At 63.6% G+C, this 103,029-nt stretch carries 93 protein-coding genes, 4 tRNA genes, 1 other RNA gene and 3 pseudogenes; 59 read left to right on the forward strand and 42 right to left on the reverse strand.

All coding sequences use genetic code 11. The features are described from left to right. On the forward strand, window positions 1-1,055 hold a 1,055-nt coding region (gene sucB / locus HMPREF9056_RS00115), incomplete at its 5' end, for a 2-oxoglutarate dehydrogenase, E2 component, dihydrolipoamide succinyltransferase (protein WP_034513193.1). 402 nt (window positions 1,056-1,457) lie between these two features. Here the strand turns inward: sucB and HMPREF9056_RS00120 are convergent. Then, window positions 1,458-2,099 carry a TetR/AcrR family transcriptional regulator gene (locus HMPREF9056_RS00120; RefSeq protein ID WP_009401708.1) on the reverse strand — a complete coding sequence of 214 codons (642 nt, stop codon included), beginning with the start codon at window positions 2,097-2,099 and terminating at the stop codon, window positions 1,458-1,460. Window positions 2,100-2,185: 86 nt separating this feature from the next. On the opposite strand from HMPREF9056_RS00120, the gene HMPREF9056_RS00125 reads away from it, so the two are divergent. Continuing rightward, a complete protein-coding gene (locus tag HMPREF9056_RS00125; RefSeq protein WP_009401710.1) occupies window positions 2,186-4,456 on the forward strand; it encodes an FAD-dependent oxidoreductase in 2,271 nt (756 codons plus the stop codon). A 94-nt stretch (window positions 4,457-4,550) separates the two neighbouring features. On the opposite strand, the gene HMPREF9056_RS00130 is transcribed toward HMPREF9056_RS00125, so the two are convergent. Then, window positions 4,551-6,278 (reverse strand): protein kinase, encoded by a 1,728-nt coding sequence (locus tag HMPREF9056_RS00130; RefSeq protein ID WP_253269864.1) that lies wholly within the window; start codon window positions 6,276-6,278, stop codon window positions 4,551-4,553. A gap of 102 nt (window positions 6,279-6,380) precedes the next feature. On the opposite strand from HMPREF9056_RS00130, the gene lipB reads away from it, so the two are divergent. The 7 genes from lipB to HMPREF9056_RS00165 all read left to right on the forward strand — a co-directional run bounded on the left by lipB (window position 6,381) and on the right by HMPREF9056_RS00165 (window position 13,494). After that, window positions 6,381-7,091, forward strand: a complete 711-nt coding sequence (gene lipB, locus HMPREF9056_RS00135; protein WP_034513144.1) for a lipoyl(octanoyl) transferase LipB — start codon at window positions 6,381-6,383, stop codon at window positions 7,089-7,091. Window positions 7,092-7,183: 92 nt separating this feature from the next. After that, window positions 7,184-8,215: a lipoyl synthase gene (locus HMPREF9056_RS00140; RefSeq protein ID WP_009401719.1), complete on the forward strand. Its 1,032-nt coding sequence runs from the start codon at window positions 7,184-7,186 to the stop codon at window positions 8,213-8,215. Between the two features lie 70 nt (window positions 8,216-8,285). Continuing rightward, window positions 8,286-9,041: a DUF4191 domain-containing protein gene (locus HMPREF9056_RS00145; protein WP_009401720.1), complete on the forward strand. Its 756-nt coding sequence runs from the start codon at window positions 8,286-8,288 to the stop codon at window positions 9,039-9,041. A 186-nt stretch (window positions 9,042-9,227) separates the two neighbouring features. Then, the gene (glnA, locus tag HMPREF9056_RS00150) at window positions 9,228-10,652 is read left to right on the forward strand and encodes a type I glutamate--ammonia ligase (protein ID WP_009401721.1); all 1,425 of its coding nucleotides are present in this window, start codon (window positions 9,228-9,230) and stop codon (window positions 10,650-10,652) included. A gap of 155 nt (window positions 10,653-10,807) precedes the next feature. Continuing rightward, window positions 10,808-11,728: an ABC transporter substrate-binding protein gene (locus HMPREF9056_RS00155; RefSeq protein WP_009401722.1), complete on the forward strand. Its 921-nt coding sequence runs from the start codon at window positions 10,808-10,810 to the stop codon at window positions 11,726-11,728. A gap of 3 nt (window positions 11,729-11,731) precedes the next feature. Then, window positions 11,732-12,697: an amino acid ABC transporter permease gene (locus tag HMPREF9056_RS00160; protein WP_009401725.1), complete on the forward strand. Its 966-nt coding sequence runs from the start codon at window positions 11,732-11,734 to the stop codon at window positions 12,695-12,697. Further along, the gene (locus tag HMPREF9056_RS00165) at window positions 12,694-13,494 is read left to right on the forward strand and encodes an amino acid ABC transporter ATP-binding protein (RefSeq protein ID WP_009401727.1); all 801 of its coding nucleotides are present in this window, start codon (window positions 12,694-12,696) and stop codon (window positions 13,492-13,494) included. Before HMPREF9056_RS00160 ends, HMPREF9056_RS00165 begins: the two co-directional genes overlap by 4 nt. Before the next feature lie 10 nt (window positions 13,495-13,504). On the opposite strand, the gene HMPREF9056_RS00170 is transcribed toward HMPREF9056_RS00165, so the two are convergent. The 3 genes from HMPREF9056_RS00170 to HMPREF9056_RS00180 form a co-directional block, all read right to left on the reverse strand. Then, on the reverse strand, window positions 13,505-14,158 hold the full coding sequence (locus HMPREF9056_RS00170; protein WP_034513146.1) for a histidine phosphatase family protein: 654 nt from the start codon (window positions 14,156-14,158) through the stop codon (window positions 13,505-13,507). A 95-nt stretch (window positions 14,159-14,253) separates the two neighbouring features. Beyond that, on the reverse strand, window positions 14,254-17,847 hold the full coding sequence (locus HMPREF9056_RS00175; RefSeq protein WP_050792956.1) for a bifunctional [glutamine synthetase] adenylyltransferase/[glutamine synthetase]-adenylyl-L-tyrosine phosphorylase: 3,594 nt from the start codon (window positions 17,845-17,847) through the stop codon (window positions 14,254-14,256). Window positions 17,848-17,865: 18 nt separating this feature from the next. Next, entirely contained in the window at window positions 17,866-19,197 is a 1,332-nt protein-coding gene (locus HMPREF9056_RS00180) for a glutamine synthetase family protein (RefSeq protein WP_009401733.1), read from the reverse strand. Between the two features lie 194 nt (window positions 19,198-19,391). On the opposite strand from HMPREF9056_RS00180, the gene panB reads away from it, so the two are divergent. The 3 genes from panB (at window position 19,392) to HMPREF9056_RS00195 (ending at window position 22,583) form a co-directional block, all read left to right on the forward strand. Continuing rightward, window positions 19,392-20,234 (forward strand): 3-methyl-2-oxobutanoate hydroxymethyltransferase, encoded by an 843-nt coding sequence (gene panB / locus HMPREF9056_RS00185; RefSeq protein ID WP_009401734.1) that lies wholly within the window; start codon window positions 19,392-19,394, stop codon window positions 20,232-20,234. A gap of 94 nt (window positions 20,235-20,328) precedes the next feature. Next, window positions 20,329-21,243 (forward strand): type I methionyl aminopeptidase, encoded by a 915-nt coding sequence (gene map / locus HMPREF9056_RS00190; RefSeq protein ID WP_034513148.1) that lies wholly within the window; start codon window positions 20,329-20,331, stop codon window positions 21,241-21,243. Between the two features lie 161 nt (window positions 21,244-21,404). Continuing rightward, complete coding sequence (locus tag HMPREF9056_RS00195; RefSeq protein WP_034513150.1) at window positions 21,405-22,583, forward strand: hypothetical protein; 1,179 nt, start codon at window positions 21,405-21,407, stop codon at window positions 22,581-22,583. Window positions 22,584-22,668: 85 nt separating this feature from the next. On the opposite strand, the gene rnpB is transcribed toward HMPREF9056_RS00195, so the two are convergent. Further along, an RNA gene (gene rnpB, locus HMPREF9056_RS13045) (RNase P RNA component class A) lies at window positions 22,669-23,060 on the reverse strand. A gap of 95 nt (window positions 23,061-23,155) precedes the next feature. On the opposite strand from rnpB, the gene HMPREF9056_RS00200 reads away from it, so the two are divergent. Beyond that, on the forward strand, window positions 23,156-23,965 hold the full coding sequence (locus tag HMPREF9056_RS00200) for a YaaA family protein (RefSeq protein WP_034513152.1): 810 nt from the start codon (window positions 23,156-23,158) through the stop codon (window positions 23,963-23,965). Window positions 23,966-24,034: 69 nt separating this feature from the next. Here the strand turns inward: HMPREF9056_RS00200 and HMPREF9056_RS00205 are convergent, their stop codons facing one another. Together HMPREF9056_RS00205 and HMPREF9056_RS00210 are read right to left on the reverse strand one after the other, a co-directional pair. Beyond that, a complete protein-coding gene (locus tag HMPREF9056_RS00205) occupies window positions 24,035-24,769 on the reverse strand; it encodes a zinc ribbon domain-containing protein (RefSeq protein WP_009401740.1) in 735 nt (244 codons plus the stop codon). Between the two features lie 57 nt (window positions 24,770-24,826). Continuing rightward, entirely contained in the window at window positions 24,827-25,729 is a 903-nt protein-coding gene (locus HMPREF9056_RS00210) for a Nif3-like dinuclear metal center hexameric protein (protein ID WP_034513154.1), read from the reverse strand. Between the two features lie 207 nt (window positions 25,730-25,936). Here HMPREF9056_RS00210 and HMPREF9056_RS00215 point away from each other — a divergent pair. Both HMPREF9056_RS00215 and HMPREF9056_RS14440 read left to right on the forward strand, forming a co-directional pair. After that, window positions 25,937-26,031, forward strand: a tRNA-Ile gene (locus HMPREF9056_RS00215). Window positions 26,032-26,530: 499 nt separating this feature from the next. Continuing rightward, the gene (locus tag HMPREF9056_RS14440; RefSeq protein WP_253269865.1) at window positions 26,531-26,788 is read left to right on the forward strand and encodes a hypothetical protein; all 258 of its coding nucleotides are present in this window, start codon (window positions 26,531-26,533) and stop codon (window positions 26,786-26,788) included. Window positions 26,789-26,914: 126 nt separating this feature from the next. Here HMPREF9056_RS14440 and HMPREF9056_RS14450 read toward each other — a convergent pair. The 6 genes and pseudogenes from HMPREF9056_RS14450 to HMPREF9056_RS00250 all read right to left on the reverse strand — a co-directional run. Continuing rightward, window positions 26,915-28,024, reverse strand: a pseudogene (locus tag HMPREF9056_RS14450) (recombinase family protein); the annotation flags it as partial. Continuing rightward, window positions 27,942-28,478: a hypothetical protein gene (locus HMPREF9056_RS00230; protein ID WP_009401749.1), complete on the reverse strand. Its 537-nt coding sequence runs from the start codon at window positions 28,476-28,478 to the stop codon at window positions 27,942-27,944. The gene HMPREF9056_RS00230 and the pseudogene HMPREF9056_RS14450, both read right to left, overlap by 83 nt. Window positions 28,479-28,734: 256 nt before the next feature. Then, window positions 28,735-29,589, reverse strand: a complete 855-nt coding sequence (locus tag HMPREF9056_RS00235) for a replication-relaxation family protein (RefSeq protein WP_253269867.1) — start codon at window positions 29,587-29,589, stop codon at window positions 28,735-28,737. Between the two features lie 675 nt (window positions 29,590-30,264). Further along, window positions 30,265-32,562 carry a type IV secretory system conjugative DNA transfer family protein gene (locus HMPREF9056_RS00240; protein WP_009401751.1) on the reverse strand — a complete coding sequence of 766 codons (2,298 nt, stop codon included), beginning with the start codon at window positions 32,560-32,562 and terminating at the stop codon, window positions 30,265-30,267. Window positions 32,563-33,069: 507 nt separating this feature from the next. Next, window positions 33,070-33,264 (reverse strand): hypothetical protein, encoded by a 195-nt coding sequence (locus HMPREF9056_RS00245; RefSeq protein ID WP_253269868.1) that lies wholly within the window; start codon window positions 33,262-33,264, stop codon window positions 33,070-33,072. A gap of 51 nt (window positions 33,265-33,315) precedes the next feature. Further along, a complete protein-coding gene (locus HMPREF9056_RS00250; protein WP_253269869.1) occupies window positions 33,316-34,032 on the reverse strand; it encodes an MT-A70 family methyltransferase in 717 nt (238 codons plus the stop codon). A 400-nt stretch (window positions 34,033-34,432) separates the two neighbouring features. Between HMPREF9056_RS00250 and HMPREF9056_RS00255 the strand changes: the two genes are divergently transcribed. After that, complete coding sequence (locus HMPREF9056_RS00255) at window positions 34,433-35,185, forward strand: SDR family oxidoreductase (protein ID WP_009401759.1); 753 nt, start codon at window positions 34,433-34,435, stop codon at window positions 35,183-35,185. A gap of 413 nt (window positions 35,186-35,598) precedes the next feature. Here the strand turns inward: HMPREF9056_RS00255 and HMPREF9056_RS00260 are convergent, their stop codons facing one another. Together HMPREF9056_RS00260 and HMPREF9056_RS00265 are read right to left on the reverse strand one after the other, a co-directional pair. Then, window positions 35,599-35,886, reverse strand: a complete 288-nt coding sequence (locus HMPREF9056_RS00260) for a hypothetical protein (RefSeq protein ID WP_009401761.1) — start codon at window positions 35,884-35,886, stop codon at window positions 35,599-35,601. Between the two features lie 96 nt (window positions 35,887-35,982). Next, on the reverse strand, window positions 35,983-36,282 hold the full coding sequence (locus HMPREF9056_RS00265) for a hypothetical protein (RefSeq protein WP_009233120.1): 300 nt from the start codon (window positions 36,280-36,282) through the stop codon (window positions 35,983-35,985). Window positions 36,283-36,874: 592 nt separating this feature from the next. Between HMPREF9056_RS00265 and HMPREF9056_RS00270 the strand changes: the two genes are divergently transcribed. From HMPREF9056_RS00270 to HMPREF9056_RS13940, 11 genes are all read left to right on the forward strand, one after another. After that, window positions 36,875-37,870, forward strand: a complete 996-nt coding sequence (locus tag HMPREF9056_RS00270) for a hypothetical protein (protein ID WP_009401766.1) — start codon at window positions 36,875-36,877, stop codon at window positions 37,868-37,870. 162 nt (window positions 37,871-38,032) lie between these two features. Beyond that, window positions 38,033-38,797, forward strand: a complete 765-nt coding sequence (locus HMPREF9056_RS00275; protein WP_034513164.1) for a response regulator transcription factor — start codon at window positions 38,033-38,035, stop codon at window positions 38,795-38,797. Between the two features lie 5 nt (window positions 38,798-38,802). Continuing rightward, window positions 38,803-41,193, forward strand: a complete 2,391-nt coding sequence (locus tag HMPREF9056_RS00280; protein WP_009401770.1) for an ATP-binding protein — start codon at window positions 38,803-38,805, stop codon at window positions 41,191-41,193. A gap of 514 nt (window positions 41,194-41,707) precedes the next feature. Beyond that, window positions 41,708-42,865, forward strand: coding sequence for a hypothetical protein (locus HMPREF9056_RS00285; protein WP_009401773.1), 1,158 nt, complete (start codon window positions 41,708-41,710; stop codon window positions 42,863-42,865). Window positions 42,866-42,988: 123 nt separating this feature from the next. Next, window positions 42,989-45,229 (forward strand): FtsK/SpoIIIE domain-containing protein, encoded by a 2,241-nt coding sequence (locus HMPREF9056_RS00290; protein ID WP_253269870.1) that lies wholly within the window; start codon window positions 42,989-42,991, stop codon window positions 45,227-45,229. A gap of 37 nt (window positions 45,230-45,266) precedes the next feature. Further along, the gene (locus HMPREF9056_RS00295) at window positions 45,267-45,521 is read left to right on the forward strand and encodes a hypothetical protein (RefSeq protein ID WP_009401777.1); all 255 of its coding nucleotides are present in this window, start codon (window positions 45,267-45,269) and stop codon (window positions 45,519-45,521) included. Between the two features lie 26 nt (window positions 45,522-45,547). Continuing rightward, window positions 45,548-45,808: a hypothetical protein gene (locus tag HMPREF9056_RS00300; RefSeq protein ID WP_034513166.1), complete on the forward strand. Its 261-nt coding sequence runs from the start codon at window positions 45,548-45,550 to the stop codon at window positions 45,806-45,808. A gap of 301 nt (window positions 45,809-46,109) precedes the next feature. Next, complete coding sequence (locus HMPREF9056_RS13925; RefSeq protein ID WP_157184956.1) at window positions 46,110-47,261, forward strand: hypothetical protein; 1,152 nt, start codon at window positions 46,110-46,112, stop codon at window positions 47,259-47,261. Window positions 47,262-47,280: 19 nt separating this feature from the next. Continuing rightward, the gene (locus HMPREF9056_RS13930; RefSeq protein ID WP_157184957.1) at window positions 47,281-47,748 is read left to right on the forward strand and encodes a DUF6301 family protein; all 468 of its coding nucleotides are present in this window, start codon (window positions 47,281-47,283) and stop codon (window positions 47,746-47,748) included. A gap of 67 nt (window positions 47,749-47,815) precedes the next feature. Next, window positions 47,816-48,283, forward strand: coding sequence for a hypothetical protein (locus tag HMPREF9056_RS13935; RefSeq protein ID WP_172635220.1), 468 nt, complete (start codon window positions 47,816-47,818; stop codon window positions 48,281-48,283). Between the two features lie 118 nt (window positions 48,284-48,401). Next, a complete protein-coding gene (locus HMPREF9056_RS13940; RefSeq protein WP_157184959.1) occupies window positions 48,402-49,790 on the forward strand; it encodes a HEPN domain-containing protein in 1,389 nt (462 codons plus the stop codon). A 50-nt stretch (window positions 49,791-49,840) separates the two neighbouring features. Here the strand turns inward: HMPREF9056_RS13940 and HMPREF9056_RS13945 are convergent, their stop codons facing one another. Further along, on the reverse strand, window positions 49,841-51,292 hold the full coding sequence (locus tag HMPREF9056_RS13945) for a hypothetical protein (RefSeq protein ID WP_157184960.1): 1,452 nt from the start codon (window positions 51,290-51,292) through the stop codon (window positions 49,841-49,843). A 107-nt stretch (window positions 51,293-51,399) separates the two neighbouring features. On the opposite strand from HMPREF9056_RS13945, the gene HMPREF9056_RS00310 reads away from it, so the two are divergent. The 6 genes from HMPREF9056_RS00310 to HMPREF9056_RS14280 all read left to right on the forward strand — a co-directional run bounded on the left by HMPREF9056_RS00310 (window position 51,400) and on the right by HMPREF9056_RS14280 (window position 55,475). Further along, window positions 51,400-52,554: a hypothetical protein gene (locus tag HMPREF9056_RS00310; protein WP_009401786.1), complete on the forward strand. Its 1,155-nt coding sequence runs from the start codon at window positions 51,400-51,402 to the stop codon at window positions 52,552-52,554. A 138-nt stretch (window positions 52,555-52,692) separates the two neighbouring features. Further along, on the forward strand, window positions 52,693-52,935 hold the full coding sequence (locus HMPREF9056_RS00315) for a helix-turn-helix domain-containing protein (protein ID WP_009233135.1): 243 nt from the start codon (window positions 52,693-52,695) through the stop codon (window positions 52,933-52,935). A gap of 131 nt (window positions 52,936-53,066) precedes the next feature. Further along, window positions 53,067-53,171 (forward strand): hypothetical protein, encoded by a 105-nt coding sequence (locus tag HMPREF9056_RS14945; RefSeq protein WP_076069260.1) that lies wholly within the window; start codon window positions 53,067-53,069, stop codon window positions 53,169-53,171. A gap of 75 nt (window positions 53,172-53,246) precedes the next feature. Beyond that, window positions 53,247-53,777, forward strand: a complete 531-nt coding sequence (locus HMPREF9056_RS13245) for a dihydrofolate reductase family protein (protein ID WP_009401791.1) — start codon at window positions 53,247-53,249, stop codon at window positions 53,775-53,777. Window positions 53,778-53,791: 14 nt separating this feature from the next. After that, entirely contained in the window at window positions 53,792-54,907 is a 1,116-nt protein-coding gene (locus tag HMPREF9056_RS13950) for a hypothetical protein (RefSeq protein ID WP_009233136.1), read from the forward strand. Between the two features lie 142 nt (window positions 54,908-55,049). Continuing rightward, the gene (locus HMPREF9056_RS14280) at window positions 55,050-55,475 is read left to right on the forward strand and encodes a hypothetical protein (protein ID WP_171971897.1); all 426 of its coding nucleotides are present in this window, start codon (window positions 55,050-55,052) and stop codon (window positions 55,473-55,475) included. A 365-nt stretch (window positions 55,476-55,840) separates the two neighbouring features. Here the strand turns inward: HMPREF9056_RS14280 and HMPREF9056_RS00320 are convergent, their stop codons facing one another. Then, entirely contained in the window at window positions 55,841-56,242 is a 402-nt protein-coding gene (locus tag HMPREF9056_RS00320; protein ID WP_253269871.1) for a helix-turn-helix domain-containing protein, read from the reverse strand. A gap of 243 nt (window positions 56,243-56,485) precedes the next feature. Here HMPREF9056_RS00320 and HMPREF9056_RS00325 point away from each other — a divergent pair. Next, window positions 56,486-56,570, forward strand: a tRNA-Leu gene (locus HMPREF9056_RS00325). Here HMPREF9056_RS00325 and HMPREF9056_RS13255 read toward each other — a convergent pair. Next, window positions 56,533-58,056: a recombinase family protein gene (locus HMPREF9056_RS13255; protein ID WP_253269872.1), complete on the reverse strand. Its 1,524-nt coding sequence runs from the start codon at window positions 58,054-58,056 to the stop codon at window positions 56,533-56,535. The two genes, HMPREF9056_RS00325 and HMPREF9056_RS13255, sit on opposite strands and share 38 nt — an antisense overlap. A gap of 200 nt (window positions 58,057-58,256) precedes the next feature. Here HMPREF9056_RS13255 and HMPREF9056_RS00340 point away from each other — a divergent pair, with 200 nt between their 5' ends. From HMPREF9056_RS00340 to HMPREF9056_RS00355, 4 genes are all read left to right on the forward strand, one after another. Continuing rightward, window positions 58,257-59,033: a transposase gene (locus tag HMPREF9056_RS00340; RefSeq protein WP_253269873.1), complete on the forward strand. Its 777-nt coding sequence runs from the start codon at window positions 58,257-58,259 to the stop codon at window positions 59,031-59,033. Between the two features lie 376 nt (window positions 59,034-59,409). Next, the gene (locus tag HMPREF9056_RS00345) at window positions 59,410-60,501 is read left to right on the forward strand and encodes an MFS transporter (RefSeq protein ID WP_216593585.1); all 1,092 of its coding nucleotides are present in this window, start codon (window positions 59,410-59,412) and stop codon (window positions 60,499-60,501) included. Window positions 60,502-60,672: 171 nt separating this feature from the next. Continuing rightward, on the forward strand, window positions 60,673-61,845 hold the full coding sequence (locus HMPREF9056_RS00350) for an aminotransferase class I/II-fold pyridoxal phosphate-dependent enzyme (protein ID WP_009401806.1): 1,173 nt from the start codon (window positions 60,673-60,675) through the stop codon (window positions 61,843-61,845). A gap of 404 nt (window positions 61,846-62,249) precedes the next feature. Continuing rightward, window positions 62,250-62,978 carry a DUF1266 domain-containing protein gene (locus HMPREF9056_RS00355; protein WP_009401808.1) on the forward strand — a complete coding sequence of 243 codons (729 nt, stop codon included), beginning with the start codon at window positions 62,250-62,252 and terminating at the stop codon, window positions 62,976-62,978. A gap of 80 nt (window positions 62,979-63,058) precedes the next feature. Here the strand turns inward: HMPREF9056_RS00355 and HMPREF9056_RS14455 are convergent, their stop codons facing one another. Then, a complete protein-coding gene (locus HMPREF9056_RS14455) occupies window positions 63,059-63,427 on the reverse strand; it encodes a YdeI/OmpD-associated family protein (RefSeq protein WP_253269874.1) in 369 nt (122 codons plus the stop codon). Here HMPREF9056_RS14455 and HMPREF9056_RS14835 point away from each other — a divergent pair. Next, window positions 63,342-63,770, forward strand: a complete 429-nt coding sequence (locus tag HMPREF9056_RS14835; RefSeq protein WP_301280235.1) for a helix-turn-helix domain-containing protein — start codon at window positions 63,342-63,344, stop codon at window positions 63,768-63,770. The two genes, HMPREF9056_RS14455 and HMPREF9056_RS14835, sit on opposite strands and share 86 nt — an antisense overlap. Before the next feature lie 93 nt (window positions 63,771-63,863). Here HMPREF9056_RS14835 and HMPREF9056_RS13960 read toward each other — a convergent pair whose 3' ends face one another. From HMPREF9056_RS13960 to HMPREF9056_RS00370, 3 genes are all read right to left on the reverse strand, one after another. Next, window positions 63,864-64,220 (reverse strand): hypothetical protein, encoded by a 357-nt coding sequence (locus HMPREF9056_RS13960; protein WP_157184962.1) that lies wholly within the window; start codon window positions 64,218-64,220, stop codon window positions 63,864-63,866. An 825-nt stretch (window positions 64,221-65,045) separates the two neighbouring features. Beyond that, the gene (locus HMPREF9056_RS13965) at window positions 65,046-65,831 is read right to left on the reverse strand and encodes a hypothetical protein (RefSeq protein WP_157184963.1); all 786 of its coding nucleotides are present in this window, start codon (window positions 65,829-65,831) and stop codon (window positions 65,046-65,048) included. 123 nt (window positions 65,832-65,954) lie between these two features. Further along, window positions 65,955-66,476: a hypothetical protein gene (locus HMPREF9056_RS00370; RefSeq protein WP_009401817.1), complete on the reverse strand. Its 522-nt coding sequence runs from the start codon at window positions 66,474-66,476 to the stop codon at window positions 65,955-65,957. Window positions 66,477-66,868: 392 nt separating this feature from the next. Between HMPREF9056_RS00370 and HMPREF9056_RS14460 the strand changes: the two are divergent. Next, window positions 66,869-67,870, forward strand: a pseudogene (locus HMPREF9056_RS14460) (recombinase family protein); the annotation flags it as partial. A gap of 303 nt (window positions 67,871-68,173) precedes the next feature. Here the strand turns inward: HMPREF9056_RS14460 and HMPREF9056_RS14465 are convergent. From HMPREF9056_RS14465 to HMPREF9056_RS00390, 3 genes are all read right to left on the reverse strand, one after another. Further along, entirely contained in the window at window positions 68,174-68,611 is a 438-nt protein-coding gene (locus HMPREF9056_RS14465) for a hypothetical protein (RefSeq protein WP_253269875.1), read from the reverse strand. 268 nt (window positions 68,612-68,879) lie between these two features. Beyond that, window positions 68,880-68,955 (reverse strand) — tRNA-Val (locus HMPREF9056_RS00385). A gap of 176 nt (window positions 68,956-69,131) precedes the next feature. Then, complete coding sequence (locus HMPREF9056_RS00390; RefSeq protein ID WP_009233150.1) at window positions 69,132-69,536, reverse strand: DUF3052 family protein; 405 nt, start codon at window positions 69,534-69,536, stop codon at window positions 69,132-69,134. A gap of 396 nt (window positions 69,537-69,932) precedes the next feature. On the opposite strand from HMPREF9056_RS00390, the gene aceE reads away from it, so the two are divergent. Together aceE and HMPREF9056_RS00400 are read left to right on the forward strand one after the other, a co-directional pair. Next, the gene (gene aceE, locus HMPREF9056_RS00395; protein ID WP_009401828.1) at window positions 69,933-72,686 is read left to right on the forward strand and encodes a pyruvate dehydrogenase (acetyl-transferring), homodimeric type; all 2,754 of its coding nucleotides are present in this window, start codon (window positions 69,933-69,935) and stop codon (window positions 72,684-72,686) included. Between the two features lie 108 nt (window positions 72,687-72,794). Beyond that, window positions 72,795-73,442, forward strand: coding sequence for a DUF3060 domain-containing protein (locus HMPREF9056_RS00400; RefSeq protein WP_009401830.1), 648 nt, complete (start codon window positions 72,795-72,797; stop codon window positions 73,440-73,442). Window positions 73,443-73,534: 92 nt separating this feature from the next. On the opposite strand, the gene aspA is transcribed toward HMPREF9056_RS00400, so the two are convergent. Beyond that, window positions 73,535-75,013: an aspartate ammonia-lyase gene (gene aspA / locus HMPREF9056_RS00405; RefSeq protein ID WP_009401832.1), complete on the reverse strand. Its 1,479-nt coding sequence runs from the start codon at window positions 75,011-75,013 to the stop codon at window positions 73,535-73,537. Between the two features lie 264 nt (window positions 75,014-75,277). Between aspA and HMPREF9056_RS00410 the strand changes: the two genes are divergently transcribed. The 4 genes from HMPREF9056_RS00410 to HMPREF9056_RS00425 all read left to right on the forward strand — a co-directional run bounded on the left by HMPREF9056_RS00410 (window position 75,278) and on the right by HMPREF9056_RS00425 (window position 78,902). After that, on the forward strand, window positions 75,278-76,489 hold the full coding sequence (locus HMPREF9056_RS00410) for a CdaR family transcriptional regulator (protein ID WP_009401833.1): 1,212 nt from the start codon (window positions 75,278-75,280) through the stop codon (window positions 76,487-76,489). Window positions 76,490-76,714: 225 nt separating this feature from the next. Then, complete coding sequence (locus HMPREF9056_RS00415; RefSeq protein ID WP_009401836.1) at window positions 76,715-76,966, forward strand: acyl carrier protein; 252 nt, start codon at window positions 76,715-76,717, stop codon at window positions 76,964-76,966. Between the two features lie 6 nt (window positions 76,967-76,972). Continuing rightward, window positions 76,973-78,226 (forward strand): beta-ketoacyl synthase, encoded by a 1,254-nt coding sequence (locus HMPREF9056_RS00420; RefSeq protein WP_009401838.1) that lies wholly within the window; start codon window positions 76,973-76,975, stop codon window positions 78,224-78,226. Between the two features lie 175 nt (window positions 78,227-78,401). Then, window positions 78,402-78,902: a DUF3145 domain-containing protein gene (locus HMPREF9056_RS00425; protein ID WP_034513182.1), complete on the forward strand. Its 501-nt coding sequence runs from the start codon at window positions 78,402-78,404 to the stop codon at window positions 78,900-78,902. A gap of 108 nt (window positions 78,903-79,010) precedes the next feature. Here the strand turns inward: HMPREF9056_RS00425 and def are convergent, their stop codons facing one another. From def to HMPREF9056_RS00460, 7 genes and pseudogenes are all read right to left on the reverse strand, one after another. Next, a complete protein-coding gene (gene def, locus HMPREF9056_RS00430) occupies window positions 79,011-79,502 on the reverse strand; it encodes a peptide deformylase (protein ID WP_009401842.1) in 492 nt (163 codons plus the stop codon). A 458-nt stretch (window positions 79,503-79,960) separates the two neighbouring features. Then, a pseudogene (locus HMPREF9056_RS00435) lies at window positions 79,961-80,557 on the reverse strand (DUF4956 domain-containing protein); the annotation flags it as partial. A 178-nt stretch (window positions 80,558-80,735) separates the two neighbouring features. Continuing rightward, window positions 80,736-81,065 (reverse strand): DNA methyltransferase, encoded by a 330-nt coding sequence (locus HMPREF9056_RS00440; protein WP_087942143.1) that lies wholly within the window; start codon window positions 81,063-81,065, stop codon window positions 80,736-80,738. Window positions 81,066-81,136: 71 nt separating this feature from the next. Continuing rightward, window positions 81,137-81,208, reverse strand: a tRNA-Asn gene (locus HMPREF9056_RS00445). Window positions 81,209-81,298: 90 nt separating this feature from the next. Continuing rightward, window positions 81,299-81,865 (reverse strand): hypothetical protein, encoded by a 567-nt coding sequence (locus HMPREF9056_RS00450; protein WP_009401856.1) that lies wholly within the window; start codon window positions 81,863-81,865, stop codon window positions 81,299-81,301. 49 nt (window positions 81,866-81,914) lie between these two features. After that, complete coding sequence (gene dnaG / locus HMPREF9056_RS00455) at window positions 81,915-83,930, reverse strand: DNA primase (RefSeq protein ID WP_009401857.1); 2,016 nt, start codon at window positions 83,928-83,930, stop codon at window positions 81,915-81,917. Window positions 83,931-83,986: 56 nt separating this feature from the next. Further along, window positions 83,987-85,306, reverse strand: a complete 1,320-nt coding sequence (locus HMPREF9056_RS00460; protein WP_009401858.1) for a deoxyguanosinetriphosphate triphosphohydrolase — start codon at window positions 85,304-85,306, stop codon at window positions 83,987-83,989. Window positions 85,307-85,485: 179 nt separating this feature from the next. Here HMPREF9056_RS00460 and HMPREF9056_RS00465 point away from each other — a divergent pair, with 179 nt between their 5' ends. Beyond that, complete coding sequence (locus HMPREF9056_RS00465) at window positions 85,486-86,712, forward strand: hypothetical protein (protein WP_009401859.1); 1,227 nt, start codon at window positions 85,486-85,488, stop codon at window positions 86,710-86,712. Window positions 86,713-86,878: 166 nt separating this feature from the next. Here the strand turns inward: HMPREF9056_RS00465 and HMPREF9056_RS14285 are convergent, their stop codons facing one another. Further along, window positions 86,879-87,274: a hypothetical protein gene (locus tag HMPREF9056_RS14285; RefSeq protein WP_172635219.1), complete on the reverse strand. Its 396-nt coding sequence runs from the start codon at window positions 87,272-87,274 to the stop codon at window positions 86,879-86,881. Here HMPREF9056_RS14285 and HMPREF9056_RS14470 point away from each other — a divergent pair. The 5 genes from HMPREF9056_RS14470 (at window position 87,171) to HMPREF9056_RS00480 (ending at window position 90,436) form a co-directional block, all read left to right on the forward strand. Then, the gene (locus HMPREF9056_RS14470) at window positions 87,171-87,623 is read left to right on the forward strand and encodes a hypothetical protein (RefSeq protein WP_253269876.1); all 453 of its coding nucleotides are present in this window, start codon (window positions 87,171-87,173) and stop codon (window positions 87,621-87,623) included. The two genes, HMPREF9056_RS14285 and HMPREF9056_RS14470, sit on opposite strands and share 104 nt — an antisense overlap. A gap of 120 nt (window positions 87,624-87,743) precedes the next feature. Further along, entirely contained in the window at window positions 87,744-88,568 is an 825-nt protein-coding gene (locus tag HMPREF9056_RS14475; protein ID WP_009401862.1) for an ABC transporter permease subunit, read from the forward strand. Between the two features lie 32 nt (window positions 88,569-88,600). Continuing rightward, complete coding sequence (locus HMPREF9056_RS14840) at window positions 88,601-88,723, forward strand: hypothetical protein (RefSeq protein WP_009401864.1); 123 nt, start codon at window positions 88,601-88,603, stop codon at window positions 88,721-88,723. Window positions 88,724-88,725: 2 nt separating this feature from the next. After that, a complete protein-coding gene (locus HMPREF9056_RS00475; RefSeq protein WP_009401865.1) occupies window positions 88,726-89,229 on the forward strand; it encodes an ABC transporter permease subunit in 504 nt (167 codons plus the stop codon). Window positions 89,230-89,422: 193 nt separating this feature from the next. Next, window positions 89,423-90,436 carry a LacI family DNA-binding transcriptional regulator gene (locus HMPREF9056_RS00480; RefSeq protein WP_009401866.1) on the forward strand — a complete coding sequence of 338 codons (1,014 nt, stop codon included), beginning with the start codon at window positions 89,423-89,425 and terminating at the stop codon, window positions 90,434-90,436. Window positions 90,437-90,509: 73 nt separating this feature from the next. Here HMPREF9056_RS00480 and HMPREF9056_RS00485 read toward each other — a convergent pair whose 3' ends face one another. Then, on the reverse strand, window positions 90,510-91,760 hold the full coding sequence (locus HMPREF9056_RS00485; RefSeq protein ID WP_034513187.1) for a glycerate kinase: 1,251 nt from the start codon (window positions 91,758-91,760) through the stop codon (window positions 90,510-90,512). Window positions 91,761-91,800: 40 nt separating this feature from the next. Beyond that, window positions 91,801-93,189, reverse strand: coding sequence for a dipeptidase (locus tag HMPREF9056_RS00490; RefSeq protein ID WP_009401870.1), 1,389 nt, complete (start codon window positions 93,187-93,189; stop codon window positions 91,801-91,803). 41 nt (window positions 93,190-93,230) lie between these two features. Here HMPREF9056_RS00490 and HMPREF9056_RS00495 point away from each other — a divergent pair, with 41 nt between their 5' ends. Beyond that, window positions 93,231-93,839, forward strand: a complete 609-nt coding sequence (locus tag HMPREF9056_RS00495; protein ID WP_009401871.1) for a DUF3043 domain-containing protein — start codon at window positions 93,231-93,233, stop codon at window positions 93,837-93,839. A gap of 33 nt (window positions 93,840-93,872) precedes the next feature. Here the strand turns inward: HMPREF9056_RS00495 and HMPREF9056_RS00500 are convergent, their stop codons facing one another. After that, window positions 93,873-94,928, reverse strand: a complete 1,056-nt coding sequence (locus HMPREF9056_RS00500) for a quinone-dependent dihydroorotate dehydrogenase (protein ID WP_009401872.1) — start codon at window positions 94,926-94,928, stop codon at window positions 93,873-93,875. A 164-nt stretch (window positions 94,929-95,092) separates the two neighbouring features. Between HMPREF9056_RS00500 and HMPREF9056_RS00505 the strand changes: the two genes are divergently transcribed. From HMPREF9056_RS00505 to HMPREF9056_RS00515, 3 genes are all read left to right on the forward strand, one after another. Next, window positions 95,093-96,001 (forward strand): neutral zinc metallopeptidase, encoded by a 909-nt coding sequence (locus tag HMPREF9056_RS00505; RefSeq protein ID WP_009401873.1) that lies wholly within the window; start codon window positions 95,093-95,095, stop codon window positions 95,999-96,001. Between the two features lie 191 nt (window positions 96,002-96,192). Next, window positions 96,193-96,702: a flavodoxin domain-containing protein gene (locus HMPREF9056_RS00510; protein WP_009401874.1), complete on the forward strand. Its 510-nt coding sequence runs from the start codon at window positions 96,193-96,195 to the stop codon at window positions 96,700-96,702. 55 nt (window positions 96,703-96,757) lie between these two features. Continuing rightward, on the forward strand, window positions 96,758-97,117 hold the full coding sequence (locus HMPREF9056_RS00515; protein WP_009401875.1) for a hypothetical protein: 360 nt from the start codon (window positions 96,758-96,760) through the stop codon (window positions 97,115-97,117). Window positions 97,118-97,210: 93 nt separating this feature from the next. Here HMPREF9056_RS00515 and HMPREF9056_RS00520 read toward each other — a convergent pair whose 3' ends face one another. Then, complete coding sequence (locus tag HMPREF9056_RS00520; RefSeq protein WP_009401876.1) at window positions 97,211-98,737, reverse strand: polyamine aminopropyltransferase; 1,527 nt, start codon at window positions 98,735-98,737, stop codon at window positions 97,211-97,213. A 10-nt stretch (window positions 98,738-98,747) separates the two neighbouring features. Further along, a complete protein-coding gene (locus HMPREF9056_RS00525; protein WP_009401877.1) occupies window positions 98,748-98,993 on the reverse strand; it encodes a DUF350 domain-containing protein in 246 nt (81 codons plus the stop codon). 357 nt (window positions 98,994-99,350) lie between these two features. Here HMPREF9056_RS00525 and HMPREF9056_RS13970 point away from each other — a divergent pair, with 357 nt between their 5' ends. After that, on the forward strand, window positions 99,351-99,842 hold the full coding sequence (locus HMPREF9056_RS13970; protein ID WP_253269877.1) for a hypothetical protein: 492 nt from the start codon (window positions 99,351-99,353) through the stop codon (window positions 99,840-99,842). Here HMPREF9056_RS13970 and HMPREF9056_RS00535 read toward each other — a convergent pair. Together HMPREF9056_RS00535 and HMPREF9056_RS00540 are read right to left on the reverse strand one after the other, a co-directional pair. After that, window positions 99,809-100,147, reverse strand: coding sequence for an S-adenosylmethionine decarboxylase (locus HMPREF9056_RS00535; protein ID WP_034513189.1), 339 nt, complete (start codon window positions 100,145-100,147; stop codon window positions 99,809-99,811). The genes HMPREF9056_RS13970 and HMPREF9056_RS00535 overlap by 34 nt on opposite strands. A 123-nt stretch (window positions 100,148-100,270) precedes the next feature. After that, entirely contained in the window at window positions 100,271-100,984 is a 714-nt protein-coding gene (locus tag HMPREF9056_RS00540; protein ID WP_253269878.1) for a hypothetical protein, read from the reverse strand. 226 nt (window positions 100,985-101,210) lie between these two features. Here HMPREF9056_RS00540 and HMPREF9056_RS00545 point away from each other — a divergent pair, with 226 nt between their 5' ends. After that, window positions 101,211-102,050: a MerR family transcriptional regulator gene (locus HMPREF9056_RS00545; protein WP_009401883.1), complete on the forward strand. Its 840-nt coding sequence runs from the start codon at window positions 101,211-101,213 to the stop codon at window positions 102,048-102,050. A gap of 69 nt (window positions 102,051-102,119) precedes the next feature. Then, a complete protein-coding gene (locus HMPREF9056_RS00550; protein WP_009401884.1) occupies window positions 102,120-102,968 on the forward strand; it encodes an ABC transporter ATP-binding protein in 849 nt (282 codons plus the stop codon). Window positions 102,969-103,029 lie beyond the last annotated feature (61 nt).

Raw genomic sequence — 103,029 nt, forward strand, 5'->3', positions numbered from 1 at the left:
CGGCTCCCGCTCCCGCACCGGCCCCTGCGGCCCCGCCAGCACCGGCACCGGCGGCGACCGAGGCACCTGCGGCCACCGCCGCGCCGGTGAGCTCGGGCGCCACGGGCTCCTACGTCACACCGATCGTTCGCAAGCTCGCCAGGGACAAGGGCGTGGACCTGTCCACCGTCACCGGGACCGGAGTGGGCGGCCGCATCCGCAAGCAGGACGTGGAGGCCGCGGCCAAGGCAGCCGAGGAGGCCCGTGCCGCAGCCGCTGCTGCCGCCCCTGCTGCCCAGGCACCCGCTCCCGCCGCTGCGGACAAGCCGGCCTCGGCCAAGCCTGAGGTGGACACGACCCTGCGTGGCCGTACGGAGAAGATGAGCCGCCTGCGCCAGGTCATTGCCGAGCGCATGATCGACTCCATGCAGACCTCCGCGCAGCTGACCACCGTTGTCGAGGTGGACGTGACTCGGGTGGCCGCGCTGCGGGCTCGCGCGAAGAACGACTTCCTGGCAAAGAACGGCACCAAGCTGACCTTCCTGCCCTTCTTCGTCCAGGCGGCTACGGAGGCCCTCAAGGCCCACCCGAAGATCAATGCCTCCATTGAGGGCAAGAACGTCACCTACCACGACGTCGAGCACGTCGGCATCGCGGTGGACACGCCGCGCGGCCTGCTCGTGCCCGTGGTCAAGAACGCCGGGGACCTCAATATCCCCGGGTTGGCCAAGCGCATCAACGATCTGGCTGCCCGCACCCGGGACAACAAGGTCAACCCCGATGAGCTCAGCGGCTCGACCTTCACGATTACGAACACCGGCAGCGGTGGTGCACTGTTCGACACCCCGATCATCAACCAGCCGGAGGTCGCGATCCTGGGCCTGGGCGCCATCCAGCGCCAGCCCCGCGTCATCAAGGACGCCGACGGCGGCGAGGTCATCGCCATCCGCTCGGTGTGCTACCTGGCACTGTCCTACGACCACCGACTGGTGGACGGCGCGGATGCGGCCCGCTACCTCATGACGGTCAAGAAGCGCCTTGAGGAGGGCGACTTCGGCGGCGAGCTGGGTCTGTGAACCTGAGCCCGGCCCGCTAGCCGTCAGCGGGGCCCCGCACCATCACGGTGCGGGGCCCCGCTCGTCGTTTGCCAGACGCATCAGGTCCCAGAACAGGAACCAGGCGGAGCCAGAAGAGGGGCCGGGTGTCCACGCAGCGGACATGAACCGGATCCACCGTCGACGCGCCCAGTGGGCATCCTTGGAATTCTACGGTTCACGCTCAGTTTGCGGAGGCTGCGCGGTGTTCATGTCCGCTGTGTGGACACCTACTACCTGAGAGGCCGCCCTCAGCGGCTCACCGCCGTCTTCAGGACGACCAGACCCGCCAGAGGTTCCATCGAAGCGAGCGTCTCAGAAGCCATGACACCCAAACGCCTCAGAAGTGAGGAGACACGACGCCCCTGGTCTCGCCGCTCGGCCTCAGCAGCCCTCGTCCGCTGCCCGTGTGATGTCGGTGAACGGGATCTCGGTCAGGCCGACGACGCCACGAGCGAAGTCGATGCGCTCCTCAACCGAGGTGAACTCGCCCGCCAACGGGCCATCGAGCAGCAACGAGGCCAAGCCGTGCACGCCGGACCAGAACAGGACCTCCACCTCGAGCGGAGCGTCATCACCCAGCACGACCTTCACCAGGCGGGCCAACTCACCACGCGCACGCCCACCGGCCTGAACGACCTCCGGGAAGCGCTCCGGATCGCAGACGTCTGGACGGAACATCACCCGAAACACCCCGGGGTGACGTAGCGCGAACTCGACATACGCGTTTCCCGAGGCCGTCAGGATCGCACGGAGATCCGTGCTCTCGAGCCCCTCATGCGCCGAGGCGAGCCGGTCCGCGAGCTCATCGAAGCCCTCGTGCACCAGCGCCGCCAGGATGGCCTCACGATTGGCGAAGTAGTGGTACGGCGCCTGGTGCGTGCAGCCGGCGCGACGCGCCACCTCCCGCATGCTCAGTGCGCCGGGACCGGACTCATCCAGGAGCTGCCTGCTGGTTCGCAGCAGCTCGGAGCGCAGGTCCCGGGCACCGCGGCGCCCGGAGGAGCCTGTCGATTCAGACGTCATACGGAGAGTGTAGAGCCACCCGACTAGACACTGTCCAGTAGGCTGTTATGCTGGCTTGACGCTGTCTAGTCGAGTGAGGGGTATGCATGTCCTACGACGTCATCGTGATCGGTTCGGGTATTGGCGGGCTGACGACTGCTGGTCTGCTGGCGCGCGCCGCCGGCAAACGAGTTCTTGTCCTGGAGCGGCATACGGAACCGGGCGGCCTGACCCACACCTTTCGGCGCGACGGCGCCTCCTGGGACGTGGGGGTGCACTACATCGGGCAGGTCGCGCCCGAAAGCCAGGCCCGAGCCTACTTCGACTACCTCTCCGATGGCGAGTTGGAGTGGAACCGCATGCCGGACGCCTACGACCGGTTCGTCTACCCGGGGCTCGATCTGAGCGTCAGCAGCGACCCCAACCGATACGAGCACGACCTGATCGCGGCGTTCCCCACGGAGGCCAGAGCCATTCGCCGTTACTTCAAGGATGTTCGCCGCACGATATCGTGGCTGACCATGGGCTTCGCCCAGGGTATGGTTCCCCGCCCGATGGCATCACTTCTGAGGGCTGCCCAACGCCTGGGTAGACGGACGGCCACCAGCACGACGAAGGAGTACCTGGACGCCCACTTCCGCTCCCCCGAGCTCAAGGCCGTCCTTGCCAGCCAGTGGGGAGACTACGGCCTGCCGCCATCCCGCTCGGCCTTCGCCGTGCACGCGACGATCGTCTCCCACTACCTTGAGGGCGGATGGTTCCCCAAGGGCGGCAGCGCTCGGATCGCCCGCACCTTCGAGAAGGGGATCGAGCAGGCAGGAGGAGCTGTCCGCGTCGCTCAGGAGGTCACGGAGATACTCCTTGATGACGGCGGCGCAGCCACGGGGGTCCGAGTCATGGATCACCGAGGCGCAGCCGTGCGCGAGCGGGTCTACCAGGCCCCTGTCGTGATATCCGCCGTAGGCGCCTTCAACACCTTCAACCGTCTGCTGCCTACGTCCGGCAGGATCGGTCGCCTCACCGGGCCGACGCGCCGTACTCTGGCGAATCTGGGCACCGGCGCATCGGCGGTCACCGTGTTCCTGCGCCTGCGCGACGACCCGCGCAGTATCGACATCGACGGCGGCAACATCTGGGTCAATCGGGATCTCGACCACGAGCGCAGTCAGGAGCACAGTGCCTCCCTGCTGGAGGGCCGCCCCCATGACGTCTTCGTCTCCTTCCCCTCACTGAAGTCCGGGGAGTCCCCACACACGGCCGAGGTCATCTCCTTCTGCGACGCGAAGGCGTTCCAGCAGTGGGCCGAGCACCCCAGAGGACACCGAGGCCCCGAGTACTCCGCCCTCAAGGAGCGCATCGCCCGCGGCATGCTGGAGCTGGCGGATAGCGCGGCACCGGGCCTGAGCGATCTGGTGGACTACATGGAGGTCTCCACGCCTCTCACCTACGAGCACTACACCGCCCACCCCGCCGGTGCCTTCTACGGACCGCCCGCTACTCCACTGCGGTACAGGTCCGCCCCGTTGGGCCCGCGTACGGCGATCCCAGGACTGCTTCTGTCCGGGCAGGACGCCGGGAGCGCCGGCATCATGGGCGCCATGATGGGCGGGGTGGCGGCAGCCAGTCAGGTGCTCGGTCCACGCGGGTACGCCACCATCGCCTCCGCCCTGAAAGAAGCCCCTGCTATTCCCGACTCGGGCGGCGCACGCCGGCTGCCCGAGGGCAAGCATCACGCCGTGCTGGCCTCCAAACGCCTCCTCACCTCCAGCGTCTGGGAGGTGGTGCTGCGGCTGGAGGGTCAGATCGAGCCCTGGGCGCCGGGGCAGTTCGCCCGCCTGCACGTGGGTGATAACGCCTGGCGCGACTACTCGATCGCTGGGCTGGAGGACAATCATCTCCGTCTACTCATCTCCACCCGTACCGGCGGCCAAGGATCACGGTTCATCGAGCATGCAGGCACCGGCACCAGAACGGTGGTCGAGCTGCCCCTGGGCGAGTTCGGACTCGCCGACTCAGGCAGACGCCGACTATTCATTGCCACAGGCACCGGGATCGCCCCGATGCTGGCCATGTTCGCTCAGGCCCCCGGACTAGAGCACGACACCCTGCTCTTCGGGTGCCGTTACCGGTACGAGGACCTGACGACCAAGATCGGCTCTCCCATGCCTGGGCGGGTGGTGCGCTGTCTGAGCCGCGAAGAGGTACCGGATACGTTCCACGGACGGGTCACCGACGCCCTCGCGCAGTTCGCCGGCGACCCCGACCTCGATCCTCACAGCACGGATGTCTACCTGTGCGGCTCCGCCGCGATGGTCGCTGATACTCGAAGCCTCCTTGAGCGCGCGGGCTACGCCTCCGTCTTCACTGAACCGTACTGACGTCAACGAATCGCACTGGGCGTCTTCGTAAGGTGCTCCGCTGTTCGGAGCCGTCCCAGTGGAGGCAGGCGCATTCAGAAGACGGACCGGCAGGTCATGGAGCAGAGCGGATGTCGGCGACCCGCCAGGGCTCTGGGACAAGAATGAGCACGACCTGCCGGGGCCTGAGGGCAGGTACTGTCCGTGTTCCGGAAGGGCCTGAGCGTGTCGAGGCGCTCTGAGACAGCGTGACCCGCACCGCCACCGCACCGGGCCAGAGCGCGGCCGCGTCATCTGGCAGCTGCACCTCGGAGACCTGGCTGACGGAGGTCTGCAGGCCCTCGACGTTCTCACCCGACTCGATCAGATCGTCCAGAACCTGCCCATCGGCCTCGGCCGCCGGTGAGCCCGGTACCGTGGTGGCTGCAAGTGCAGCAGCGTCAGCAGTCATCAGCGCGCGGTCTCGAGCCGTGGAGAGAGCGACAACAACGCTCACCAAGCTCGTGGCATCGCTCTCAGTCATCTCAGCTGATGACGCCGTGGCAGTCGCGCTCGCAGCGCCGGTGGGAGATGAGCCACCTGAGGGGCTGGTGCCGGAGCCGGCCGAAGCGCTCACTCCAGTACCCGAGGCGGCACCGAGCGCCCATGCGGGCCTGTGCGATACCAGTCCTCGCGCAGGCCCCCAGGCAGCCAGGCAGAAGGCGACGAGCATTGCCACCGCAAGGCCCCAGGCACGGGAGCGCCCACGCCGCGCACCTCGTCCTGTCTCCCAGCGTATGGCCGCAGGTTCTTGCTCAGCACGGCTCGCGCCGCCACGGCCTCTCGCCTCACGGCTGTCCCGATCTCGTCGGGGCTCAGCCTTCGACCTCGACCTGGAGCTCGGTCTCGCACCAGGCCTGCCCCTGGAGCCGACTGTGCGCGTTGGCGTCCGGGCGGCCGCGCGCAAGCAGCCGGCGGCGAGTCGGGCGCCGTCGGGCAGCTCGATGGGCGAGGTCTGCCCCAGCTGCGGTGCTCGGGCCGCCAGGTCTCGAGCCTTGGGGCGGTCGGCCGAGTCCTTGGCCAGGGCGTCGGTCAGGAGGCTCGTCACACGCCTGGCCACGGATCCGTTCTGTCCCGCGCACTCCGTCAAGAGGCGGGCAAGGGCGTAGACGTCGGAGGCCGCCGACGGCGGAGCGCCCGCAAGTCGCTCCGGGGCGGCGCAGTCCTGCGTGCCAGTCTCCATGACGGAGCCCAGGAGGTCGATGAGAACCGGGAGCCCCTCGGTGGTCACTACGACGTTGCTGACCGAGACGTCACCATGAGCGGCACCGTGCTCATGAAGATAGGCCAGTGCCGAGCCCAGAACATCCAGAAGAGTCGCCAAATGGGAGTTGTTGAGCCGTCCGCGCGCCCCGAGAACCACGTCCAGCCCGGCTCCGTCGACGAGGTCCGTGACGACGCCCGCCCGGTGCTCGGGCAGGGACACCACCTCCCGCACGGTCGCCAGGCCGGGGTGACGCAGGACGCGCAGATCGGCCAGCCGCCGTAGAACGGATGCGCCACCGCGCCCATGTGGCAGGTCAACGACCCTGATGACCACATGACGGCCCTGCGCATCCAGACCGCGCCGAGGCGCGCTGGGAGCGGTGGAGCGCCCCATGACCTCGCCGACGGTGTAGCCCTGCTGGGACAGAGCACTCAACGCTGAGTCCGGAATGCTCGGCTCGGCGTCCGAGGGCGGGAGCTTGGAGGCACGAGGCGTGCGAGCGCCACGTCGTCGAGGCACTGGGCGGCGCTGCGGACGTTGACGGCCGGCACCATCGGACGACCGGTCAGCAGGATGGGGGCGCGTCGTTGAGCTCATGCACTCCATGGTCACCACGCCACCGTCAGAGGGCCAGACCGAGTTGCTGGCCTGTGGATAACTCCGACGCCGGCACTGGTTGTGGTCACGTAGACTGCGCGCGTGCTGCGTCAGGACATGGAGCTCGGCTCTCGGCTCATCCCCTTTCATGAGGGCTGGCAGCAGCAGAGAACTGTTCATGCCGAGGTCGTGGCGGGACTGCGGCCCAGCACGCTGCTGCTCGTGGAGCATGAACCGGTCTACACGGTCGGCAGGCGCGCCCACTCGTGGGAGCGGCCCGACGGCGACGTCATCGAGCCCGGTCACGTACCGGTGGTCGACGTGGACCGCGGTGGCAAGACCACCTGGCACGGGCCGGGACAGCTGACCGTCTACCCGATCCTGCGCCTGGCGCAGCCGATCGACGTCATCCGTTACGTGCGCGCGCTGGAGGCCGCCGTTATCGACCTGTGCACCCTTCACGGCCTGGAGACGGTTCGGGTCGAGGGCCGCTCGGGAGTCTGGGTGCCGGCCGAGCCTGCCGGCACCGCGGACGCGATGACCCCTGGCCGGCATCGGCGCACCGAGCGCAAGATCTGTGCGCTCGGAGTGAGGGTCGCCCGGGGAGTGACCATGCACGGAATCGGCCTCAACGTGGATCCTGACCTGGACGCCTTCTCCTTGGACCGGATCATCCCCTGCGGGATCGACGACGCCGGAGTGACCTCCCTGAGCACGGAGACCGGTCGGCATCTGGAGACCAGCGCTCCAGCGAACGCCCTGGTAGCCGCCCTGGAGACTCACCTGGCCCCGTTGGTGGCGGATGCCACGTGACAGCAGGCGTCACGTCTAGGCCTGAGGTCCTATGAAGTCTCGGAAGAGTACTAGAATCCCTGTGGAACCGTTGTCGGCGAGGAGAGGTAGACGTGAGCACCACCGTGGCCCCTGAGGGACGCAAGCTCCTGCGGGTCGAGGCGCGCAACGCCCAGACGCCCATCGAGTCCAAGCCCGACTGGCTGCGCACCCGGGCCGTCGTGTCGGACACCTACCAGGAGGTCCGTGGCCTGGTGCGGGAGAAGAGCCTGCACACGGTGTGCGCCGAGGCGAACTGCCCCAACATCTACGAGTGCTGGAACGACCGCGAGGCCACCTTCCTCGTGGGCGGCGAGATGTGCACCCGGCGCTGCGACTTCTGCGACATCGCCACCGGCCGTCCCACCGAGTACGACGTCGACGAGCCCCGGCGCGTAGCGGTGTCCGTCAAGGAGATGGAGCTGCGCTACGCCACCGTCACCGGTGTGGCCCGCGATGACCGCCCCGACGGCGGCGCCTGGCTCTACGCCGAGACCGCCCGCCAGGTGCACGAGCTCTCCCCGGGCACCGGGGTCGAGCTCCTCATCCCTGACTTCAGAGGCAATCCAGAGGCGCTGGAGGACGTCTTCTCCTCACGCCCCGAGGTGCTCGGTCACAATCTGGAGACCGTTCCGCGCATCTTCAAGCGCATCCGTCCCGCCTTCTCCTACGAGGGCAGCCTTGACGTCATCACCGCCGCCTCGGAGTCGGGGCTGGTCACCAAGTCCAACCTCATCCTGGGCATGGGTGAGACCCGTGACGAGATCGAAGCGGCCATGGCCGCCCTGGTCGAGGCCCGCTGCGACATCCTCACCATCACCCAGTACCTGCGCCCCTCCAAGCTGCACCACCCCGTTGACCGATGGGTCAAGCCCCAGGAGTTCGTCGACCTGAGCCGACTGGCGGAGGAGATCGGCTTCGCCGCCGTCATGAGCGGCCCGATGGTGCGCTCCTCCTACCGCGCCGGCATGCTGTGGGGCAGGGCTATGGTCAAGCGCGGCTGGCCCATCCCTGAGCGCCTCGCCCAGCTCGCCGAGCCCGCCACCGCCCGTCAGGAGGCCTCAGCTCTGCTGGGAACCCACCCCCATCTCGCCGCCGCCTGCTGAACACCACGTCCTGCCTCATGCGGCCGACTCGTCCACGGAGCTGAGCCCACCACGCTGACGGCGAGACCGTGTGTGCCAGCGCACCGACGTCGTCTATGGTGTGCCCGTGAGTAGTGCCCAGTCTCCCCAGCCGAAGAAGAAGCGTCGGCTGGCTCAGTACCTTCAGAACATCAAGGACTCCTACACGATCTCGCGGCGCACGTACCCGTGGATCGGATGGGCGATGCTGGCGGCCTTCGCCGTCTGCATCGCCGTGGGCGTGGCCATATCCTTCGCCAGCGGAATGTCTCTTTGGTACTGGCTGATCCTGAGCATCATGATGGCGCTTATGGTCGCCATGATCATCCTGTCTCTCACGGTGCGTCGCGCCTCTTACGCACAGATCGAAGGCATGCCGGGAGCCGCTAAGGCCGTCCTCGACCAGATCGGCCGGGGCTGGTACGTGGAGCCCGAGCCCGTGGCCTTCACCAAGCACCAGGACCTCGTGTGGAGGCTCGTGGGACGTCCCGGGGTCGTACTCATCGCAGAGGGGCCGGGGACCCGCACTCGCCGCATGCTGGCCGAGGAGGAGCGCAAGGTCCATCGGCTGCTGTCGACCGTCCCCATCCACACCCTTCAGGTGGGTACCGACGCCGGACAGGTGCGTCTGACAGAGCTGTCAAAGACGCTGCGCGGGCTGCCGACCAAGCCGACCTCGCTGACCGACAGCGAGATCACCCAGGTCTCGAAGCGCCTGACCTCGATGGCCGGTAGGAACCTGCCCGTTCCCAGGCACATCGACCCCAACAAGGTGCGTCCCGACCGTCGCGCGATGCGTGGCCGCTGAGCGCCGCTCTCCACGTGTTTCAGCACCGCAGCACCCCCACTTCCCTTAGGTTCCTGCCAAAAAACCGAGCGAAACACTCAGGCAACACCCATGCCATTCCTGTGTCACGGGTAGGTCAATATAGTTGTCGAAGTCAGCCGCAGTGCATACGTGCGAAGTATGTGCGCCTTCCCACCTGGAGGAGATATGTTCAAGGACGCATCCGAGGCACTGACGTTCATCGAGAAGGAGAATGTCGCGCTGGTCGATGTGCGGTTCTGCGACCTACCCGGCGTCATGCAGCACTTCACCATCCCTGTGGCCGCATTCAAGGATGAGGCCCTCACCGATGGCCTCATGTTCGACGGCTCCTCAATCCGCGGATTCACCGCGATCCACGAGTCGGACATGAAGCTGATCCCCGATGTGACCACCGCCTTCCTCGACCCTTTCCGCGAGGAGAGGACGCTGGTCGTCAACTTCTCGATCGTGGATCCCTTCACCGATGAGGTCTATTCCCGCGATCCTCGCTCGATCGCGGCCAAGGCGGAGGACTACCTGCGCTCCACCGGAATCGCCGACACCTGCTACATCGGTGCGGAGGCGGAGTTCTACCTCTTCGACTCGGTGCGCTACGAGTCCTCGCCGGCCGAGTCCTTCTACGCCATCGACTCCGCCGAGGCCGCCTGGAACACCGGGCGAGAGGAGGAGGGGGGAAACAAGGGCTACAAGACCGCTTTCAAGGGCGGCTACTTCCCCGTCTCCCCCAACGACCAGATGGCTGACATCCGCGATCGCATGGTGCGCACCTGCCTGGCCTCCGGCCTGGGCATCGAGAGGGCCCACCATGAGGTCGGCACCGCCGGGCAGCAGGAGATCAACTACCGCTTCTCCTCCCTGCTGGCCGCCGGCGACGACATGATGAAGTTCAAGTACATCATCAAGAACGAGGCCTGGCGCAACGGTAAGACCGCCACCTTCATGCCCAAGCCGATCTTCGGCGACAACGGCTCGGGCATGCACACGCACCACTCGCTGTGGAAGGACGGAAAGCCGCTGTTCTTCGACGAGCGCGGCTACGGTCAGCTCTCAGACCTGGCCCGCTGGTACATCGGAGGCATCCTCGCCCACGCCCCGGCGCTGCTGGCCTTCACCAACCCGTCAGTCAACTCCTTCCACCGACTAGTTCCCGGCTTCGAGGCACCGGTCAACCTGGTCTACTCGGCCCGTAACCGTTCGGCCTGCATCCGTATCCCGGTCACGGGTTCCTCCCCCAAGGCCAAGCGCGTGGAGTACCGGGTGCCAGACCCCTCCTCCAACCCCTACCTGTGCTTCGCCGCCGTCCTCATGGCGGGCATCGATGGCATCCGCAACCGCATCGAGCCCCGCGAGCCCATCGACAAGGACCTCTACGAGCTCGCGCCCGAGGAGTACTTCGACATCGACAAGCTCCCCGACAGCCTGGACCAGGCGCTGGAGGCACTGGAGGAGGATCACGACTTCCTCACCGAGGGGGACGTCTTCACTCCTGATCTCATTGAGACCTGGATCGAGTACAAGCGCGCCAACGAGATCGAGCCGCTGCGACTGCGCCCCCACCCCTACGAGTTCCAGCTCTACTACGACCTGTGAGTCGTTCATACAGCTCAGACGTCGGCCCTGAGCCTCCTATGCACGAGGCTCAGGGCCGACGTCGTGCTGAACGCCACCTTCAGATATTGCATACCTATACTGCATTGCGGATATTCTTTCTCCGTCTTGATCCACTCCGAAGAGGACAATCCACGATGAGGTCCCGCCAACACACCGCTCTCGGGCTGGCAGCCGCCGCGTGCCTGATCTTGAGCGGATGCACCAATGCCGCTGACTGGAACGCGAACCGGAGCTCGCAGATCCACTCCTACGACACCTCCTCGATCCAGGCTCAGCCCGACATCATCGCCACGCTCCCTCAGGGAGCCCTCGACGACGGCGTCCTGGACGTGGCGGCATCCACGGACTATGCACCGGCGGAGTTCCTCGATCCCTCGGGCAAGGCCGTGGGCTACGACGTTGACCTCACCAACGCGATCGCCGCCGTCCTGGGCGTCAAAGGAAAGGTCCACACCGCCGAGTTCGACTCGATCATCGCCTCGATCGGGTCGAAGTACGACGCCGGTATCTCCTCCTTCACCGTGACGCCCGAGCGGACCGCCGAGGTCGACATGACGACCTACATCAACGTGGGCTCGCGCTTCAACGTCCAGGCCGGTAATCCCAAGGGCGTCGAAACCTCAGACCACCTCAAGCTGTGCGGACGGACCATTGGCGTCCAGGTGGGAACCGACCAGGAGACCGCCATGCGCAAGGCCGCTGACGAGTGCTCCGAGGCGGGCAAGGGCGTCTTGTCGGTACGGGCCTACTCCAAGCAGTCCGAGGCCACCACTGGTCTGGTCGGTGGAACCATCGACGCCACCTACTCCGACTCCACCGTGGCCGGGTACGCCGTCGAGCTGACCGACGGCCAGATCGTCACCCTGGGAGAGGTGGAGGACGCCGCCCCCCAGGGCGTGGTGACCTCCAAGGCCGACCCGCAGTTCACCGCAGCGATCCAGGCTGCCGTCCAGTACCTCATGGACCAGGGCATCTGGCAGAAGATCCTGGACAACTGGGGCGTGAAGGACGCCGCACTGACCACCGCAGAACTCAATCCCGCAGTGAAGGAGTGAGCCGTGACTGCCTCACCCGCCTCCGACGACGACAAGGTCGTCCTCAACAACCCCAAGCCGGTCCCCCGCCCCGGGACCTGGATCAGCGCCGCGATCGTCACGGTCCTGGGGGCCATGCTCATCCACGGTCTGGTCACCAATGAGAAGTTCCACTGGTCCACGGTCTGGTTCTTCCTGCGCGAGATCCACGTGGTCAAGGCCGTCGGCTGGACGCTGCTGCTGACATTCATGGCCATGGCCATCGGCATCGTCCTGGCGGTCACGACAGCGATCCTGCGGCAGTCCTCCAACCCGGTCCTGCGCTGGGTGGCACTGGCCTACCTGTGGTTCTTCCGCGGTACCCCGATCTACACCCAGCTGGTGTTCTGGGGGGCACTGTCCGCCCTCTACCAGCAGCTGAGCCTGGGCATCCCCTTCGGCCCCGAGCTGCTGACCTTCAAGACGACGACGGTCTTCACGCCCTTCGTCGCAGCCGTTCTGGGACTGGGCATCAACGAGGGGGCCTACCTCTCCGAGATCGTACGCTCGGGTCTGAACTCCGTGGACAAGGGCCAGAGTGAGGCCGCGGGGGCCCTAGGCATGAGCAAGGGTCAGATCCTGCGGAGGATCGTTCTGCCGCAGGCGATGCGGGTCATCGTTCCGCCCACCGGCAATGAGACCATCTCCATGCTCAAGACGACCTCCCTGGTGCTGGCAGTCCCCTTCACCCTGGACCTGACCTTCGTCACCAACTCCTACGCGTCGCTGACCTACCAGATCATCCCGCTACTCATCGTTGCGGCCATCTGGTACATCATCATCACCTCGATCCTTATGGTGGGGCAGCACTACATCGAGCGCTACTACGGCAAGGGTTTCGAGTCCGACACGGACTCCGCCCCCGGTGACCGGGGGCTGTCCGCCCGCCAGCAGGCCATCCTCAATGCCCACACCACCAAGGACGATCCCTTCCTGGAGGTCACCCCATGAGCGCGTCCATTCACACCGCGGCTGAGACGCCGAAGGTCGAGATCAGCGGTCTGCACAAGTTCTTCGGCGAGCTGCACGTGCTGCGCGGCATCGACCTCATCGTGCCTCCGGGATCGGTCACGGTTCTCATCGGCCCCTCCGGCTCGGGCAAGTCAACGCTTCTGCGCTGCATCAACGAGCTGGAGTCCATCGACGCAGGCCGGGTCAAGGTCGACGGCGAGCTCATCGGGATGCGCGAGGTGGAGCGCGGCGGGCGCACCGAGCTGCACGCCCTGTCTGACAAGGCCCGTGCCGCGCAGCGTGCCAAGATCGGCATGGTATTCCAGCGCTTCAACCTCTTCCCCCACATGACGGCTCTGGAGAACGTCATGGAGGCACCGGTTCAGGTCAAGAAGACCCCCAAGACCAAGGCCCGCGAGCGCGGCATCGAGCTTCTGGAACGGGTGGGGCTCGGCGATCGGCTCGACCACTACCCCTCCCAGCTCTCCGGCGGTCAGCAGCAGCGGGTGGCGATCGCCCGGGCGCTGGCGATGGACCCCGAGCTCATGCTCTTCGACGAGCCAACCTCCGCCCTGGACCCCGAGCTGGTCGGCGAGGTTCTTCAGGTCATGAAGGACCTGGCCGCCTCCGGGATGACGATGGTGGTGGTCACCCATGAGATGGGTTTCGCCCGGGAGGTCGGTGACCAGCTGGTCTTCATGGATGGCGGCGTCATCTGCGAGTCCGGTGACCCCGTCGAGGTTCTGGACAGCCCTCAGGCCGATCGCACCCGGGCCTTCCTCTCCTCGGTCCTCTAAGGCGAGCAGGTCAGGAGGAGACCTGGTCCCACGCGCCGTCGTCCCAGGAAGTCAGGCTCCACCCGGCACTGGGATCGCCGTCGACGACGGTGATCCCAGTGTTATGCATGGGGCGCTCGGCGATCCACAGCGGGTCCACGGCGCCTCCGGGCGCGGCCTTGAGGGAGGTCCACAGGCGCAGCGCGGTGCCGTGGGAGACGAGCAGGGCTGCTGCGCTGCCCGCCTTGGCGGTCTGTTCGGCGACTCGGCCGACGGCGTCGTCGAAGCGCTGGAGCGTGTCGGTGCCGTCCTCCGGGGATCCGGGGATGCGGCAAGCGGGACGCCCGGCCATCCAGGAACGGGTGGTGTCCACGTAGCAGGCCACTGAGCGGGCGTCAGTGCTCATCTCCAGATCAGCGGCCAGGACCTCGCGCAGGCCCGAGTCGATGGTGGCGCTCAGGCCGGTGGCCGCCTCAATGGGGGCGATGGTCTGCCGGGCGCGCAGGATCGGGGAGACCCACAGGGATCCCAGTCCATCAAGCAGGCCTGTCTCCTTCAGGCGGGCCGGCAGCCCGTCGGCCTCCCGGAGGCCGACGTCGTCCAGGGGGTTCCCCGGGAAGGCGGTGTCGAGTGCCTGCATGACATTGGCGACGGTGCGACCGTGGCGTACGAGAATGAGCCTCACGGCGCCAAGTCTGCCAGGTCCGCAGTGCGCCGGCCTTCGACGACGGTGCGATCCTCGTCGCCCAGCCTTGCCCGACTGGTTCCGTGTCCGCCCGGTCAGCTCCAGGGGTAGGGCCCCTCCGGACGCCTCCTGGTTGCCCGGTTACGACCCGCACGTCTGGGGCTCCTGGATCCTGACGCCGCTGTACCCCGACGGGACTGTCCGTGAGCATTCCTGGCCGAGCCTGTTGAGCGGCCCGGCGCCGGTTCCGCGCTCTGATCCTGACTCACCGAGGTGCTGGTCGATGGCGTCGGCGCGGACGGGGGCGAGCCATGGGCGGTGCCGTCGGTGAAGACGATGCGTTCGGCCACGGCTCGCGTGTGGCGTGCACTGCGGCGGTAGAGGTCCTCCAGCTCGCGCTCCTTGCCGCTGCCCAGGCCGATGAGACGCCCCACCAGACGGATCTCGCGGATCTGGATGGGAAGGACCTGAGAGCGCGGCCCGGAGGCACGCCCGGTGCCCAGGACGATCGCGGAGCGCAACCGGCTGGCCAGGATCCAGGTCGAGGCCAGTACTCCCCCGTCGTCGGCGCTCAGCAGCCCAGCCCGAACCGCTGCCTGGAGCGCGCCGATGGTCGAGGTGGTCCGCAGCTCCGGAGTCCGTCCGGCGTGGGCGAGCTGGAGCACCTGAGCACTCCACTCCACGTCGCTGAGTCCTCCGGGGCCGAGCTTGAGGTGACGGGCCGGGTCGACACCTCGGGGCAGGCGCTCGGTCTCTACCCGGGCCTTGATCCTGCGGATCTCCCGCAGGTCCTGGGAGCTCAATCCGTCCTCGGCCCAACGCAGCGGGTTGATGAGCTCCTCGAAACGCCGACCCAGGTCACGGTCCCCGGCACAGGCCCTGGCGCGCAGCAGCGCCTGCCGCTCCCACAGGGCCGACCAGCGCCCGTAGTACTCGCCGTAGGCCTCCAGCGAGCGGCTCATAACACCCTGGCGGCCCTCTGGCCGCAGATCGGAGTCCACTTCGAGGGGGCGCGGACGGGCTGAGGCAAGAAGCCCTACGACCTGCTTGGCCACGGCCTCGGCCTCCTGAGCGGCGGCGGCCTCGCTCACCGCGTCGTGGGCCTCATGGACGAACAGGACGTCCGCGTCGGAGGCGTACCCGATCTCCCGGCCTCCCAGGCGCCCCATGGCGATGACGGCGTGCCGTGCCAGCGCCCCGTCCCATCCACCGCTGGCGTCCGGCCCCGTGGCGACGGCCCCAATACCGTCACGCTGGGCAATGACCAGTCCGGTGGCGACCGTCAGCACCCCGTCCAGGACCGCGTCGGTGGCGTCGGTGAGGATGGAGGCGGTGCGCTCGGGATCGATGCCGTCGAGGCAATCGGCCAGTGAGGCTCGTACCTCCTCGCGGGCTCGCACCCTCAGGATCGCCTGGACCGCCTCAAGCGCCTGTTCAGCGAGCGCAGTGTCATCCGGCCCGCTGAGGCTGCGTCGGCGCAGGACGGCGGCGACTTCCTCCGCCAGGGCGCCGGGGCGGCGGGGCTCGAGCTCGGCGTCGTCGTCGAGCCAGGCGATGGACTCGGGGAACTCCGCCAGGCGCTCGGTGGCCCAGTGAGCGCCTGAGAGCACCTGGCACAGTCTGCGCGCGGCCACCGGCGAGTCCCGCAGCATGGCCAGGTACCAGTGCGATCCCCCGATGGCCTCCGACAGGCGGCGGAAGGACAGCAGGCCGAAGTCGGGGTCGGCGCCTTCGCCGATCCAGCCAATGATGACCGGCAGGAGCTGACGCTGGATGGCCGCTCTGCGGCTGACGCCTTCGGTGAGGGCCTGGATGTGTCGCAGCGCCCCGTCCGGGTCCGTGTAGCCGACGGCGGCGAGCCGCTCGCGCGCCGCCCGGGGGCTCAGAGCCATCTCGTCAGCGCTCAGGGCGGCTGCAAAGCTCAGCAGGGGGCGATAGTAGATCTCCTGATGGAGGGCTCGCACGCGCCGGCGCAGGTCCTTGAAGTCCTCCCACAGACTGTCGCCCCGGCCCAGGCAGTTGCTGACACCGCGCTCGATGCGGCGCAGGTCCTCCTCCTTACTCGGCAGGTTGTGGGTGCGGCGCAGGCGGAAGAGCTGGCTGCGGTGCTCCAGGAGCCGCAGGGCCTTGTAGCAGCTGCTCATGGCCGCGGCGTCGGCCCGGCTGACGTAGCCACCGGCGCTGAGCGCGTCGAGGGCCTCCAGGGTCCCGCGCACGCGTAGGCTCTGGTCGGAGCGGCCGTGGACGAGTTGGAGGAGCTGGACGGTGAACTCCACGTCCCGCAAGCCACCGGGCCCCAGCTTGATACGCCGGTCCGTACCGCCGCGCGGTACGGACTCCTTCTCCACCCGGCGCCGCATGGCACGGGCGTCCTCGACAAAGTTCTCCCGCCGGCTGGCCTCCCACACAAGGGGCGCCACGCCATGCTCGTAGCGCGAGCCCAGCTCCGTGTCCCCGGCGCAGGCCCTGGCCTTGAGCAGGGCCTGGAACTCCCACGAGGCGGCCCATCGCCGGTAGTAGGCCAGGTGAGAGTCGAGCGTGCGCACGAGCGCGCCGTCCTTGCCCTCGGGGCGCAGCGCCGTGTCCAGCGGCCACAGGGGCGGCTCGGGCGCGGTGGCGGAGACGACATGGGCGAGTACGGTGGCCAGGCGGGTGCCGATGTCCACGAGGTACTCCTCGCTGAGTGGCTCCCGCGGTATCCAAGACTGCTGGGCCTGGCCGACGACGTAGACGACGTCGACGTCGGAGATGTAGTTGAGCTCGCGCGCCCCGGTCTTGCCCATGGCGATCACGGCGAGTGTCACCTCATCGGCTTGGGGACCGACAGCGGCACGGGCAATGAGCAGAGCGGAATCCAGGGCGGCATCAGCGAGCTCGGCCATGCGACGGCAGACGGTCGAGACGTGCTCGATCGGGTCCGAGCTGGTGAGGTCATCGGCGACGATCGCGGTGAGACGGTCACGGTAGGCGCGACGCAGCGCAGCGGTCGCACGTTCCAGGGCAGGGTTCTGGCCACCCGGATCCTGGGGGCCCTCATCACCATCTGAAGGAGCCGTCCCCAACGCGCCTTGGACCTCTCGCCGCAGCTTCTCTGCGGCCCCCGGTTCCTGGGGTGCGTCCCAGGCTCTGGCCGGCGCAAGCGCTGTGATGCGCTCCGGGTGGGCGACAAGAAAGTCTCCCAGGGCCTGGGAGGCGCCCAGAACCGCCAGAAGACGATGCCGGTGCTCACGAGTACCAGCATCGGGCGCGCTGAGCAGGCCACGTAGAAGGGCTGCCGGCGTCGGCGTGCACCCGGGCTCGACGTCGTCGGGCGAAGCAGCGGGCCGTGACTCGGCTGCGGTTGCGACCTCAGCCAGTCGGACCAGGCTGAGCAGGGCCATGTCGGGATCGGCGGTGAGAGCCAGGGACTCGATGAGCTCCTCGGCACCGGGGCCGAGCCGCATACCACCCGCTCGGCCACCTGGCCGCTGGGCGCGACCAGCCGAGGGCCGAGCGGATGGCCCGTCGGTGCGGTCGGCGTCGTCGGCGTCACTGTCGGTTGAGAGGAGGAGTCTTAGCGCCGGGTCATCCAGGAGGGCACCGGCGCGGGTGGCATTCTGGAAACCGGCTCGCAGGAGCAGCGTCCTGGGTGAGGAGCTGTGCCGTGAGGGCGCCCCCACCGGTGGTCGTTGCGCGCGATGCTCTCTCACGACGGCCTCCTGCTCCACTCAGACGTGGGGGAAGAACTGGCTGATCTCGAAGTCGGTGACCTGGGCGTCGTAGGCCCGGTACTCGCGGCGCTTGTTGCGCAGGAAGAACTCGAAGGTGTCCTCGCCGAAAGTGTCGGCCACCAGGTCGGACTGCTCCATGGCCGCCACCGCGCTCTTGAGCGAGGTGGGCAGGGCGTGGATCCCCAGGGCCTTGCGCTCCATCTCGGACAGCGCCCACACGTCGTCCTCGGCCTCGGGGGGCAGCTCGTAGCCCTCCTCGATGCCCTTGAGCCCCGCGGCCAGGATGACCGCGTAAGCCAGGTAGGGGTTGGCCGACGAGTCGATGCCACGGAACTCCACGCGCGCGGACTGGGCCTTGCCGGGCTTGTGCATGGGCACACGCACCAGGGCTGAGCGGTTGTTGTGGCCCCAGCACACGTAGCTGGGGGCCTCGTCCCCGCCCCACAGGCGCTTGTAGGAGTTGACGTGCTGGTTGGTGACCGCCGTGATCTCCGAGGCGTGGTGCAGCAGCCCGGCGATGAAGGACCGACCGGTGGCGGAAAGCTGGTACTGGCCGGAGGGGTCGAAGAAGGCGTTGCGGTCGCCCTCGAACAGGGAGAAGTGCGTGTGCATGCCCGAGCCGAACTGGTCGGGGAAGGGCTTGGGCATGAAGGTGGCCAGGCAGCCCTCCTCCAGGGCGACCTCCTCGACGACGGCGCGGAAGGTCATGATGTTGTCCGCCATGGACAGGGCGTCGGCGAAGCGCAGATCGATCTCGTTCTGCCCGGGGCCGCCCTCGTGGTGGGAGAACTGCACCGAGATCCCCATCTGCTCGAGCATGAGGATGGCGTGACGGCGGAAGTCGTGGGCGGTCCCGCCGGGCACGTGGTCGAAGTAGCCGGCGTCGTCGGTGGGGCGGATGCGCCCGTCAGCGTCCCGGTTGACCAGGTAGAACTCGATCTCGGGGTGGATGTAGCAGGTGAAGCCGGCCTCGGCGACCCGGGCGAGCTGGCGCTCGAGCACGGAGCGCGGGTCGGTGCGGGCGGGCTCGCCGTCGGGCGTGAGGACGTCGCAGAACATACGGGCCACACCGTTGGCTCCGTCCCGCCATGGCAGCATCTGGAAGGTGGAGGGGTCCGGTGCGAGCAGCATGTCGGACTCGAAGACACGGGTCAGGCCCTCGATCGCTGAGCCGTCGAAGCCGATGCCCTCCTCGAAGGCGCTCTCAACCTCGGCCGGCGCGATGGCCACCGACTTGAGCTGCCCGGACACGTCCGTGAACCACAGGCGGATAAAGCTGATGTCACGTTCCTCGATGGCTCGGAGCACGTACTCCTGCTGCTTGTCCATGGGGCCTCCTCAGCGTGGGGTGCGGCAGCGGGCCGACGGCGCTGCTCGCCGTCGACCGCCTGAGACGTTGGTACTGGCATCCAGCCTAGTGCGCGGGTGCGTCAGGCAGGTTTCGAGGATCGCCCCCGGTGAAGGAGGAGCAACGAGGGCAGTGACGCGCTGAAGCCTCCCCTCACCTCGGGTAGCCTCACCCCATGGCTACACCCGAGTCCCCTTACGGTACTTCCGCCGCCATCGGAGGCGGCAAGCCCGTGCGCGTTCATCATCTGGCCGCCGCCAAGAACGACGGCGTCAAGCTGGTCATGCTCACCGCCTACGACGCCGTGACCGCCCAGGTCCTGGACGCCGCCGGAACCGACCTGCTGCTGGTGGGTGACTCGATCGGCAACGTTATGCTCGGGCACGACTCGACGCTGCCGGTGGAGCTGGAGGAGATGGTGGTGGCCACGCGCTCCGTCGCGCGGGCCACCAAGCGCGCGCTCGTCGTGGCCGACCTTCCCTTCGGCACCTATGAGGCCGGCCCGGAGCAGGCGCTGGCCAGCGCGGTGCGTCTCATGAAGGCGGGAGCCAACGCCGTCAAGCTCGAGGGCGGCCGCCCCCGGACCGCGAGCGTGCGAGCACTGACCCAGGCAGGCATCCCGGTGGTGGGCCACCTGGGATTCACCCCGCAGAGCGTCAACATGCTCGGAGGCTTCCGGGTCCAGGGGCGCGGCCAGGCCGCAGAGGATCTGTTGGCCGATGCGCGGGCACTGGCCGAGGCGGGGGCGATCGCCCTCGTCCTGGAGATGGTGCCCGAGCCTCTGGCCGCGCGCGTCACCGATTCGCTCGAGATCCCCACGATCGGTATTGGCGCGGGCGCCCGCTGCGACGGCCAGGTCCTCGTGTGGACGGACATGGCCGGGATGACGGACTGGTCGCCGCGCTTCGCCCACCAGTTCGGCCAGGTCGGCCAGGCGCTGCAGCAGGCGGCCGCCGACTACGGCACCGCGGTGCGTGAGCAGACCTTCCCGGCGGAGAAGCACTGGTTCTCCTCCTGACGGTGACAAGACTCATAGCGCGGTTCGAGAGGCAAGCACGGTGCGGCTGAAAGGGAAGTCCCACGAAGCGGACGCCTGCTCCTATGCTGATGCTATGAGTTCTTCGGCTTCCTCTGCGCCCTCGATGCCCCAGGCCTCTCTGGCCGACCGCGCGCCGCGCGGCACACTCACTCCCGGAACGCTCAGTCCTGAGAGGCCTGTCCCGGCATCCATCGAGCGACCCGAGTACATGTTCCACAACGGTCCCGAACGCGTGACGGCCTCGGAGATCAAGGATGCTGAGACGATCGAGCGGATCAGGGTGGCTGGCCGTCTGGCAGCTCTTGCCATGGCCGAGGCCGCCAAGGCCATCGCCCCGGGTGTGACTACCGATGAGCTCGACCGGATCGCCCACGAGTACCTGTGCGATCACGGCGCCTACCCCTCCTGCCTGGGATACATGGGATTTCCCAAGTCGATCTGCACCTCGATCAACGAGGTCATCTGTCACGGTATCCCGGACTCGACCCGCTTGAACGAGGGCGACCTCATTAACCTTGATGTCACCGCCTACATCGGTGGCGTCCATGGCGACACGAACGCCACCTACGCCGTCGGCGAGGTCGATCCTGAGACGGAGCTGCTCATCGAACGCACCCGCACCGCGATGGAGCGGGGTATCAAAGCAGTCAAGCCGGGCCGGGAGGTCAACGTCATCGGCCGGGTCATCGAGGCCTACGCCAAGCGCTTCGACTACGGGGTAGTGCGTGACTACACCGGCCACGGCGTCGGTGAGGCGTTCCACTCCGGTCTCATCATCCCGCACTACGACGCCGCTCCCCTCCACGACGAGATCATCGAGACAGGGATGGTGTTCACCATCGAGCCGATGCTCACGCTCGGTGGCATCGAGTGGGAGCAGTGGGACGACGGCTGGACGGTGGTCACCAAGGACCGCTCCCGTACCGCTCAGTTCGAGCACACGCTGGTGGTGACTGACGACGGCGCAGAGGTACTCACTCTGCCCTGAGGCGCTGGGTATCGCTCCCCATCCGCATCAGCGCTGGTCGGCCCCTGTCACGTTGCCTCACGACGAGGTGACGACGTAAGGTCCGTGGACAGTGGCATCTGCATTCTGCCCAGGAAACCCTCGCCGGGTTTCCCCCATTTTATTCCCTTCCGGAGGTTCTCATGGCTTTGCGCTTCAATCCACCACCGAACTGGCCCGCACCACCAGAGGGTTTCGAGCCGCCTGCAGGCTGGCAGCCTGACCCCGCCTGGGGCCCGGCACCCGAGGGCTGGCAGATCTGGGTTGACGACTCTGCCACCTCCAGTGGATCAGCCGCCTCGGCCGCAGGCGCTGGTGGCGAATCCGACCCGGCGTGGGCACCGACCCAGGCGGTGTCGACCGCTCCGACGGCCCAGATGGGCACCAACGCCTCGGTTGCCGACCCGACAGGCATGTCAGCCTCAGCTCCTTCCGGTGACTATGCCGGCCAGGCTGCCGGAGCCAGCCCGTATGCGGCCAACATGGACTACGCCCAGTCCCCCACACCGTTCCAGGGTCAGGGAGCTCCTGGTGGCCCGCAGCCTCCGGCGGGGGGCTGGCAGCCCGGCGGCGTCGGTGGGCCAGGTGCTCCTGGAGGCGGATCCAAGCCGATCACTCAGCAGTGGTGGTTCTGGGCGAGCGCGGCGGCGGTCGTCGTTGTGCTGGTTATCAGTGGTGTCGTGTGGGCCATGAGCGGCTCCGGCGACGACGATGGCGGTTCCAAGAAGGCCGAGCAGAGCTCCTCGCAAAGCAGCAAACAGAAGTCGTCAACGAAGGAGAAAGAGAAGGAGAAGTCCTCGAGCTCCAGCGACGACTCCTCCGCCGCGGCATCCGGAGACTCGTCGAAGGGGAGCAACGGACCTGGGTCCGACCCGAAGAACCCCATCGACCCCACAACCTCGTCCGTCGAGTTCAAGGCCAGCAAGTATGACGACGATCCGGACGCCTCGGTGACCATCACCGTTGGCACGGTTGAGTGGAACGCGAACGAGGACATCAAGGCCGCCAACAAGTACCTCTACCAGGACCCGCCCGCCGGCAAGGTCTACATCCGCGTCCCTGTCGAGGTCTCCTACAAGGGCAAGGGACAGTACGAGAAGTACGGTCTGCAGATCGACTACTCCCACGACGGAAATACCTCGGGAAGCGAGTCGTTCGTCGACAAGTCCATGTTCAACCAGCAGGACATGCCTCGAGATGGTGGCACTGCGAAGGGCTATTTCGTCTTCCTGGTGGACGAGGCCACAGCCAATGACGGCAAGGGCGTTTTCGCCGTCAAGGGCTTCTCCGGCAGCGATGAAGTATATGTCGCCGCAAAGTGAGTGAGCCGCTCGCTCGACGCATGTGGGTGGGGCCGACCAGAAGCTTCTGGTCGGCCCCACCCACATGTCATGATCAAGAGTGGCACGGACGAGCCGACCTGTACGCCGGGTTCTGTTGCCGCCCGCCGTTACCGGACTGGGCGGTGGCGACCATTCATCTTGGACCGTTGTTGCCAACGGCCTCGTGCGACCTACCCGCTGACTTGGGCGAGCAGCCTTCAGTCGCCAGCTGTGCGGTCTTGCTCCGGGCGGGGTTTACCGATCCGCGGCGGTCGCCCGTCGCGCTGGTGGGCTCTTACCCCACCCTTTCACCCTTGCTCACCGGGATGCGGTGGGCGGTCTACTCTCTGTGGCACTGTCCCGCGGGTCACCCCGGGTGGCTGTTAGCCACCGCCCTGCTCTGTGGAGCCCGGACGTTCCTCAGCCCCGCGCCGCCGTGAAGACGACTGCAGGTACCGCGGCCGCCCGGTCGGCTCGTCCGCACGCGTCAGTGTAGCCGCATGGTGCGTCGTCGAGGAACCGTGCCCGCCGCAAGGCCCTGATCTGCCGGGAACCGCGTCACAACCTATTATGTGCGGGTGCTGATCCTGCTGCCTCCGTCCGAGGGAAAGACCGCTCCAGCCAGTGGACCGTCACTGGATCTCGACTCGCTTCTGGATGCCGAGCGGCTGACCTCGCCACGCCGTGAGGTGATATCGGCGCTGACCGAGGTGAGCCGGCGTCCGGACAGCGCGTCCGTTCTGGGGCTGGGGCCACGCAGCGCAGAGCTGGCAGAAGCGAACCTGTCTCTGGAGACGGCTCCCTGTGCCCCCGCCTATGAGCTGTTCACGGGAGTGCTTTACGAGGCCGCGGGACTCGACTCGATCGCCGAGGAGACGACCGGGCGCAGAGCCTTGAGAAGCCACTGCGTCATTCTCTCAGGCCTGTGGGGCGCCCTCTCCCCCACTGACCTGGTCCCGGACCACCGCCTGTCCATGGGGACGTGTCTTCCGGGAACGGGGCGGTTGCCATCCTTCTGGAAGCCGTACCTTGCGCCGTCGCTCACCGGCATGGCAGCGCAGGGACTGGTGGTCGACTGTCGATCGGCGGACTATGCGGCCGCATGGAAGCCGTCCGTACGTAACGGCATCGAGGTCATAACGGTGCGCGTGGTTCGCATTACCGAAGACGGCTCCCACAAGGTCGTCTCCCACATGGCGAAGCAGGCTCGGGGGCTGCTCACCGGAGAACTTCTCAGAGCCGTTGCCGGCAAGTCCCTGTCCGTGCAAGCGCACGCGGACGACATCGCGAACATCGCCGGGCGGCTGAACGGCGTCGACGACGTTGAGATGTCCGAGCCGGACCGGCAGGGGCGACGAGTCCTCACCCTGGCGACTCACTGAGACCGGCGGCCATCGTTCACGCCGGGCAGGAGCCCGATCGTCAGGCGGACGGCTAAGAAGCAGCCGCTCTCAGATATCCATCCGTACGACGATGACGTCGTTCTCCTCTGCGTGGATGACCTCCTCCTTCGGGGCCGCCACGATGCGCGCCAGCTCCTGGGGGCTGACCTCAACAGCGCCGCCCTCAATGGCCCGTCCTCTCAGGGCGACCGCACCGAGACCCCCGGTGGAGGTTCGGACAGCCTCGTAGTCAGCCAGGAGGGCCGTTTCAATCGTTCCGGCCAGGTCTGCCCGCTGGTTCTCCAGGGACTCGACCTCCTTATCGATTCGGGCGAACTCGGCGTCGCGTGTGGCGGTGAGCTCACGTCCGGCCGCGCGGATCTCATCCTCCTCCCGGCTGAGGCGCTCCGCCTCCTCTCGGGCCGAGTCAAGAGCCTCCATGGCGGCGATCTGAGCCTCCTCCAGGGCGGACTGGCGCTGACCGAGCTGGTCGATCTCGTCCTGGATGGCGGACAGGTCGCGGGCGGCGCTGCTGCCGGAGTGGAGACGCTCGCGCAGGACCTCGGCACGGCGCACTACCTGGCCGACCTCGTGCTCGCTGCGGGTTGCCTGCGTCTTGGCCTCACTGAGGGCGGCATCGGCCTGAATGGCGGCCCGTTTGTTGGCCTTGAGGCGCTCGATGACTGATTCGATACGGGCCAGGACCGGAAGGTGCTTGCGCTCGTGACGCAGCCGTGCCAGGCGGGAGTCGAGGTCCTGGAGGTCGATGAGAAGGCGCTGCTGGGCGATGGGGGCGCTGGTCACGGCGTGTGCTCCTTCAGGTGCGTACAGGTTGGTGCTGCGAATCCTCTCATGATCCTCTCACGCCCGGTCTGATCCGGTGGACAGCCGCAGCACCCAGGGGTCCGTGACGATGTGGGAGACCTGGACCTTCAGTGAGGCGCCACAGGAGCGGGCGTCCTCCTCGAGCCGCTGAGCGAGCGGAGGCAGGCCGACCCACTCGGTGGCCCAGTGCGTTCCGCACAGGAGGTAGGGGCGACCGTTCTCCAGGTGCTCGGAGGCGGGATGGTGGCGCAGATCAGCAGTGAGGAAAACATCGGCTCCGGCCTCCCGGGCCTGTTGCAGAAGAGAGTCGCCTGCCCCGCCTGAGACGGCGATGCGCTCGACGACGGCGTCGAGGTCCCCGCCCACGAGGAGGCCGGGAGCCGAGTCCGGAAGGGCTGCGGCAACGTCGGTCGCGAGCTGACGCAAAGTAATGGGCTGCACAAGTGTGCCGATCCGACCGATGCCCTGGTCCGGGGAGACCGGGTCCGGCTCCAGAGGGACGGTGGAGGTCAGACCCACGCGATCGGCAAGGGCCTCAGCCACTCCCCCATGGGCGGCGTCGAGACTGGTATGGGCGTTGAGGAGCGCGATGCCGGCGCGAACGAGCCGATGGATGGAACGGCCCTTGGGGTCGGTGGCCGCGACGCAATCGGTTCCGCGCAGGTAGAGAGGATGGTGGGTGATGACCATGTCGACGCCGGAGCTGAGGGCCTCGTCGACAACAGTTGTCACCGGGTCGACTGCCAGCAGGATGCTCTGCACCGGATCAGCGGGGTCTCCGCAGATGAGACCATTGGAGTCCCATGAGGCAGCCAGGTCAGAAGGTGCGGCATCCTCTACGAGCCTGACGACGTCGCCGACCGTCAAGAAGCCTTCCGGGGTGTTCCGTGAGGCCTCGCGTCCGGCCCCAGAAAATGCAGGTGCAGGAGTGTGACTCATGCGACCAGGCTAGCGGCACGGCCCGGAATTGCTGAGACCTGACGACGTCGATGCAGCCCGACACGTCCGCATGATGGAGCACCGACGGAACACAGTCAGGAAAACGACCGACGCAGCTCTCATCTGGGGTAACCTACTTCCGCGCTACCGGGGCCTCTTCGGCGCTGGCAGCGCCGGCCTCCTCGACGCCGTCGGCGTCACGGCCGCGCCCCCATAGCTCAGCGGTTAGAGCAGCGAGCTTATACCTCGTGTCGTGCCTGATAAGCACAAGGTCCTGGGTTCGAATCCCAGTGGGGGTACCACGATAGCCTTACCCAAACCTAGGTCATGAGTAACACGGTCTGGGTTGGTTGATGAAGATGCGAAGCGCTCACCACCACTGGTGAGCGCTTCGTCGTTGCAGACGATGTTGTTGATGGGGCAGTCCAGTTGGTTGTCCCGGTTTTCTCGCGGGTTGTCTTGCAACAAGGTCGCACTGCGGCGTCGTGCGACGTTGTGCATCAGTCGGCTGGTCAGCCAGTTGAAGGGCAGCCGGAGGTCGGCTGCCAGGCTGGCGTCGCTGCTGGCGTCGGCCAATAGGCGCGGTGCTGCGGCCCGCTGCAATGGCCCGTCGTCACTCTCCCCTATCGGGCAGTCGCCAGCTGCTGCATCCGCCGCGTTCCTGCCGCTGCCATCATTCGTTCCATCTTCCGGCAGGACGACTCGGCCGTCTTCATCGACGAGTGGGTTCACTAGCACCCGCTCGAAGAACACCTGGTTGAGCAGCTTCTTCAGATGGGCGGGTGCCGCCGTGTAGAGGCGGTGGCAGTCCTCGAGGAGGTCAAGGGCCTGGGCAAGGCGCTGCCGCACCTCGGCTATGTCGGCCTGGTAGGCGGTCAGCTGGCGCTCAATATGGTTCAGCTCGGCCGTGAGCTGGGTCTGTTCCTCCTTGAGCAGCTCCAGGGGGACGGCTCCTTCGTAGTGGGCGTGCATCAGGCGGCGGCGCTTGTCTTCGATGTTCGTCCGCCGGGTCGTCAGGGAGCGGATTGTCCGGTCTTTGTCGCGCTCAAGGTGGTGTAGCTCTTTCCGGACGTACTGCTCCACCAGCTGGCGATCCTGGCTGCTGAGCTGGATCGTCCGGTAGAGGTCACTCATCCGCTCTTCGACGACATCGATCAGGACGGCGCGGAAGGCGCAGTCGTGGGTTCGCTGCCGCCGGGCGCAGATGAAGTAGGGGTAGAGGTCGCCTTTGCTGTTGCGCGTGTTCTGCACCAGCAGGCGGGCACCACAGAGGCCGCAGTACACCGTCGTTTTGAGGTGGTGGTTGTGTTGGCGTTCGCGTTCTCCGAAGCGATGAGAGTCGAGCATGGCTTGGACGTGACGCCAGGTTTCTTCGTCCACCAAGGGCTCATGTGCTCCGGCGTACTCGACGCCTTGGAAGGAGATGGTGCCTTTGTAGTAGGGGTGGCGCAGCATGCGATGGAGCTGGGCGCCGGATACTGCTTTGGCTGGTTTATGGGCGGTTGGTACGGTCGTTAGGCCATGGCTATGGAGGTGAGCGGCGAGCTTCTTGGTCGTCCACTGCCCCGTCGCATACTCCGTAAAGGCCAGCCGGATGAGCGGTGCGCGCTCCTCATCCAGGGCGATGGTGCGGACTTCTCTTCCGTTCTCGTCCCTGGCGCGGACGTTGAGGTAGCCGAGTGGCGCCTTGCCCAGCGTCCCACCATTCCTGGCCTTCTCGCCCATCCCCTTAATGACCTCATTGGCTAAGTTACGGGAGTAGAACTCAGCGATGGAACTCATGATGCCGTGCAGCAGCATCCCACCAGGCGTCTGGTCGATGTTTTCACTCGTCGACACCAGCCGCACACCCGCCTCCTCGAACGCCCGGTTGATCTCCACATCGTCCGCCCGGTTGCGGGCTAACCGATCTAACTTGTGGACGATGACGTAGTCGATCCCACCGTCTTCCTTAAGGTAGGCCAGCATCTTCTGTAGCTCAGGCCGGTTGGCACTACGAGCCGACTCACCGCGGTCGGCGAACTCTTTAACCACCAGCGCGCCCATCGACTGGGCCTTGCGCTTGTTGGCCTCCCGTTGAGCCGGGAGGGAGAAGCCTTCCTCACTACCGCCGCGCTGGGCCTGCTCGCGGGTGGAGACGCGGATGTATGAGACGGCGCGCTTGGGGGTCAGTTGCGCGGCCATAGCAGTGAAGGGATCGGGGGCGAGTGCGTCAGGCATGGTGCACCTCCTTGCTGGGTTCGGTATGTTCACTGGTCTGCTCGCGCTGTCGGCGGTCTTCCTCCCTGAGCGCATCAAGTTGGCGCATCCACGCGCCTTCTTCGTCGTTCCACCAGGCTGGTGGGGTGCCGTCGCCGGGGTGCCAGCGGTTGAGGCAGACCAGGTGGGTGCCGGCTTGGGCGAGCTGCTTGGTTACCGCGTCTGCTTCGGTGGTGGTGAGGTTGGGGGTGGGCCAGCTCGCCGTGATGACGTACTCCACCCCACCGCGCTGGCAGGCATCGAGCAGCATGCTCAGGCCGTGCTGGCGCTGCTGGCGGTCGTGGAACTCGGTGACCAGGTTGAGGCCAGTTGCTTCGGCATAGTCCTCCACCAGCTCTCGTTGCCGGGCTAGCTCGAATGGGTAGCGGGCCGCGCCGTAGAAGATGGCGATCGCCCCGGTGCCCGTCTGGCCGTCCAGCGCGGTGGCCGGTACCGCCTCCAGTACCGCCGAGTGCTCATCTCGTGCGTTCGTTCTGGTTTGTGTTGTCATCGGTGTCCTCCTCTCGTCATATATTGCTATTTCATTGGTTTGTGTTTCTCCTCTTTCTATTGACGCTCAGATGGACGGAAAAGTCCAGTCCGGTTTTATATACCCCCGAGAAACGACTCCACCACCCCCGCGCGAGCGGCTTTGCCGCGCTATTGCGCCATTTTCTGTCGTTGCTGCACATTTTTCTGTGGCACTGTTCTCTTTGCGGAGAAAAGCGCGCTGAGAACGCCAGGGCGGGTGGAGTGTTTTCGTCGTGTCATGGGCCGCGCTGGATCAGGGCGGCGAGCTGCTCGGGGGCGGCGGTGATCTTGAACAGCCCCGGGGTGAGCGTCTGGTCGGCGGCGATCTGCTCGGCCAGGCGGCCGGCTCGTGCCTGGTTGGTCAGCAGCCAGACCACCTGCGGGTAGTAGCCGTGCTGGGCCTGGAAGGTGCCGCTGGCCAGGTGAGCCTGGTAGTCGTGGCACTTGGCCAGCAGCCGCGCCGGATGCTCGGTGTCCAGGTCGACCTCGAGGAGCCAGTGATCCTCTGCGCCGGTATCCGTTGCCGTGATTGCTTCCAGATCCGGCTTGAGCCAGCCCAGTGCCCCACCGAGCCGCAGCCAGGAGCGCCAGCAGGCCGGCTCGGTACGCAGCCGGGCCAGGTGCCCACCGACGGCGTGGATGGCCTGCTCGATGACGACCCGTGCCTGCGTGATCGCCAGCGTATGGGCGAGGAACAGCGCCGACGGCTCCTGAATGCGCCGCCGCGCTCCGCGTCCCTCGTCCGTCAGGCGCTGCCCCGCTGCTGTCAGGTACCAGACGTACCCCGCCGAGCCGGCCCGCGTGCCACCGATCCGCCGTGCCAGGTGAGCAACCAGACCCAGCCCGTGCTGACGCCGCAGCCGCCGACTGGTCTGGCGCAGCGCCGAACGGGCCGAACCGTACTGCCCAGACAGCTCGGTGATCTGCGCCAGCTGGCGCGTCGTGGCATAGCGATGAGCCGCTAGCAGACCCAGCAGCTCGTGATCGGTGATATCGAGCCGCTCAGCGATCGCCTGCAGCTGGGCGCGGCCAATCCGGGCCGGAGCCTGGCGCTGAGACTTCGCTGCCTCTGTCGTCGCTGCTCCGTTCATCGTCGTTGGTGTCGTCGCGGATGTCGGCACTGCCAGACCGATGCCTGTCCCGACGCTCGCGTATTCCGATATCGCTGTGTTCATTGCGGTTTCCTCCTTCGTGATCGTCATGTGGTTGATCGAGTCGCTGCTGCGAGCCAGGGCTGTGAGGCCGGGGCCGTTGTTAGTGGTGGATGGGATGGCCACATGGGGCCATCAGTCGCCTCCCGTAACCGCGCCCGTGCCGCACCACTGCGCCGATAGCCGCGCCTGCTCGCTGCAGCGATGCGTCTGGCGATTCGTCTCCCGACGCGTCTCGGTGCTCCAGTGGTGGAGACAAGCGCAGAGGCCAGATAGGGGCAATACGTCGCAGCTTGCAAAGAGCCCCACAGGGAGCGGCTGGGACTGTCTCGACGGCAGCGCTGACGGGTCGTCCCTCAATCCGCAGGAGTGTGAAAACCGATCGCAATGAGCGGTTTTCAACCCAGCGCAAGAGGTCGGTATTCAGTGAATGCCGACCCTTACAGCGTTCCGGAGGAGAGAGGGCGGCCAGGCAGCGCGTGCGACCAGGCTCATGACTGAGGCAATGGCCTTCCCGCGGACAGCCGGTGGCTCCTGGAATAGCGCTCCCACGCGAGGGGCGGCCCGTCAGCGCAGCCGACGTAATGCGGAGGACACGCTCAATTCCTCCGCCCGTCATGCCGTCCCTCCATCCCGCCCAGGTCGGCGGCCGAACACCACGCCGGGCACCGTGGCCGAAACACTGGTTGCTGGCCCAGTGCCGTCGTTCGTGGCTTCTCCCCCGAGCTCACCTGTCGCGTCGTCCGTTGCTATCCGAGCCACGTCATCACCGGTCGTCTCGCCGTTCTGCCCGATTCGCGCGAGCAGGGTGGCCTCAACCTGCGCGGTGTCTTGGCCGTAGCGCGCCTGGCTGCTCGCGCGCAGTGCCAGGGCGTCCTGGGTTGGTGGGGTCGGTGGCAGGGTGGTGGCGTGGCACCAGGGGTTCTCCCGCCCGTGGTGCATGGTGCGGGCGTAGACACCAAAGCGCGGCAGCAGCTGGAAGTCGGCCGCCTCGAGGCCAATCGCCTGACGGGCCAGCTCGGCCGCATCCGCCGCGCTCAGGGAGAAGATGATCTTGTTGCGCGCATTGGCATCGATCCCCGCCTTGAGCGCCGCAGGTAGCTGCCCGCGGTACTGATGCGCCAGGTGAAAGGCCGCGCCCAGTGACCGGGCCTGGGCCAGGGCGTCGGCCAGGCTGCCCGGAAGCGACAGGTAGTCCTGCACCTCATCAATGAAGACACTGACCACATGCCGCCGCGACGGCTCCACCGCTGCCCGGGCCAGGATGAGCGGCCAGAGCTGGCCCACCAGCAGCGACCCAAGCAGCCGAGCCGACTCCGCCCCCAGCACCCCCTTGTTGAGACTAACCAGCACAATCCGCCGCCGGGTGAATACCTCCCCCAGGTCGAACGACGGCGCAGCCTGCCCCAGCGTGGCCCGCAGGTGCGGGCGGATGAGGAAAGGCTGCAGGCGCGTCAGCACCGGCCCGACCCACTGCTGACGCTGCGCCTCACTGAGCGCCTCATAGGCCGCCCAGAACTGCCCCGTCCCCAGCGGATCCGCCCCCGAGGCCGCAATGAGCCGCTGACGGTAGGCCGGATTCGTCAGCAAGAGGGGCAGATCGACCAGCGTCGCCCCCGGCGTGCGCGCGAGCGTCACCAACGCCGCAGAAAGCACCTGCTCCACCCGCACACCCCACGACTCAGCAAACACCCCCTTCAACGTCGCCAGCACCGTATCCGCCACCAGCTCCGGCGACGCACCACCACCTAGCACACCACCGCCTGATGACGATGGCGCACTGCGTGCCGTCTGCGTTCGGGCCAGTGGGTTGATCCCCACCGGGCGGCTACTGGTCGGATCGATCACCACCACGTCATCGCGCCGCTGCTCAGGAATCCGCGCCAGAATGTCCGCCACCAGATCCGTCTTCGGATCAATCAGCAGCACACCCCGACCCGCATGAATGTCCGCCAACGCCAGATGCGCCAAGGCGGTGGACTTACCAGCCCCCGTCGGCCCCAGCAGCACCGTGTGATACAGCGCATCACCAATCGAGATACCAAGACGCTCACCCGCCTGATCCGCCACCCCCGTGGCAAACGCCCGCTGCGTCTCACGCGCCGATGGCAGCGCCAGCACCCGCGGATGAGCCGACGGCGTCGCCGGCAGCGCCCCCTCACCCACCGGCCAGCCCACCATCGCCACAATCTCTCCTGCACCAAGCTCCAGCCCCGCCCGCCACGGCCGCCGCACCCCATCCAGCTTGGCGGGGTGCTCCGTGCGAGCCCGCAGCCGCACCCCCGGCCCCTCCAGCAGACGCAGCGCCCCCAGCAACCCCTGCAGCAGGACCCGCTGGCGCAGCGGCGAGGCCGCCCGCACCCCCAAGCGCAGACACCCCGCCGCCCGATGCCGCCCCACCTGCACCCGCATCCGCCGACCCCGCTCACCACTAAGAGACGGAATCGGTACGAGCCCGAGCAGCTCCAGCCAGCCCTGCGGCTCCACCCGCCCCAGCACCTGCGGTGAGAAGCGCCGCCCCAGCTGCAGCTGAACCACCAGCTCCTCGTCCTCAGCCGTCACCGCCAAAGCCGCCAGAACAGCCCGTACCACCGCCACCAGACGCTCCGTCGCCAGTGCCGCCCCGACCGGGCGGGCTGACACCACCACTGCCTGATCCACCGCTCGTCGCGAGCAACCACGAGACACCCGGCAGCCCGGCACCAGCTCACGCACCACCGAGACCAACCGCTCACCCGCCTGTGAGCCCACCGCCCAGACCGCCTGACCGCTTGAGGCGCGCAGCTCCAGCACCACCCGACCAAGCGAAGCGTCCGCCAGAATGCGCTCCACCAGACCGACCGCTGTGTCCTGGGCGAGCGGCAGGGCAAACCGCAGCTGGTGCCACACCAGGGGCTGAGTCGGGCGGGCCATCACGGGGTGCCTCCCAGGGCGGACGAGGCAGCAGCATCTTCGTGAGGTGAACGGTGAGCACCGTCATGACGACAGGACGACATCCGCTCCGCAACGCAACGCCCCACCGAGGCGACATGCTCACGCCTCGCGCAGACCTCAGCACCTGAGGACACCGCATCATCCGCCGATGCCTCCACAGCCTCATCCGTCGCCATCTGCCGCGCCAACGCCAGCACAATCCGCGCCACCGCCCGGTGATCCAGGCCGCTCCGTCGTACCGGCACCAAGCGCACCCGCCGCGACGAACCAGGCCGACCACCGGCGTAGCGGGCCATCATTGCTGACTCCTCGAGGCATGAGGCTGTCCACCGTTCTTCCGGTGGCCTGCAGCAGTGGTGTGAGAACTGCGACGCCGACGGGAACGCGTCTGCCGCGTCTTGTCGTCAATGGGCCAACTCGAGCACTGCTCAGCCCGCTCCGCCTGACGACGCCTATCCGTCTGTCCCTCGCTTCTGAGCGGCTCTCTCACCATTCCCGTCGGCTCTGCCACCAGCGCACTGCTAGCCAGGCGGCGGCGCTCATGGCGAGCAGCCCGACGAGCCAGGGCCAGCTGCTTTGCACGATGGCGACGATCCACCTCAGCCCCATCGCGATCAGGAGCAGGCCGACGCCGCATCGCAGCAGGCTGCCAGCAAGCGAACGCCTCGAATCGCTCATCATCACCATCTCCTCGAAGACTGCGAATTGGGTACTTGTCTCGCCACAGCCGACTCATCGCAAGACCTCCTCGTTCTCGTGCGCCCGCTCGCTGTACCGCGGCACGGCAAAGCCGGGGATACGGATATCTGAGTCCACTTGGTCTCCCCACACCGCCCAGGGCTGGTTCGACTCTGGCCTACGGCGGGCAAACAGCTCCAGGTACGGCCCAGGGCTGACCCGCTCGATAATGGCGAACTGCTCAGCCGGCTTGCGCGAGTGCTCTTGAACTGGCGCGTTGAACCAGGTCGGCTGAGAGCGCGAACCCAGCGGCGCTCTCCCCCGGGTGCAGAACAGCAACTGCTCGGTAGCATTACGCAGCTGGTAGCGACCACCCAGGCCAAGGCGGAACTTCACCCAGGTCAGTGGGCTACGCACCGTAAAGCCCCAGGCCTCAGCCACCTCATACGCCTTCGGCAGCAAGGCGTTGGTCGTCCACAGCCACAGGTGGGCATCACGGGCCGCCAACGACCCCACCGGCAGCGCCTTGATCTGCGCCAGGCTCATCGTCCGGTAGTGCTTTTCACCACTCTGCAGTGGCCAAGGCGGATCGACCAAGATGGTGGCAAAGCCACCAGGCGGCAGACCAGGGATGGTGGGCGACGAGCAAGCGCTGGTCGCCGTCACACCACCGTTCTGACTTGCTAGTGAGCCCGCCTGCTTGGCCGCCGCACCGTGCCGAGATGCCGCTCCCCCAGCGCACGCTCGTCTTGTCTGTTTCTGCTGCTGCATAGTGTCCCTCCTTTTTCTTTCGTACTTGCTATTACTCCGGGCGAGCCAGCTGCCAGCTATTTCGCGCATCGGCAGCAAGTTGCCCTTATCCCATACATTCCACGAACACTCGCGTGTTGCAAGGCCTCCCAATTCAGATTGCGAAGCGACGCGACACGTCCCGTTCTTGAGCCGTTTCTGTGGTGCCACCCCAGGAAACAAAATGGACACACACGCCACTTAGTGGCTGCGAAAGTCGGTGCTGTAGTTTTTTCAACAAGTGGGCGAAAATGCGAGCGCACCATTAATTCTCACCAGCCCACCAGCACTCAATAGGGCCACGTCAAGACGACCACAACACCCTTATCCGCGTGCTAGAATAAAAATACAAACCACACAAACCCGAAAGGAGTAACCAGACATGAGCGAAAAGACGAACGCGAACAATCGTTTCCAAGGCAAGCGCATCTTGATCACTGGCGGCACAAGCGGCATCGGCCTGGCAGGCGCACGACGCATCCTGACAGAAGGCGGCCACGTCATCATCACCGGAAGAGACGAATCGAGACAACAAGCACTCAAGCAAGAACTTCCATCTGCCCAAGTACTCATCAACGACGCAGCCGACCCAGACACAGCCAGACAACTCGCATCCCACATCACGTCTCCTCTCGACGGCATATGGTTCAACGCTGGCTACGCCCGAATTGGCGCCCTGACCGACACCACACCCGACCTCTTCGACCAGATGATGGCCGTCAACGTTCGCGCCCCCTTCTTGCAGCTCAGCTTGCTGCGCCACCATCTCCATGCCGGTTCGTCGATCGTGCTGACCAGCTCCAGCTCGGTGTACGAAGGCAACGCTGCCACATCTGTCTACGCCGCCACCAAAGCCGCCCTGGTCGCTGCAGCACGATCCTGGGCCGACGAACTGGCACCAGAGGGCATACGCATCAACACGCTGATACCAGGAGCAATCGCCACCGACTTCCGCAACTTCCTGCCCGAGCAAACTCGGACTGAATTTGAAGACAGCGTGGTACGCGACACCCCAATGCGTCGGATCGGCACCGCCGATGAAGCCGCTGCCGTCGCCCTCTTCCTGCTCTCCGACGACGCCAGCTACATGACAGGCACCCAAGTATTTGTCGACGGAGGACTGCTCAAGCACTAACACCCACCACACCAGCCCACGACAACAAACCAGCTCCCCTTCGGCACAAGCGCAAACCATCACCGGCCACCTCACGGCTGCTGCTCGTCCGACCGGGCCGGTCGCTGCTGCGTGCACCGCCTGGGGCGCGGGCGCGGCGGGCGACGCGAGGGCGAGTGAGCCGGCCAGGTGGGGTGGGATGTACCCTCTGCCGTGCCGTTGCTGTCCACTCCATCCGGCACCGTGCCAGAAGACGCACCGTCACGGTCGTCACTGCCGTCGGTGCCGTGAGTTCTGTCGGTGGAGGTAGACGCCGCTGTGTCCCGCACTGCCTGTTCGTTGTCCTGCAGCACCTGGGCCATGGCTGCTTGCATGGCTCGGCCTGCCTCTTGGCGCTGCTGGCTCAGCTCACTGCCCAGGGCCAGGGCGGCTGCTCAGGATGAGCTGGCCGGGACGCCTGCTCCAGCTGCTCTGGCCGCCTGGTGTGCAGAGTGCCAGCTGGCTGCGACCTCACCGGCGAGCTGACCGGCCTGGTAGCTGCTCGGCAATGCGGCAGACAGCGACAGCGGCGGCTCGCCGACGGGCACCGGCTGACTCGTTCCGCCCGGTGGCACCTCCCGCCACTGGGCCAGGCCATCGCGCACCCCCTGGGCGAACGCCCAGCCGATTGCACCCACCACCGCCAGACCAATGAGGGCCAGGATCCCGATTACAACCGTCATGATGAAACCTCCGAAGATGAGAAGAAATGAGAGAAGAAGAGAAGAAAATGTGAGGAGAAGAGGAGGAAGTGAAGAGAAGCCGCACCGACCTTTGGGCTACAGTTGCCCGATGCGCTGCCCAGCACCCAGGGCGTACCCCGTGATGATCGCTTCGTAGAACTGGGCGCCACCGGGGGCGATGCGGGTCTGGGCCTCGGCCTGGGTGACCAGCGTGGCGATATTGGTCAGGACCTGGGAGGTCAGGAAGGCCCGGGCCTGCTCGGCCTGGGCCGCTACTTCTGCCTGGGCGGCGACCTGCTCGATCTCCCGCCTGGTCACCCGGGCCTGGCCATTGCCTAGCACCACCCCCATCCGGGTGCGCTGGGGCGAGAAGAGACTGAGATTGGTAGAAGCCATGAGAGGTCCTTTCGAGAAGAGGAGAAGGAAGCGAGGAAGATGACCAGCCGGGCCGGTCATCTCGTGCCGACGGCGTGCTGCCACCCTGGATGGAGCAGGCCGTACTACCTGCCACTAGCCGCGCCAGACCGGCGTTTTCTGCCGGTCTGGCCCCAGGCTCGTGGCGTTGGTTAGAACGGTAGGCAGGCCGCGCCGCAGCGCCGTCAAAGTTGGAAGAAAGTTGGAAAAGAGGGCTCGCTCAGGCGTCCACCACTGGCACGAGCAGCTATGAGCCAGCCTCACTGCGGGAGACAGCGCAGCGACTGGGGCAAGGAGCCAGTACGCCAAGCCAGGCACAGACGGCTCGCCGCTGTTCTTCGGCTCCCCTGCTATATCTCCTGGTTTGTCCCGACCGCTCGGTCTAGGCTGGTTTGCGGCCCGTCCCGTCCGACTGACACCCGAGTCGCCACTCACGACTGGCCCGTCACAGCAGGCGTCTTACCAGCACCGGTACTGGCACGTCGGTTATCTCGTCGCTGCCCCGCGCCAGCGACGTCATCTCTCCCTATCCCCACACCAACTCTGCCCACACTCCCCTCTAGGAGGCTTACTCATGTCCCGCGCTCGTCTCGATGCCGATGATGCGGCGTCCTTGCTGCGTGAGCTGGCGTGGCTGCGTAAGCGCGGTGGGTTTACGGCGGCGCGGCTGGTGCATGCCCCGATCGTCGATGAGGTGCTGCGGGGCAGCTTGGAGGACTCTTTTGAGCGGCTGCGCCATCGCTTCGTCTCAGCCATCCACAGCCTGAGTGAGAGCGGGAGTGAGCAGGACGAGCCGCTGGTGGGTGTGCTGCTGGCAGCCTTTGCCCTCAGCCCTGAGACGGTGGGTAGTGGCAGCCTGCTGGAGCGGCGACGAGCGATGGCGAGCCGCTTGGGCTGCAGCATGGAGACGATTGCCTCGCGGGAGGAGGCCGGATTGCGTCTGCTGCACAGTCGCCTGGTGGCCGGGCGCTACGCCCAGGCACCGCTGGTGCTGGATGTGCCGGAGATGCACGGTGGGATCGTCTATGAGGAGACCACCACGCTCATCGTGGTCGAGCAGCGTCAGTGGCGCGGCACGGTGGACCACTACCGGCTGGCCAACATGGCCGGCGAGCTGGACTTCGTCACTATCTCCCGCTCCTACCCCGCTCATGTCACGGCGCAGCCGGGCGGGGAGTTCAGCGTCAATAGCCGCCCTGTCGAAGGCGCGGGGTGGAACGATCACTTCTGGCACATCGACCCCGCTACCGGCAGGCGCACGCCGATGCAGGACGCCACGCGCTACGACCTCGCCTTCCGAGCCGAGCCCGTGCCAGGCGAGGAACCCACCACACCGATCTCCTTGGCTAGCCGGGCCTTCCACGCCCGCTCGCTGCTGGCCACCATCCAGGTGCGCTTCATCGGGGAGGTGCCGTTCAGCATCTGGCAGTTCACCGGGGCGAGCCCCTTCGCCCGCCCCCAGGCAGCCAACCAGTACAACCGCACCAGCATCGACACCCACGGCCAAGCCACCCTCACCCAGCGCGACGTGCACGGCGGGCTGTTCGGCGGGTTTGGGTGGGAGTGGTGAGGAGTGATGTACCCAAAAGTGCGGCCTCGCCGTTGGAGGGTTGTGCTAACTGCCGGTTGGTCAACTCTGGTAATCGTCAATGGTGATGCGCGCTACCAGGTTGCTAGCGTCAACACCGCCTGATCCACGCTCCTTTCCCCGACGGTTCGTGAGGACGCAGAGATGACACAGCCACCTGTCAACGGTGGTGGCTCGGTTGCCGGAGTCGCCCCGCATCATACCAATCCCATCGCCCAGCAGGCACCCGCCGGCGAGGTGCCACGAGTCGGCACCGTTGCCCTGGTCGATGACCACGATGTCATCGCCCTGGGTGTGACGACCATGCTGGCGATGACCGCCAGCCTTCACTTTCGCGGCGGCTACCCCAGTGTTGCGCAGCTGCTGGAGGAGACGGCCGCGACGAAGGATCGCTTGCCCGATGTGGTACTGCTCGACCTGCGCTTACCGGACAACTCCGACCCCTCACACAACGCCCGTACCCTGCGCACGCGAGGCGCAGCGGTAATCGCTTACACCAGTGGCGATGACCCCTACCTGATCCGGCGTGCCTGTGAGGGCGGTGTTCTGGGTGTCGTCCGCAAGTCCGAGACGCCGGATGTCCTGATCAGCACGATCTGGGCGGCGCTGCGTGGTGAGCTGACGCCATCACTGGACTGGGCAAGTGCTCTGGATGCAGACAGCGCATTCGTCACTTCTGCTCTGACGCCCAGCGAGCAGGAGGTGCTCTCGCTCTACGCCACCGGCGCGGAGGCGAGCTTCGTCGCCCGTCAGCTCAGCCTGTCGATCCACACCGTCAATACCTACGTCTCGCGCATACGCCGCAAGTTCATGGACGCTGGCGTCCCCGCTGGTAGCCGCGTCGACCTGCTGGTACGGGCCCAGGCCGAAGGACTCGTTCCCACACTGGATCTCCAGCACGCGTTCTGAGCACTATGGCAGCCTCCGCCGCTCCGTTCGCCGCCGACACCGGCTCGACCAGTGCTTCCCAGCAGAAGCGAACCGGCTTGGTCAACCGGATGCTGCTCGATGGCACCAACCAGGACGCGTATCAGATCATCCTGATTATGGGTGCCAGCCTGTTTGGGATGCTCTTCGAGCTGTTCCATCAGGAGCCATCGCTGTTTCAACAAGTTGCCGAGGCACCCCGATGGTATCGCTGGGCGGCTGGATACCCGTATCTCTTTGGCCTGCTGATCCCGCCAGCGCTGTGCCCACTGGCGGCATTCACTATTTCGCGCCAGCATACGTCCCGCGCGTCGGCTGCTGCCGCTGGGGCACGACTGGGGACATGGGTTTATCTTGCGCTTCATGGCTGGGCATGTGCCGCCATACTGACGCTGCACAATCTCGATCCCGATCAGCCACATCTGGCATCAGGCATCCACCCGCTGCCGGCCTTTGGGATGGTGATTGCCGCGGCACTGCTTGCAGCGGTGGCGAGCTGGCGGACGGCGGTGATTGGCCTGGCGGTGCTGTTCTTGCTCGAGTTCATCGTCCGTCTCTATGCCGGAAGCGAGGGGCTACTCGAAGCGCTGACCCGAGCCGGTTACAGCACGACCTTCGCGGGCTGCTACTGCCTACCGATCAACTGGCTGATCGGCTGTGCCAGGCAGATCGACACTGAGAGCCAGCGCAACAGCCACGAGGAAGACCTCGCCACGCGGCTGAGCGCCCAGCTGGCCGGCAGCCGCCATGCCCGCAACCTCGTCCACGATCATGTCCTGGCCGCGCTCGTCTCGTCCTTTCCGGAACGCGGGATGCCGGCAAAACGACTCCGCGCCGCCGCAGCCGATGCACTTGAGCTCCTGAAGCAGCCAACACACAGCGATGACCACCACACCACCACCGACCTCGTCGACCAACTGCGCTCATGGTGCCAGCAGCACGTGCAGCCGCAGGTTGAGTACCAGTTCGCTTCTGCTGCCGATCCTGAACTGGGGACTGAGGCAGAGCTCAGCCTGTCTGAGGACGAGTTCGTTGAAGTTCTCGCCGCGAGCCTAGAGGCACTGCGAAACGTCGCAGCGCACAGCAGCGGCGGCGAGCCGCAGCGCCACGTCCACTGCACGGTATCCACCCAGCAGTCCGCTAGCACCCTCACCATCACGATCACTGACGATGGCGTCGGCTTCAACACCAGCCGCTTGAGCCCGCTGCGCCTCGGGCTACGCCAATCAATCATTGGACGGATGCGCCACTTACCAGGCGGGCACGCCAGCGTGTCGTCGGAAATCGGGCGTGGTACCACCGTCCAGCTCGGACTCAGGAAAGCCACTCCCAAGGCTCACACCGCAGACGCTCTCCCACTGACCGGTGACGGCTTGTCGGCCACAGTACACGGGCACTGGGGCCGCATCGGGCTCGGCTGCATCGTCCTCACCGCCTGGGCCCACGTCATGCGCAGCAGCGGCACGCCCGCCCATGTGTTGGCTTCCATCCCCAGCGCCGTCGGCGTCACATGCTCCTTTCTTGCCTTGGCCTGGCCGCCACGGGGCCTAGCGCGAGCACTTCAGCGCTGGTGCATACTCTCCACCTCAGCACTGAGCACAGTTCCGTTCCTCACCTGGGGCCCCCTCACACCAACACTCGAGTTGGCGTCATGGCCCCAAGGGTATAGCGCCATCTTCACCGTACTCCTGCTTCATCAGCGGCGTTTGAAACTGGCACTAGTCAACCTCGGGGTCGTGGGAGCCGCCCACCTTTTGCCCGTCGTCGCGATCGGTGCACCAGCAGCCCCATTCGTTCGCTCGTTCGGATTTCAGTGCATCAACGTCCTGACGGTCGCAACTGTAATTGCCCTGGTGCGCTCAATCGAGCCACGCATCACCGCCATGCAGCGCCAAGCCCACCAAGCACAAGTACTCCGCACCGCCAGGCAAGCCCGCCTCGAAGCCGAAACCACCCTACTGACCGACGTCAGCCGGCGGTCACGCCCAGTGCTTGAGCAACTGCGTTCACTCACCGACGCCCCAAGCGACGCCTTGGTGCAACTGGCCCAGCGGGTCGAAGCCGAGCTGCGCGATCTCATCCGCGTGCCGCGCCTGGCAAGCCAGCCTGCTCTCGTCGCCGCCGTTCGGCAGGCGCGCGATCGAGGCGTCAACGTCATCCAGCTCGACGACTCCCAGCAGGACTCAGACCTAGCAACCGCACCAGCACCGCTCCCCACCACACTGGTCGACACCGCCACTCGCATACTGCACCGCGCGAAAAACGGCGAGTCAGTCGTCCTTCGCCTCTGCCCGCAGCACTCGCCGTACGCTGCCACCATCCAATCTCACAGCGCAGCGGGGGCGATCGCACTAGAGCGAATTCGGCGCGCGAGTTGACGTTGGCATCAGCGATTGAGGTACTCAGACAGCCCACGAGCCGCAGCAGAGGCGTTCAGCGCCGCTCATCCACGACTCACCAGTCGGCGTACACGCTGTAGGCACTCTCGAGTTCTCGGCCTCCAGCACACACACGTAGCGCCCGCATACATTCACGACTCATGCCGTTACGAGCAGATCGATAACGACTACGAATCAAAATTACGAGACCACGCTGCGCCAGTCCTTCCCACCATTTGTCTAACAACTTACAGTTTCCACGACACCCAGCCTGGGACTTCCGCACAGAGTGCGCCAGCTGGCTCTCATGTATCCCACAAACCGCTTTAATCCCGCACCGCAAACTACTGTCTAAGTACTCAGACTGGTCGATTACATCACGGTCTCACTAATCTCGGTTCCGCCAAGCGAATACAAATCAGACGCAGCACCAGCGCCTGCACGCAAGGATGCGTCTACCACTCGCTTCGCTTTCCTCTCCGAATCCCGAATCGTTGAGTTAGGAACCCCTGAGATGGCATATGAGCAGACTGTCGCCGTGGTCGATTACTACCAGGAACTGAACCTGGACAAGGACGACGCCACCCCTGACATTCAGGTGCAGTTGAATAAGATCCGCATGCAGTGGCGGCAACGCGCGTCACTGAATGGTAACCGCGGCGAAGAGGCGAGAGCAAAGCTCAAGATGATTGAGAACGCCTCGAACGTGTTCTCAAATGAAGACTCGCGCGATGCATACGACCGCTCTCTGCGCGCACTCCCTGAAGTGGCTGAGCAGGATATCGACTGGATCGGCCGAGCTTGGACGTACTACTTCGCTGACGACCCAGGGGCAGCCAGTGTTGCCGCACGCAAGGCACGGAGCGAGCATGGCGATGATCCAAACGCTTATGTAATCTCCGCGTGGATCGAGCTCGCTGAGGACAACTACAACGCAGCTAAAGACTATGCAGCCGAGGCATATGTTCTTGATGAGCTGGGTGAAGACACCGTGGATGTCTACCGAGTACGCGGCGTCACATTCTACTTCACAAAGAGGTACGAAAAAGGTATTGAGTGCTTCCAGCGCGCGCTGACCAAGGCACCACGCGAAATGGTTCCTGACATCGCATTCCGTATGGCCGCCTGCTACATCAGGATGGAACAGTACACGCGGGCGATAGACATCTGTGTTGAGGGACTCAAAGCGGATGCCGAGATGGGCCCTGACACCTGTGACGCCGTCACTCACTACTGCTGCGTCGCACTTGAGGAGCACTGTTTCGACGCAAATGAGCTCGAGAAGTCGAAGAACTGGTTCCGCAACATGCGAGACAAGTTCACCGGACTTAACGTGCCACAGCATCTCACGGCAACCATCATCAAGTTCATCGATCTCTACATCAAGCGCATCGAGTTACTGCAGGTTCCACCCGCCGACCCGAACCGGGTCCCTGATTTCCCGCTCAAAGCGGTCGGGATAGCCATTCTCGGTATCATCGCATTCATCTCATACCCCCATATCGTGACATTGCTATTCTTTGCAGCACCGACCGCCTGGGTCGTATTCTTCTTTGTCCGCCACGCCGAATACAAACGCATGAAGGATGCCTACGACCGCTCAGTCGTTGAGCACCAAAAAGTGCAGGCTGAGCTCCGAGCCATCCTGGATATCCTGGAGAAGCGATCCTAGGGTCACAGCCTTCTAATCGCGATTGGATCAACGATGCAAAGTCAGGTAGCCGACACGATTTCTCTTGGCAATGACATCCTAGGCTTCATCGGGCGGAGCAACATATGGGTCGAGGATTCCTTGGTGAATCGTGACTCGGTGCGGTTCACCCAGTTCCTGATGGCCAAAGCGCTGGAGGAGACAGCGCCAGGGCAGCTAGAGGTGCTGGTCTTCGATGATGCGCTCAAGGGTATGGCAGCACCGTTCCAGGAGGTCAACAGTGGCGGGGAGAAGATCCTGCGCCACATCAACGACGCGCAGGAGCTCACCGAGACCATCCACCACCTGCACGAGCACATTCAGGCTGTCCTCAACGTCATCCAGGGGCGCACGGAGAGTCTGTTGGACTTCCGTCAGCAGCTCTCACCGAAGGTGGAGGGCTTCAAGCTGGTTGTCCTGTCCACTGACTATGAGCTGCTTAGTGATGAGATCAAGGACAAGTTGACCGTCCTGTTCAAGGCCGGCCCCGCCGCCGGTGTCACTTTCCTGATCCACTCCATGACGTTGGGGGTCAACGAGCTTGTTCTTGGCCTGAGCCAGCAGTGTCAGGTCGACGGAAGCACGGTTCTAGACGAACGCAGTGGCGTACGGGGCCGCTTCGACCCGCAAAGCGCGGATGGGCTGATCGCGGTCAGTCGCCGGGTGGCGTCCGCTGTTGCGTCGGCGCAGGTGGAGCCAGTGGCCTTCAGCGAGGTGCAGCCGTTGGATGCCCCCTGGTCGCAGTCCAGTCGGGACGGCATCAGCTTTGCAGTGGGTACCTATGGGATGTCCACTATCGAGGTCACCCTCGGCGACGAGCTCAACCAGCGCCACAACGCCCTGATCACTGGCGCGGTCGGGCAGGGCAAGTCCAACCTCATCTCGGTGGTGGTGCACTCCCTGTGCCAGCGCTACTCCCCCAGTGAGGTCGAGTTCTACATGCTCGACTTCAAGGAGGGTGTCACCCTCCAGGCATTCGCCCCAGACCCGATCACTGGCTCATTCCTGCCGCACGCTCGCGTGCTGGGGCTGGACGCCGATCGGGAGTACGGCGTCAACGTCCTGCGCCATCTTTTCGCCATCTACCGCCAGCGCATGGCCACCTTCAAGGCATCCGGGGTGCAGAACATCCGCCAGTACCGCCTGGCTGATCCTGAGGCAGTCATGCCCCGCATCGTGGTGGTCATCGACGAGTTCCAGATGCTCTTTGGCGAGGACGACGACACCGCCGAGAGCGCGGTCGACTTGCTGGTTAAGGGTGCCCGGTTGTTCCGCGCCTGCGGCATTCACTTCATCCTGGCCTCCCAGACGATCAGCAGCGGCTACCTCCTGGGTGGCACCGCAGGCGAAGGGCTCTTCGGCCAGGTGCCGGTGCGCATCGCTCTGAAGAACTCCCTCGCTGAGTCCCACGCCACGCTGGGGTTCAAGAATGATGCTGCCAGCCACCTCAGGTCGCGAGAAGCCATCGTCAACCTCGACTACGGCGAGCTGTCCTCCAACCGCAAAACCACCATCGCCTACGCCGACGACAGAATCCTGGGCGAGCTGCGCACCGCCTGGTGGCAGCAGGCCCGAGACACCGTCGCCCCGCCTGAGGTCTTCGAGGGCGAGCGCCGCCTCAGCATCCACGACGACGCACGCATCTTGCCGTCGCTCCACGCCGGCCAGGCGATGCTCGGCAGACGCATCAGCGTCGGTGCCGCACCACTCACGGTCGACTTCACGACCGACGTCGGCCGCAACCTGGCGCTGCTTGGCACCGGCCCAGGCCACGCCGTCCTGCTCAACACTGCGCTCTCCCTCCTGCACAGCACGCCCGCTGCCGAGCTCATCCTTCTCGACCTCATCGGCGACTGGCACCTACCGGCCCGCGACGCCGTGCGCGCCGCCTTCGAGCAGCAGCTCACCAAGATCGGCGGCACCTACCGCGTTGTCGACAAGCACCAGGCCGACGCCCTTGTCGATGAGTTGGCCGAGCAAGTCGCTGACCGCGCCGACGACGCCAGTGCACCGCCCGTCTACGTCATCGGGTTTGGCCTGGAGCGCTGGCGCAGCGACAGCGACGACGTGCAAGAACTAGCCAAGTCCGCCCCTACCGCAGGAATACATCTTCTGGGCTGGTGGACAAAACTCGACTCCTTCAAGGAAGTCATGGGTTTCGATGGAGACGCATCCTTCGATATCCGCGTCGCCATGCACCTCGATTCAGCGTCGGCATGCGACATCTTCAAAGAACCACTCCTGGCCTGGACACCACAAGACAACCGTGCCCTTGTTTGGGACAGCGCAGTGATGAGTACGCCGCAAGGCATCATTCCGTACACCGTCGTACCCTCGATGAATTAACCATTTTGCAAAGCCTGAACGAGGAGGCTCTACGAGCATGGCACTTTCCGAGATAATTTCAACCATCGAAGATATCAAACGCGACATCCAAAACCAGCAGAAGCAGATCAGCCTGTTCAAGAAGAGCAACCAAAACAACATCAGCCGCGTCCAGGCCGAACTCAAAGGTGGCCGCAACAACCACGACAAGAACATGCTTAAGGCGCTAACGGAAGCCGCCAGCAGCCTTAAAAAAGCGGAGACCGCTCTCCAGCAAGCCGAAAAGAGCGCCACACAAGCTGCCCGAATCTAAATCGCTCACACTCCGAGGAATAGACGATGCAGAATTTATCCGAGGTCATCACAGCCGTCCAACAGATCGCAGACGACGCCAGCAAACTCGGACAGGGCGCTAACTCGACAGCAGAAACGCTACGCAAAAAAGCACAGAAGCTGAGCATGGTTTCCAAACCGTCAAAGAGCGGCGCAGCTGCCGTCCAGCAAGTTAGCAGCGCCGCCAAATCTCTCGCCAACTGCAGTATGGCCATGTCTGCCCTACAGAAAGCTGCGGGCGAATTCATCAAAGACGCTAGCAAGTAACAGGACAACACCAATGTCCGCAATAACAAAGCTAGCATGGCGGCGAAATAGAAGGATAGCTCGTAAGTCACTTGAAGCCGCCATAAGGCTTACGCAATCAATCGAAAGAGACTGCGCCGACGTCGAGCAAAAGACACGACAAACTGTTGGCCACCACCAACAAGGCAACAAGATGGCGGACGAACTGACGGCCGCCATTCAAAGAATGGGAGAATGCCGCCGACAACTCGCGTCAGCCTTGTCACAAGCCAACTCCATCCCAACCGAGCCTCCTCAAAATGCCAAGCAAGAATAACTTTCCATGTCAGAAAATTTTGAAGAAATAATTAAGCGGCTCCGACAGTGCAGACAACAGATCAACTCAAGCAGCGGAGCGACCGGCCACCTGAAGACACTCGAAAAGATTGTCGTTAAGGCAGAAAAGTCTCTACGTCGAATACACGACCCCAACGCACGTTCAGCGCTCGCTAATACTGTAGGCGCCAAACGCAAACTAAGGTTTAATAACCTAAAGCGCTTCATTGAAAAAAATAGGCAACTAGAATACGGTATCAAGCGAGGCGAATCGGGAAAGTCCACAGAAGAAAACGTCGAAGCAACGGGAAACACAGCACCATTCTATTCTTCAACGATTTCCGAAGCCACCCAAGGCCATAGTGCCGCCACCGAAACCCATACTCCCAAGTTAGTAAAAGCAATTAAGGGGCCAAAAATCGAATTCTTCATCAGTGACATTGGTGCCACAGGCTTGCTGTCAGAAGCTAAATCAAATTTTGAAAGCACAGTCGGAACTGGCACAATACATAGAAATGAGCACAAAAACGCTCTTCATGTACGAAATAAATGGGCAAACATGTACGGCATCGAAGTCAAGGGTCTTACTAAGGGTAAATTTCTAGACACCATTCTAGCCGCAGAAGACGATGGGCGCATTAGTTCCCAAAAGGCCGAATCATTACGTAAAATCATCATAAGAGAGCAGCAACTACACCAAGACCTGAATGAAACGTCAGAAAGTTTAGGCGAACAAGCAACGGAAATGGTAATGAAGGCGAGAAACGAAGAACCTCTTCTAAGCCAAGAGGCAAAAACAGGAGCGGGGATGCTGGATCGTGCGAGTCTTGGAAGAAAACCGCCGAGGATAACCATTTATGAAGCAAAAGGCGGGAACTCTGGACTCGGCTACAGAATAATTAAAGGAATAAAATATCAGCAGGGAACTACCACCTATCTCAATGAACTCACACGGCTTGACCATCGATACATTGAAGGGATCAGAAAGTATGTTATGAGTGTTTCCGATGACGACCTTATATCGTGCGCTATTCGAAATGGCACCATTGAGGTGCGATACGAGCTAGTGGAAGCGAAGCCCGACGGCAGAATCTACGTGACCCCATTTATACTAGACGAAACGATATTAGACCTTCCGGAACTAGACAAAATTCTATAACATAGGATATACTATCGTCATGACATGGAACAGCATTACCCCACAAAAATTTGTCGAACTTGTAAATTACTGGGTCAACCAAGATTGGCCACTCACAGAAGACAAGTTGTCAGCGGCTATGGAAAGACTGGGCTGGGATGAAAGTGATCCAAGTACTATCGTAAAAGATATTCCAGTTAGTCAGCCAAGACTGAGCGCGACCACGTCCGATCCGGTTAGAGGGCTTGACATAATCTCGTGGAGTTTAACAGATATTGATACAACAAAATTAATTGAACAAGACAGATTTATGAACGACGCTTTTGTCGGCTATGTAGAAGCAGGAACTGCCGTTTGGGGTAGACCTCGAATCAAGCGTGATGCTGAGCGTGAAATTGCATACTGGAAGACAGAAAATGGCTGTGAGTTTCAAATATCCAATCGGCGTTCAGCTATTGCCATACACATCTTTTCTCCGCAGTATGCGAAAGTATACAATAGTATTTAAGCATGACGGTTTCAACATGTACCAATTCTCCTGGACACAGTTTGAGAATAGAATTGCGCGCGCACTCATGCGCGCTGGCGATCGAGTACACATTGTACTGATCCCCGAAGTGTCTGCAGAATATATGACACAGTACCTTCATTACGCCGTTAGCGACACGGCTATTGTCTGTGAACTACATCTGCCTCCACAGACGTGGAATGTATCAAGTGTGCACAAATCCAGTGCTATCAGCGCTATGGTCAATCAAGGGTGGCAGCAGAGTAATGAAAATGAAGTTTACTCGTGCCATTTCCCGCTGCCAGCGTATAGCTCAACATATGCGTCACTCGCGGCACAATCGATCCACATTTTGCGTAACATACTCAAGGTCAGTGAACCATCTTCATTGACTTACTACGCATGGCGCGCTCCTGAAGAGCTAGAAGATGGTCGTTACTACTCCGCAGAAGAAGTAGATGAGTTGGACGAGGGCGAGGATCCGCTTGAGGTTGATTTGGGGATTGACATGGCGTTAAGGCGACCGGAAGTCTAACGGACTGATGGATTAGATTCGTTCTACCCCGAGCGGCATCTCCCTCTATAGCCTCCACTTGTAGTAGGAACCAAACTAATGTAGCATTTAGTATTCTCATTTACTGTGGAGGTTTCCAATGACGGACAATGAACTCATTGTGGGTGAGCCACGTCTAGGCTGGCTGATCGATGGCAACCCCGAGACACCGGAAGCGGCTGTCATGCTTCGGGACACAGGATCTATCATCGAGTTGCGGATTCCTCTCCAAGGCATGCTTAGGGAAGACGGGCCGTACGCACGATGGTGGTCGTCGCTCACTATGCACGCTGATGACCCTGAGCAAACAAAGTACAGTTATACTCCTCCACGCGTCATGCTCTTTCATGACGATTGCGGCGTTGTTGCCCTGGTAGGATGCCGCGCAAGCGGAGCCCGCCAAACACTCGACGCCGGCTATGGTGTCATCGTTGCCAACTATGCAGTGCTAGGTGGTAGATCGCCAAAGTACGACAAAGTTAACGGCATGCGGAGTGACATCCCCGCTATGGCAGCCTGGACGGGTATCTCGTCCATGGCTGTCAAGCCAAACAATGATACTGAAGGTCTTCTTGAAGCAGTGCAGGTCGAGTTGAAACGACTTCCTTCAGTTTCTATCTCGCGAACACTGAATTTGGTCATTCACCCGTTATGGGACGCGAGCCAGCGACACGCCGACTTCTCAACTCGCGAGCGGATCATGATCGAGACAAAGGTGAAAGACGCCAGATCTTGGGAAGAGCATCTCATGGTGCATGGCGCTGTCTGGGATCTTGTATCGATTGCTGCCTGGAGACCGTTTACCGTTGCAAGGCTCGAAGTTTGTCGTGGTGACGACTTGGTCAGAACCTCAAGAGGCACGACCGGGCGTTGGAGCCAGGTGGTGACTCATCGCCTCCCTCAGTACAGCGATGACGATAGTCGAAAAATCTCATTCTTGTTCTCATATGACGATATCGGAGCTAAAGGTGTCAAGCGTTGGCTGCGCTTGAGGGAGGCATACACCGATGCGCTTGATCCGTTCCTAGGTGTCCTTCGCTCCGACGAACCATGGAGCGACGCCAATGTTGTCCAGATGGGGATCGTTTTGGAGAAACTTGGCTACCTCATCGACTGCGAGAAAAACGGCGGAGCAAATTGCAACGGACGGAATCAGCTGAGTTTCAATGATGCGTTGCAAGTCATTCTTGACGATATGCCCGTGACGCCATTTATAGGTGATGATGAATCCGAGAACGAAGTGCATGAGAATGAATTGTCGGTTGACGACACTAGCGACGCTTGGAAGCGCAACATTCGTGCGGCCTACATGGGTTTGAAGCATGCCGATCGTACGATGCCTGACTCGCTCGATCTCATCAACGCCCTGCGGAAGAGTATTCTCGTCGTTCGCTTTTGGATAGCACACCAACTCGGTGTCCACGAGAATGTCCTCAAGGAGGGCCGAAAGTACGACCCGCTATCTAAGAAGTTCATCGGCATCGATTAACGTCACATCATACAATCGGCAACTCATTCTCTTGAACCTTTAGGCGGACATCAATTCTCAACGTTGCCACCTGCCAGTCTAATGATACGGGAGTCCAAACGAAGCTTTTCAGGTTCGCCATTAAACTTTTTAATTGCATCCATTAGTTCGCGATCTGGGCGGCTAATTACTTTTGGTTCCAACATTTTAATCATTTCCTCCCATTGACTCTGTCCGGAAGGTTTGCTGAGAGGGAACGAGAAGACTGGGTCGATACAGGTACGCAAAGCGATTCCGGCATCCTGAGACGAAAATTTTTGTATCATTTCTCGATACAAAGGCTCCGCTGCTCGTGAGACGCCATAACCATTTCCGATATAGCACTCCAGTACTGTTCGCACATAACTGTCACGCACGTTTTCGGGAACGGCCCCATCAGATCCGACCAGACTCAACAGTCGCTTCGCAGGTACAGGTTCGTTATAGAAGTTGTTTATATCGTGGTGCACGGTGCGAAGGTTTTCTATGGCATCAAGCATGTCCAAAGCACGCACTTCCGACGTAAGGTAGGCATTACCTCCATCAGCGAGGTCAAGGAGCTCACGTGCAGCGTCCGCTGTTTCTGTATCGGCATTCGCACTCGCGCGTGCATGTCGCATACCGTACTTGAACCGATCGGAATCGTCGATATAGGGCCATAGTCTTGGCCACAGAAGCCGGACATTATCGGCAACTAGTGTAGATCGATCTGGCGCAGTGTAGAGGCCAAATAGACCATCGCCGAGTGCACCCGCGCGATCGGGAGGCAACTGCTCAAAAAAAGCTGCTTCTTTATCTGCATAGGCTACATCCAGTGTGTTTATTTTGATATTCGCAAGCAACTTACCAGTATCAACAGCAACATTGTCGATTGGCTGATTAATGACTTCCCGAATACAAGTTTCCAGAAATTCAATCAACTCAAAACCGGAAAGTGAATTCTGATTTGGGTGTGCGGCGGACGCGTGATTTCTCATGAATCGGATGTGATCAAGGCGGGCGAAACCAACGTCAGTTAAAAGACCAATTTTTCTCGAGGCACGAAGTAAGCGAGCATCGTCGATGTTTGATAGGTCATCTTCGGTTTTCAGTTGTTTACGGAGGCTTGAATTGTCGCCAGCTGCGATGTCGAAGAAGTAGTTGAGATCAAAATTGGCAACCCGCGTCCGAAGTTCACCAATTAACTCGTCCCACATGTAATTGATGGCAGCATCAAAGAGTCCAACCGTAGCGGCTGCAACCATCTTCGAAATATAATAGGAACGATTTCGAGCACTGCTGGGCAGTTGGGAAATCACTGATCGTAGGTTATTAACAAGTTTTTCACGTTCCATTACGGGAACGAACAGGTTACCGGATGGCAGACCAATGTTTTTTATAAGTTCTTGTATGCTGCTTTCAAAACGCTCCAAATCGGTCTCATTGCTGCTTGCTGAGGTAATGAGGTCGTTACCGGTAGCGGACACGAGAGCGTCGTCATTCATGCGCCGATAGTACAACACGATTACTGGCAGGAGAATAGCCACCAATCACCACCCTTAGGTTGATTAATTTATCATTGTTCGGAACTTTGTTATACTATTTCATAGTAATGTCCAATACTAGTCCCTCTCCCCTCCACCGCCTCCGTCGCCTCAAAGCCGCGCTGCTCGCCGTCTCCTTCACTCTGGCAGGCGTCCTCCTCATGATGCTCAACGCCTGGCTGTCCCCGTTGCAGCTGGGCGACTGGCAGTGGCTGCACGCGCTTCCGCTGGGTGAGCTGGGTGGGACGCTGTTTGGTGCGGGGCTGCTCTCGACGTTCTTCGAGTACACCTTCCGGAGAGACCAGGAGGCGCACACGTTGGCACGCTTCCGCCAGATCATCCGGGAGGAGGCTCCGGCGATGCGCGATGCGGTGGTGGAGGGCTTCGCCATCCATCCTGAGGACTTGAAGCGCGTGGCGACGCCGGAGCTGCTGGACGACATCGCGGCCAACGTGATGGCCCTACGCCTGGGCGACGAGCAGTTCGCCCGCGAGATCTACCGCGACATCCGAGACCAAGCCGTTCGCGCCGCTGAGCGGTGGTACGACGTGGCGGTGCGCGTTCGGCTCTCTACTGCAGTAGAGAGGAGTACCGCAGGTACTCCTCTGTTCGACGTCACGGTGGAGTGGGAGTACACCACCGTGCCCAGCAGTGCTACCCGGCGCTTTGCGTGCGTATCTGACCAGGATGAGTACAACGAGCTCCGCCAGGACGTCCCAGCCACCTCCACCTGGTTCATGGCACCACGCCCCGGCATGGACGCCCGCCACCGGGAGGCATACGAGCTACTGGAACTGACCGTCGATGGCCGGCCACAGCCCATCCGCCGCAGTACCCGTGCTACCGGCCAGACATACAGCGTCGACCTGGACGAAGACGCCAGGAGCGGCAAGCCGGTTCGCATTCGTCAGGTCTTCCGCACCATCACCCCGCAGTGGAGCCACCGGCTGTACTTCGCCGTTGCTCAGCCGACACGGGGCTGGTCATTACGCCTGGACTACACGGACACCACCATTGCCGAAGTCCATGTCAGTGACACGATGGCGACCACGCCGGCTTCCACCATCGTCCACTCGCCAGAGGCCGTACCAGGCAAGGAGATCACCGTCGAGACCTCTAACTGGCTCCTCCCCCAATCTGGCGTGGCCTTCACGTGGGCGACCAACGACGAGCTGCCCCAGACCAAGCAGCCTGAGGCAGTCGCCTCCTCGAGAGAGGGATAGTTGCTAGAGATAGTCAGCTTCCGCCGTTCATCTCATCCACCTCCTCACCAGCTCGACCGCTACGGACAACCACAGGATACATCGTCTTGAGATACATAGTCTCTGGATTGGGAGTCTTCGGCCGGTTGAGATGGAGCCGTGCCCACCGACCGCAAGCCGCCGCTCTCACCAGCCACCGGTGAGTTCGGCCGGCGTGTGCGCGCCCGCCGCGAGCAGCTAGGCCTGTCCCAGGAGAAGCTGGCCGAGCGCACCACTCTGCACTGGTCGTACATCGGCCAGGTCGAACGCGGCCAACGCAACCTCAGCCTCCACAACATCCTCCGCATCGCCCACGCCCTCGACACCGACGCCGGCGGGTTGGTGAGTGGGTTGGAGGTGTAGGAGAAGAGCTCGATCCCTTCGAGGGTTTGCCAGCGATGGCAGGGATACGCAACCCCGTTACCAGACTGCGATCTGCGAGTACAGCAAAGGCGCAGGGTAGAGGCAAGCCTGATGGTGTTCTAACAAAAAAGATGAACGGAAAGACCTTTGTAACCGAGATATATTTTGATAAAAAGAGCAAAGATACCTTTCAAGATAAGCTGTTAAAGATAGTGCAAGCCCAGCGGAAAGAATAAAGAAAACAGACGCTCTGAAAATGGTATAATATCCTAAAATATTTAGAGAGAAAAATTAGAAGTTGAGGTTAAGATATGAGAAAAGTAAAACTGTTTATAGCTATGAGTGTAGATGGCTATATTGCTGATAAAAATGGGGGTGTCGCTTTTCTGCAAGGTCATGAAGATTGTTTAGAAAACGAAAGTACCTATTCTGAGTTTATAAAAAATATAGACACAGTTCTGATGGGTTGGAATACTTACAATCAGATAATAACTGAGTTATCCCCTGATAATTGGGTTTATGACAATTTATTGACTTATGTTTTCACTCACCGAGAACAACAAGATTCCGATAAGATCATTTTTACAAGTGATAATTTGGAGGAATTGATCAAGAAATTAAAAGGGGTTGAAGGAAAAGATATTTGGATATGTGGAGGAGCAGACTTAGTTCAACAAGCCATTTCTTCAGATGTGATTGATGAGTATCTTATATCCATTATTCCGACAATTTTAGGGAATGGTATAAAATTATTTAGCCAAAATGATGCGGAACATAAATTGAAATTAATCAACACGATAACAAATAACGGAATTGTCGAGTTGAATTATATTCGTAGATAAAAATTAAATTGTAGATGACGATAATATCTACAGGTAAGCTGCCGACGTACGATGAAGAAGTCGCGGTACGAAACCAGACGGATGCGATGACGCCGGGCTGGCTAGCGACGGCGATAACCCTTTGCGGAGAAGCTCAGGACGCGACCGTACGCACCTACGGAAAGAATGAAGTGAATTTATTTAAGCCAGCACGCCACCGAGTTGAAAGAGCGAAAGTTCATTCCAGAGAGATGATCGAGTGTTGGAATGAGTTTTTGGAGCCACACCCCTTTGCTGCGCACTTAACGCGCACCAACGCCACGGAATATATCCTCACAGTGGAGCAATATGAAGAATTTCCCCAGGAACTTCCTGCGCTGTTTGGAGAGTGGCTGTATAATCTTAGGTCGGCTCTCGATTACATTATTTGGGCAGCTGCAGCCTATTCTTCGGGTAGACTACCCCCTCCACACGAAGATCGCCTCCAGTACCCAATTTGCGATAGCCAAAATTCCTGGAAACGCACCTCCCAAAAGTTGTCAGTACTCCCGCAGCACCAACTGGAATTGCTGCGAACCATGCAGCCATTCGCCTCTGACGTTGATGCTAACTATCTAGGTTGGATCAATAGGCTAGCTCGTATAGATCGCCACCGCCGATTAACTATTTGGGCGGCTCGAATCGTTACAGCAGATCCGATCGCCCATATTCCAAGCGGAGTAGAACCTAGATGGGAATGGGGAGAGAGGATGCTTGAGTCCGGATATTGCGACTTAGCTCGACTAACTTTCCCTGATTCAGAATCCGCTGAAGGAGTTAGTGTCAACCCCCGACTGACTATCGACCCAGAAGTCTCTGAATGGGGAAAGTCTCCATTCTATGCAGAACGCAAATTCGATGAACGCCTTCGCATGTTTATGGTGTTTGTATTAGCCGAGATCGATACCTACGACTACGACTGTACCGGCAATCTAGAGGCAAGACGCTCCCTCACAGAAGAATTTGCTGCGCAATGCGATGAGCGGAGAAGCCGAATTTTTAAAACCCCGACCCCGCCCGCTAGAAACGCTCCTCACTGGACTCCTGCAATGCTTCTCAAATCTTCTCGAGCGCGATACTTTGGAGAAGAATTGTCACACAAGTTAGATTGATAGGCTTGATGCGCTATACAAGAACCTGTCGCGCTTGGATGCAAGCATGCCATTAGCAGTCCTGTGTCGGCACCAAACCTGCACTGTAACACCGTTTCGAGCCTTCTCATAGTATTGCAATCATTGTATACTGATTGGAGTAATGCCGAAAGTTAACATATACAATTCCAAATATCGCACCTTATCCGGAACGTCACGCAGCGAGGTGTATAAGAAAGCGCGTCGGGAATACAACGACGTCGCCCACGCCACCAAGCGTCAGCCCTACATTAGATCTAAGTATTTTAACGGCAGCAAGATCTTCCTCGATGTGTTTTGGCCCCACCTGACAGACAAGCACCAGAAAGAGCAGACAAAACGCCTCCGCTTCTACAAGGCGGCGCTTGACCTGATACGAAACTCACGCATCACTCCAGAAACTATCGTCAAAGAAGACGACCAACACGTGTTGCTCCATCGTTTCTACGGCATAACGAAAGATGGCACCTACTTTTGTGTCCAAATCAAAGAAGACAAGCGCAGTGATCGCCGAGACTTCATGTCGACATTTGAACGTCATCCACGATAATCGTCATAAAATAAAAATCTCCCGCGGTGCAGCCTAGAAACTACTTGCCGGAGATTTCTTGGTGACACGGCGATCAACTGTGTCTGGTTATGATTATATGCTTTTCGTCGGTAATGTCAATAGTTGTATGTATTTTTGGCAAAATGGCGAGGCCGAGGCATAGAACTCACGTCAGGCTAGTAATCCGGCAACGTGCCATAACGGCCGCTATTGCCGTTTCTAGAGGGCTTGAGGAGCCCCGCCGGCGTGGGGTGTCAAGTCACCGCATAGCGACCTTGATCCGGTCGATGGCAAAGGCTATCGGCACTCCAGATGGCTCTGGGTGCTCTTCGACGACGGAGGCACCGCTCTCACCACCACTGCAGTTACTCCTCGCGAGCAGCCGCCAGGTGGCGTCCGATGGTCATGCTGCTAAAGCCGAGCCGCTTGGCGATCTCGGCGATGGTCAGGCCCTGCTGGCGGAGGAGGATCGCCTGGGCACGGTCGTCGTCGGTGAAGCGGTGGCTGCGCTCCAGCCCTGCCTGCCCGCGCAGCCGGTAGACCGTCGAGCGGTTGACGCCCGTCTGCCGGACGATCTCCTTGACTGAGACGCCGGCGCGGTACAGGTCAATCACCTGCTGGCGCTGCTCGGGTGTGAGCGGCCGGAACTTCGTCTGCTTGATGCGGTCGACCTTGCGCGGCGACCGTGACACTGTGTCAGGCGCATCACTCTCACCGTTCGGCCGCTCCCCCACGCTGGTGGCCGGTGCGGTGCATCGTCGTTGCATGGGCACGCCTTCTGGCTCTGCCGCATCGGGCTCGGGAGAGGCCCCAGGCTCGTCCGCATCGCCCAGCGCGCCATCCGACCCGTCAGTAGCCGATGGATGCGCTACATTAGGGCCGGTACACACCTGGCCGCCCTCACCGGCGGCCAGCTTCCTTCGAAAGTCCAGCAGCACCATCAGGTTGTTAGAGTCAATGGTGCGGAGCTGTACTCGCGCCCCAGCTATTCGAACATCGGGGCGCACCTTGCCTCCGTGGTGGAAACGGTAGACACCGCGACCTTAAAAGTCGCTGCCTACGGGCGTGCGGGTTCGAGTCCCGCCGGGGGCACCACAGCATCGCTATACAAACCCTCACCCTGAGAAACAGCCCCGGTGGCCGTCTCAGCCGAGGACCGTCGCCCACCTCCCATCGAGGTGGGCGTTTTTCGTAGGGCAGCAATCCGCGCCACAGCCCGCAGTCGTGCGCTGGCCAGCTGGTCGAACGGCCGGTTGAGTCGTGCTTCCAGACAGACATCGCTGCCGGTGTCCGCCACGCGGATAGAGCAGGGCACCTCATCGGCTCGACGCGTTGGCTCATCGCCAGCATCGTCTACCGTACGTTCACCGCGCTCCTGCTCATCACGGCCACACTGTCCATCAGGTTCGTCACCAGCACCCCTCACACCATCGTCCGCACCATCGTCGTCCTCACCCTGCAGGCCACCATGTCCATCACCACCGTCGCCAGGCAGGATGACCCGGCCCTCCTCATCCACCGCTGGATTGACCAGCACCCGCTCGAAGAACACCTGGTTCAGCTGCTTTCTCAAGTGATCCGGTGCCGCCATATACAGCCGGTAGCAGTCCTCCAGCAGATCCAGCGCCTGCTCCACATGCGCCCGCACCAGCGTGGCATCCGCCTGGTAAGCATCAAGCTGACGCTGAATTCCCGCCAGCTCTCGCCCCAACCGCTCCTGCTCCTCCTTGAGCAGCTCCAGTGGCACCGCTCCCGCATAGTGCGCCTGCAGCAGCCTGCGCCGCTCATCCTCCAGATTCGTCCGCCGCACCGTCAGCGACCGAACGCTTCGATCCTTCTCCCCCTCAATTCGCGCCAGCTCCGCCAGCAGATACCGCTCAATCTCCTGCCGATCCGCCTCACTGACGTACAGCCGCCGATACACCTCCTGCATCTGTGCCTCCACCACCTCAATGAGCACCGCCTTGAAGGAGCAGTCATGTAGCCGCTGCCGCCTGGCGCAGATGAAGTAGGGGTACAGCACCCCCTTGCCATTCTTCGTGTTCTGCACCAGCAGCCGACTACCACACTGCCCACACACCACCGTGCTCTTCAGGAAATGGTTATGCATCCGCTCCCGCTCGCCACTGCGATGGGAACCCAGCACAGCCTGGACCGCCTGCCACGTCTCCTCATCCACCAGCGGCTCGTGCCTACCCGCATACTCCACCCCCTGGAACTGCACCACACCCTTGTAGTACGGGTGTCGCAGCAAGGTATGCAGCCGCCCCTTGGTGATGGGCCGAGCCGGCCTCGTCGGCGTGGCTGGCACATCCAGCCCCAGCCCTGCTAAGTGCTTGGCTAGTTGACTGACTGTCCAGTTACCGGTCGCATACTCGGAAAAAGCAAGACGAAGCAGGGGAGCCCGCTGCTGGTCGAGCTCCACCGTCCGGACCTCTCTCCCGTTCTCGTCCCTGGCGCGGACATTCACATACCCCAGCGGTGCCTTCCCCAGCGTCCCACCATTCCTCGCCTTCTCACCCATCCCCTTAATGACCTCATTAGCCAGGTTCCGCGAGTAGAACTCAGCGATGGAGCTCATAATGCTGTGGAGGAGCATACCGCCAAGGGGGATCGACTTTGCATCCTCTGAATCTCCAGCCAAGCATATGGACAATGAGGCTTATTCATAGGGGTGTTTAGGATGTTTTGTTGGTAATAGCGTGTCGCTAAGCAGGGTGGCGGCTTGCTCTTGAGAGAATCTTTGGTGCTTAAGCCAATTCAATCAGGAAGCAAACCGCCATGACGAATAGTAGCACGAGAATCCCTCGGTGTGAGGTTATGGGCCTGTGCGAGGCCATTCACGCTTCCGGCCGTCTGCCGGTCTTCGGGGCGAGGGTGCTGGGGCTGTTCCTGTGCGTGCGCCTGACCCTGACCTACCTGCGCCACAACCTGCCCCAGGAGCTGCTCGCCGAGCTCTACGGCGTCTCCCAAGCCACCGTCTCCCGCGTCATCAGCACCTACACGCCCCTGATCGCCGCATGCCTGAACGGCAATGTTCCAACGGTGGAGGACCTGGACCCCACGGCCCAGCTGATCATCGACGGCACCCTGCTTCAGTGCTGGTCCTGGGCTGATCATCCTGAGCTGTACTCCGGTAAGCACAAGACCACAGGTCTGAACGTCCAGGTCGCCTGCACCCCCTCAGGGACCCTGCCCTGGGTCTCCGACCCCCAGGGCGGATGCACGCACGACGCTGAGGCGCTGCGCCGCTGCGGCCTGCTCGACGTACCGGCCACCGACCTACCCGACGGGACACCACCACCACGCCATATTGGCGACAAGGGGTACATCGGACTGGGCATGATCACCCCAAAGAGAAAACAACCACACCTGCCGCTCCACCCAGACGACAAGACCTACAACAAAACCGTCAACCAGATCCGCTACAAGATCGAGCAAGTCATCGCCAACATCAAAACATGGAGAGTCCTGCACACCGGCTACAGAAGACCACTAGACACCTTCCCGAAAACCATCACCGCCATCCTCGGACTCATATTCACATACACCCCATGAATAACCCTCAATCTCTGCAAACTCAATCTCCCAATAAAACACCGTGCGACGGACATAGCAACATTGTTATTCGTCAGCCGCCTCAGACAGACGCTCCTCAAATGAAGCGTTCATCACAGTAGCTATGCCAATACCTGAAACATCCCACTCAAAAATCTGGCAGCACCCTGCAAATTTCCCCCTCCACTTGACGTCATCTATCAGCAGGCGCAAGGTGACCCACCCACGCCTTCTTTCGCTACATCACTGTAATAAACATCACGACACACATTCGACACCAACCACAACAATTGATTGAACGGCACATAAATGATACCGTAGAAATATGAATACATTACCTTCATCCAACTCAGTAAAGTTACTTATACCACTAACCATGGCGACATTCGTGGTAGGTACCGACACCTTCATTATTGCTGGCCTACTGGGGAACATTTCTTCAGACCTTCACGTACCAACAACATCGGCAGCACAGCTTGTGACGGTCTTTAGTATAGTGTTCGCCGTCTGCGCGCCTGTACTCGGCGCCTTAACAGCTAACTGGAGGCGTGACACAGCCCTGACTTTTGGTCTGTCGCTGTTCACCATCGGCAACGTCTTGACGGCGCTTTCTCCTACCTTTGCGATAGCGCTATTTTCGCGAGTCGTTGCTGCAGCAGGGGCGAGCTTTGTTACACCGTGCGCATCTGCCATCACCATCGCCACCACACCTAAAGAGCGTCAGGGACGCGCGCTGGCACTTGTCATGGGCGGACTCACGACCGCGACTGCGATCGGTGTTCCGCTTGGACTGGTTATTGGAGCTCTCAACTGGCGCTACACCATGTGGTCGCTTGTCATCCTGGGGAGCGTCGCTCTTACATGGATTCGAGCAAAAGTTCAGCCAGTGCAGCTCCCTGCAGCAACGCTCATGGATCGTTTGCGGCCTCTTTCGGACATGCGAGTACTAGCCATCGTTGCAACGACCATTCTTGTTGTCGGCGCCAGCATGCAGCCGTTCACCTATGCGCAAGTGGTATCCAAGGCCACAGGAACGCTATTGATTATTTCCCTTGGACTGTTCGGCGTGTGCAACCTCATTGGTAATTTCAGCGCTGGGAAGATCAGCGATGCACGCGGCCCACTCGTATGTGTCTTCGTCTGCATCCTCGGCTTGATTCCGACGCTCGCATTAGAGCCCTTGGGCTTTGCGGCCGGCCTGGCACCTCTTATGCTGGCCATCAACGGTTTCTTTGTCGGGATGTTCACCGTGCCACAGCAAGCACGTATCGTGAAGCTTGACCCGAACTCCGCTCCGCTCCTCCTCGGATTACTGTCATCTGCGGTCTATGTCGGCTTTGCTGTAGCAAGTTCAACAGGCAAGCTGGTCATTGACAATTTCGGCTCGGGATACGTCTCATGGGTAGCTACGGCGATATTGATTATTCCGCTGCTGTTGGCGATGCTCGGACGAAAGACACAAGCATGAGATCGCAGCCCCCGGGCACTGATCGATACCAACACTTGAGACGCACAACATCGTCGCTGGCAAACCCTCACCGCCGGTTCTCGAAGCATCGGCGCCCCTCATGAAACCATTGCCTTCCCGACATGAGAAGGTGGACACTGGCCCTGTCCTCCCCTGCATCAAGGAGCCGTCATGAAGATCGCTGCCCGGGCCAAGGCCGCTCAGCCCTTCCACGCGATGAGCATCGGCGAACGCGCTGGAATCCTCCAGGCCGAAGGCCGCTCTATCGCCAAGCTCAGCCTGGGTGAACCTGATTTCGGTGCACCTCCCGCGGTCCGCGAGGAGATGCGCCGCGTGATGGACGGCCGGTCACTGCCCTACTCCCCCGCTCTGGGACTGCTCGCGTTGCGTGAGGCCATTGCGGACTTCTACCGGGACAGGCACGGTATAGAGGTCGATCCCAGCCGGATCGTCGTGACGACCGGTGCGTCGTCGGCGCTTCTGCTGGTGGCCACCGCAACCACGGAGCCGGGCGACGACGTCGTCATTGCAGATCCGTCCTATCCCTGCAACCGTCAGCTGGTGGAGACCTACGGGGGCCGGATCGTTCCGGTATCCACCAGTCCTGCCAGCCGTTACCAGATGGATCGGGCCTCTGCCGAGGCGGCGTGGACTCCGCAGACGAGCGCGGTGATGCTAGCGACACCGTCCAATCCCACCGGCACATCGATTCCCCTCGAGGAGATGGCATCGATCTGCGCACTGGCGCGCGAACGCAGTGCCTGGCGGATCGTCGACGAGATCTACCTGGGTCTGGCCGATCCCGATGACGATGGCACGCCGGCGCACAGTGTTCTGGAGACCGATCCTGAGGCGATCGTTATCAACTCGTTCTCCAAGTACTTCGGGATGACGGGGTGGCGCCTGGGCTGGGCGATCCTTCCTGAGGAGCTGGTGCAATCCGCTGAGAACCTGGCGGTCAACTACTTCCTCTGCGCTTCGACGCCTATTCAGCAAGCTGCGCTGGCGGCCTTCTCCCCCGAGTCCATTTCTGTATGCGAGGAGCGCCGGCGAGAGCTTCTTGCTCGCAGGAGCATCGTGCTCGACGGGCTGCAGCGCATCGGCCTGCCCGTACCGGTACTACCCGATGGTGCCTTCTACATCTACTTCGACGTATCCTCCACAGGGCTCGATGCCCAGACCTTCTGTCACCGTGCTCTGGAGGAGGCGTCTGTCGCCCTGACTCCAGGAACGGACTTCTCCACGACGACTGCCAGCACCCATGTGCGGTTGTCCTACGCAGCATCCCGAGACGAGCTGCACGAGGGGACGCAACGTCTCGAAAAATTCATACACAGTTTGTAAATAAACAGGCATTCAATCCAATAACAGTTGGACCACCTCTGCGACTGCATTTGGTACTCGCCTGTTTGTATGCTGCACAATAGTCTTCATGTCCTCGCAGGTTCTGCTTCTTTTTGCTGTACTCATGATTTTTGGAGCGTTCTACATCGCGGAGATCTTCAGGGCAATCCTTCAGAAAATTAGGTTACGTCAGGATAAAACCGCTTCCACCCCTCACCAGGGTGAGGAGTCCACATGGAACGAGCTCACCGCGCACCACCGCCCCCGTCAGAGGCTGCAAGTCCACGGTGTTCGCTGCAGCAGGCCCGCACGAGCGGCTTGCAGCACTCTCAGCGCCGTACGCCCTGTGCCACCAGGATCCGTGGGACCGCCTGACCTGCTCCGCCCCCGAGGACACGCGAGCCATGCTTGCTCGTGACTGGGGAGTGCGTTCCCGCATTGATCTCCTTACCCAGATCTTCTGGCTGGCCACGTCCGGCCACCGAAGCGACTTCGACGAGGAGCGAGCCCGATGGAGCAACACCTCGCTGGCGGAGGCCGAGCGCTACGAGCTGCGAGGCACGTCCGAGTCATCCCAGAACGCCGCCGAGACGCTGTGGCGCCTGGAGCGCATGCGCAGCAACGACCGGGGCATCCGGAACGTGGACTTCTCGGCCTGGGACCTGGTGCGCGCCGCCATGCTGACGCGGTGCGGATTCGCGCTGAGCTGGTTGACGGAGGACGAGGCCTGGGACACGCTCGCACTGCTGGATCGAGCACTGAGAGAACGCTATCGGAGCTGGACACAGGCGTGGGAGTCATTCCGGCTGACACGCTGGTACTGGAACTCCGAGAGCGGCGAGGGCGAGCACGCCAATGATCTTCACGACCTCAACCGCTCGCTGGTTCTTCTCGGCTCAGATGGACCATGGGGGCTCGTAGCCTGGGAGATCGACACCCCCGAGCCCTCGCTCCTGATCCTGGACGATCTCCTTGACGTCGGCGTCGCCGCGCCGCTGAGCGCAGGCGAGCGGGAGCGCGCCACTCAGTGGGAGCGCTGGATCAATGATCAGGTCGTTCTCCGAAGGCAGCGCCGTCTCCAACAATTCGGCACCCATCCCAAGTGGCGTCACCGGTTCACGAAAGGCCTTTGATGCGCACCACGACGGCGATGTCGCGTGGCGATCCGCCTGGCCTTCGCCGTCGCACCGAGCTGGTAAGGAACAGACTGCTCTTACCCGTGTTTGTCGACCAACATCTCCACAGCCTTAGCGGCTCTGCGTTGGCGGGTCTCGGCACGTTTCGCCTCACCGATCCAGCGCAGGTACTCGTTCTGGTGCGATGAAGGCAGGGCGGCGAATATCTTCTCCGCCGTCTCGTTCCCCGATAGCGCCTCTGCCAGCTCCGCCGGGATTCCCGTCTGCTCGTTACTCATTCTGTCTCCTCCGAATAATCGGCAGACTGCCACACGGTCCAAGGGGTCGTATACGGAGCTTGTGGTGGCTCTCTGCTCGTCCGTGACCAGGAACTGGCAGACACTACTGGAGTTCGCCAGGACGTTGCCGCCCGACGACGGAGACACTACAGCCACGACGACCACCATAGCCACTCCCCCGCCTCAGCGCCTCCGCCAGCATCACACCCGCCTTACGCCAGCGCAGAAGGACGAGGTGATCACTCTGTACCAGCAGGGCGTACCGGTGCGCGAGATTTGCCAGCGCTATGGCATCAGCAGGCAACAGGTCAGCGACCTCCGCAATGCCCGCGGTATCCCCCGTCGGCCGTGTGGCCTGAGTGATGAGCAGAAGCATCAGGCCGAGCAGCACTATCTCGCTGGCCGGTCCTGTGCCGCCATCGGCCGCCAGTTCGGCGTGCATGCCGAGACCGTCCGTCGCTATCTCCGCACCACCGGCGTCGCCCTGCGCGCCAGACCCGGCGCGGCATGAGCAAGGAGCCACAGCATCAGCACTGGGCAGAAAGTTCCCGGCAGACGGCATACCTATCGCCAGCGGGAAAACCGGCAGTCCACCCCGCCCCCCTCACCCCTCATCCTCCACGTACCGTGCTAGCGCACTCACCAGCCGACGGGCACTCTCCAGGGTGATGTAAAGGCCATGAGCGCGGGAGCCGTCGCCTATGTAGAACCAGGTGTCGCTGTCGTGTGGGCATTGGTAGCGCACTAGGGTGAGTTCGGTGGCGGTGGGGTGATGGAGGATGGTGCCAGTCTCATTGGTGGTGCGTTCTAGGGCGATGCAGGGTATGAGGGATGGGGTGGCTTCGTGGAGGTGGTCGTCATCTTTGTCTGGTGCATCGGCGTCGTGGCCGATGCACCAGGCTGGGCAGTTGGTGGTTGGTGGTGTGTTGTTCTCCTCGGTGTGGTCTGCTGGTGTTGCCATTGGTCTCCCCTTTCTTGCCCTTTGGTGTGTGGTAGGGCTGTTAGGGGGAGTGTGAAGCGGAGGGTGGGAGGAGATGGAAGGTGGAGGGCTGAGGGAGAACGAGGACGATGAACGATTGTGCTCTACTTCAGTCTTCTTGGGTAGCCTGCCCCTTATGAGAGTCATCTCGTGGGGTCGTAGCAGCTTGCTTACCGCAAGACGTGCGATGCATAGCGCAAGGGATATCGCATTCTCCGGGCACACTGTTTGAGAATTTCATGAGCTCGAAGGCTAGGCGATTTCGTCTATCGGAATCATGGACATGAATGTAAAAGAATATCCAAGCAAATGCGATCATCACACCTACTGCAATACCAAATGACGACATAGCATCACCTTCCTCGCCAGGCACAACAGTTTCCAATCTTCTCATGCAGAATCCCAGAATCACTGCATATGCAAGACTACCCACCGAAAAGAGAACTCCAAGAGCGTTGGATACACTAGAGTTGCGAATAATTTGTGACAGATCTTCGGCCAACTTCCGACACAATAGGCAATCCCGATTTTCTTGTAGCAGCCATTGTTTGACCATTATTTTGTTAGCAACTCCCAGCCATCTATTGCCGAACGTATCGAGCCACCTAAATAGCTTCCTTCGCTCTTTTAATAGTCTTGCGTTTTCGCCAGTTGCGTCAGTTAGACCGTTCGTGTGGCGAAAATTGCGTGAGATGGCTGAATTGTCTTCTGGACACCCCGCAGCTGACGATCCATAAGGTTTTCCCACACTCCCCCGCGACACATCCTCAGATTGCGACAAGACGTCCCCCTAAAGACTTACCCAACTCAAATCGGCCGCGAAGGAGCATCGTCCCTCATCACCCACTTAGTATCGACACCCCACCTGTCAGCATACTTCCTAGCGAAATATTCTGACCACCGTTCACCCCACTTCATTTCCCACCATGCAGCAACCAAAAAAGCCGAAAGGCCAAGCCAGGCGAACGGCACAACAAGCCAAACGTGAGTTTTCTTGATCAATAGAACTACACTGACACACAAAAATAGAGGATAAATTGAGTAAAATAGTGTTATTAGAGCACGCCCTGCATGTGTTTCCCAAGTTAACTTCCGTAACTCGGGGAAGTAGTCCTTCTCATATCGCTGTCTCACCCACTCCCTCTCGGAGCGAAATACGATTGATTGCCAGCCAAGGTACAGACAACCTATAAAATAAAGTCCCCACGGCAGTGCACTGTCTTTCGAAATTTCATTATGTACTTGAAAACTCACTGCAATAGCACCGAACCCGAGTATCCAAGATGGAAACCACACAAACTTCCACCACGGGACATAGAGGGACGCAACGAGAGCACTTTCTTGAGACAATCTCAATTCATTGAGGACTTGCTGTCGAAACTCGCAACTTGCGTTGCCATCGACAGCTTTATCGATCCACTCAATCCTGCGGCGCGCCTTCGTAGTGCGAGAAATCTGGTCAATGCCGGCAATAATTCCCACAAGCAAGCTAATGATGGGTAGCAGTGCAGGGAGCATTCTTCCTATAGCCGTAGCGACCGAGTTTGAGGTATCAGAATTAGCAGCACTAGCAATCATGGGCATCCAATCCATACCCACAGGCTACATCGACATGTCTAAAATGTGCCACGTCGAACCCTTGATACACTTAAGGCTGTCGCCAACCTCGACTGCCCAGTACGATCACCCGTTCACGCACCGCACGGCGAGCTCCGCTCACCCATACACCGCCCTCAGCGTGCGTGCTTCATCGGCAATCCAGCGGCGTAGCTCGTCCTGGGCGGCTGGATGGAAGGCCGGCTCAAGCATGGTGGCCTGCTCGAGGAGCTGCTCGCCTTGGTCTTTGGTGTCGAGCCAGTCGGTGGTGGCACCGGTTAGGTTGAGGACGCGTCCCCAGCGATGGAGGGAGCGGTAGAGCAAGTCCAAGATGGCGCGTGAGTGGTTGGCGATGTAGACCCGCTGCATGCCGGCAGGGATGTCCAGGCCCTGGGCTACTAAGCGGTCTTTACCCTCGTAGATGCCAAGGCCACCGTAGATCGATGTGGTCTCAATGTCTCCCATACCGGCCAGGGTGACCTGGCGTGGCTGCTCAGCGCCGTCCTGCCAGTGGAAGACGTCATGCCAGTCCCCACTGGTACCTTCCGGCGCAGCCAGATTCAAGGCATAGAGGCCAGTGATGTAGTGCTCTGGCGTCGTGGGAGGAATCTCGTGCTCCTCAGTCACCCAGTACTGCTTCACTCTGCCTGCTGCTTGCTACCTCAGGCGCCGCTCTCACCTCGTCATCTGCCCCAGTAGCGCCGCCAGTGTTTGTTCCCCATCCCCAACATGCCGCCGTCGCTCTGAGCGGGCGGCGAGTGCATGCGGGCCGCTCCCGTCAGCAGCGCACCACGTTCACGCTGTACTTCGCTGCACTTTCCTACTCCGTCCGTTGTCCCTCATCTGTGGTCGGTGTCAGATCGCCCAGCTTCGCACTGGACTTTGCGGGCATTCTGAGCGTCAATGGAAAGAGATGCTGGTCGTTGTGGCTGGTATGTCTGGACAAATGGGTAAGTGAAAGGAGGATTGAGTGTATGGAAGCAGGATCAATACAAGGTGGTGCAGCGGCAGTCGGAGCTGACCCGTTTGCGGCTATGGCCGCGCAATTGACGCCGAAGCGGGCTGTCTCATACATCCGTGTCTCCACCCGGGAGCAGGCCCAGCGTGGTGGGTCGGAGGAAGGCTTCTCCCTCCCCGCCCAGCGTGAAGCCAACAAGCGCAAGGCCCAGTCCATGGGGGCGCTGGTGATTAAGGAGTTTGCCGACCGGGGTGAGTCCGCTCGTAGTGCCAACCGGCCTGAGCTGCAGAAGATGCTGGCCTACCTTAAGGAAGATGGTGGGATTGACTATGTCATCGTCCATAAGTTAGATCGGTTAGCCCGGAACCGGGCGGACGATGTGGAGATCAACCGGGCGTTCGAGGATGCTGGCGTCCGGCTGGTCTCTACTAGTGAGAACATCGACCAGACGCCTGGTGGGATGCTGCTGCACGGCATCATGAGCAGTATCGCTGAGTTCTACTCCCGGAACCTGGCTAATGAGGTCATCAAGGGGATGGGTGAGAAAGCCAGGAACGGTGGGACACTGGGCAAGGCGCCGCTGGGGTATGTGAATGTCCGGGGGCGGGATGAGCATGGGCGGGAGGTTCGGACGGTTGAGCTGGATGAGGAGCGGGCACCGCTGGTGCGGCTGGCGTTTACGGAGTATGCGACGGGTAACTGGACGGTGCGGCAGCTGGCGGAGCACCTCAACAATCGTGGCCTGACCATCCCGCCGACCGCCCGCAAACCGACCAACCCTGTCTCGGTCAGACTCTTACAGACACTGCTGCGAAACCCCTACTACAAGGGTGTCATCTCCTTCCAAGGCGTGGAGTACCCCGGGGCGCACGAGCCTCTCGTGGACGCCGCCACCTGGCAGACGGTGCAAGACATCCTGACCGCTCATACCAACGGCGAGCGGCAGCGTACGCACAATCATCACCTCAAGAGCACCATCGTCTGCGGCCTGTGTGGTGCCCGCCTGCTGGTGCAGCACGCCACCTCGCGCGCCAGCGGTACCTACCACTACTTCGTCTGCGCCCGCCGCCATCGGGTGCACGACTGTACCTTCAAGGCGGTGCTCATCGACGAGGTGGAAGCCCGCGTGGCCGAACTCTACCAACAGATACAGCTCAGTAGCGATGACCGCCGCGAGATCGAGCGCTACCTGCGCGCGGAGTTCGCACACATCCAGGCCAACCGCCAGCAAGACATCCAGCGCCTGACTACGCGGCAGCAGCAACTAGAAGACCAGCGCCACAAGCTGCTCGAAGCCCACTACGCCGGAGCCATCCCCCTTGACCTGCTCAAGAAGGAACAGGAGCAACTGACCAGCAGCATCCTTGCCATCCAGCGCGAACTAGACGGTTACACGGCCGATGCTGCTCTGGTGGAGCAGCACCTCACCCAGGCGCTCGATCTCCTGGAGGACTGCCACCGGCTGTACCTGGCGGTGCCGGATCGCCTGAAGAAGCTGCTCAACCAAGTGTTCTTCGAGCGCATCCTCGTCAATCCAGCGATGGATGAAGATGGCCACCCCATCATCCCACCACCGGCGCTGCAGACCAGTCTGAAGGCGGGACGACGAAGGGGCGCTGGTGGGACTGAGACTGGCGAGAGGATGACCGCTGCGCAGGGTGGCGAGAAGACGGCGGAGAGCCTGATCTCTTCTTGCGGTGAGGCTGCTGGCGGCCAGTCGGACGGCTCGGCATTTCAGGGCGGCCACGATGAAGCGCAGCCAGGCTCGATGCATACGGTGCACCGCAGCACCATCTCCATCATCGACCCAGCCAGTCATACCAACGCCACCGGGGAGCTGGCTCCACCCTTCGACCAACTCGGTAGCCAGCAGCTAAAGCGGGCGGCGCAACAAGCGGCGGCAGTGGGCTCAGCACGGTCACTCACAACCACCCCTCACAGCGCAGCACCCAGCCAGACGGCAGACTGCGAAGCACCCACAACAAGAACGCCCGTCCACGATGTGGACGGGCGTCGTCGATGCAATTCAGGTAATGATTCAACCCCTACCCCTGTTACTCAGGTCAAGGGTTCGTATACGGAGCTTGTGGTGGACCCGGCCGGATTCGAACCGACGACCGACGCGGTGTAAACGCGTTGCTCTACCAGCTGAGCTACAGGTCCAAGGCGCAGATTCACTCAACGACACAGTCGTTGCCGCAACGATTGTGCCAGGTGCCTGCACATGCACATGAAAGCGAGAGTCGCCCTGCGCGGCAACTCTACCGCCTACGGGATGAAAGCGACCAATCGTCCCGGAGTCGTCAAGGCGCCGCGGAGCCCTTCAAGCCACGAACATCTCAGCGCCCTCGGCTGGAGACCCTGATTCCGCTCCAGTGCTGCCCCATGGAGGCGGCGGAGGTCGCGTGCATGCCGGCCGTGGCGGCGGCCTCCTCGACCTCCGCAGTCTGGACGGCTCCGGTGGTGCGCGCCTTGGGCGTCAGCACCCAGATGAGCCCGGCACCATCAAGGTTGGCCTGGGCGTCCACCAGGAGGTCGGTGAGATCATCGACGTCGCCGTCATCGTCGCGCCACCACACGATGGCCGAGTCGGCCACGTCCTCATAGTCCTCGTCCACCAGAGTGGTTCCGGTCTCAGCCTCAACCGCCTGCCGCAAAGTCTCGTCGACGTCGTCGTCGTAGCCGAACTCCTGGATGATGAGACCGGAGGCGAAGCCGAAAGCCCCACCCGCTGTACTCGCCACGTCTTTACACCGTCCTTCTGGGCTGCGCCCGTCTCTCGCTCGCCCGCTGCTGGGCGATGGGTACTAGCCCACCGCACCCGGTGCCAGCCGCGCAAGTGAACACGCACGTCAGACTACCGTGAACTTTGCTGGGAAGGCGGTTCTGGCTATAGATACGCTCTCCAAGTCACCGTCACTGACCGAGATGTGGAAACCTACCAACCAACATGTGGTTCACACCATACGTGACGTAGGACTTTCCTCCCGCTGGGAGCAGCGTTCCCACCGCGTCAGGTCGTAGATTAGGTCCATCATCCACAGCGGCCTGACTTCAGGCGTACGCCGACGCCGTTCTCGGTGCCATGGCGCGCACGTGAGGCTCGGGCCCACCGCACAGACGCGAGGAAAGAGGATTCCGTGAGCCCCACCAGTGACTCCACGCCGCTCATTGACGGCCTCCTGACGAAGGTGACCGACAACGACCCAGAGGAGACCAAGGAGTGGCACGAGTCCCTCGATGCCCTCATCGCGGACAAGGGCGCCAAGCGGGCGCGCTACATCCTGCTGAGCATGCTGGCCCAGGCCCGCCAGAAGAACGTCACGGTGCCCACCGAGATGACGACGCCGTACATCAACACCATCGACGTCACCAACGAGCCCTACTTCCCTGGCGACGAGAGCGCTGAGCGCACCTACCGGCGCTGGCTGCGCTGGAACGCCGCCGTCATGGTCACCCGCGCTCAGCGCCCCGGCGTGGGAGTCGGCGGCCACATCTCCTCCTACGCCTCGACAGCCACCCTCTACGAGGTGGGTTTCAACCACTTCTTCCGCGGCAAGGACCACCCAGGTGGCGGCGACCACGTCTTCTTCCAGGGCCACGCCTCTCCCGGCAACTACGCCCGAGCCTTCATCGAGGGCCGCCTGAGCGAGGCCGACATGGACGGGTTCCGCCAGGAGGAGTCCCGCCCAGCCGGTGGCCGCGGCCTGCCCTCCTACCCGCACCCCCGCCGTATGGAGGACTTCTGGGAGTACCCCACCGTCTCCATGGGTCTTGGTCCGTCCGAGGCGATCTACCAGGCCTGGTTCGACAAGTATCTTCAGGGCGCGGGCATCAAGGACACCTCCCAGCAGCACACCTGGGCTTTCCTGGGCGACGGCGAGATGGACGAGCCCGAGTCTCGCGGCATGCTCCAGCTCGCGGCCAGCCAGCAGCTGGACAACCTCACCTTCGTCATCAACTGCAACCTGCAGCGCCTTGACGGCCCGGTGCGCGGAAACGGCAAGATCATCCAGGAGCTCGAGGCCTTCTTCAAGGGCGCCGGATGGAACGTCATCAAGGTGATCTGGGGCCGCGGCTGGGACCAGCTCCTGGCTGCAGACAAGGACCACGCACTCGAGCACCTCATGATGGAGACGCTCGACGGCGACTACCAGACCTTCAAGGCCAATGACGGCGCCTACATCCGCGAGCACTTCTTCGGCCGCGACCCGCGCACCGCCGAGCTTGTCAAGGACTGGACCGACGACGAGATCTGGGCCCTCCAGCGCGGCGGTAACGACTACCGCAAGATGTACGCCGCATACAAGGCAGCCACGGAGCACAAAGGCCAGCCCACCGTCATCCTGGCGCACACGGTCAAGGGCTACCTGCTGGGCGGGCACTTCGCCGGCCGCAACGCCACCCACCAGATGAAGAAGCTGACGCTGGACGACCTCAAGGCCCTGCGCGACCGGCTCCACATCCCGATCACCGATGAGCAGCTCGAGGCCAACCCGAAGATGCCACCGTACTACCGGCCGGCCGACGACGACCCCTCGCTGCTCTACATGCTGGACCGGCGCCGGCAGCTCGGCGGGTTCATCCCGGAGCGCCGTGATGCCGGTGTCGAGCTTCAGCTCCCCGGGAACAAGACCTACGACATCCTCAAGGGCGGCTCCGGCAAGCAGGAGGTCGCCTCCACGATGGCGTTCGTGCGCCTGCTCAAGGAGCTCATCAAGGACAAGGGCATCGGCCGGCGCATCGTGCCGATCGTTCCGGACGAGTCGCGCACCTTCGGTCTGGAGTCGCTCTTCCCCACCAAGAAGATCTTCAACACCCAGGGTCAGAGCTACACGCCCGTCGACGCCGACATGATGCTCTCCTACCGTGAGTCCACCTCCGGCCAGCTCATGCACACGGGTATCAACGAGGCCGGCTCGGTCTCCCTGTTCCAGGTGGCCGGCACGAGCTACGCCACCCACGGCGAGCCCATGATCCCGGTCTACATCTTCTACTCGATGTTCGGCTTCCAGCGCACCGGTGACCAGTTCTGGGCCGCCGGTGACCAGCTGACCCGCGGCTTCATCATCGGAGCCACAGCCGGGCGCACCACCCTGACCGGTGAGGGCACCCAGCACATGGACGGCCACTCCCCCATGATCGCCGCCACCAACGACGCCGTCGTCAGCTACGACCCCGCGTACGCCTACGAGATCCGGCACATCGTGCGCGACGCGCTCGAGCGTTGGTACGGCCCGGATTCGGGCCGCAACCGGGACGTCATGTACTACCTGACCGTCTACAACGAGCCCATCCACCAACCCGCTGAGCCCGACGACGTCGACGTCGAGGGCATCCTGCGCGGTATCCACCGCATCAGCCCCTCCCCCGACGGCGAGGGCCCCGAGGTCCAGCTCCTGGCCTCCGGTGTCGGGATGCCCTGGATCGAGGAGGCCCGCCGTATCCTGGCCGAGGACTGGGGAGTGCGGGCCACCACCTGGTCCGTCACCAGTTGGAACGAGTTGCGCCGTCAGGCCCTGGAGGTTGAGAAGGCCAACTTCCTGGCCCCCGACGCCGAGCGACAGGTTCCCTACGTGACGCAGAAGCTCTCCGGGGCCAACGGTCCCTTCGTCGCCACCAGCGACTACGACCACCTGGTTCCTGATCAGATCCGTGCCTGGGTGCCCGGCGACTACTACACCCTGGGTGCCGACGGCTTCGGTTTCTCCGACACCCGCGCCGCAGCCAGGCGCCACTACCTCATTGACGCCCAGTCGGTCGTGGTCCGAGCCCTCCAGGCGCTGGTGGAGCAGGGCCGCCTCGACCGGTCCGTCCTGGCTCAGGCCGTCTCCCGCTACGAACTGACCAACGTCAACGCAGGCACCTCCGGCGGTCAGGGAGGCGAGTCCTGATCCTGCCCGTACGGCTATAGTTGGACGCGCTGACCAATTGCGGTGCCGGTGGAGCGAGACCTCCCTCGTTCCACCGGCACCGTCACATCTACCGAAAGAGGCCCTCAGGTGTCCCGCTCTCCGCTCCTGCGCTCCATCTCCTTCACAGCCGTGTGCCTTCTGACGCTGTCCGGATGCTCGGTCGGCCGGACGCTCGTTGCGAGGATGTCCTCGGCCTCTTCGAACCACGTCCACGAGACCGCTACCGCCAAGGAGGGGGATGACGAGCCCACGGAGGGCCTGGATGCCGATACACCCGTTGACCCGCTGGAGTACGGGAACTGCACGTCCTCCGACGTGCGCGACTACGACGAAGAGCTGACCGACAACGACGAGGAGGACAACCGCGCTCAAGCGGAGGCTCAGGTCACCAAGGTGGTTCCCGCCTCCGACCAGGTCGATGTCACCGGAGACGATCTTTCCGCCGATCGGGTGGTCAAGGTCTCGGCAGGTGCTCGGGACGTAACAATCACCTCAACAAACCTTGTCGTCATCATCGAGGGCGAGATTGAGTCACTCACTGTCCGTGGGTTCGACAACACGATCTGGATCGACGCCTCCAATAAAGTCACATTCGGATCAAGCGATGGCGACAATCTCAACTACGTCTTCTGGAGCTCCGGGCCGCCGCAGTCGAAGGTCGACCCGCAAGGCCTCAATGTGATTGGAAAGGACGCCCACGCACCGGTCATCCGCTCCTGCCGCGTCTTCTCCTGATACGTTCACCAAAGAGCTAGAACGACCTCCGATATCAGCAAAACAGCACAGCGGACTACGTGCCGTCCGCCGATATCGGAGGTCGAGGCGCTTCAGCCCGCGGAATCGGGCGCCGTCGGCACCACCGGAGGAGTCGACGGGTCAGAGCCGGAGTACACCTTCAGGTCACGGAAGTGAGGACGCAGAAGATTCTCCGGGCTGAGGATCTCATCGAGAACAGATTCCTCGAGCAGCCCCATCTCCAGGACCACCTCTCGCACGCTGCGCCCTGAACGGGCGCACTCTCGTCCCACCAGATCACCATTGTGATGACCGATCACCGGGTTGAGGTAGGTGACGATTCCGATCGAGTCCAGGACGTTACGACGGCACACCTCCTCGTTGGCCTCGATTCCCACGATGCACAGCTCACGCAGAGTCGACATCGCACGGGTGAGGAGATTGATCGACTCGAAGATGGCCTGAGCGATCACCGGCTCCATAACATTGAGCTGGAGCTGACCCGCCTCAGCGGCGAAGGTCAGCGCGACATCATTGCCGATGACCTTGAAGCAGACCTGGTTGACCACCTCCGGGATCACCGGGTTGACCTTGGCGGGCATGATGGAGGAGCCGGCCTGGCGCTCAGGCAGCCTGATCTCCCCCAGCCCCGCGCGAGGCCCGGAGGACAGCAGTCGTAGATCATTGCAGATCTTGGAGAGCTTGACCGCCAGACGCTTGATCGCCGCATGCATGGAGACATAGGCGCCGGTGTCGCTCGTAGCCTCCAGGAGGTCGTGCGCACCCCGAATATCAAGCCCGGTGACCTCGCGCAGACGCTCGACGACGGTGCTCTGGTAGTCCGGAGGGGTGTTGAGCCCCGTCCCGATCGCGGTGGCACCGAGGTTCACCTCCAGAAGCAGGGCGGCGTTGTTGTGAAGCCGACTGATCTCCTCCTCAAGAAGAACGGCGAAGGCCTCGAACTCCTGCCCCAGGCTCATGGGCACGGCATCCTGGAGCTGGGTTCGTCCCATCTTCAGGACGTGAACAAACTCCGCTCCCTTGGCACGCATGGCTTCGATGAGACGCGCGAGCTCGTCGATGAGGTCATCAACGAGCGCGAACAACCCTAAACGAAATCCAGTCGGATAGGCATCGTTCGTCGACTGGGACTTATTGACGTGATCGTTGGGGTTGACGACGTCGTAACGCCCCTTGGCGTATCCCAGGTACTCCAGCGCGAGATTGGCAATCACCTCATTGGTATTCATGTTGACGCTGGTGCCAGCCCCTCCCTGAAACTGGTCGACAGGAAACTGGTCCAGGCATCGCTCAGCGACCAGCACCTGATCACAGGCCCACACGATCGCACCCGCAACCTCCGAGTCAAGCGCCCCCAGATCACTGTTTGCTAACGCCGAGGCCTTCTTCACCTGCACCATGCCACGAACAAAAGCCTCTTCGTCGCCAACCACCGACCCTGAGATCTGGAAGTTCTCCATCGCCCGCAACGTATGGATTCCCCAATAGGCTTCCAGCGGTACCTCCCGCGCACCAAGGAGATCTTCCTCTGTACGGGTCGCTTGCATCATCCTGAGCCTCCGAGTTGTCTAGTTGAGCGCATACATACGCAGTTCTGTCCGGACATACAGTACGCATGCGGGAGTCATTGCAGATTCACTTACCGCAGGTTCTACAATGGTTATGCTATTGTAACCTGTGTAATCCACTCCGCCTCAGCGACACGCCACTCTGAGTTATCCCCGTATTTTCAACACAAACTCGTGTCGGATCGCACGCCGCGCCAATCGAGAACCTACTGTCATCACGATATTCCAGTCGGTAACATCCACAGCATGGATGAGTTGAGCGCTCCGGGGGTGTCTGCACTGCGACAGGCGCAGGACACAATTATTGAACACTCACTGGACCGCATCAGTTCGGCCCATGATTTTTACCGAACCCTGCCGGAAGGATCCCGTGACCAGATCGCGGCAGTGGCCCGCCTGGGTGTCACGATGTTCGTCGACTCGGCGGAGAATCCTTCGACCCCGCTGGTCCCCTCCCAGATCTTCTCTGTGGCCCCCGCCGCCCTGACCGGGGTCATCACGCTGGAGCAGACCCTGGCGCTGGTGCGCACGGTTCTGGACGTCGTCGTCGACGAAGCGCCTCGCGCCGTACCCAAGGAGGATCATGACACAGTCCGTATCCTTGTTCTGACCTTCGGGCGCGATGTCGGCTTCGCAGCTGCCGAGGTGTATGCCCGGGCGGCCGAGGCACGCGGCGCCTGGGATGCCAGGCTGGAGTCCGTCGCGGTCGACGCGATGCTTCATGACGATCCCGAGGACGCCGCCACCCGGGCCGGAACCGCCGGCTGGAACGGCACCGGGCCGGTGGTGGCCATCGCCGCCAGGACGACCCTGGACGCGCTCGGGGTCTCCCGACTGCGTCATGAGTGCCGCAACCTCGCCAGCGACTGCCTGGTGTCCGTGCGAGGCGACTCCGTCCTCATCGTCCTGGGGGGCGGCTCGCAGGCTCATGGCTCATCGTCCAAGCACCCCGTCCCTCAGGGCTCCCGGAGTGGAACAGCCGAACAGCTGGTGGACCAGGCCGCCATGCAGGTGGCCGGCGGGCTGGGAGGCTCAGCCGTCGTCGGCCCTGTGGTACCGGGGATCTCACACGCCGGCCGTTCACTGCGCTCAGCCCTGGCCGGACTGCGCGCCCTGCCGGGTTGGGTTGAGGCGCCGAATCCCGTGCACGCGGACGACCTTCTCCCCGAGCGCCTCCTAGCAGGTGACGAGCTTGCCGGCGAGCAGATCCTCAGCCTGGTGCACGCTCCCCTCCACGAGATGGGCGACCCCTTCGAGAGCACCGTGGCCACCTACCTTGCCCTGGGCGGAAGCCTGGAAGCGACTGCCCGGAACCTGTTCGTGCACGCCAACACGGTGCGCTACCGGCTGGGCAGGGTCAGCGAGCAGGTCGGCTGGGACGCAACGAATGCGCGTGACGGGCTCATGCTGCACATGGCGATCATCGTTGGCCGGCTGGCCGTCGGCCGTGAGGCCTGACCCGCTCCATGACTTACCTGAGACCGGCCCATCCGCCTCGTTCGGACCGGGCCGGTCTCAGTGTCGTTGCGGCGTGTCGGCGGGATACCGATTCCGGAAGGCTCACTGATGTCTGGGACAATGGTCTTACCTGCGGCACCGCCGCCGGCACACCAACCAACCGCCCAACCACCGCGCCGCGCGGATCCCAGCCGGCTCCGTCGCGACGGCAGAAGGAGCCGCATCATGGCCGAGCAGAGCAACGACGACGTCCTGGCCGTCATCACTCAGATCGTCAGCGAGGAGTCCGGCGTTGACGCCAAGGACATCACCCGCTCCACCACGTTCGCCCAGGATCTCGACGTCGACTCCCTGGGGCTGCTGACCATCGCCACCCAGGTCGAGGAGCGCTTCGGTGTGGCCCTTGACGACTCTCTCATTCCGACCCTGCCCACCGTCGGAGCGCTGGTGGATCTCGTGACCGCCAAGAAGGCCTGAGACCGGATGACCTCGGCCGCCGCCTGCCGTCCCGGCGACGTCGTCATCACTGGCCTGGGGACCGTCAACCCCCTGGGCGGAGACGTCGACTCGACCTGGAGCGTCCTGCGTCAGAGCACCTGCGCGATTCGCCCTCTCGAGCATGACTGGGTGGAGGCCTACGATTTGCCTGTGCGGATCGGCGCGCCTTTGGCGGTCGATCCGGCCGATCTGCTTCCACCCCGCCAGCTGCGCCGTCTCGACCGCGCCAGCCAGTGCGCGCTGCTGGCCGCCCGCCAGGCCTGGGAGCAGGCGGGGGCCCCGCAGCTCGCCGCACAGCGCCTCGCGGTGTCCGTGTCCCCGGGTATGGGGCCGGTCCTGTCTGTCATGGAGGCGTGGGACACCCTGAGGGACAAGGGCCCGCGACGCGTTCTGCCAACGGCGGTCCCCGCTCTCATGCCCAACGCTCCGGCGGCCGCCGTCGGGATCGAGCTGGGGGCGCGCGGCGGTATCCACGCTCCGGTCTCGGCCTGCGCCTCAGGGGCCGAGGCCATTGCCCACGGGGCGGACCTCATCGCGCTGGGACGGGCCGACGTCGTCGTGGCCGGCGGCACGGACGCGGCTCTCCACCCGATGACCGTGGCCGCCTTCGGTGCCATGAGGGCACTGTCGACGCGCAACACCGACCCACGGACCGCCTCACGCCCTTTCGCCCCGGACCGTGACGGTTTCGTCCTGGGCGAGGGTGCCGGGATCCTCGTCCTGGAGCGCGCCGAGCACGCCATGGCCCGTGGCGCACGGGTCATGGCCGTACTGGCGGGCTCCTCGGTCACCGCCGACGCCTACGACGTCGCACGCCCCGAGCCATCGGGGGCGGAGCAGGAGCGGGCCCTGCGGCTGGCGCTGGAGCGCGCGAGCCTTGCCTCCAGTGCCGTCGGGCACGTCAACGCCCACGCCACCTCGACACCTGCCGGTGACGTCGTCGAGGCCGGCGTCCTGACAAAGGTTGTGCCGGACGCGGCCGTCAGTGCCACGAAGTCTGCGACCGGCCATCTTCTGGGCGGGGCCGGTGGCCTGGAGGCGGTCCTGACCGTCATGGCCCTGCATGAGCGGTGGGCACCGCCGACGCTCCTGCCCGCCGGAGTGGATCCCGAGCTGACCCGGCTCGGGCTGGACGTCGTCGGGCCGCGGGGTCGTGACCTTCCCGCGCTGGCTGCAGCGGCCAGCACCTCCTTCGGATTCGGGGGTCACAATGTCGCGCTCGTCTTCACCCGCGAGTAAGTCGGGAGCGGACGGACCGCACTGCAGGACCTGGCCTGTGATCCACCGCGCTGGACCCGGCTGGTTACGTCGTGCACAATAGCCATGCATGCCGCGTACGTCATGACATGAGCCCGGTTGAGGGTCGAGACCGTTGGGGAAGGCGAATCTCGAAACCAACCAGGAGGCGATACTCATGATCGGTGCCTACACCCGCGGTGTACTTTTCGTGCATTCAGCACCTCGGGCGCTCTGCCCCCACATCGAGTGGGCGGCGGCCGAGGTGCTCGGTTCGCGTGTCCACCTGGACTGGACCGAGCAGCCTGCCGCTCGGGGCATGATGCGAGCGGAGACCAGCTGGGTGGGCCCCGCCGGAACGGGAGCCAGTCTCGCCTCCGCCCTGCGCGGTTGGGCGAACCTGCGCTACGAGGTCACCGAGGAGGCGAGCGTGGGGACCGACGGCGGCCGTTGGTCCCACACCCCCGACCTGGGGATCTTCCATGCCCAGACCGATGTTCACGGCAACGTCGTTGTTCCCGAGGACCGGATTCGTGCTGCACTGGTTTACGCGGCTGATCCCGACAGGATGCGCCGCGAGCTGGACCTGGCGCTGGGCCAGGCCTGGGACGACGAGCTCGAACCGTTCCGCTACGCAGGGGCCGGTGCGCCCGTACGTTGGTTGCACCGGGTGGGCTAGAAGCCCGCGGAACGCGGGACCGCCGCCGTATCGTCGCCTTCAGGTAACGCGGGTGGGGCAACAGACTGTCACGTCTGTTGCCCCACCCGACTTGCGACCTGGGCGTCGTCACAACCCCTGAGCACGCAGTTCCTTCATGGCCGCGGCCCGGTTCTTCCGGTCGAGGCGGTCGAGGTAGAGGTGACCCTCCAGGTGGTCGCACTCGTGCTGGATGCAGCGGGCCATGAGCTCCTCCCCCTCAACGACGACCTCCTTGCCGTTCAGGTCCGTGCCCTCGGCCCGGGCGTACCAGGCGCGCTCCGTGGGGAACCACAGACCCGGTACCGATAGGCAGCCCTCGTCTCCGTCCTGGTACTCGTCCTTGGAGAGCTCGACGATCTTGGGGTTGAGGATGTAGCCGATCTCGCCGTCGATGTTCCAGGAGAAGGCGCGCAGCCCGACCCCGATCTGGTTGGCCGCCAGGCCCGCCCGGCCGTCCTCATCGACCGTCTCGAGCAGGTCCTCGACCAGGGCCTTGACGGAGTCGTCGATGTCAGTGATCCAGTCGCACTCGGTGCGCAGGACCGGGTCGCCGATAATGCGGATGTCGCGGTATGCCATGGCGGCATCCTCCCATGACTGAAGTGGACAGGTCATGTTCGGCCCATCGTGGAGCAGCGCACGTGCTGCGCCGGGACGAGCTCGACTGGAGGTCCTGTGATGGATTCTGTGCACGAGTGAAAGAGAGGAGTCCTCACCCTGACCGGGTGAGGACTCACTAGACCATCTCCATTCAGGCCGCCGGACGCGCCCCGCGCTCCATCCGCCTCTACCGCTAACTGGACCGCTTCCTTCTCCAGGGACTCGGGTGGCGGTGGGCAGGAGGACACGGCATCCTTCCCTCGCTCAGTCGAGATCGGATCCAGGCTTCAGGAAAACGGGACGGCGCCACGTCGGCGCCGTCCCGTGATGTTGTCTTGAAGCCGGCCTTAATAGGCTGACTCCGACTGCTGCTGAGGCGGCGACTGCTGCTGCGGGAGCAATGCCTCATGCTGCTGGGACGGAAGCAAAACGTCCTGCTGGGCAGGCGGCATCGAAGCACGCGACTGAGACCGAAGCTTGTAATGCACGTCGACGATGGTGATGTCGTTGACCAGATCGAGATTCTTGAGGTCGACACTGCGCACCTGTGCGCCCAGCAACCTCTCGAGCTCGAGGACGACATCGTTCTCATTGGGGATGGCCCGGTCGAGTGTGACAGTCTGGTTGCGGTTGTAGCGCATGAGACCGGGGTGATCGCCGACCCACAGCGCCGCCAGGATGAGGACCATGAGGATGGAGACGACGAGTAGGTGGCTCTGGATCCCGCCGAGCAGGCCGAGGGCCAGGGCCGCGAAGAAATAGGCCACCTCTCCCTGGGCCAGCGAGGAGGAGCGTAGGCGGATAATGGACAGAACTCCGAAGAGCCCCAGCCCCAGGCCAGCGCCGACATGGCTGCTCGATGACAACAACAGGGTGACGGCCAGGACACCCACGTTAACGCCGATATAGGCGGCCACCAGGTCTCGACGCCCGTGGCGCGGGATGTAGAGCGCCCCGACCAGGATACCGATGGCGACCAGGTCGGCGCCGATGTACGCCAGGGTGAGTGGCAGTTGTTGCAACGTCTGCTGCATGTGAACTCCCTCGATCGTTGGATACGACAGTCCGAAAACTGTTCGTCACGAACACGTAACATCCACGATAAAACGATCGGCCACCAAGCAGCCTGCATGAGGACGTGTCTTGCCGACTGCGAAACCCTGCCTCGCCACTATGAAGTTCATGCAGGTAGTGGCATCATCTGCACTTCCCCTACGGCCGCCGTCGGCAACCGCTGCATCGCGCGCTGAAGCGCTTCCAGGAGTCTCTACGCTGCTCCGAGACCTCCATGATCCGGTCCACGGCCGCGATAAGGGGTGAGCCCGAGCCTCCGAAGAGGTCCAGGACCAGGTCGCCGGGCGGGAAGGAGTTGGTAAGTATTCGGGTGATGAGCTCAACGGGCTTCATCGTCGGGTGGTCCGGGTTGCGTGGCGACCTGGGGACCTCGAAGACCGTGGTGGCGTCCGTGGCCGCCGTACCAGCCGGGTCTGCCGCGTCCGAGGCGGCCCTCACCGCCCGGGGTAGCGAGGGCACCGCACTCACGCCGACAACCCGGAACGCACCCGTCCCCGAGAACGATGGGACCCCGGCCGATGAGGCCGAGGTCCGGCGAGCTCCTGCGGCTGGACTCGAACCAGCAACCGTCCGATTAACAGTCGGATGCTCTGCCATTGAGCTACGCAGGAATGCGTTTGACGCGCAGTGAACTTTAGCAACATCCCGCGGCAACGTCGAATCCGGCAAATCGTCAAAAACGCTGCAATTCCTGGGACACTCTACCGTGTGGGCAGCCCCACACCCTCTCTGACGCGATTCTCCAGCGCCTGAAGCGCCTCAGCATCCTCCTTATCCGAGACCTGGGACGTCGTCGGCCGGGTCACGGAGTAAAGGTGTCCGTCCGCACCGCGTCGAACACTGGCTGTGGCTGTGACGCCGCCAGGAAGCACCGCCACGGCGCTGTGCACAATGGCGGCCTCCACCCGCTGGCGCAGGGCCTTGGCGAAAGGAGCGACGTCAGTGGAGGCGTAGGTGTCGCCGTCGCGGATCCCTACCGGGACGTGCAGGATGAGGTCGTCACGATCCATATCCGTCCACCTCAGGGTAAAGGTCCGCTCATCTGCGTCCCAGGTCCCCTGCTCGACCTCGTCCCAGGCGTGGTGATCGGGCCTGCTGCTCCCGCTGAAGACGACGAGGGCATCAGCGGTGGTCGCTGCCCATGCGGAGCCGTCCTCGTCCAGAGGAACTGCGCCCAGGACGGGCTGGTGCAGCTGCTCACGCATCTCAAGGGGCAGCGTGGTGATGGAGCGGACGGTTGAGCCTTGACGACGACGCAGGTTCAGCATGCCCGTTAGGCTACCCGCACTGTTTTGCCCGGTGGGCGACCGGCAGGCGTCAGGCTCCCTGCCGGATCTGCATACGGCGCTGTTCAAGGGCGGCGATCTGGGAGAAGAGCTCGCGGTAGCCCTCATCCTGCGGGGACATCCGCCGGTGGCGTGAGCGCATCTCGACAAGCTGTCGGTTGATGCCCATGACGGCAAGGGAACTGATCACGCCCTTGGCGTAGCGATCCAGCCCCGAGACATCGACCTCCGTGCCGCGCCCCCGGATGGTTGGCAGTGGCAGCGGGGCCACCGCCAGCTCGGTGATGGCGGCCTCGACCAGGCCGATGGTCCCGTCACGCACCTGCTGAAGCCAGCGCAACGTGGCTCGGCGCTGAGCCTCCTGCTCCCCCATGCCGGCAGCCACCGCCTGCCGCACCAGCCCCGGCACCTCTCCGGTGCCTCCGGCGGCGGCGACGGCCTCATAGACGGCCCGGTGGGTGAGCTGGCCGAAGGAGTCAGCCCCCAGCTCATCGGCACCGGCCCGGTGAGCCGCCACCGGGAACTGGATGATGACGGCCAGGGCCTCGCGCTCGAGCTGTTCCACGGGATCGGTCACCGGCGGCAGGCCCCGTACCGGAGTCGCGGCGTCGGGACCGGCTGTCTCGTCGGCCGGCCACTGCCCACCGCGCGCTGCGGGAGGCTGTGGGCCTCGCCGCCCGGCGGCCCTGACGGCGCTGTGGACCTCAGCGTCGGGAAGTCCCAGCCATCCGGCGAGCCGGCGGGTGTACTCGCGCTTGAGCGCTCGGTCCCGGATACCTGCCACGACCGGCGCCGCTGAGCGCAGTCCCCGCACCCGGCCCTCGGAGGTATCCAGGTCCAGGTGGGACAAGGAGGTGCGGATGACGAACTCGAACAACGGGACCCGTCTGGACAGCAGACGTGGGATGCCCTGGTCCCCCTCCTTCATACGCAGGTCGCAGGGGTCCAGACCTCCGGGGTCGACGGCCACGAAGGTCTGGGTGGCGAAGCGCTGGTCCTCGGCGTAGGCACGCAGGGCGGCCTTCTGGCCGGCGGCGTCGCCGTCGAAGGTGAAGATGACCTCACCTCCGCGGGCCTCGCGCCCCTGGCCGGTGACGACGCCCGCCGCCGGGTCATCGACGTCCCCCAGGAGACGGCGCACGACCCGCACATGGTCGGCGCCGAAGGCGGTCCCGCACGTGGCCACGGCCGTGGTCACCCCGGACAGGTGGGCGGCCATGACGTCGGTGTAGCCCTCGACGACGACGATCCTGTGGGAGCGGGCGACCTCCCGCTTGGCCAGGTCCAGCCCGTAGAGCACCTGGCTCTTGTGGAAGACCGGCGTCTCCGGTGTATTGAGGTACTTGGGGCCCTGGTCATCCTCCGAAAGCTTGCGGGCCCCGAAGCCGACGGTGGCTCCGGTGACATCGCGGATGGGCCAGATGAGTCGGCCTCGGAATCGGTCGTAGACTCGGCGCCCATCCTGCCCACCTCGGCTGCACAACCCTGAGTCGACCAGCTCGGCCTCGGTGTAGCCGGCGCCGCGCAGGTAGCGGGCGAGGTTGTCCCACCCGGTGGGGGCGTATCCGACGCCAAAGTGCGCGGCGGCGTGGCGGTCGAAGCCCCGAGAGGTCAGGAAGTCGCGCCCCGCCTGAGCCTCCGGGATGGCGAGCTGCTCACGGAACCAGGCCTCGGCCAGCCGGTTGGCGTCCATGAGGCGCTGACGGGTTCCCGGCTCCACGCCGCGCCGGACGGCACCGCCCTCCTCATAGCGCAGCTGGACCCCGGTGCGGTCCGCCAGGTACTCGACGGCCTCGGCGAAACCGAGGTGGTTGATCTTTTCGATGAAGGTGATGACGTCACCGCCCTCACCGCAGCCGAAGCAGTGCCAGTAGCCGAGCTGGGGACGGACGTGGAAGGAGGGCGTGCGTTCATCGTGAAAAGGGCACAGCCCCTTGAGCGAGCCGACCCCGCCGCTCTTGAGGGTGACGTGCTCGCCGACGACGTCCTCAATCCGGACGCGCTCACGCACCGCCTCAATGTCCTCGCGCCTGATCAGTCCCACCACAGGGCCATCGTAGGCGAGGGCACCAATATCCTGCGGCCCGGGTTTGCTGAGCGCCCCTACACCTCGGAGAACATGCCGCACAGCCGGGCGTGGCAGGCGCGTGCGGAGGTGTCCGTCAGAGAGGCGATCTGGTCGACGACCACCCGCAGGCGCTCATCATCGGTCTCGGCCTGGTGCCAGGCATCGGCGAGGACGGGATCAATCCCCTTTCCGTTGCTCGTCATCAAGACATCGGCCAGGTCGAAGATGAGGGTGCGCTGGCGCAGGTAGACAGGCTCGTGCTCCCGGGGCTCCATGACGTAGCGCACCGCGATGCCCTTGAGCAGGAGGATCTCAGCGGCGGTCTGCCCGGGGATGACGAGCTCGGCCTCGTATCGGGTCAGAGGGCCGCCGCCGTAGGTCTGGCGGGTGTCGGTGGCCACTGCCGAGACGAAGCGGCCGATGATCTCGCTGGTGAGGTTCTTCAGGCGCGCGGCGTCGGCCACCGAGCCGTTGTAGGAGCGGATCCAGTAGGGCTGGCCGGACAACCGCTCGAAGGCCGCCCCCAGGGCGTCGGTGCTGAGATCAGTCCCGTACCAGGCCCTCGTGGCCTCGAGCAGCTCGTCAACCTCGCGGGCATCGGTCAGGCAGGCCGGGTCCATACGCCCCAGGGCGATGGCGTCCTCGACGTCGTGGACGGAGTAACCGACGTCGTCGGACAGGTCCATGATCTGGGCCTCGATGCAGCGTCTGCCCTCCGGCGCCCCCTGGCGCATCCATGTGAAGATCTCGGCGTCATCGTCGTAGGCGGAGTACTTGCGCGCACTGCGCCCGCTCGGACCACCCGGACCCCGTCCCCTGAGCCAGGGGTACTTGGCGACGGCGTCGAGACTGGCCCGAGTGAGATTGACGCCCACAGGGCGACCGGTCTCATCAAGGGTCTTGGGCTCCAGGCGGGTGAGGATCCGAAAGGTCTGGGCGTTTCCCTCGAAGCCCCCGATCTGACGGGCGACGACGTTGAGTGCCTTCTCTCCGTTGTGCCCATAGGGTGGATGGCCCAGGTCGTGGGACAGGCAGGCGGCGTCGACGACGTCGGGATCGCATCCCAACGCCTGACCGAGGGCGCGCCCCACCTGCGCCACCTCGAGAGAGTGTGTGAGCCGGGTGCGCACGAAGTCGTCGGCCGATGGCCCCAGCACCTGAGTCTTGGCGCCCAGGCGCCGCAGTGCCGAGGAGTGCAGGACTCGGGCCCGGTCGCGCTCAAAAGGAGTGCGCTGGGGATTCTTCGCCTGCTCGTGGACAAAGCGCTCAGCGTCCTGCGATCGGTACCCGGACAGGCCAAGAGTGTCGTGTCCGTCGATACTCACAGGCTCGGATCCAGATTTCTGCACTGACATAGTCACAAGGTAGCGCAGAAGCGGGTTACCATGGACGTCACCATTCCGACACCGGCCCAAGGGAGCAACGGCATCCGATCTCCTCAGCAAGTGGTCGCCACGCCCCCTCCAGACAACGATGAACCACTCTTGGAAGTGACGCTCCTGGGCATGAACCCAGCGGAAGGGAGACACCTGCCGTGACCACGACCACTACCCTCGTTCACCGGCCCTACGACGGTCCGGAAGAGTGGTGGCGCCACGCGCTGGTCTACGAGATCCCCTCGCCCGCCCTGGGAGCCGGCGAGCTGGATCGCACCGCCCCCATCATCGAGCACGCCCTCTACCTGGGCATGGATGCGGTTCTCATCCGCCCGAGCCTGCTGGACGTCGGCTCTGAGACGGACTCGATCCGCCGGTTCATCGACAAGGCGGGCGAGCAAGGGCTACGCACCATTGTGCGGATCTCCGGCGCGCTCGGTCCGATCACAGGCCCCTACGCCAAGCAGACCACCAGCTTCGTCACCGGCCTCGAAGGAGCCGGTGACGATCTGCTGCGCCGTTCGGAGGCCTATCTCCAGGCCGGGGCGGTCGGCATCGATCTGGGAACGATCGTGCCGCCTCAGGTCACCAACGAGATTCGGCTGGACCGCCTCAGCGCCTACTGCGCCATGCTGCACGGCCAGCTGGCCAAGTACGTGGATGAGGGCATCATCGGTGCCGATGTGACCGCCGACTACCCGGACTCGCTGCGCCATCACCTGCAGGACGACTGGGTGCACCACCTACGCGATGACTGCCTGACTCTGACGCGTTGGAACGCCGAATCACTCACCTCCCACCTGACCCGGTCCCTCGACGAGCACGACCGCTTCGGCGCGCCCTCCACCTGGCGCTTTCTGCCTCCCCACATCCTGTCCGAGCACCTGGATCCAGGGGATGGCCAGCGCTGGTACTCCGTCAACCACGACGAACGGCTGCATCGAGGACTGGCACTGCAGGCCATGATGCTGGCTCTTCCCGGTTCGCTCTACCTGCGACAGGGCGATGAGATCGCCCTGTCCGACTCCGACAAGCCGACCGCCCCCCTGGAGCTGGCCGGCATGGTGGCTGAGCACGCCCTGGTGCAGTCATCCCAGTTCGGGTCTCCGGCCGCGACTGTGCGGTATGCGGCTCATGTGCGCCACGAGTACAACCTCGCCTGCGCTCCCCTGGCCTTCGTCACCGGCCTGGAGTGGTGCCCGCCCCAGACCCTCGCCTTTCTGGTACGCGGTGTACTGGTCCTGGTCAACACCTCCGACTCCCCCGTCACCCTGCCGACTGAGGCCAAGGTGCTGCTGTCGTCCCAGCCCCTGCGGCAGGAGGAGGGGCGCCCACTCGTCCCGCCGACGACGACGACTTGGCTGGAAGCCACAACTGTGACTTGAATCGCATCTATACACAATTTGACAGACTACTGCATTCATTGCAACAACCGGTTGAATCGTGGTGCCAAGCGGGGATCTTCTCACCTCCGTATCTGACTCGAAGGAGAATCCTTGTGGCACCCTCCCGTCGATCCTTCCTGACCATGGCCGCCGTTGCCACACTGTTTCAACCGGTGACAAGCAGGGCATCTCGGTCGCGGTCCAGATCGTCACCAACGACCTGCAGCCCAACTTCGTGACCGCCAACCAGGCCGGCATCGACTACCAACTCACCCGGATCCCGGGCTTCGGGGACATTGAGGGCAGCCAGGCCCGCCCCTTCCTGGGGGTCAACTGCTTCTACGTGGCCTCCAGCGGTACGAACAAGGCCTTTGCCGAGACCTTCGTGGCCGACGCCGCCAAGGACATGACCTTCGCGGCCTCTGTGGCTGGGAGTCGTCCTCCTCACCACGGCGGCCATGTTCCTGCTGTACTCGACCAAGCGGTTCGTACCGGCCAAGTACCTCTTTCCAAGCACGTCCTTCCTGATTGTCTTCCTCATCATCCCGATCGTCCTGACCATCCAGACCTCCTTCACCCACTTCGGGGACGGCTACCGCGGGGCGAAGGAGGAGGCGATCACCGTCATCACCAACAACTCCATGGTTCACACGGAAGACTCCCCCACCTACGGACTGTCGGTCGCAACCGACGGCGATGTCTCTCAGGGCCCCTTCCCGCTGTTCCTGGTCAACCCGAAGACCAACGAGTTCTGCGGGGAAGCGATGGAAAGAAGACGGGGAGGTCGACGCCTCCACCGTCACCGTCGAGGACGGGGTGGTGAGGGCCAGCGGCTACACGCCCCTGTCCCCCAGGCAGATCAACGCCGCTTACGAGGACATCACCTCCATGTCGGTTCCCTTCTCCGATAAGACCACGGTCAAGGTCCAGGGCGTCAGATCCGCGTTCGAGGGCATCAAGCAGATGGTGTACGCAAGTCCTCCGACACCATCACCAACACCGCGACCGGGGACGTCTGCTCGGTCAAGAAGGTGGGGCTGTTCAAGCACTTCGTCAACGCCAAGGGCGAGAACCCGGCCCAGTCCTGGAAGCAGAACGTGGGCCTGGCCAACTACGCCCGTCTCTTCAGCGAAGGCAACCTGGCCTCCCAGTTCCTCAAGGCCCTCACCTGGACGGTCATCTTCGCCCTCGGCTCGGTCGTGCTCACATTCGGTCTCGGTTTCTTCCTGGCCCTGACTCTCAATGACGATCGCATCAAGGGGAAGAAGCTCTACCGCTCCTTCCTCCTGCTGCCTTACGCCGTGCCCGGCTTCATCTCGCTGCTCGTCTGGTCCAACTTCTACAACCAGGACTTCAGCCTCATCAACCAGATGCTGCACCTCAACATCCCGTGGCTGTCCGACCCGACCATGGCGAAGATCGCCGTTCTGCTGACGAACACCTGGATGGGATTCCCCTACATGTTCATCGTGTGCGCCGGAGCGCTTCAGTCCATCTCAGAGGACATCGAAGAGGCAGCCAAGATGGATGGTGCCAGCGGAGTGCGGGCCACATGGTGCATCATCACCCCGTTGCTCCTGGTTGCTGTCGCCCCTCTGCTGGTGAGCACCTTCGCCTTCAACTTCAACAACTTCAACGCCATCCAGCTACTGACCGAGGGCGAACCATTCCCCGCCGGGGAGTACACGCGCGACGGTACCGACACTCTCATCTCCATGGTCTACCGCATCGCCTTCGGCCGCTCCGGCTCCGATTTCGGATTCGCCTCGGCCGTCTCGGTCATCCTGTTCGCTGTGACCGGTGTCCTGGCCGCCTTGCAGTTCCGAACCATTAAGAAGCTCGAAGACGTCAACTGACCCGAGTCGATCGCGGAAAGAACAGAATCACAATGAGTACCTCTTCCAAGACCGTGTCCAAGCACTCCGAGAACGCCCTTGTCGCTGAGAACCATATGCCCTTCTCCCGCTTCCGCTTCACAGGGCGCCGCGGGGCCTGCTGGCCCTGCTCCTGATCATGGTGTTTCCCGCGATCCTGTCCATGATCGCCATCTACACGATGATCTCCGGCCAGGTGGTCCCCTTCCTCGGCCTCAACACGCTCGCCGGGTACAGCCTGGCGCTCGTGGGTGGGGCCTTGGACCAGGTATGGCTCATCAAAGGAACCTTCGACATGATCCCGCGGGAGCTCGATGAGGTGGCCACCATCGACGGGTGCACCCACTGGCAGGTCTTCAGGATCATCCTGCTGCCCACGCTGAAACCGATCATCACCACGGCCTTCCTGCTGGCCTTCGTCGGTGTCATCAGCGAGTTCCTCCTGGGATCGATCATCTTGACCGACAACTCCCAGAAGACCCTGGCGGTAGGGCTCTACGGCATGCTTGTCTGCGATCGCTCCAACAACCTGGGTATCTTCGCCGCCGGCGCAGTCCTCGCCATGGCTCCGGTGATCGCACTGTTCCAGTATCTGCAGCGTTACATCGTCGGCGGCTCGATCTCGGGCGCTGTCAAGTGCTGAGCAAGAGCTACGAGTCTCCAGGTTCACCCCCGACAGCGCGGGATCAGGGGCGGGCAACGCCTTGTCGCCGCTCCTGATTCACAAGAACAGCGCGTGGTCTGCGATGATTGCGGTTGGAGGGCCTGGCGGTGAGCCACCGGCGGTTCACTCAAAGAGGCTCCGATACCTTCACTGATCCTCGTAGGATTCACTCATGCCACAGAGACTCACTCTCACCGACATCGCTGACCAGGCGGGCGTCTCCACCGCCACCGTCTCGCGTGTACTCAATGGAAAGTCCAATGTGGCCGACTCGACTCGGCGGCAGGTGCTCGCAGCGCTCGACATCCTGGGATACGAGCGACCCGAGTCCGTGCACCAGGCCTCCCAGGGCCTCATGGGGCTGATCGTGCCGGAACTGAGCAATCCGATTTTTCCTCTCTTCGCCCAGCAGATCGAGCAGCTCCTGGCCCCCTCCGGACACACTCCGCTGCTGTGCACCCAGACACCCGGCGGCATCAGCGAGGACGAGTACATCGAGATGCTGGTGGACCGCGGTGTCGCCGGAATCATCTTCGTCTCCGGACGTCATGCCGACACCACCGGCGACGTCACCCGCTACCAGCGCCTGCGTGAGCGCGGCGTGCCACTGGTGACGGTCAACGGCAACGCTCCGACCATCAGGGCGCCGGGTTTTGCCACCGATGACCGCCGGGCGACCCGGATGGCGGTGGACCATCTCATAGCCCTGGGGCATCAGCGCATCGGGCTCGCCATGGGGCCGATTCGCATGGTCCCGGCTCAGCGCAAGCGCTCCGGCTACGAGGACGCCATGAACGAGAGCCTGTCCGACGAGCCGCTGAGGATCGTGGAGACGCTCTACACCTACGAGGGTGGTATCAGCGCAGCACTGCACTTGCTTGAGCAGGGCTGCACCGGCATCGTGTGCTCCTCGGACGTCATGGCCCTGGGCGTGGTCCACGGGGTGCGTCAGACCGGCAGGTCCGTGCCGCACGATGTCTCCGTCATCGGCTATGACGACTCCCCGCTCATCCCCATGACCGATCCGCCGCTGACCACCGTGCGCCAGCCCGTGGACGCCATCTGCCGTGCTGCGGTGTCCACGCTGCTGGCCCAGCTCGACGGGGAACGGCCGACGGACACCGAGATGCTCTTCGCCCCCGACCTCATCGTGCGCGACTCGACCGCCGCGGTCCCCATCGACTGACCCGCGATTGCCCCGCCCGCGTCCCCGAACACCGCGGCGTCGGAGAACCGGGGCAAAGGCAGTGCTCGCCGGTTCAGCGCGACCACGTGCGGGCCAGCCGGGCGCCTATGTCCGTCAGGCGTTTCTCCAGCGCGTCGGAGTCGACGGCATGCCAGGACTCGACGGCGTGGGGCTCCTGAAGACTGTAGACGTTGGAGACGCCCGCACCGGCGAGCTCACCGCGGGTGGTGGCGCACCGTCCGCACACCAGCACGGCGGGCAGCGCCTGCGAGGCGGCGCACTGTCCGACGACGCCCACAATGCTGTCGGTCAGGACATCGTAGAGCTCACCCGAGGCGGTGACCACCAGGTCCTGGCCGAGCGCCTCATCAGTCAGGCCGAGGATCTCCGCCATGACACGGGCTCCGGGCCGCGCCCAGGCCCCCAGGGCACGCAGCACCATGGCACCGCCCCCGGCCGCACCGGTTCCCCAGGTCGAGGTGCTCAGACGAGGCGGACCGCCCGAGTCCATGGCGGCGGACGAAGGCATCGCTGCGTCGTCGAGCGCCGAGATGACGGGGAGCATCCTCTGCCTGTCGGAGGAGAGCTGCGCTGCGACGGCATCAGCAGCACTCACGGCCTCAGCGGCCGCGGTACAGGCGCGGCGGTCCAATTCCTGGGCCTGCTCGGGGCTCAAGGAGGTGACCTCCGCCAGAGCCGCCCCGACGCCGTTCATGCCTCCCAGGGCGACATCGTCGGCCAGGACCAGCCCGAGGCTGCGGCCGGCGAGCAGGTCCATGGCCGCAGTGGCACCACCGAGGGCGTCGAGTACCCCGGCCCCGCCGTCGTGGACGGCCGATCGCGACAACCCGACCAGAAGAGTGTCGGAGGGACGGGTGCGCCGCAGTGCGGTGGCGATGACCTGCCCCAGACCGTAGGTGCTTCCCTGGAGCGCCTCTTGGGCGCCCTCGCCGGGATCTAAGGGAAGCGCCAGGAGACGGGCGGCGTCGAGGAACCAGGTCCCACCCGCACCGGGACGCCGACTACCGAGATGAGTGGGCATGGGAATCAGGCGCACCAGGTCCACCTCGCGGACCTGTCCGAGCGGCCCCTGTCCCTGAACGACCTCACGGGAGGCAATGCGCTCCGGAGCGATCATCTGAGCAGAGCCCGGGCCGCCGTCGGCCATGGGTGCCAGCGTCAGAGAGTCGTCGGGACGCACCGTGTGCCAGCCGCGCGCCAGACAGGCGGCGACGCGGCCGGCTGCAAGACCGTGGTCCGAGCCGGCCAGAGGTACTGCGGCCGGCTCGGGCCACAGACCACCGGGGGCGAGAAGGACCTTCACGTGCTCATTCCCAGGCAGCGGATTCGGTGGGCGGTCACCATCATGAGGCGATAGCCTCACCGAGGCGGGCCAGGAGGAGGGCCTCGGCGACCACGATGTGCTCGAGCTCGCCCAGGTGCATGGACTCGTTCTCGCTGTGAGCGCGGGTGTCGGGGTCCTCGATGCCGGTGACGAGCACCTGGGCCTCGGGGAAGGTCTCCTTGAGGGTGGCGATGAAGGGGATGGAACCGCCCTGGCCGATGTTGACGGCCTCGGTGCCCCAGGCGGTGGACAGCGCCCAGTGAGCGGCCTGCGAGGCGGGGGTGGCCTCGGAGCCGTCGAAGGCCGGACCGGCCTCACGGCCGCTGACGGTCAGCCGGCCGCCGAAGGGCACGTGCTTCTCCAGGTGGGCGACCAGGGCCCCTTGCGCCTCAGCGGGGTCCTGCCCCGGAGCGATGCGCAGCGAGAGGCGGGCGGTGCACGAGGGGATCAGGACGTTTCCGGCCAGGTCCAAGGGGGTGACGTCCATGCCGATGAGAGTCAGGGAGGGCTTGGTCCACAGTCTGGCGGTCACGTCACCGGTGCCGACGAGCTCGACACCGTCGAGAACCCCAGCGTCGGCACGGAAGTCGGCCTCCGGATACCCCGGGAAGTCCGGATCGGCCTGCGACCGACTGACCAGCCCGGCGATGGCGACGTCACCGGCCTCGTCGTGGCAGGAGGCGACCAGGCGGCACATGGCCGTGGCGGCGTCCAGGACCGGACCGCCGTACTGGCCGGAGTGAAGGGCGTGATCGAGCATGTCGAGGCGGACGTCGACCTGGACGACGCCGCGCAGCAGGGTGGTCAGGGACGGGGTGCCGACCTTCCAGTTGGAGGAGTCGGCCACAACGATGACGTCGGAGGCGAGCCGGTCGCGGTAGGTGGTCAGGAAGCTCTCGAAGGAGGGGCTGCCGACCTCCTCCTCGCCCTCGATGAAGACGGTCACCGAGCAGGGCAGCTCGCCATCGGTCAGAGACGTCAGGGTGCGCAGGGCGTGGGTGTGGGTGATGACGCCGGCCTTGTCGTCGGAGGTGCCGCGTCCGAAGAGGCGCTCACCGCGGCGCTCGGCGGTGAAGGGGTCGGCCTGGTTCCAGCCGGCCGGGTCACCGACGGGCTGGACGTCGTGGTGGGAGTAGAGCAGGACGTGCGGGCTTCCCTGGGGACCGGCCTTGTAAGCCAGGACGGCGGGCCTGCCGGGGGTTCCGTCGGGAGCGGGGACGGAGAGGATCTCAGCGTCCAGGCCGCTGTCGTGCAGGAGCGCGGCCACGGCCTCGGCGGAGCGCTGGACCTGGGACTGGTCGTGGCTGGAGGCGGAGACCGAGGGGATCGCGACCAGGTCGGTCAGGTCGGAGATGATGGCTGGCATGAAGGTGTGCACGGCGGTGCGCACGGCATCAACGGTGATCATGGTTTTCAGGGTATCGCGCCGCTGCCGCTAGTCTGTGCACCGTGAGCCTGTTCAAGAAGCGCAGCCAGACCCCAGAGCCGGAGCCTGCGGCCGAGCCCGTCTCCAAGCCCGGAGGTAAGGGACGCCCCACCCCCAGGCGCAAGGACCAGCAGGCCAAGAACCTGCACCCAGTGGTCCCCAAGGACCGTCAGGCCGCCAAACGGGAAGCGCGTGCGGCCCGCGACGAGGCCTGGAAGCGCCAGAACGAGGCCATGGTCACTGGTGACGAGAGGTACCTTCCAGCCCGGGAGAAGGGACCGGTCAAGCGCTACGTCCGCGACTACGTCGATGCGCGTCTCAGCCTGGGTGAGTTCTTCATGCCCATTGTCTTCGTCCTGCTCATTGCCTCCTTCGCCTTCAACTATGTCCTGCCCCATTACCCGGCAGTCAGCTTCTACGGCGTGCTGGTGATGAACGGCTACATGCTGCTGGCGATCGCCGACGCCGTCTGGTGCTGGGTGCGTCTGCGCCGCCGTCTCAACGAGAAGTTCGGGGCCGAGCGGGTCAAGAACGAGGGATCGATCTTCTTCTACATCATGTCGCGCTGCTTCATGCTGCGACGCTGGCGCCGCCCCGCCGCGTTGGCGAAGCGGGGCCGGTACCCCTCCTGATCCGTTCCAGTGCGTTCCCGACCGGAATGGGGTTCAGCGCACGACCCGGGCGGCGGATCCGGTGGCCAGGGCCCGGTTGATACGACCTGGCCAGGCTGGGCCGTTGTAGATGAAGGCCGTGTAGGCCTGGAGCAGGTCCGCTCCGGCGTCGAGCATGAGCTCGGCATCCATGATGGAGGAGATGCCGCCGACGCCGATAATGGTGGGCTCCTCCCCCAGCCGGCTGCGCAGACGGCGCACGACCTCCAGGGCACGGGGCAGAAGAGGCGCTCCGGACAGGCCTCCCTCCCCCAGGTCGTGGTCGATGGTGGTGTTGGTGGCCACGACCCCGTCCAGTCTCAAATCCAGGACCAGGTCGGCGACGGCGTCGAGATCCTCATCGGCAAGGTCCGGGGCGATCTTGACCAGGAGCGGGACATGCCTTCTCGCAGCGTGGTCCGCGGCCTCGCGCACCGCCTCCAGGATAGGGCGCAGCGTCTCAACGCTCTGCAGGCTGCGCAGCCCTGGGGTGTTGGGGCTGGAGACGTTGACGACGAGGTAGTCGACCCAGCGGGCCACCGCGTTGGCCGAGTAGCGGTAGTCCTCAACCGCGTCCTCCAGCGGCGTCACCTTGGTCTTACCGATGTTGGCCCCGACGACGATCGCGCGTCCCCGCGGCGTGCGACGCAGAGCGCGCAGACGCTTGGCGGCCTCATCGGCACCGGAGTTGTTGAAGCCCATGCGGTTGCGCACAGCCCGCATCTGCGGGTAGCGCCACATGCGGGGCTTGTCGTTACCGCCTTGAGCGTGAGCGGTGAACGTACCGACCTCGATGAAGCCGAAGCCGAGCATGTCCAGACCCTCGACGGCCTGCCCCTCCTTGTCCATGCCGGCCGCCAGCCCAAGCACGCCGGGGACGGGGCGGGCGAAGGGTCCGCCCTGGTTGGCCGAGGGGACGGGGAAGGCCGGTCGGCGCCCCCACATCTGGCGCACCACGTCCCTGACGAGGGGAACCCTGCCGGTCAGCTCGATCGCGTCTATGCACACATCGTGGATCAGCTCAGGGTCAATGCGGGTCAGGACGGTCTTGTACAGCAGGTCGTAGAGCACAGCGCCAGGCTACCCCGGCACGGCTGACACGAGTGTCGCAGATACCGCGCGCCCTACGATGGCAACAGCCTCCGGGCGCCCCTGCTTCGCGCGGCGGGTGGTCTCACGGTAGCGTGGGGGGGGCAGTCCCAGCCTGGTCGCAGGCGTGTTCTCAGAGGTGATCCGTGTCCTTCAACCGCGATATCCAGATCGATCCCAACCGGGTCCAGACCCGTTCCGGCGGCGGCCGGGGCGCCATGATCGGCGGCGGTTCGATCTTGACTGTCATCGCCGTCGTCCTCATCTCCCAGCTCACCGGCGTGGACCTGTCCTCCATGCTGGGGGCGCAGCAGCAGAATGGGGCCACGCGGCCGACGGCCTCGTCGATCGATACCTCCGTGTGCACCAGCGGGGAGAGCGCCAACAAGTACACCCAGTGCCGCATGGTAGCCACCGCCGAGTCCCTCGACGCAGTATGGACGGACCAGCTGCCCGCCCAGGCTGGGATCACCTACGCAAAGCCCGAGTTCGTCCTGTGGGACGGCACCCAGATCTCCTCGGCCTGTGGCAACGCATCCTCGGCCGTGGGCCCCTTCTACTGCTCGGGAGACCAGACGGTCTACCTGGACATGAGCTTCTTCTCCGAGATGGAGCGTTCCCTGGGTGCCACTGACACTCCTCTGGCGGAGGAGTACATCGTGGCCCACGAGTTCGGCCACCACATCCAGCACCTGAGTGGCCAGATGGCCGAGGCCGACCGCTCGGGCAGCGGCGCGACGTCGGACTCGGTGCGTCTGGAGCTCCAGGCGGACTGCTACGCGGGAATCTGGGTCAACCACGCCTCCTCCACCGCCGACCCGGAGACCGGTCAGCCCTTCCTCAACCGCCCCAGCAGTGAGGAGATCAGCGGTGCGCTGGGAGCGGCCGAGGCCGTGGGTGACGACCACATCCAGGAGCGGGCCAAGGGGCACGTCGACTCCGACACCTGGACCCACGGCTCCTCCGAGCAGCGCGTGCGCTGGTTCACCACTGGGATGGAGACCGGCTCGGTGCAGGCCTGCAACACCTTCGCCGTCGACGCCTCCCAACTCTGAGACGGACGCGGCGACGTCGTTCATCGCTCTTACTCGTCTCCCCTCCTCACCGGTCTCCTCGATCTGACGGGGCCCGTCGCCTTCTGAGCGGCGGACCCCGTTTGCGTGCGACGTGGCGTCACACCCGACAGTGGGTTCATGACGCACATGTCACCAGCAACATCGCTGGTACCGGCCTTCAGGAGGACACCATGACCAGGGCACTCATCATTGTTGAGTCCTACTTCGGCAATACCCGGGCCATCGCCGAGGCCGTCGCGGCTGGGCTGCTTGACGGCGGGGCCGAGGCTCAGGTCGTCGACGTTTCCCAGGCTCCGAGCACCCTGCCCGCAGACCTGGATCTGCTCGTGCTGGGAGCCCCCACCCACAACCGGGGCATGCCGACCTCGGCCACGCGAGCCAAGGCCTGTGAGCAGACGGAGCCAGGCGAGGCACCCCATGGGATCGGCGGATGGCTGGAGACCACGGCGATCCCGGCATCCACCGACGCCGCCGCCTTCGACACGGTCATCTCCAAGGGCTGGCTCAGCGGTTCAGCGGCCAAGGCGATTGCCAAGGCGCTGCGGCGTCATCAGGGTCGGGAGACGACGTCGGTCAGGAGCTTCGTGGTCACAGCGAGCAAGGGTCCGTTGGCCGGTGGCGAGGAGACCGACGCCCGCAGCTGGGGACGCGAGCTCGCGGATTCGGCAAACAACAGATAGCGACAGACGCCTTGGCGATAACTGCGCATCGCACCATCGAAAGGAAAGCTGCAATATGACAACAACGAACCATGACAAGTCGCCCCGGCTGCAACTGAGCGGACGAAACATCGCCGGATTCTGCCTGGTCGTCTGCGGCCTCCTCATCATCATTTGGGGAGGGGCGCTCGAGCCCATCAACGTCACTGACCCCGACTTCATGTCCTTCGCTGTCAGCGGGCTGGTGACCATGGCCGCCGGAGCATGCCTGGCGACGGCACTTCCTCCTGCTGCTCGCATCGTACTCATCTGGCTGGCAACGCTGACGTCGATGCTCTATCTGTTCATCCTCGGCATGGCGGTCATCGTGTCCCTGATGAGCTGTGTGGTGATCGCTGGGATCGCGGCCTGGCTGACCATCAGGATCCTGAGATGAGATAGGACAGCCGGCTCGGTGCGGTAACCGGGTAACGGCGAAGTCGCTTCCGGAACGATTCAGCCGAACCGGCTTCGCCGCCTCTTCCTGGATTCAGTAGTAGCGCCACTGCCGCATGTCTCGGTTGTAGACCTCGACGATCCGCGGATGCAGGAGAGTGGAGGGCTCCATGGTCTCAGTACGGGCCGGTTTGGTCCGCATGATGAACTCCAGGGTCTTCCGGTCCTGGTAGGTCAGTCCCTCGGGCAGTGGCTGGCTGATGAGGTTCTGCGGCGTCCTGGTGGACAGGATGAAGCCCCACTCCCCGAAGGAGGGGATGTTGATTGAGAAGGGCAGGATCTGGCGATCCGGTTGGGCAGCCGCAACGGTGCTGGCCACTGTGGAGAAGGCGTGGGGCGAGAAGAAGGTGGAGGTTGCCTGGGTGACCATGACGCCTTCGGGTGCCAGCCGTGTCTCGACATTCCGGTAGAACTCGGTGGAGTAGAGCTTGGCGAGCCTCTCGTTGGAGGGGTCGACCAGGTCGACGAGAACAACGTCGTAGGTGGTGCCGGAATCCCGGACATAGGTGAAGGCGTCGTCGTTGACGACACTCACTCTGGGGTCGGACAGGGAGGCCTGATTGAGGTCCTTGAGCAGGCGGTTGCTCCGAGCCAGATCGGTGACTCCGGGATCGATGTCCACGACGGTGACGTCCTTGACACTGGGGTAACGCAGGATCTCTCGCGCCAGCAGACCGTCACCGCCGCCGAGCACGAGGACGTGGGTGGGATCCTTCACCGAGGTCATGGCGCTGGCGGACAGGGTCTCGTGGTACCTGGCCTCGTCCAGGCTGGAGAACTGGAGCTGGCCGTTGAGGTACATGCGCAGGTCGTTCTGGTAGTCGGTGAGGACCACCTTCTGGTACGCGGTCTGCTGGTAGTAGACGACCGGGTCGTTGTAGGTCAGCGCCTCCACACTGCGCTCGATGCGGTTGGCGGCCGCGAACATGCCGACCAGTGCCACGACGACGACGGTGGCCGCCCACAGGATCTTGCGAGGTGTGCGCACCTGGAGCAGAACGAGGATCGCGACCAGGACGTTGAGCGCCCCGACCAGATAGGCCCCACGCATGAGGCCGAGCTGTGGGAGGAGCACCAGGGGGAAGACCAGAGAGGCCACCAGTGAGCCGAAGTAGTCGATGGCCATGACCTTGCCGAGCAGCTCACTGGTCGAGCGGTGCCCGAAGGCGGCGAAGGTCCGCACCAGCAGCGGGATCTCCAGGCCGATGAGGATGCCGATGGTCAGGCTGATACCGCCGAAGACGACCCAGTGCAGACGCGTACGTCCGAAGGCCAGGTACAGTAGGAGGACGGAGTTGCCACCGATGAGGCCGAGGAGCACCTCGCTGACTCCGAAGACCACCGCCGGCTCGGAACGAAAACGGTTGACCAGCAGCGAGCCGATCCCCATACCGAACAGGGTGATACCGGTGGCGAGGCTGAAGCTGAGGACGGAGTCGCCCAGGAGGTAGGAGGCGGCCGTGCCCAGGATGAGCTCGTAGATGAGCCCGCCGATCGCGGCAAGCAGTGCCGCAGTGAACAGGGCGACGTTCTCCCGCCGCCCGATCAGGCCATGGGTCATGGCGAGCCGTTCAGCTCAGGATGGTGGCTGCGATGATGATGGCGATGGCCACCGCCGTACCTGCGAAGGCGAGCCCCAGGCCGATGTTCTGGTCCTCGATGAGCTCACGCCTGAGATCAAGACGGAAGATGCGGTTGACGAGCAGTGCGAACACCATGAGCAGAACGACTCCGAGCACCGCGTAGACGATGGTGCTGAGCAGGGACTGCCAGTTGAGGTCGACCGTTGAGTGGTGGGCGATGGTCATGAGCGACATGTCTTCTCCTTCGTGTATGACCGGTGAGAGGATGAGTATCCGAGTTCTTCACTATTTTCCGACGCCGCCGCCTCCACCCCCGTAGACCGAGCGGTTCCGGAAAGAGGAACCGTCTCCCGCAGGATTGAAACCGTCATCATCATTCCACTCGAGGATCGCCATCAGAATGAGAAACGGAATGACCCAGAATAGAGGTGACTTCCAACTGCCCCGAAGGCCAGGACTCACCGAGGAGAGCCACCGGCCAAGTCGCCTCATGACACCTGGCACCCACCACGGCCGGTACACGGGTCGGCCGAAGATCTTGGACTGTTGCTCAGGCGATAGGGCCGTTGTGCGATATGCCTCATGCTTCCGATGGCGATGCTCATCGATCACGATACTGGAGAGCTGCTTCCTCGCCCCCTTGACCCGAAGTTCGGCGCATATCGTTGTGGCAACAGCTCCTGTCAGATGTGGGATGGTTCCAGCCTCGTGGTCAATATCGGCTCGGTATATGTCCTTGACCTCAACAGTATAAGATTGGCCATTGGCCTTCAGCTGCCGGGTCTGACCGACCTCGAGCGCGAACGGATCGATCATCGGCTGAATAGGAACCGGCTCGTGAAGAATGACCTTATTGGCATCTCGATTGATCTCAAGCCAGATCTCCTTGCTGTTGTCGTCGATCAGGCGCCACTGCTCCCACCGAATGAGGCGCCGACCTCGCTGATCCCGTCGTTTCAGGATAATTCGACCCATGACGGTGTAGGAGTGACTCTCCTTCCTCAAGGAACCCCGAAGCGTCTCGCCGACTCTCAGATCACCCCTGATGCTCACAGCGTGGTCCCCGAGCTGATCACCTGCTGAGCCTGAAGCCGCTGACGCACCGTCTCCCCCACGGCCTCAATCTGCACAGGGGTCAACGTGCGGCAGCTGGTGAGCGTCACGTAGCCGGTGCCGGACTCGGGCCAGGTGTGGGCGGCGATATGCGACTCGGAGAGGATGACGACGGCGCTGAGCCCCTGGGGCTTGAACCGGTGGTGGGTACTGGAGACGACTGTTAGTCCCGTCTCCCGGGCGGCGTCGAGAAGAATCGACTCAACGGTAGAGAGATCGTTGAGCGCATGCGGCTCGGCCCCACTGATCTTGTAGCTGACAGAACACAGGCTCACCGCACTCACGCGAGCACGGTAGCAACGAGGCAGACACCCGACAAACGGGGCGAGGTCCCCATTCATGCTCACCCGGCACCGAAAACGCGTGGCCGGCACGCCGCCGTTGATGGGACGTCAGGGCTATTTGCCAACTCCCCCGCCGCCACCTCCGTAGACCGGACGGTGGCGATAGGTCCGTGAGGAACTCGAGTCCGAGGTGCTGGTGGAGTCAGTGCTGCCGCTGGAACGGCTGCTGCTGGAGCACGAGGAGAACAGCCCGACTGCGAGCACGATACTGACGATGGCACCGACGAGAGCGCAACCGATGTTCCGACCCGCTCCGCCGCCGACGGGTCGACTGTTGTAGAGGACGCGCCCGAAGAGCTGCTTCTGCTGGGCACTGGACAGAGTGGTCTTGCGGTAAGCCAGGAGGTCACGGAAACGGTGGCTGTCAATGGTCAGCCTGCTGGTCACACCGGCCGGGTCTGTCAGCCGCAGCTCGACGTAGGTCATGATCTCGCCGATGTTCAGGGGGCACACCGGAGAGCCGATGACGTTCTCGAGCGTGCCAGTGGTGACCTCCTCGACGAGAGCCTGGTGCGGGGCGCCGCTGATCGTCAGCTGCAGTCTCTGACCAACGGCCAGGGCCCACGGCTCAATCGCCTCCTGAAGCCGAACGGGCTCGTAGAAGAGGATCTCACCGGGGTCATGATCGAGCTCGACCCAGGTATCGGCGTTGCTGCCACCAATGAGCTGCCACTCCTCCCAGTAGTAGAAGCAGCGGTCCCGAGTATCCCACTCCTTGAACAGCAGGCAGCCTCTGACCGACAGGTTGCCCGCACTCCCCTGCAGCATGTCGCCGACCTGCAAGTTGGCTCGCGTGCCGTTCACCAAGCCCCTCCCATCTGCGACGGGCAAGACGGTGCAGCACTGCCGCCGTCGAAGCCTGGTCCGCCTGTCATCACGCGGGCACAGTAGCAACGCGGACATGCCCCGGCAAACGGTTCGCACTCCCCATGGTCTACCCCCACCAGGTGGATCCGAGCGGATCATGATCCAAGTACCGTGTGAGACTGTCCCCATGCGCGTTGCAGAGATAGCCGAGCTGACCGGGACGACGGTGCGCACGGTGCGCTACTACCACTCGCTGGGGCTGCTGCCGATTCCCGGTGAACGTGGCGGCTGGCGCGACTACGACCTGGGCCATGTGGCCCGACTCTCCCGAATCCGCTGGTTGGTGCAGGCCGGTGTGTCGTTGGAGACCATCAGGCGCGTCCTCGACGAGCCCGAGGCGACCGGCGTCGAGCGGATCGACGACGCACCCGCGGCCGGAGCGGCTGAGGCGCGTTCGGCGGCCGGTTCCGTTGTCGAGGACCTGGCCGGGGCCCTGGCCGCCGTGGAGGATCACCTGGCCGAGGTGACCAGACAGAGAGACATGCTCGCGGGCCTGCTGGAGCGAGCCAGAACTGGTTCGACTGTCTCACCGATGTCCCCGCGTATGGCGGCATTCTTCGACCGGCTGGAGCAGGCCGCTCCCGATGAGGCCACCCGTTGCGCTGTGCGCAAGGAGCGGGACCTGACCGACCTGGCCTGCTACAGGGGTCAGATGCCGCCGGAGGCAGAGTTCCTCTTCGTCGACCCAGATCCTCGCTACGACGCCGAGTCACTGGCCCTCTATTCCCAGGATCCGGCCGAACTGTCAGACGCGCAGATCGAGCAGCGCGCACGGGCCATGGTGTCCCGATTGGAGGCTCGGCTGACATCTGAGCACCTTGCGGCCCTGGCGAACAGCGTCGACACCGAGGCGGTACAGGCGCTCTTCCGCCTCATCACCACTACCGGCTACCCCGACACACGACTCACCCAGACCTTGGAACGGGAGTTCCTCACCGCGATCGATCGATGGCGCCCGAGCGAGTAAGCGGCACTTGCCTGGATGCTGCCACGTCGGCTTTGCGTACGACACAGCGTCACACCTCACCCTGGGGTCATGCCAACGATCTCAGCCTCCCCTACAGCGTCCGTGCTGTCCACTCGGCACCGCTCCCCCATCATCGATGTCTCAGGACTGGTCAAGACCTTCGGCTCCTTCCGGGCGCTCGACGGTCTCGACCTGGAGGTGGAGACGGGGCGGATCCATGGTTTCCTGGGCCCCAACGGTGCGGGGAAGTCGACGACGATCCGCGTCCTTCTGGGCATGTACCGCCGCGACAGCGGGGTGGTGCGGGTTCTGGGCATGGATCCGCACTACGACGCCGAGCGGATCACGCGTCGGTGCGCCTACGTTCCCGGTGACGTGGCGCTGTGGCCCACACTCACGGGGGCGCAGACCCTCGATGCCCTCGCCGCCCTGCGCAGCAGGCGCGACCGGGCGCGCGAGGCCGACCTCATCGAGGCCTTCCGCCTGGATCCTAGTAAACCGGTCCGCTCCTACTCCAAGGGCAACCGGCAGAAGGTCATGCTCGTGGCCGCGCTGGCCGCGCCGTGCGACCTGGTGATCCTCGATGAGCCGACCTCCGGACTCGACCCGCTCCAGGCGGAGGTGTTCGTCGAGGCTGTGCGGTACGCGGCAGGCCAGGGGCGCACGGTGCTCATGTCGAGCCACGTCATGGCCGAGGTCGACCGCCTATGCGACTCGGTGACCATCATCAAGGACGGGCGAACCGTGGAGTCGGGGCGGCTTGAGGAACTGAGGCACCTACGGGCCTCCCGGATCACCTGCGTGCTGCCTCCCGAGCAGAGCCCGGCTCCCGGGCGTCATCGGTGGTCGCGGTGGCTGCACCGCGAGCGTGACGCCCACCGAGACACCCGTTATCTTGTTGGTGGTCTCGGGTGGTAGGTGCCGGGGGGCCAGCTGCTGTGGGCGCGGGTGTCTTGCCCCTGTCCTTAGATGATCCGGG

Source organism: Actinomyces sp. oral taxon 170 str. F0386 (genome assembly GCF_000195595.1).
GTDB lineage: Bacteria > Actinomycetota > Actinomycetes > Actinomycetales > Actinomycetaceae > Actinomyces.

Coding starts and splice junctions, on each gene's coding strand:
- HMPREF9056_RS00120 (WP_009401708.1), bottom strand. CDS start 2,099: ATGACGTCTGAATCGACAGGCTCCTCCGGGCGCCGCGGTGCCCGGGAC.
- HMPREF9056_RS00125 (WP_009401710.1), top strand. CDS start 2,186: ATGTCCTACGACGTCATCGTGATCGGTTCGGGTATTGGCGGGCTGACG.
- HMPREF9056_RS00130 (WP_253269864.1), bottom strand. CDS start 6,278: ATGAGCTCAACGACGCGCCCCCATCCTGCTGACCGGTCGTCCGATGGT.
- glnA (WP_009401721.1), top strand. CDS start 9,228: ATGTTCAAGGACGCATCCGAGGCACTGACGTTCATCGAGAAGGAGAAT.
- HMPREF9056_RS00155 (WP_009401722.1), top strand. CDS start 10,808: ATGAGGTCCCGCCAACACACCGCTCTCGGGCTGGCAGCCGCCGCGTGC.
- HMPREF9056_RS00165 (WP_009401727.1), top strand. CDS start 12,694: ATGAGCGCGTCCATTCACACCGCGGCTGAGACGCCGAAGGTCGAGATC.
- HMPREF9056_RS00180 (WP_009401733.1), bottom strand. CDS start 19,197: ATGGACAAGCAGCAGGAGTACGTGCTCCGAGCCATCGAGGAACGTGAC.
- panB (WP_009401734.1), top strand. CDS start 19,392: ATGGCTACACCCGAGTCCCCTTACGGTACTTCCGCCGCCATCGGAGGC.
- map (WP_034513148.1), top strand. CDS start 20,329: ATGAGTTCTTCGGCTTCCTCTGCGCCCTCGATGCCCCAGGCCTCTCTG.
- HMPREF9056_RS00195 (WP_034513150.1), top strand. CDS start 21,405: ATGGCTTTGCGCTTCAATCCACCACCGAACTGGCCCGCACCACCAGAG.
- HMPREF9056_RS00210 (WP_034513154.1), bottom strand. CDS start 25,729: ATGAGTCACACTCCTGCACCTGCATTTTCTGGGGCCGGACGCGAGGCC.
- HMPREF9056_RS00230 (WP_009401749.1), bottom strand. CDS start 28,478: ATGACAACACAAACCAGAACGAACGCACGAGATGAGCACTCGGCGGTA.
- HMPREF9056_RS00235 (WP_253269867.1), bottom strand. CDS start 29,589: ATGAACGGAGCAGCGACGACAGAGGCAGCGAAGTCTCAGCGCCAGGCT.
- HMPREF9056_RS00240 (WP_009401751.1), bottom strand. CDS start 32,562: ATGGCCCGCCCGACTCAGCCCCTGGTGTGGCACCAGCTGCGGTTTGCC.
- HMPREF9056_RS00245 (WP_253269868.1), bottom strand. CDS start 33,264: ATGATGAGCGATTCGAGGCGTTCGCTTGCTGGCAGCCTGCTGCGATGC.
- HMPREF9056_RS00250 (WP_253269869.1), bottom strand. CDS start 34,032: ATGCAGCAGCAGAAACAGACAAGACGAGCGTGCGCTGGGGGAGCGGCA.
- HMPREF9056_RS00255 (WP_009401759.1), top strand. CDS start 34,433: ATGAGCGAAAAGACGAACGCGAACAATCGTTTCCAAGGCAAGCGCATC.
- HMPREF9056_RS00260 (WP_009401761.1), bottom strand. CDS start 35,886: ATGACGGTTGTAATCGGGATCCTGGCCCTCATTGGTCTGGCGGTGGTG.
- HMPREF9056_RS00265 (WP_009233120.1), bottom strand. CDS start 36,282: ATGGCTTCTACCAATCTCAGTCTCTTCTCGCCCCAGCGCACCCGGATG.
- HMPREF9056_RS00270 (WP_009401766.1), top strand. CDS start 36,875: ATGTCCCGCGCTCGTCTCGATGCCGATGATGCGGCGTCCTTGCTGCGT.
- HMPREF9056_RS00275 (WP_034513164.1), top strand. CDS start 38,033: ATGACACAGCCACCTGTCAACGGTGGTGGCTCGGTTGCCGGAGTCGCC.
- HMPREF9056_RS00280 (WP_009401770.1), top strand. CDS start 38,803: ATGGCAGCCTCCGCCGCTCCGTTCGCCGCCGACACCGGCTCGACCAGT.
- HMPREF9056_RS00285 (WP_009401773.1), top strand. CDS start 41,708: ATGGCATATGAGCAGACTGTCGCCGTGGTCGATTACTACCAGGAACTG.
- HMPREF9056_RS00295 (WP_009401777.1), top strand. CDS start 45,267: ATGGCACTTTCCGAGATAATTTCAACCATCGAAGATATCAAACGCGAC.
- HMPREF9056_RS00300 (WP_034513166.1), top strand. CDS start 45,548: ATGCAGAATTTATCCGAGGTCATCACAGCCGTCCAACAGATCGCAGAC.
- HMPREF9056_RS13925 (WP_157184956.1), top strand. CDS start 46,110: ATGTCAGAAAATTTTGAAGAAATAATTAAGCGGCTCCGACAGTGCAGA.
- HMPREF9056_RS13930 (WP_157184957.1), top strand. CDS start 47,281: ATGACATGGAACAGCATTACCCCACAAAAATTTGTCGAACTTGTAAAT.
- HMPREF9056_RS13935 (WP_172635220.1), top strand. CDS start 47,816: ATGCGCGCTGGCGATCGAGTACACATTGTACTGATCCCCGAAGTGTCT.
- HMPREF9056_RS13940 (WP_157184959.1), top strand. CDS start 48,402: ATGACGGACAATGAACTCATTGTGGGTGAGCCACGTCTAGGCTGGCTG.
- HMPREF9056_RS13945 (WP_157184960.1), bottom strand. CDS start 51,292: ATGAATGACGACGCTCTCGTGTCCGCTACCGGTAACGACCTCATTACC.
- HMPREF9056_RS00310 (WP_009401786.1), top strand. CDS start 51,400: ATGTCCAATACTAGTCCCTCTCCCCTCCACCGCCTCCGTCGCCTCAAA.
- HMPREF9056_RS14945 (WP_076069260.1), top strand. CDS start 53,067: ATGAACGGAAAGACCTTTGTAACCGAGATATATTTTGATAAAAAGAGC.
- HMPREF9056_RS13245 (WP_009401791.1), top strand. CDS start 53,247: ATGAGAAAAGTAAAACTGTTTATAGCTATGAGTGTAGATGGCTATATT.
- HMPREF9056_RS13950 (WP_009233136.1), top strand. CDS start 53,792: ATGACGATAATATCTACAGGTAAGCTGCCGACGTACGATGAAGAAGTC.
- HMPREF9056_RS14280 (WP_171971897.1), top strand. CDS start 55,050: ATGCCGAAAGTTAACATATACAATTCCAAATATCGCACCTTATCCGGA.
- HMPREF9056_RS00320 (WP_253269871.1), bottom strand. CDS start 56,242: ATGCAACGACGATGCACCGCACCGGCCACCAGCGTGGGGGAGCGGCCG.
- HMPREF9056_RS13255 (WP_253269872.1), bottom strand. CDS start 58,056: ATGAGCTCCATCGCTGAGTTCTACTCGCGGAACCTGGCTAATGAGGTC.
- HMPREF9056_RS00340 (WP_253269873.1), top strand. CDS start 58,257: ATGACGAATAGTAGCACGAGAATCCCTCGGTGTGAGGTTATGGGCCTG.
- HMPREF9056_RS00345 (WP_216593585.1), top strand. CDS start 59,410: ATGGCGACATTCGTGGTAGGTACCGACACCTTCATTATTGCTGGCCTA.
- HMPREF9056_RS00350 (WP_009401806.1), top strand. CDS start 60,673: ATGAAGATCGCTGCCCGGGCCAAGGCCGCTCAGCCCTTCCACGCGATG.
- HMPREF9056_RS00355 (WP_009401808.1), top strand. CDS start 62,250: ATGCTTGCTCGTGACTGGGGAGTGCGTTCCCGCATTGATCTCCTTACC.
- HMPREF9056_RS14455 (WP_253269874.1), bottom strand. CDS start 63,427: ATGGTGGTCGTCGTGGCTGTAGTGTCTCCGTCGTCGGGCGGCAACGTC.
- HMPREF9056_RS13960 (WP_157184962.1), bottom strand. CDS start 64,220: ATGGCAACACCAGCAGACCACACCGAGGAGAACAACACACCACCAACC.
- HMPREF9056_RS13965 (WP_157184963.1), bottom strand. CDS start 65,831: ATGGATTGGATGCCCATGATTGCTAGTGCTGCTAATTCTGATACCTCA.
- HMPREF9056_RS14465 (WP_253269875.1), bottom strand. CDS start 68,611: ATGACTGGCTGGGTCGATGATGGAGATGGTGCTGCGGTGCACCGTATG.
- aspA (WP_009401832.1), bottom strand. CDS start 75,013: ATGATGCAAGCGACCCGTACAGAGGAAGATCTCCTTGGTGCGCGGGAG.
- HMPREF9056_RS00410 (WP_009401833.1), top strand. CDS start 75,278: ATGGATGAGTTGAGCGCTCCGGGGGTGTCTGCACTGCGACAGGCGCAG.
- HMPREF9056_RS00415 (WP_009401836.1), top strand. CDS start 76,715: ATGGCCGAGCAGAGCAACGACGACGTCCTGGCCGTCATCACTCAGATC.
- HMPREF9056_RS00420 (WP_009401838.1), top strand. CDS start 76,973: ATGACCTCGGCCGCCGCCTGCCGTCCCGGCGACGTCGTCATCACTGGC.
- HMPREF9056_RS00425 (WP_034513182.1), top strand. CDS start 78,402: ATGATCGGTGCCTACACCCGCGGTGTACTTTTCGTGCATTCAGCACCT.
- def (WP_009401842.1), bottom strand. CDS start 79,502: ATGGCATACCGCGACATCCGCATTATCGGCGACCCGGTCCTGCGCACC.
- HMPREF9056_RS00450 (WP_009401856.1), bottom strand. CDS start 81,865: ATGCTGAACCTGCGTCGTCGTCAAGGCTCAACCGTCCGCTCCATCACC.
- HMPREF9056_RS00460 (WP_009401858.1), bottom strand. CDS start 85,306: ATGTCAGTGCAGAAATCTGGATCCGAGCCTGTGAGTATCGACGGACAC.
- HMPREF9056_RS14470 (WP_253269876.1), top strand. CDS start 87,171: ATGTTCCTGCTGTACTCGACCAAGCGGTTCGTACCGGCCAAGTACCTC.
- HMPREF9056_RS14285 (WP_172635219.1), bottom strand. CDS start 87,274: ATGGTCAGGACGATCGGGATGATGAGGAAGACAATCAGGAAGGACGTG.
- HMPREF9056_RS14840 (WP_009401864.1), top strand. CDS start 88,601: ATGAGTACCTCTTCCAAGACCGTGTCCAAGCACTCCGAGAACGCCCTT.
- HMPREF9056_RS00475 (WP_009401865.1), top strand. CDS start 88,726: ATGGTGTTTCCCGCGATCCTGTCCATGATCGCCATCTACACGATGATC.
- HMPREF9056_RS00480 (WP_009401866.1), top strand. CDS start 89,423: ATGCCACAGAGACTCACTCTCACCGACATCGCTGACCAGGCGGGCGTC.
- HMPREF9056_RS00490 (WP_009401870.1), bottom strand. CDS start 93,189: ATGATCACCGTTGATGCCGTGCGCACCGCCGTGCACACCTTCATGCCA.
- HMPREF9056_RS00510 (WP_009401874.1), top strand. CDS start 96,193: ATGACCAGGGCACTCATCATTGTTGAGTCCTACTTCGGCAATACCCGG.
- HMPREF9056_RS00515 (WP_009401875.1), top strand. CDS start 96,758: ATGACAACAACGAACCATGACAAGTCGCCCCGGCTGCAACTGAGCGGA.
- HMPREF9056_RS00520 (WP_009401876.1), bottom strand. CDS start 98,737: ATGACCCATGGCCTGATCGGGCGGCGGGAGAACGTCGCCCTGTTCACT.
- HMPREF9056_RS00525 (WP_009401877.1), bottom strand. CDS start 98,993: ATGTCGCTCATGACCATCGCCCACCACTCAACGGTCGACCTCAACTGG.
- HMPREF9056_RS13970 (WP_253269877.1), top strand. CDS start 99,351: ATGGCGATGCTCATCGATCACGATACTGGAGAGCTGCTTCCTCGCCCC.
- HMPREF9056_RS00540 (WP_253269878.1), bottom strand. CDS start 100,984: ATGCTGCAGGGGAGTGCGGGCAACCTGTCGGTCAGAGGCTGCCTGCTG.
- HMPREF9056_RS00545 (WP_009401883.1), top strand. CDS start 101,211: ATGCGCGTTGCAGAGATAGCCGAGCTGACCGGGACGACGGTGCGCACG.
- HMPREF9056_RS00550 (WP_009401884.1), top strand. CDS start 102,120: ATGCCAACGATCTCAGCCTCCCCTACAGCGTCCGTGCTGTCCACTCGG.